This is a genomic window from Amycolatopsis sp. NPDC051045, assembly GCF_040682955.1.
Lineage (GTDB): Bacteria > Actinomycetota > Actinomycetes > Mycobacteriales > Pseudonocardiaceae > Amycolatopsis.
Map to the genome: position 1 here is coordinate 189900 of NZ_JBFBCC010000003.1, position 114156 is coordinate 304055.

Here is a 114156-nt window from a genome sequence, read left to right on the forward strand (position 1 = left end):
CCCGACCACGAGCGCCCGGCCGAACAGCCGGCCGACCGAACGCCTGCCCACCCGACAGAAGAACACGCCCCCGACCACGAGCGCCCGGCCGAACAGCCGGCCGACCGAACGCCTGCCCACCCGACAGAAGAACACGCCCCCGACCACGAGCGCCCGGCCGAACAGTCGCCCGACCGAACGCCTACACACCCGACAGAAGAACACGCCCCCGACCACGAGCGCCCGGCCGAACAGCCGCCCGCTGCCGAGCACGACCCTGACCACGAGCAGCCGCCCGCTGCCGGACATCCGCCGGAGGCGTCCGCTGCCGAGAGCCCCGTCGCGCACGGGGCCGACGAGCCCTACCTCGCCGACCACGGCTTCCGCACCGATGACCCCGCCGGGGTCCGGCGGATCGAGGACACCTTCATGGACTCCGGGCGGCAGAGCCTGGAGGACGGCGAGTGGCGGCACGAGCAGGTCCGGCGCGAAGCCCTCGCCAAGCGCGACGAGTTCCATCCCGGCGTGTCCGACGCCGGGGCGTTCGCCGTGCACGCTTACACGCGGTACGAAATGGTCGGTCCGCTCAACCACGCGCTGCGGATGGGCGGCCCCGAACTCGTCGACCTCGCTCCGCAGGCCGGGGCGCTCGTCTCCGGGCTGAACGAACTTCCGCCGCACGTCGGGACCGTTTCGCGGCGGATCGACTTCCACGGGGATCCCGCGCGGCTCGAAGCCTTCCTCGGGCGCTTCCACGAGGGCGCGCACATCACCGAACCGTCGTTCCTCAGCTCGTCGAAGGTCGACGCGGAGCACCCGCGCAGCACCTTCCCCGGCGAGGTCGAGATGCGGATCCAGTCCAAGAACGGCCGCGACGTCGAAGCGCTGGCCAGCATCGGGCACGAACGCGAAGTCCTCTTCAAGGCCGGGACGCAGTTCGAGATCACCAGCATCGAAAAGGGCCCGGGGCACCCGGACAACCCGAATCGACGGCCCGGGGAACCGCAGTGGATCGTGCACGCCGAGGAGATCGGTCCCGGTGATCCGCGGCACCTCGGCGAGACCGATGCCCGGCACGCCATCGAACAGCGCCGGGCCGACGAGCGCGCCGACGCGGAACGCTTCCAGCGGGAAGCCGACGCCGAACTCGAGCAGTTCTACGCCGAACACCCGCACCTGAAGCCGACCAGCGACATGTCCAAGCTGCTCGGCTTCGACCCGGTGGACGCGCCGCCCGCTCCCGAACGGCGCCGGCCCGCCACCGGGGAGCCCGACGGGGGCTGGTCGCAGCTCGCCGAGCCGCTCCGGCCGGGCGGCGTGCCCGTGCTGCACGCCGGGTCGGTCGAGACGCCGCAGCAGCACGCTCGCCTCGTCCGCGACGCCGTTCCCGAGCTCGGCTCGGTCAACACCCGCAACCACTACAGCCCGGACGCCCTCGAAAACGGCTTCCGGACCAACGCCGCGGAGTCGCTGGTCGCCTTCGAGCGGCGGATGAACGGCGAGGACGTCGTCGCCGGGCCGGCGCGGCCACAGACCCTCGCGCACGTCGGTGAGCAGCTCGGCGGGCAGTGGAGCAGCCGGGAGAGCTTCGACAGCGTCGCGCGCGAGCTCGGCGAGCGCCCCGTCGGCGCCCGGACGGCCGTCGCGTTCGAACACGTCACCGGCGAGTCGCGGCTGGTCGCCGCGGTCCACACCGAGCACGGCATCGTGTTCGCCGATCCGGTCACCGGGCGGCTCGCCGAGCTGCCGCACGACGCCACCGGCATCCACGCCATGCCGCTCGGGGGCGGGGAGGCGGCGCCGCACCAGGGCATCGCCGACCGGCTCAACCCGGCGCCCGAGCGGGTGCCGCACGACGAGGGCTACCTCTTCGACGGCGAACACCGCGGCACTCCGGCCGACCACGAGAGCATCCGCCGCGCGGTCGGCGACGAGGGCATCTACCAGCAGATCCACGACCGCGCGCTGGCCCGCCGGGACGCCGCCGGGCTGCCCCTCACCGACGAAGGCGCCGTCGCGGTCCACGGCTACACCCGCGGCGAGTACGCCTACGACGTCAACGAGGCCCTGCGCCGCGGCCCCGGGCACCCCGGCTTCGACCTCGCGCAGGAGAACACGCGCGCCATCACCGACGGCCTCAACCAGGTCCCGCGCACGTCCGGCGAGACCATCCGCGCCTTCGACGTCGGCGGGGACCCGCGGCTGGCCGAGCTCGTCGCCGGGCCGTACAACCCCGGTGATGTGGTCGTCGAGCCGTCCTTCTCCAGCGCGTCCATCAAGACCAGCGAGTTCTCGACGAGCAAGTTCGGCGACGACGTCGAGCTGCACGTCCGCTCGGACAACCTCCGCGACATCTCGAAGCTCGCCGAGAACCCGTCCGAGCGCGAGTCGCTGTCGCCGCCCGGCACGCAGCTGCTGGTGCACGAACGGCGGCTCGAGATCACGCCCGAAGGCCGCCGCAAGTGGGTCATCGAGGCCGAGGAGATCGGGCCCGGCCACCCGCGCTACCTCGACTCCGAAGCCGCGCAGCGGAAGATGGCCGAGCGGCGCGCCGAGAACGACCACAACGCGGCCGAGTTCGAACGGCGCAAGCAGGCGGCGCTGATGGAACGCCTCGGCGGCTTCGGCGAGCCGGCGCAGCACCACCAGCCGGAACCGCCGAAGGTCAGCGACGTCTTGGACGGCCCCGTCGAGACACCCGTGGTCCAGGAGCCCCAGCCGGACTACTCGTCGCTGGCCAGGGCGACGAACCCGCCGTCCGAACCTGCCATCCACGCCGACACGGCGACGCCGGCGGAGCGCGCGGCCTACGTGCAGGAGCGGCACCCGCACCTGCGTGACGTCAACCCGGGCTTCCACCAGCCGGGCGCGCTGGAGAACGGGTACATGTCCAACTGCACCCGCGCGCCCGAGGCCTACATGGACCGGCTGCGTGGCGGCGACATGACGGCCGAGCCGATCCTGTTCCACGAGATGGGCACCCGCGGCACGCTCGAGCACCTCGAAGGCCGTTTCGGCGAGACGTTCTCCGAGCGCGGCAGCTACGACGACGTCATCCGCGAGATGCGCGACAAGCCGCTGGACCACCACGCCGTGGTCGCGGTGAAGTACGAAGGCCCGAACGGGGTCGTGTACGGGCACGTCGCGATGGTCGTGCACACCCCCGACGGCGTCGCCTTCATCGACCCGCAGTCCGGCGACCTCATGCACCTGCCGCAGCCGCCGAAGGGCATCAAGCTGATGCACGTCGGCACGCCGGACGAGGTCCACGTGCCCGCCGAACCCGGGGCGACCACGACGGAACACAGCGGTTACGGAGTCGCGGACCCGGTCGCGGAGCGCTTCCTCGGCCGCGAAGACCTGCAGGCCGCGCTGGCGGACCCGGATTTGGCGAACGCGCGCGTCGAAGCCAAGGACGAACTGGGCCGCGCGCACGACCTCGGCCCGCTCAAGGACTACCTCGAAGCGCAGCTGCCGAACCGGCCCGAGCTGGTCCGGCTGCTCGGCGACGAGGCCAACGCCTACATCGCCGACTCGCTGGCGAGGCGGCCCCTGGCGCTGGGCAACCTGCTCGCACACGACGAGGCCGTGCGGATCTTCGAGGACTCCCTGCGGGACGTCCACGAGCAGCGGGAGCGTGGCACGCTCCCGGAGGAGATCCCGGCGGAACCGCAGCACATCGAGCTGGGCGAAACCGAGCGGCGGGTGTCCGAGGAGGCGACCGCGGACAACGCCCGGTACGAGGACGCCGACCGCCGTCAGCCGCACTACCCCCAGGAGCACCTGGGCAACGCGACGGAGTTCAAGAAGTACCTGGATGACGTGTACACCCGGGCCGAAGTCGCGATGGACAAGCTGCGCGAGGTCGTGCCGGCCATCGCCGCCGAAACCGAAGGCGAACCCGACCTGCGCAAGACGCTCAAGGGCCGCGGCCGCGCCGAGGACAAGATCGAGTCGAACTACGGCGGCGACCCGTCGCGGCTGACCGACATCGCCGGCGGCATCGTCCGCTTCGAGAAGATCGAGATGCTGTACGCCGCCCTGGAGAAGATCCGGGCGCGCGACGACATCGAAATCGTCGAGTTCGAGGACCGGTTCGTGAAGCCGCAGCCCGCCGGGTACAGCGACCTGCAGATGAAGGTCCGGATCGACGGCCACGTCGCCGAGTTCCGGCTGCACCTCAAGGCGGTCGACGCCGTCTCGGCCTACGACCACGCGCTCTACGAGGTGCGCCGGGACATCAAGGCCCGGGCCGTCGAGGAAGGCCCCGGTCCCGATCCGGAGACCGGGAAGAAGCGGCCGCGGCCGTACACGCCGGAGGAGCAGGCTCTGCTCAACGCCCTGTTGAAGCGGGAGCGGGAAAAGTTCTGGGAAGCGCTGAACAAGAGGCCGGAGCAATGACGATCGAGACGCCGGCGTACTTCCGCCACTACGACAGCCCGTACCGGCTCGACACCACGGCCGACGGCGGACTGGCCGGGTACATCCTGAACTGGAAGACCGGGCGGTTCGTCGAGGACAACGACAAGATCGACGACGTCCTCTTCGCGCGAGCCGGGGACATCGGGACGCTCACCGAGCAGCAGTTCGTCGTCCGGACCGAGGACCTGCGGCGGGAGTACCTCCGCGGCGGGGGCCCGATCTTCGCCCTCTACGACACGATCAGCGCCATGCACTCGGTGGCCCGCGAAGAGGGGCGGCCACTCAGCCGCGAGGAGGCGGCGCTCAAGGTTTCGCTGTACCGGCGCACGTTCAAGATGTGGGAGGACGAGTTCGCGCGCCTCGACGCGGGACAGCCGCCGACCTTCAGCTACAGCTCGACGTCGGCGCAATGATTCACGTGGAACATCGGCTTTCCCCCGACGAGCAGCGCACCCTCTTGGTGCGCCTGGGAAAGCTCGTGCGCGAGCACCGGGCCGACGCCACCGCGCCGGCCGTCGTCGACTTCCGGCAGGTCGGGAAGCACACCGAGAGCGCGGGGCACAACACGGCGACGCCGGAGGAGCTCATCGACCTCTTCGCCGAGCTCCGGGCCGGCATGTACACCGAGGAGCGCGGCACCTGGCTGCAGGCGCGGTTCACGCTCGATCCCGACGGCACCTTCGACTTCGACTTCGCGCTCGACGACGATCCGGTGTGGACGGACGCGCCGGAGCCGGCCGCCTACCCCGAGGAGCTCGCCACGTACCCGCGGGCCGACGAGCACATCCCGGACTGGTGGCGGCTGCGCGCGCAGCTCCCGCTGGGCGTGGTGTTCCGGCACGCCGACGCCGGCGGCCCGGACGTCGAACGGCCGCCGCTGACCGACACCGAGGTGCCGCTCGTGCTGCAGTACCTCGAGCGGGAAGCCGTCGTGCACGAAGAAGGCGACGAACGCTTCCACACCGACGGCACGTGGATCTGGTCCGCGGCGGTGCCGGACCTCCTGGCGGAATACGGCGTACCGCCGGAACCGGACCTGGTCGCGCACATCCGCCGCCACCACTTCCAGCCGCCGTACGTCGAGCCGCTGGTCCGCCGGACCGCCGAGGCGGACCTGCTGGGCAAGCCGCGGCCGAAGCCGGGCCGCGCCGACGTGAAGAAGACCGCCGGGGACGTCGCCGCCGAGCTGGAGACGACGCCGGATCCGAAGCTCGCCGACGAAGAGCTGCTGATCGTGCTGGTGCAGCGGCTCGGCGAGCACGGGGTCTGGCCCGAGGCGTACCGGGTCGGCGCGCGGGCGGACGGCGCGTGGTGCCTCAACTTCACCCCCGACGGCTGGGAAGTCGCCGCGTACGCCGGCGGGAAACCCCGCGCACCGAAGTACTTCACCCGGCTCGAGGACGCCGCCCAGCAGCTGCTGGGCGCGTTGCTGCTGCACCCCGCCCGGATGACCGCCGGGCACGAAACACCGCTGGAAACCGCGAAGGAGCTCGACGACTGGCCGGTGCACCCGGCGCCGGGTGAGCCTCCCCTCACCCTGCTCCGCAACAAGCGCATCACCAGGCTGGTGGCGGGTACGGTCGTGCTGCGCTTCGGCGAGGAACCCGGCAACCTCGTCCACCACGGGGAGGTACGGTTCGCCACGACGTCGCTGCCGCTGGAACGGGAGCGGGTGCGGCGGAGCTACCGGCTGAGACGCCCCCTGCACGTGATCACCGGCATCACGGTTCCGTGGGCGAACCTGCCGGGTGGCGCGGTGGCTTTCGTGCTGCCGAAGACGATCGCCGAGCACGAGTCCGACGGAAGCCTGGAGAGGATCGAGTAGGTGGAAGCGGCGGAAGCGATTGCCAAGGTCGGTCAGTGGCTGCGTGCGGTGCACGGCCCGGACGTCTCCGGTCCGGCCGGGCTCCGGGTGGACACCGAGAAGGTGCTGCGCATCCCCGAGGGCTGGTCGGTGCCCTACAACACCATCGCGTTCCTCGACGAGGGCCGGCCGGAGAAGGAGATCTTCCCGCCGCCGTCGGTCGTCGTCCGCGAGCCGGACGGCGAGCTGCGGCAGGCGCACCCGCACCCCGGCGGGCTGTCGGTGCCGGTGGCGTTCCCCGGCCAGGAGAACTGGCGCGAGGTCGTCGACCCCGAGTACGTCAAGGCCGGGCTCGGTGAGCTGGGCGTGCCGCTGCAGGCCGTCGCGGGCTGGGTGAAGGTCGACGCCGAGGGCAACCAGACCGGCGAAGAGCGCGAGAACCCCGAGTACAAGGCGGGCCCGATCCGCCGCGGCTACCCGAAGCCGGAGAACGCCCTCGAGACGCTGCTGTCGTTCGCCAGCGTCGGCTGGCTGACCCGGGAGCTGCTGCTGATCGGGCTGATCCGCTGCGAGGTGTTCGTCCCGCTCGACCTGGAAACCGGCAAGACCGACCGATTCTACTTCGCCGAGGAACGCAACGAGCTCAAGGTGTTCAGCTCGACCCGGCACCTGCCCTCGCGCGAGCACGGCTGGTGGAAGGTCGACGTCGCGACGCTGGCCGAGTTCGAGCACCCGCCGAACCTGGTGATCAACGGCGGTCCGACGACCATCGAGGACGTCTCCAGCGGCGAGCTCGCGCAGATCGTCAAGCGGTTTCCGCGGCACGAACCGCGCATCGACGTGCACGGCCGCTGCCCCGAGGCGGAGGAGGACCTGATCCGGGTCGCCGCCGAGACCGCGGCCCGGATGGGCCTGCCGGACCCGGTGAAGCCGCCGCTCATGGCCGCCGAGAAGGCGCGCCGGCGTGGCTTCGAGCTGACCGCCGAGGAGTGTGCGAAGACCGTGCTCGGCGCGTCCTGGCTGAAGCGGATGGAGATGCCGGAGCCGCCGCGCAGCAAGCCCAACGACCTGCGCGCGAACGGCCTGGCCCCGGCGTACGACAACAGCGGCCGCACCGTGCCGCGGCTCGACACCTTCGGCAAGTACTTCGAGCAGGACCTCGACGGCTTCCGCTACGGCTGGCAGCGCGTCACAGGCGCGTACGTCGGCTTCGCGCTCGGGGAGGCCCTCGGCGCGGCTGTCGACCGGATGATGCTGCACGACATCCACGCGAAGTACGGCATCGAGGGGATCACCGACCTGCTCCCGGCGTTCGACCAGCCCGGCCGGATCGGCTCGCTGACGCAGCGGCTGCTGTTCTACACCGAGGCCGTGATCCGCAGCCCGCACCGCGAGCAGCCGGAATCCCGCGAAGCCGAGCAGCTCTTCCCCGACGTCGTCCGCGGGGCGCTGCAGCGCTGGCTGCGCACCCAGGGCGCGCCGATGGACGCCCCGGACGGCTGGCTCGTGCAGGTCCCGGACCTGCACGCCCGGCGCGACGCCGACGACGCCGAGCTCAACGCCTACCACCAGCTCGCGACCGGTGCCGCCGGCGCGCAGCCGATGACCGGCCCGGCCGCGCTGATCCCCGCTTTGCCCGCGGCGCTGACCATGGCCGGGCCCGGCAGCGGGTTCAGCGGTGGCGCGCGGCAGGCGGTGCGCGAGCTGGCGGGCGTCACCCACCCCACCGAGCCCGACCTGGCCGCCGCGACCTACCTGACCTGGCTGTTCGAGCACGCGCTGACGAAGGACCCGTTCAGCTTCCCGATCTGGAACACCAGCCGCGAGGTGCTCAACCCGGACAACCAGTTCCAGCAGGGCCCGGAGTGGGTGGCGATCGCGGAGACGGTCGCCGAGTCGGTGCCGTTCTTCGGCGAACACGGGCTGCCCGACCTGCGGATGCCCGAGCTGATCGGCGACGGCAAGACGACGCTGTCGGTGCTCGGACGCGCCTTCGCCGCGTTGTCGGGCTTCGAGAACTACCCGGAGCAGGCGCTGCTTCGCGCCGTCAACCACTCCGGCCGCAGCGCGCTCACCGGGGCGATCGCCGGTGCCCTGCTCGGCGCGCGCACCGGGATCCCCGGCCTGCCGCAGAAGTGGGTCGACCAGCTGGAACTGCGGTACCTGGTCGAGAACGTCGCTTCGGACGCCTACTGGCACTTCGACCGGCATTCGGCGCTGGGCGCGCTCGGCGACGCGTGGATCGAGCGGTACCCGCGGCATTAGCGCGAGGATGGGGAGAATGGAAGAAGCGGAAGCCGGCGGCTTCGTCGAGTGGCGCCCCGACGTCGATCCGGAGTTCGACGAAAAGGCGTTTCCCGGCCTCGGCATCCCCGTGCGGGCCATCCGCGGCTGGGCGCAGTACACGCTGTTCGGGGAGCCGACGGGTCCGCGCCGGGACAACGAGCAGTACACCGGGGGCCCGGTGTGGCACGGCTTTCCGGTGCCCACGACGGACGCCGAAAAACTGCTGAACTACCTGGGCGTGAACTGGATCAGCCGCGCCGACTTCGTGCAGGCTGTGCTCGACTGCGACGTGTTCGTGCCGTTGCTCGGCACCGGCGAGCCGCTGCTGCGGCCGGTGCCCGGCACGAGCGGACGCGAGGTCATCGCGTACAGCTCGTCGGCGAAGGTGCCCGGGCGCTATCCGCGCCGGTGGCGGGTGACCGTCCGCGAGCTGCTGGCCGACCGGCCGGGGACCGGGCTGACCCTCGACCCCGGCACCGGTCTGGTCCGCAGCTTGACCGCCGCCGAGCTGGGCGACGTCGGGCCCGCCGAGCGGCGGTCCCGGGTCGAGGAGCCGGCGCCGGAAGCCGGGCCCGAGGTCACCCAGGCGCTGCCCGAGCTGGTCGCGGAGTTCGGCATGGAGCCGCCCGACCTGCTGGAACGGCACCTGCGGTACGCGGCGGACCACGCCCGCGACCACCACTTCGAGCTGACCCCCGGCGAGTGCGTCCGGTACCTGCGCGGCTTCGCCTGGCGGTACCGCAACGGCGTCCGGCGCCGGGCCGGCCAGGAGCCGGAATGGCCCGCCGACCTGGGCGCCAACGGCCTGATCGCGCACGTGGACGAAACCGCGCGCCCGCGGCCGGTGCCGTGGACGTTCGGGAAGTTCTCCGCCTTCGGGACGCCGGCCGGGCGCTTCGCGTGGCATCGGATCGTCGGCGCGTACGTCGGCTTCGCGATCGGTGACGCGCTGGGCGGCGGCGCGGACCCGGCAGGCCCGCTGCCGATGGGTGGGCTGACGCGGCACCTGCTGTTCCACACCGACGCGGTGCTGCGCGGCCTGCCGCCGGTGCCGGCCGGCGCGGTGCCGGCGACGCTGCCCGAGCCGGACCCGGTCGGCTGGCTCGCCGTCGCGACCCGGCACGCGGGCCCCGCGCCCGCCGAGTTCTCCGCGCTGCTGGCCACCGCGTTGGCCGCGACCCCGGCCGGGGCGGTCGCGCTCGCGGACGTCGACGGCGAGCAGTACGCGAAGGACGTCGCCCGCGAGCTGACCGGCAGTGCGGCCGGAGCCGAGGTCACCGAAGGCGTCGAGCTGCTGATTTCGCTGTTCCAGGCCCTGCTGACCCGGGAAGCGTTCGCCCTGCCGGTGCACGTCCGGCTGCGGGAGGCAGGCGGCGACCTGGCGGCGTCGACGCTGGCCCTGCGCGAGGACCGCGACGCCGATGACGTCACCCAGCTGGAGAGCATCGGCGACGGCCGGAGCGTGCGGTCGGTGCTGGGCCGCGCGCTGTTCGCCGCGGCCAAGCGCGGCTACGACCCGGAAGCGGCGATCCGCCTCGCCGCGCGGTCCGGCCCGGTCGCCGGCGCGATCACCGGCGCCCTGGTCGGCGCCCGGGTCGGCGTACCGGGGCTGCCGTGGGTGGCTTCGCTGACCGACCTCGGCCTGCTCGACGACGTCGCGAGCGACGTCTTCTGGTACTTCAACCGCGACGGCCTCCGGACGGAGACCGCGGAACACGCACGCTGGGAGCGCCGGTACCCGAGCGGCCGGTTCACCCCGAAACCGAAGGGACCCGACTTGCGATCGCGACTGCGGGGCAGCCTGCTCGCCGGGGCGATCGGCGACGCGCTGGGCGCGAAGACGGAGTTCGACTCGATCGACCGGATCCGCGAGATCGCCGGGCCGGACGGCATCACCGACTTCATCCCCGCGTACGGCGGCGTCGGCCGGATCACCGACGACACGCAGATGACGCTCTTCACGCTCGAGGCGCTGATCCGGGCGCACGCGCAGCAGCGGCGGACCGGTTCCGCCGACGTCGTCCACTCGCTGCAGATGGCCTACCAGCGCTGGCTGCACACCCAGGGCGTCACGTGGGACCGGGCCCGCGGGCCGCAGTCTGCCGTCGAGGCGCCGGACGGCTGGCTGGTCACCCACCAGGAGCTGTTCAGCCGCCGCGCACCGGGTCTGACCTGCTTCGGCGAGCTGGAGGCGTACGGCCGCTCGGGGGTCCGGGGCACCACCGCACGGCCGGTGAACAACTCGAAGGGCTGCGGCGGCGTGATGCGCGCGGCGCCGATCGCGTTGTGGTCGGACGACCTCGCCGAGGTGTTCCGGCTCGGGGCCGAGAGTGCGGCGCTGACCCACGGTCACCCCAGCGGGTATTTGTCGTCCGGGTGCTTCGCGGTGATCGTGCGCGAGCTGCTGCACGGAAAGCCGCTGCTCGACGCGGTCGCGGCGGCGCGGGCCGAGCTCGTGAAGCACGCCGGCCACGAAGAGCAGAGCACCGCGCTCGACGCGGCTCTGGCGCTGGCGGAGCAGGGGCCGCCGACGCCGGAGAAGCTGGAGTCGCTGGGGCAGGGCAACGTCGGCGAGACCGCGTTGTCGATGTCGGTGTACGTCGCGCTGACCACCACGGACGCCGACTCGGCGTTGCTCGCGGCGGTCAACCACAGCGGCGACAGCGACTCGACCGGTTCGGTCTGCGGCAACCTCGCCGGCGCGATGTACGGCGAGGAAGCCCTGCGGGAAAGCTGGCTGGACCGGCTGGAACTCCGCGACGTCATCGTCGGCCTGGCAGACGACGCGCTCACCGAATTCGGCCCGGGTGCGCCGGGCGACGACCGGTGGTTCGCTCGGTACCCGGTCGACTAGGTTTCTCGGGGTTACTGGGGACGGGGAGGACAAACGTGCGTTACCGGGTTGAAGTGGCCGAACGCCCGGACGGCCTGTATGCGACGTGGGGTGAGGGGACCTTCCGCGCGCAACGGTCGACCACGGACGGCACCGTGTTGTTGTCCGTGCTGCCGGAGGAAGAAGCGCCGGAGGGCTTCGACAAGGAGTTCGACGGCCGTCCGGCGCGGGTGGTGCCGGCGAGCGAGGTGCCGTCGACGTTCACCCTGCGGACCTTCGCCGAGTACGACGGGGAGGTCTTCGAGGTCGCGCCGGGCGCGCGGCCCGAGCTGACGCTGCGCTGGGTCCACGACGACGCCGCCCGCGCGGCGCAGCTGGGTCTGATCGACTTCTCGGTCACGGTGCCGGCGAAGCAGGTCACGGCGCTGTGGCAGACGCGGCTCGACTTCACCGAAGCGCCCGAGGCGCGGCCCAAGCCGGGCACCGGCGACCAGAACGCGCTGCTGCGCGCCATCGGCCGGACGCTGCTGCACACCGTGCCCGGCGGCTGGGCGCGGGTCGGCGCGCAGTTCCGGCAGGTCGGCGACTACGCCGAGATCGAGGTCCGCGCGGTCGGGGACGAGGACGGCCCGGTGTCGGTGTCGCTGCCCGCGGCGCCCCGCCTCGGCGGGCTCTTCGCGCGGCTGCGGGCGGCGATGTACCAGGCCGAGGCCGGCACGTGGTTCCAGGGCACGTTCACCCTCGACGCGCAGTCGCAGTTCGACTTCGACTTCGACGCCGATCGCGAGCCGGACTGGCGGGTGCCGCCCAACGACGGCGGGCGCCCGTCGACCGCCGCTTACGAGCTGGAGCTGGCGACCTTCCCACGGACGTCGAAGCACATGCCGGCGTGGCTGACGGCGAAGGCGGGGCTGCCGCTGGACGTCGTGTTCCGGCACGCGCGGGTCGCCGACGCGCACGTCGAGGGCGAACGCCCGGTCGTCAACCGGCCGCCGGTGCCGCCGGACCAGGTCCGCGGCGTGCTCGACTACCTGTTCCGGGCGCCGGTGGCGCTGCACCGGCCCGCGCCGCTGCCGGACATCTTCGGCCCGCCGGGCGCGAAGCCGGACGTGCCGAACGCGTTCCACACCGACGGCACCTGGGTCTGGCCCGCCGCCGTGCCGCACTACCTGCGCAAGTACGGGGTGCCGCCGGAGCCGGAGCTGGTCGAGCACATCCGTGCGGCCGGCTTCCGGCCGCCGTTCGTCGGCGAACTCGTCCGCGCGACGGCGGAGGCGGAGGTCCTCGGCCAGCCGCGGCCGCCGCAGACGACCGCCGACCTGCCGGACGAGCGCGCGCTCACCCGCGTCGCCCGCGGTGAACAGGTCCGGAACCTGCGCGGCGCGGAGACCCTGGAGCTGCTCCAGCAGCGGCTCGCCGAGCACGGCGTGCCGGCGGCGGCCTACCGGATCGGCGCGAACGAGATACCCGCCGAAGGCGTGTGGACGCTGCGTCGCGCCGAGAACGGCTGGGAGGTATCGCGGCCGCCGTCCGACGAACCGGTGGCGTTCGGCTCGCTCGGCGACGCGGCCCGGTTCCTGCTCGGCGTGCTGCTGATGCTGCCGCCGCGGCCGGCGGACGAGTCCGACCAGCCCGCCGACTGGCCGATCCTGCCGATGCGCGGCGAACCGCCGTTGAACTTCTACCGGGGCAAGCGCCTGATCGTGCTCGCCCCGGGAACGACGGTCGTCCGGTTCGGCAACGAGACCGGCAACCTGGTGCACGCCGACGGCTCGCGGTTCGTCGAGACGGCGCTGGCGTTCGAGCGCGAACGCGAGAAGCGGCTCTACCGGGTGCAGCGCGCGGTGCGGGTGCTGACCGGTGTGGCGGCGCCGTGGGGTGGGTTGCCGGGCGGCGCGGTCGCCTACCTGCTGCCCCGGCCGCTCGCCCAGCACCTCGAGACGGGCTCGCTCAGCAGGCAGTGATCAGGACGGCGGGCGACCACCAGTAGTCGGCGAGCGGTTCGACGCCGACCTCGGCGAAGCCCGCCGTCGTCAGCTGCTCGACCCAGACCGACGCCGGGTGTTCCCAGTTCGTCCGCTGCTGCCCGGAGACGATCCCGAGCAGCACGGGCAGCAGGAATCCCTGCGCGACCAGCGAGGCGTCTTCGCCGTACTCGGCCACGCCACGCTCGTAGCGCTCGACGAGCGACCGGAGGTGCTCCGGCGAGCCTTCGGCGAACTCGGGGACGTCGAACTCGGCGAGCACCAGGGTCCTGGTCCGCGGCTGCAGGGCGCGCAGCACCTCCGCGCGCAGCTCCGGCTCGATGGACTGCAGCGCGAACGTCGACTGGACGAAGTCCCACCCGAGGTCGTCCCGGGCCAGGAAGTCCTGCGCGGTCGACTGCCAGCACTGGGCCGACGGCACCCGCTCGTGGACGCCCTCCAGCAGCGCGGCCGACGGTTCGACCAGGTCGATCCGCGGGGGTAGGTGCGACGCCTGCTCCAGCGCGGGCACCACGGCGAGGCCGTCACCACAGCCCAGGTCGAGCAGCGACTCCGGCTTCCCGGCGTCGTACCGGGCGGCCAGCTCGGCGCTCAGCGCCCGGTACAGCCCGACGTTGCCGCCGCCGCGGATGAACGCCGTGAACGCGCTCGGCTGGTCGTACACCGGCGCCGAGTCCTCGCCGGCCAGGTAGGCCCGCAGTTCGTCCGCCAGCGTGGAACCGGCGCGCCCGGCCTGGGCGGCGAATTCGGCGGCCTGGTCGTGGTCACCGGACCGGTAGGCGGCGAGGGCGTCGGCCAGCAGCTCGATCGAGGTCATGGTCAGGAGATATCAGAACGGGACCCACAACGTCACCCGCGTGCCTCCCCCGGCGAGTCCCGACTCGACCTTCGACGTCCCGCCGACCTCGGCCAGCCGCGCGGTGATCGACTCGCTGATGCCGAACCCGGCCGGCCGCTCGGCCTTGTCGAACCCGCTGCCGTGGTCGCGGGTGATCACCGCGATCCCGCCGTCACGCTCCTCGACGCGGACGACGACCCGGTCGGTCCCGGAGTGCTTCATCGTGTTCCGCATGGCTTCGCGCACGGCGTCGCGGATGGCGATCTGCCGGACCTCCGACAGCGTGTCGTCGTCCAGTTCGGCCACCACGAGCTGGGCGCGCAGCCCGTCGCGCGCCATCTCGGCGGCGAGCGCGGCCAGCTTCTCGCCCAGCGGCCGCGCACCGGTCTCGGCCCGCTCGGACGCCGCCGACTCGATCGTGTGCCGGATCTCCATCGCCTGCGCCCGCGCCAGCCGCTGGATCTCCACCAGCCGCTCCTCGGCGTCGGAGGTGCCGGACAGCGCCATCGCCTCCAGCGTCTGCAACACGGTGTCGTGCAGCCTCCGGTGCTGCTGGGCGCGCTCGGCGAGCCGCCCGCTGCGGATGCCGTACGCCAGGGCCAGGCGGGTGCCGAGCCCGGTCAGCACCAGCGCGGCGGTGGCCAGGAACAGCTCCGCGAGCAGGACGGAGTACGTCGAGAACGCGGCCCCGACCAGGAATTCGCCGGTGTTCAGCCAGTTCGCCAGCATCCGGAGGGGGAAGCTGAGCAGGCCGAACACCAGGCCGCTCGGGAGACCCAGCGCCAGCGTCAGCAGCCCGGCCTCGCCGAACAGGTGGACGCTGCTGACCGCGAGCGCGTCGAAGTACTCCGGCGCCCGCACGGTGAGCGCGAGGACCAGCGGCGAAAGCACCGTGAAGGCCAGGTCGACGGCCAGTAGCTTGCCGGCGTCCCGGCCGCGGAACGGCGCCGAGCGGAACATCCAGCGGAGGCCGGCGACGTTCAGCGCCACCGACAGGATGGTGAAGATCCCGACCGGCAGCAGCCCGGTCGCGCCGTGCTGGAGGACGTAGACGCCGAACTGGCCCGGCACCGCGAGCAGCCGGTAGGCCAGCGGGATGAGCACGACGTAGCGGGTCGCGCGCAGGAGCAGGCCGTCACGCTCGGCAGGGTCGATCGGGCCCGACATCCGGGAGATGCGCCGCAGCGCGTGCATCGGGGCCGGGTCGGCGATCTCGTCGGGCAGCTCACTCGTGGCGGTGGCGATCGCCGGGGCGCCGCGCCGCAGCAGCGCCACCAGGAAGCTGCCCCCGCCGGCCACCGCTCACGCGTCCCCGACGCCGTTTTCCGCGGCCCACTTCTTCAGCTCGGCGACGGCCTCGTCGTGCTCCAGCGGGCCGCGGTCCAGGCGCAGCTCCTTGAGGAACTTCCACGCCTTCCCGACGTCCGGCCCCGGCTTGAGGCCGAGCAGCTCCATGATCTGCTCGCCGTTGAGGTCCGGCCGGACGCGGTCGAGGTCCTCCTTGGCCTTGAGCGCGACGATCCGGGCCTCGAGGTCGTCGTACGTCGCCTGCAGCGCGGCCGCCTTCCGGCGGTTGCGCGTGGTGCAGTCGGCGCGGACCAGCTTGTGCAGCCGGGTCAGCAGCGGCCCGGCGTCGGTCACGTACCGGCGCACCGCCGAGTCCGTCCACTCGCCCTTGCCGTAGCCGTGGAACCGCAGGTGGAGGAACACGAGCTGGGAGACGTCGTCGATGATCTCCTTCGAGAACTTCAGCGCCCGCAAACGTTTGCGGGCCATCCGCGCGCCGACCACCTCGTGGTGGTGGAAGCTGACGCCGCCGCCCGGCTGGAACTCCCGGGTCGCCGGCTTGCCGACGTCGTGCAGCAGCGCCGCCAGCCGCAGAATCAGGTCCGGCTCCGACGTCGGCTCGTGCGAAGTCTCCAGCTCGATCGCCTGGGCCAGCACGGTCAGCGAGTGCTGGTAGACGTCCTTGTGCTGGTGGTGCTCGTCGATCGCCAGCCGCATGCCGGACACCTCGGGCAGCACCCGGTCGGCCAGCCCGGTGCCGACCAGCAGCTCCAGCCCCGGCCGCGGGTCGGCCGCCAGCAGCAGCTTCGACAGCTCGGCCTGCACCCGCTCGGCGGTGATCCGGTCGATCTCGCCGGCCATCGACGTCATCGCGTCGACCACCCGCGGGGCGGCGGTGAAGCCCAGCTGTGCGGCGAAGCGGGCGGCGCGCAGCATCCGCAGGGGGTCGTCGGCGAACGACTCCTGCGGGGTCGCCGGGGTGTCCAGGACCTTCTCCCGCAGCGCGCTCAGCCCGTCGTGCGGGTCGATGAACGTCTTCGACGCGAGCTCGACGGCCATCGCGTTGACCGTGAAGTCGCGGCGAAGCAGGTCGCCCTCGATGTTGTCGCCGAAGGTGACCTCGGGGTTGCGGCCGACCCGGTCGTAGCTGTCGGCGCGGAACGTCGTGATCTCGAGCTGCATGCCCTTCTTCGTCACGCCGACCGTGCCGAACGCGATCCCGACGTCCCAGACGGCGTCGCCCCACCCGCTGACGATCTTCAGGACCCGGTCGGGCCGCGCATCGGTGGTGAAGTCCAGGTCGCCGGACTGGCGGCCGAGCAGTGCGTCGCGCACGCTGCCGCCCACGAGGTACAGGCGGTGCCCCGCCCTGGCGAACCTTTCCGCCAGCTCCTCCGCCAAGGGGGAGACCTGCATCAGCTCCACCACCGCGTTCTGGTCGGCGACCACGTCGTTCACGAAAATCCCACTACGTTCCAGGTGCGATAGCTCCAGGCACCGCCGGACACGGACACGGAGAGCCAGCCTACCGGGGCAACCGTTTGCTCTAGCATCGCAGCATGTCTGGATCAGCCGGCCGCCCCGGCGCCTCGAAGCCGCGCAGGCGGCGCAGGCGTCAGCGCGGCAGGCGGCTGACCACGGTCGACGAGACGTCGGCCGGTGGTCTCGTGGTGGACGCGGAGGGCGAACAGGCGGTGCTGATCGGCCGGCTCGACCGGCACGGCAGACTGCTGTGGTCGCTGCCCAAGGGCCACATCGAGGACGGTGAAACGGTGGAACAGACGGCCGTGCGGGAGGTGCGGGAGGAAACCGGCATCTCCGCGCGGGTGCTGCGGCCGCTGGGCACCATCGACTACTGGTTCGTGGCCGAGAAGCGGCGTATCCACAAGACCGTGCACCACTTCCTGCTCGAAGCGCTCGGCGGTGAGCTGTCCGACGAGGACGTCGAGGTCACCGAGGTGGCCTGGGTCCCGCTGGCCGAGCTGGAGTCCAAACTCGCCTACTCCGACGAGCGCAAGCTCGTCCGGAAGGCCAGTCAGATGCTCAAGGAACTTTTCGCGCGCCCGGACGTCCACGGACGAGACGAGCACGCCCCTGAGGGAGCCCCCGAGTGAAGCGGTTCGCCGCAGCCTTCCTTTCCGTCCTCTTCCTGGCCGGCCCGGCCCTCGCCGGAGCCTCGGTGGCCCAGGCGGCCGAGGGCGCCCGCCTGCGCGTCGATCTGGCCCAGCTCAGCCCACGCGTGATCACCACCTCGACGACGACGCTGACCGTCGCCGGCACGGTGACCAACACCGGCGACCGCAAGGTCACCAGGCCGCAGGTGCGGTTGCAGGTCGGCGAGCGGACGACGAACGAACGCGGGATCGCCGACGTGCTGTCCGGCGTGGTCGTCAAGGACAGCCCGCTGACCGACTTCGCGTCGGTCGCCGACGTGCTGGAGCCCGGGCAGAGCGCCCCGCTGAACATCACCGTGAACCTCACCGGCCCGCGGGCGGTCCGGTTCAGCCGCCCCGGCGTCTACCCGCTGCTGGTCAACGTCAACGGCACGCCGGAGTTCGGCGGGCCCGCGCGGCTCGGCGCGGTCAGCATGCTGATGCCGGTGCTGGCCGGGCCTGGCGGGCAGGCCGGCAACCGGGCCGGCGCGCCGAGCATGACCCTGCTCTGGCCGCTGACCAGCAACGTCCCGCACGTCTACGCGGCGCCGTACGGGAGCCCGCTGGTGCTGGCCGACGACCGGCTGGCCGGCGAAATCAGCCCCGACGGGCGGCTGAACGCGCTGGTCACCGCGGCCGCGTCGGCCGTGCGGAACAACTCGGACCTCGCGAAGTCGATGTGCTTCGCGCTCGACCCGGACCTGCTCGCGACCGTCGACGGGATGAGCCGCGGCTACCTCGTCCACACGGACGCGGGGAACGTCGACGGCAAGGGCGTCGAGGCCGCGAAGACGTGGCTGTCCGCGCTCCGCTCGCTGGTCGGCAGCCGCTGCGTGGTGGCGCTGCCGTTCGCCGACACCGACCTCGACGCGCTCACCCGCATCCGGCCCGGCGACGCCGGGCTGGTCACCCGGGCGGCCGCCGGCGCCGCGACCATCCAGCAGCTGACCGGCGTCACCCCGCAGACCGGCGTGCTCTGGCCGGACGGCACACCCAGCGCGTCGGTGCTGACCGCGCTCACCGCGGCCGGCGTGCACACCGTGCTCACCGACGCGGGCAAGCTCGCGCCCGCGGCGGGCGGCGGCGGGGTCACCGTGCAGGGCAGCACCGTCCGCGTCCAGCCGACCGACTCGCTGATCTCCGCCGCGATGACGGGCGTCCCGACCGTGCCGGACTCGGTCACGGTGCCCGCCACGACCGAGCGGGCGGTCGCGAGCCAGAACGGCCTCGGCGCCCTCGCCTTCCGCGCCGGGCTGGGCCAGGCCGCCGGGCAGCAGCGGCCCGAGCACCTGCTGGTCGCGCCGCCGCGGCGCTGGGACGCCGCTCCCGAGGAGTTCGGCACGTACCTGCAGCAGGTCGGTGACTTTCTGAACGCGGACCTGCTCACCGCGACCGGGCTCTCGACGCTGCTCGCTGCCGATCCGGCGGTCACCGGCTCGGTCGGCGCCGGCGGCCAGGACCCGGCCGCCGGCATCGACGCGGGCGTCGTCTCGACCCTGTCGGCCCTCGACGTCCAGGCCACCGGGCTGGCGTCCGCGATGCAGATCGACCCGACCAAACGGGTGAAACCGGACGACGTCGTCGAGCCGGTCCGGCTGGCCGAGCTGCGCGGCGCCTCCACGGCGTGGCGGGGGCTGCCGGCGGACGCGGCGACCACGAACGCCCAGGCCGAGCTCGCGGCGATCAGCGGGCGGGTGACCGTCTCGCAGCCGAAGCAGACGATTGCGCTGGCGTCCGGCAACTCGCCGCTGCCGGTGTACGTCAGCAACGACCTGCCGGTCGGGATCAACGCCCGGTTCGCGCTCGACAACAACACCGGCCTGCGCGCGGAGGACGCCAAGGACTGGTACTTCCCGGCCAGCGGCGGCAAGAACTACTTCCTCCCCGTCGAGGCGCTGCGAGCCGGCCGGTTCAGCGTCGATGTGTCGTTGAGCACGCCCACCGGTACCCAGCTCGGGTCGTCCGCGCGGTTCGAGCTGACGTCCACCGAGTACGGCGCGATCACCATCATCGCCACCGTCGCCGCAGGTGTGGCCCTGCTTCTGCTCGCCTCCCGGCGCATCTACCGACGGGTGAAGGACGCCCGCGCGGGCCGCGACGTCGTGGACTGATCGCTCGGCCCTCGGGTGTTCCGGGCCGTTCGCGATTACCCTTGGTCCGCACGTGCGCGGCACCGGGCCGCCGCACCGGAGAAGAGCACCGAGGATTGGGCACGCGTTGGAAAGAGAGCCGGGCTTACCACCCGAGCGTGCGGGTCGTCCTCGGCGCGAAGGCCCCCCGCCCCCGCAACGAGGTGACGGGCCTCCGCGGGCGTCGCAGCCGGTCCGCCGCCAGCCACCGCCGCAGCAGCCGCCGCCGGTCCCGCCGCCCCCACCGGAGCGCGGCCGCCGCCAGCCGCCCCGCAACGGCCACACCCGCCAGATGCCGGCCCCCGAAGACGCGACGGTGCGTGATCGCCGCCCGGTCCGCGACGACGGCTCCCCCCGCCGCCCGGCCCGCGAAGACGACCCCGCCCGGCGCCCGGCCCGCGACCAGCGGCGGGCGCGCGACGACGCCCCCGCACGTGACGGGCGTGGGCGCGACCAGCGGCGCGGGCGAGACGACGCACCGGCTCGCCCGCCCCGCGACGACGTGCCCCCGCGCGACGGCCGGCCCGTCCACGACGAAGCCCCGGTCCGGGAGCGCCCGGGAGGCGACGAAGCTCCTCCTCGCGACGGTCGTCCGGTGCGCGACGGCCGCCCAGTCCGCGACGGCCGCCCGGTAGGCGATGACGCCCCTCTCCGCGACAACCGCCCAGTCCGCGACGGCCGCCCCGCAGGCGATGACGCCCCTCTCCGCGACAACCGCCCAGTCCGCGACGGCCGCCCCGCAGGCGATGACGCCCCTCTCCGCGACAACCGCCCAGTCCGCGACGGCCGCCCCGCAGGCGATGACGCCCCTCTCCGCGATGGCCGCCCAGTCCGCGACGGCCGCCCCGCAGGCGATGACGCCCCTCTCCGCGATGGCCGCCCAGTCCGCGACGGCCGCCCGGCAGGCGATGACGCTCCTCTCCGCGATGGCCGCCCGCCCCGGCGCGTCCCGCCGCCGCCGGGACCGCCTCAGCCGCCCCGTGGCGCCCAGCCCCCGCGCGGTGCGGGTCCGGTGCCCACCCGCGTCCAGCCCGTACCGCCGCCACCCAACCTGCCGGGTCCGCCGCCGCAGCAGAGCGCGTCGGTCCAGGGGCGGCTGCCGCAGCCGCCCGCGGCCCCGCCTCCGGGCCACCCGGTCCCCGGCACCCCACCGCCGGGCGGTCCGGCTCTCGGCACCCCACCCCCGGGTAGCCCGGCTCTCGCGCCGCCTGCGGGCGGCCCGGCCCCCGGCACCCCGCCACCGGGCACGCCGGTTCCGCCCCGCGGCCGCGGCTCCCGCCGCCCGGCGCCGGTCCGGCCGTGGCAAGAGGAGGCCCAGCAGGCCCCGCCGCGCGACCCGGAGGCGACGCGGTTCATCCCGCGCACCGCCGGTGTCCCGATGAACTCGCGCTGGCCGGTCGCCGACCCCGACGTCATGCGGCCGTACGACGCGCTGGCCACCCAGGTCATGCCGGCGCTCAAGACGCCGCTGGTCAAGCCGAGGCCGGGCGAGGAGGCCCCGGAGGCCCCGGCCAAGGCGCCGTCGCTGGCGAAAGCGTCCGGGCGGATGGCCATCGCGTCGCTGATCAGCCGGATCACCGGCTTCCTCTGGAAGCTGCTGCTGGTCGGCGCGATCGGCCAGGGCATCGCGAACGACTCGTTCAACGTCGCCAACACGATGCCCAACATCATCTTCGAGCTGCTGATGGGTGGCGTGCTCGCCAGCGTGGTGGTGCCGCTGCTGGTGCGTTCGCAGGACGAGCCCGACGGCGGCACGGCCTACACCCAGCGGCTCATCACGGTGGCGTTCACGTTGCTGCTGGTCGGCACGGTCGTCGCGGTGATCGCCGCGCCGGCGTTCACGAGTCTCTACGTCGACTCGTCGGGCGGCGCCAGCGCCGACCTGACCACGGCGTTCGCCTACCTGCTGCTGCCGGAGATCTTCTTCTACGGCGTGTTCGCCCTGCTCTCGGCCGTGCTCAACGCCAAGCAGATCTTCGGGCCGACGGCGTGGGCGCCGGTGATCAACAACCTGGTCGTCATCTTCACGATCCTGGTCGTCTGGATCATGCCGGGCGACATCGACACCGGGCACGTCTCGATCACCGACCCCAAGGTGCTGACGCTGGGCATCGGCGTCACCGGCGGCATCGTCGCCCAGGCGCTGCTGCTGATCCCGCCGCTGCTGCGGTCCGGCTTCCGGTTCAAGTGGCGCTGGGGCATCGACAAGCAGATGAAGGAGTTCGGCGGCCTCGCCCTGTGGATCCTCGGCTACGTCGCGGTGAGCCAGATCGGCTACACGATCAACACGCGCGTGCTGACCAGCGGTTCGCCCGGTGGTGTGACGGCTTACAGCAACGCCTGGCTGCTCTTCCAGCTGCCGTACGGCGTCATCGGCGTCTCGCTGCTGACGGCGATCATGCCGCGGATGAGCCGCGCGGCCGCCGATGGCGACCACAAGAAGCTGATCGGCGACCTGTCGTACGCGTCGCGGATCTCGACGGTGATGCTCGTGCCGATCTCCGCGGTGATGACCGTGGTCGGCGGCTCGATCGGCATCGCGCTGTTCACCTTCGGCCGGGGCACGGTCGAAACGGCCGAGCGGCTCGGTGACGCGCTCGCCATCTCGGCGTTCGCGCTGCTGCCGTACGCGCTGGTCATGCTGCAGATGCGGGTGTTCTACGCGATGAAGGACGCCCGCACGCCGACGCTGATCATGATCGTGATGACGCTGGTCAAGGTGCCGCTGCTGTACCTGTGCCCGGTGCTGCTGACGCCGGACAACGTCGTGCTCGGCGTGATGATGGTCAACGCGCTGACGTTCGTGGTCGGCGCGATCCTCGGCCAGGTTTGGCTCTGGGTGACGCTGGGCAACTTGCGCAGCAAGCGGGTGATCGGCGTGATCCTGTTCACGATCGTGGCGAGCGTCCTCGGCGTCGCCGCCGCGTGGGCGGCGGGGAAGCTGGTGCCGGACTCGTTCGGGCCTCGGTTGGGGGCCTGGGCGAAGCTTCTCCTGCAGAGCATCGTGGGCATCGTCGTCTCGTTCGGCGTGCTGGTGGCCCTGAAGGTCGAGGAGCTGGCGCCGGCCACTTCCAGGTTCACCCGGTTGATCAAGCGCGGGTAACGATTCCGGTACGGAAGGCGACGACTCCCGCGTCGTATTCTGGGTATTCTCGGTGCGGGGAGCTAGCGGGAGAGTGCGGGTGGACACGAGGCGGAGCGAACAGGCGGGGGGTGCGAACCACGTGGGCAAGGCCCAGGTCGGATCGCTGGCCCCCGGGCGGGTGGTCGGCGACGGCCGCTACCGCCTCCTCGCGCAGTTCGGCGTGGACGAGCGGGGCGACGCGCACCTTTGGCGCGCCCGGGACGGTCAGCTGAAGCGGGACGTCGCGCTGACCCTGCTGGTCGGCGATCCTGCCGACCCCGAAGCGGCCCGGCTGGCCCGGCGCACCCTCGAACGCGCGACCCACGCGTCGAAGTTCGGGCACGGGGGCGTCGCCCGCGTGCTGGACGTGCTCGCCCTCGGCAGCGGCATCACGTCCAGCGAGGGCCTGCTCGGCGTCGTCGTCGCGGAGTGGACCAAGGGCAGCGACCTGGTCGACCTCGTCGCGCAGCGGCCGGTGGCCCCCGCCGCGGCCGCGCGGATGGTGCAGGCGCTGGCCGAAGCCGTCGAGCAGGCCCACCAGAACGGGCTCGTCCTCGGGCTCGACCACCCCCAGCGCCTGCGGCTGACGCCGAACGGCGCGCTCAAGCTCGCGTTCCCCGGCCCGCTGCCGGAGGCGACGCTGCGCGACGACGTCAAGGCGCTCGGCGCGGTCCTGTACCTGCTGCTGACCGGGCGCTGGGCGCTGCCCGGCGGCCCGCCCGCGATCCCGGCGGCCCCGATGACACCGCAGGGCCGGATCGTCCCGCCGCGCCAGCTGGCGCCGACGGTCCCCGCCGATCTCTCGTCGCTGGCCGTGCGCACGATCGAGGACGGCGGCAACGGCGGCATCCGCACCAGCGCGGCCATCCTCCGCGTCCTCGGCCAGGTGGCCGAGGAAGAGGAGCGCACCCAGCTGATCAAGGCCGTCGGCGGTGACGTCGCCGAGCCCGACGGCACGATCTGGACGACGAAGAAGCCGGTCAAGGACGTCGCCCGGCGGCGCAAGCTCGCGCTGGGCGTGACGGTTCTGGTGGTCGCGACCGTCGTCATCCTCGCCTGGGGCGGCCTGATGCTGATCAACGTCTTCCAGGGCGATTCGAAGGCGAGCGGGCCGTCGATCAACGTCGCCGCGCCGCCGGCGTCGAGCCAGCAGAGCGCGCCGCCGCCCGCGTCCTCGTCGGCTCCGGCCCCGCCGCCGTCGCCGTCCGTGGGCGCCGCGGTGCCCCCGCAGTCGGTGGCCGTCTACAACCCCGAGGGCCGGGGCGACAACACCAGCCGGGCGAAGTACGCGATCGACGGCAAGGCCGAGACGGAGTGGCGGACCGAGAAGTACAAGCAGCAGTTCCCCACCATCAAGCCGGGTGTCGGGCTGGTCGTCTCCTTCGAGAACCCGATCAACCTCAGCCAGGTGAAGGTCATCGGCGGCACCCCGGGCTCGAAGATCGAGATCCGCTCGGCGACCGAGAAGAACCCGGACCTGGCCGACACGAAGGTGGTCGGCAACGGCGACCTGAAGGACGGCGAGACGATCATCCCGCTCGCTCAGCCGACGCAGGGCGAGTACTTCGTCGTCTGGATCACCCAGCTGGGCGACGCCGACGGGCAGTACATGACCGAAATAGGCGACCTGTCCTTCCTGCCTGCGGGGTGACGCACCCGACAGGGTCAGTAGGCTCTTGCGGGTGACAGCTGCAGCTCCCACGGATGCGGATCTGATAGCGGCTCACGCCGCGGGGGACCCTCATGCGTTCAGCGAACTCGTCCGGCGACATCGCGACCGCATGTGGGCAGTCGCCCTGCGCACGGTCCGCGACCCGGAAGAGGCCGCCGACGCGTTGCAGGACGCGTTCATCTCGGCGTTCCGCGCGGCCGGGAACTTCCGGGCGGAGTCGCAGGTCACCACCTGGCTGCACCGGATCGTGGTGAACGCCTGCCTCGACCGGATCCGCCGCCGCCAGGCGCGCCCGACCGTGCCGCTGCCGGAAACCGGCTTCAACGAGCCCGCCGCGCCCCGCGACTCGATGGCGGAGCGGGAGACCAGCCTGCTCGTGCGCGAGGCCCTCGACCAGCTGCCCGGAGACCAGCGTGCCCCGATCCTGCTCGTCGACGTCGAGGGGTACTCCGTCGCCGAGACGGCCAAGATGCTCGGCATCGCCGAAGGCACCGTGAAGAGCCGGTGCGCGCGCGGCCGGGGGAAACTCGCGAAGGTTCTCGGACACCTGCGGAACCCCGATGCGATTGCGAACGTCCCAACTCACGAAAGCAAACGGGCCGGGCGTCAGCCGGGTAGCGGGGAGGGACGATGACGGACGAAAGCCGGGGGATCGGGGGGACCATCGGTCCGCCCTGGTCTGTCGACGTGCTCGCCGACCTCCACGCCGGTGTCCTGGAGGACACGCAGGCGGCCGAGCTGTGGCCGCTGGTCAACGCCGACCCGGAAGCCCGGGCGATCCTGGACGCCCTCGACGCGACGCGGGCCGACTTGGCCTCGTTCGCGGACGCGCCGGCCCCGCCGATGCCCGCGGAGTTCGCGGCGCGGCTCGACGCGGCCCTGGCCGCCGAGGCAGCCGCCACCTTTCCCCGGCAACGGACCGCGACGGCACCGGAGCAGGCCGGGTCCGGGGACGCCCAGGTGGTGGACCTCGCGGCGGCCCGGCGGCGGCGGAACAAGCGGCTCGGCTGGGCCGCCGGCGTCCTGACCGCGGCCGCGGTGGCGATCGTCGCCGTGACCTTCGCGCTCCCGAACACGTCACCGCCGGGCGCCACGCCGAACGTGGCTGCCCCGGCCCCGACGGGTCCGTCGGTCGGCGACGACGGCGCCGGCGCGCAGGCACTGGTCGGCAAGGCGATCGGCGTCCGCGACTTCGGTCCGCTGCAGAACGAGGACCGCCTCGACGCCTGCATCGCGGCCGCCGGGCTCGACCCGAAGGTGCGTCCGGAGGGCATCCGCCCGGTGAACGTCGGCGGCAAGGCCGGCGTGATGATCATCCTGACCACCGGCAAGCTGGCCCAGTTCCGGCTCGTGGCCTTCGGCGCGGACTGCGGGCCGGGAAATCCGGCCGTGCTGTTCGACAAGGTCGTCGGGGAGAAGTAGCGGCGGTGACATCCGGGGCTTCGCCCCGGGCCGGGGGCTCCGCCACCCGGAACCCCCATGAGCGGTGTCACGGCTGGGAACATGGCCACCTACGATCGTGTTGAGCCTGGTACACGGGTGTCACTACGAGCGGAGGTCACGGGTGGCTGCCGAGGAAATCAGGAACCTGATCATCGTCGGGTCGGGTCCTGCCGGATACACCGCTGCCGTTTACGCGGCACGGGCCCAGCTTGAACCGCTGGTGTTCGAGGGCACGCAGTTCGGCGGCGCGCTGATGACGACGACCGAGGTCGAGAACTTCCCCGGGTTCCGCGACGGCATCATGGGTCCGGACCTGATGGAGGAGATGCGCAAGCAGGCCGAGCGCTTCGGCGCCGAGCTGCGCGCGGAGGACGTCGAGTCGCTGGAGCTGACGGGGGACGTCAAGTACGTCCACGCGAACGGCAAGCGCTACGCCGCCCGCGCGGTCATCCTCGCCATGGGCGCGGCGGCGCGGTACCTGAACGTGCCGGGCGAGCAGGAACTGCTCGGCCGCGGGGTGTCGGCCTGTGCGACCTGTGACGGCTTCTTCTTCCGCGACCACGACATCGTGGTCGCCGGTGGTGGCGACTCGGCGATGGAGGAGGCGACCTTCCTGACGAAGTTCGCGAAGTCCGTCACGATCGTCCACCGGCGCGAGGAGTTCCGCGCGTCCAAGATCATGCTCGAGCGCGCCCGCGCGAACGAGAAGATCAAGTGGCAGCTGAACTCGCAGATCACCGGCGTGCTCGGCGACGGCAAGGTGGAAGCCGTGCAGCTGAAGGACACCAAGGACGGCTCCGAGTCGACGCTCGACGTGTCGGGCTTCTTCGTCGCGATCGGCCACGACCCCCGCAGCCAGCTGGTGCGCGGGCAGGTCGAGCTGGACGAGGACGGCTACGTGCTCACCCAGGGGCGCACTTCGTTCACCAACCTGGACGGCGTCTTCGCGGCCGGCGACCTGGTGGACCGCACCTACCGGCAGGCGATCACCGCCGCGGGCTCGGGGTGCAGTGCCGCGATCGACGCGGAACGATGGCTCGCGGAGCACGGCGAGGAAGACGCCCACGAGGCGGCCGAGCTGGTCGGCGGCGGTTACGGCGCGGGCACCAACTGACTTTCCGGCGTTCAACCACTCGAAGGAGAAACCATGTCCAACACCGTGAAGGTGACCGACGCGACGTTCGTCGACCAGGTTCTGACCAGCGAGAAGCCGGTCCTCGTCGACTTCTGGGCCACCTGGTGCGGCCCGTGCAAGATGGTCGCACCGGTGCTCGAGGAGATCGCGGCCGAGAACGGCGAGAAGCTGACCATCGCCAAGATCGACATCGACGAGAACCCGAACACACCGCGTGACTACCAGGTGATGTCCATCCCGACGCTGATCCTGTTCCAGGGCGGCAAGCCGGTGAAGCAGATCGTCGGCGCGAAGCCGAAGGCCGCGCTGCTGTCGGACCTCGCCGACGTCCTCTGAACCGAACGACCCCGGCGAACCCGGGGCCTGCGGGAACCCTCCCGCGGGCCCCGGGTTCTTCGCCTTTCGGGGGATTCTGTTCCGTGTGGGTGAATCGAGCGTGACGAGAGCCACCGCGGGTACTCCACGATCAGGCCCTTGACAAACACTGCGGCGCGAAGCGCCTCCGTTGAGGGTGGTGGCGGGGGCATGGGAGGAGTACCTACCGGGCCTGCGCTGTCACCCAGAGTTGGCAAGGCACAATAGAGGACCTGGGCTCGTCCCAGCGAAGGTTTTCCCGAAGTCCTGCCACGCACCGAGACCCCGAAGTCGGTGCCTGAGGAAGAGCGAGGAGTGCATGCGGGTACTCCGCCGCGGTGACGCCGGTCCGGACGTCGCCGAGATCAGGTCCATCCTGGCCGGGATGGACCTGCTCCCGCCGGTCACCGGTACCGAGGACTACGACACGTTCGACGTTGCCGTCGAGAGCGCCGTCCGTGCCTTCCAGCAGCGTCGTGGGCTGATGACCGACGGTGTCGTGGGTCAGGCGACGTTCCAGGCGCTCAAGGGCGCCAGCTACCACCTGGGCAGCCGCCCGCTGTCGTACATGATCGCTTCCCCCGTCCACGGCGACGACGTCTTCACCCTGCAGGAGCGGCTCACCGAGCTCGGCTTCGACGCCGGCCGCCCCGACGGCTACTTCGGTCCCCAGACCGAGCGCGCGCTCAAGACGTTCCAGCGCGACATGCGCCTGACACCGGACGGCATGTGCGGTCCCGCGACCATCCGTGAGCTGCACCGCCTGTCCTCGCCGCGGGCCCGGGGCGGCCGCCCCGTGTTCCTGCGCGAGCAGGAGCAGGTGCGCCAGGCCGGGCCGCGCCTGCGCGGCAAGCGCATCGTGATCGACCCGGGCCACGGCGGCGACGACCTCGGCGTGGTCGCCGGCAAGCTGCGCGAAGCCGACATCGCGTGGGACCTCGCGCGCCGCCTGGAGGGCCGGATGAAGGCCACGGGCATGGAGGCGCTGATCTCCCGCGGCCCGAACCACAGCCCCACCGAGCTGGAGCGCGCCCGCTTCGCGAACGACGCGGGTGCGGACCTGTTCCTGTCCCTGCACAGCGACAGCAACCGTTCGCCGCGCGCCCAGGGCATCGCGAGCTTCCACTTCGGCACCGGCAACGGTACGACGTCGACGGTGGGTGAGCTGCTGGCCGGCTTCATCCAGCGCGAGGTCGCGGCCCGCACGGGCATGCTGGACTGCCGCACGCACTACAAGACGTGGGAGATCTTCACCCGCACCCGCTGCCCGGCGGTCCGGGTCGAAATCGGCTACCTGACGAACCCGGACGACGCCCGCAAGCTCGGCGACCCGGCGTTCCGCGACATCGTCGCGGAGGGCATCCTGATCGCCGTCAAGCGCCTGTACCTCCTCGGCGAGGGCGACCAGCCGACGGGAACGTTCACGTTCGCCGACGTCCTGGCGCACGAGCTCGCCAAGGCCGAATAGGGCCGACCACAACCCCTAGCGGCTCACCTTCACCTGCCCCACCACCCCTGGGGACGCGCGGCGCGCGTCCCCAGGTTTCGGGGTAGTTCTCCACAGCTTGTCCACCGCTCCTAGCAGGGCTCTGTGGATAACTCGGCACTTCTTCCACAGTTGTGCACGCGTGGATTCCGCGCAGGTGGAAACCCGGCGCAAACGTTTGCGGGGAAGGTCAGGCGCGGCCAAGACTCGGCTCGGCGGTGGTGATCGTCACCTGGCCGAGCAGCCTCTCCAGCGCCGCCTCGACGTCTTCCTTCCAGGTGATCGCCGAACGCAGCTCGAGCCGCAGACGCGGCCACTTCTGGTGCGGGCGGACCGTCTTGAAGCCGACGCTCTGCAGGAACGCCGCCGGCAGGACGCAGCTGTGGCCGCCGTCCGGGTCGGCCTCGTCGGGACGAGCGTCGCCGAACGCCTCGATCGCCCGGACGCCGCGCTTGGTCAGGTCCTTGGCGGCCGCCTGGACCAGCATCCGGCCGAGGCCGCCGCCGCGGAACTCCGGCAGCACCTGGAACGCGGTCAGCAGGACGGCGTCCGCGCTGGGCGGCGACGTCGGGAAGGCCAGCGCGCGCGGGACGGCGTTCGGCGGTGCGTACAGCACGAACCCGACCGGCAACGTGTCGCTGTAGACGATGCGGCCGCAGGAACCCCACTCGAGCAGCACGCTCGAAACCCAGGCTTCCTTCTCGACCTCGGTGGCGCCGAACTCCTCGGCCTGGTGCTTCAGGTGCGGGGCGAGTTCCCAGTACACGCACCGGCGGCAGCTCTTCGGCAGGTGCTCCAGGTTGTCCAGTGTGACGCCCACGACGCGACGCGACACTCGCGACCTCCCTGACCTGCGCTCCGACCGGGCTGCCCGGTCGTCAAGCCGCGCGAAATCCACAGCATGAACACGGGAGCCACGGTCGAGGATAGGCCGATGTGACGAGCACCGAAAGGCCAGGGGGTCCGGATGGGTGCCCGGTTACACTCGATGGGATCCACCAGCTCCCGCGGGAGTGACCGTGTCCGCCGAGCCCCGGGTGAACGTCGATGACCGAGAACCGCCCCAGCAAGCCCCAGAAGGTGGCCCAGAGCGGCCGCCAGAACCTCGACCCGCACCTCGAGCGGTACGCCGCCCGCACCGCCGGGATGACCGCCTCCGAGATCCGGGCGCTGTTCGCGGTGGCCAGCCGGCCCGAGGTGGTTTCGCTGGCCGGCGGCATGCCGAACCTGGCGGCGCTCCCGCTCGACACGCTGTCCACGCAGGTCGCGGAGATCATCGCCGAAGACGGCCTGGTGGCGCTGCAGTACGGCTCGGCGCACGGCATCCCGGTGCTGCGCGAGCAGATCTGCGAAATCATGGCCTTGGAGGGCATCAAGGCGCACCCGGACGACGTCGTGGTGACCGTCGGCTCGCAGATGGGCCTGGACATGGTCACGCGGCTGTTCTGCGACCCGGGTGACGTCGTGATCGCCGAAGGCCCCTCGTACGTCGGCGCGCTGGGCTCGTTCGCCGCGTACCAGGCGCAGGTCGTGCACGTGGCGATGGACGACCACGGCCTGGTGCCCGAGCTCCTGCGCGAGGCGCTCACCCGGACCGAGAAGGCCGGCCGCCGGGTCAAGTTCCTGTACACGATCCCGAACTTCCACAACCCCGCCGGCGTCACGCTGGCCGTCGAGCGCCGCGCGGAGATCCTGGAGATTTGCCGCACCCACGGCGTCCTGGTCGTCGAAGACAACCCGTACGGGTTGCTCGGCTTCGACGGTCAGACGTACCCGGCGCTGCGGTCGACCGATCCCGACAACGTCGTGTACCTCGGTTCGTTCTCCAAGACGTTCGCCTCCGGCCTGCGCGTCGGCTGGGTGCTCGCGCCGCACGCGGTGCGGGAGAAGCTCGTGCTCGCCGCGGAGTCGGCGACGCTGTGCCCGCCGACGTTCAACCAGATGATCGTGTCGCGCTACCTGGCCACGCACGACTGGAAGGGCCAGATCAAGAAGTTCCGCGAGAACTACCGCGAGCGGCGCGACGCGATCCTGTCCGCGCTCGACCAGCACCTGCCCCCGGGCTGCTCGTGGACCAAGCCGGACGGCGGCTTCTACGTCTGGGTGACGGTGCCGGAGGGCGTCGACACCAAGGCGATGCTGCCGCGCGCGGTGACCGCCCGGGTGGCGTACGCGTCCGGCACCGGCTTCTACGCCGACGGTTTCGGCAGCCGCCAGATGCGGCTGTCCTACTGCTACCCGACGCCGGAGCGGATCCGCGAAGGCGTGCGGCGGCTGGCCGCCGTGCTGGAGTCCGAAATGGACCTCGCACGCACCTTCGGTAACGTGGGCTCGCGCCAGATCCAGGGGCCGCAGAACCCTTCACCGGACACGGTCTGATCGACTGATTTCCGGTTCTAGCTAAGGAGTTTCCACGGTGGTCGACCGTACCGTTGCCGTGCTCGCCGGCGGGCTCTCGCACGAACGCGACGTCTCGCTGAGGTCCGGACGACGGCTGTCCGCGGCGCTGAAGTCCGAAGGCCTCGGCATCGAGGAGTGGGACACCGACGCGGGGCTGCTGGAGCGCCTGCGCACGCAGCGGCCGGACGCGGTGGTCGTCGCCCTGCACGGTGGTGAGGGCGAGAACGGCTCGGTGCAGACGGTGCTGGAGATGCTGGACGTGCCGTTCGTCGGCACCGGCTCCCAGGGCTGCCGCCGCGCGTGGGACAAGCCGACGGCGAAAGCGTTGGTGGAGAACGCCGGGTTCGTGACGCCGGGCTGGGTGGTGCTGCCGCACAGCACGTTCCGCGAGCTGGGTGCCCAGGCGGTGCTCGACGCGATGGTGGAGCGCCTCGGCCTGCCGCTGATCCTCAAGCCGGACCAGGGCGGCTCGGCGCTCGGCACCCAGGTGGTGCGCGAAGCGGCGGAACTGCCCGCGGCGATGGTCGGTTGCTTCGCCTACGGCGACACGGTGCTCGCCGAGCGGCTCGTGGACGGGGTCGAGGTGGCCGTGACGGTCATCGAGGGCGAGAACGGGCCCGAGGCCCTCCCCGCGGTCGAGATCGTCCCGGAGAGCGGCGTGTACGACTACACGGCCCGCTACACGGCCGGCCTGACGGACTTCTTCACCCCGGCCCGGCTCGACGACGCGGCGGCCAAGGCGGTGGCCGAACTCGCTGTCGCCGCGCACCGCGTCCTGGGGCTGCGGGACATCTCGCGGACCGACGCGATCGTCGCCGCGGACGGCACGGTCCACTTCCTCGAAGTGAACCCGTCGCCGGGCCTCACCGAGACGTCGACCGTCCCGATGGCCATCGACGCGGCGGGCAAGTCGCTCGGCACGGTGTTCGCCGAACTGATCGGCCGCGCGATTTCACGCTGACCCTCTTCGCGCGAAAGGCCACTACGGGACGTCCGTGGTGGCCTTTTTCGTGTCGCGAACGATCATTACCGGGTGTGCTCATCGCGGCTCCGATGCGCAATCATCACCGTGACGAAACACCCCGGGGTGATCCCTAGTCGGAATTCTGTGTCCGATTTGCCTCATTCGCGTCGATGATCGAGACGATCCGCTCGAGGTCGTCGACCGAGCCGAACTCGAGCACGATCCGGCCCTTGCGCCGGCCGAGGTCGACCTTCACGCGGGTGTCGAAGCGGTCCGAAAGCCGGTTCGCGAGTTCCTGCAACCCCGGCGCCTGGATCGGCTTGCGCGGTGCGGCCTTCGGCTTGGCCGGCTTCTCGCTCTTCTTGAGCGTGACGGCTTCCTCCGTCGCCCGGACCGACATGCCCTCGGCGACGATGCGCGCGGCGAGCTCTTCCTGGCTCTCGGCGTCCTCCAGCGACAGCAACGCGCGCGCGTGCCCGGCGGAAAGGACGCCCGCGGCCACCCGGCGCTGCACCGGCAGGGGGAGCTTGAGGAGCCGGATCGTGTTGGTGATGACCGGACGGCTGCGGCCGATCCGGCTCGCCAGCTCCTCGTGGGTGACCGCGAACTCGTCGAGCAGCTGCTGGTACGCCGCCGCCTCTTCGAGCGGGTTCAGCTGGACGCGGTGGATGTTCTCCAGGAGCGCGTCGCGGAGCATCGACTCGTCGGCGGTCTGCCGGACGATCGCCGGGATCGCCTCGAGCTCCGCCTGCTGCGAGGCGCGTAGCCGCCGCTCGCCCATGACGAGCTCGTACTCGTCGTTCCCCAGCTCGCGGACGACGATGGGCTGCATGAGCCCGAACGCGCGGATCGAGTGCTCGAGTTCGGCGAGCGCGTCTTCGTCGAAGACCTGCCGCGGCTGCTTCGGGTTCGGCTTGATCGAGCCGACGGGGATCTCGCGGTAGACGGCGCCGGCGACTTCGCCGCTGTGCTGCTTCGCCTGACCGTTCGCCGCGAACCAGCCCTTCTCGTCCGCCGCCTTCTTGTCCGCCGCCGCCCCGTCGCCGGGCGCGGGCAGGGGAGCACCGCCGGTGGGTCCGGTCGGGATCAGGGCGGCGAGGCCGCGCCCCAGCCCTCCTCGACGCTCGGTCATGTCGAACTACCCTTCTCCATCTTTGCGCCGCGCTCGGCGATCTCCTTGGCCGCGTCGACGTAGCTCATCGCCCCACGCGAACCGGGATCGTAGGCGAGCACGGTCTGGCCGTACCCGGGTGCCTCGGACACCTTCACGCTGCGCGGGATGACGGTCTTCAGCACGGTGTCGCCGAAGTGGTTCCGCACCTCGTTCGTCACCTGGTCGGCCAGCTTGGTCCGGCCGTCGTACATGGTGAGGAGGATCGTCGAGACGTGGAGCTCGCGGTTGAGGTGCTGCTGCACGAGCTCGATGTTGCTCAGCAGCTGCCCGAGCCCTTCCAGGGCGTAGTACTCGCACTGGATCGGGATCAGCACCTCCTGCGCGGCGACCATCGCGTTGACCGTCAGGAGGCCGAGCGACGGCGGGCAGTCGATGAGGACGTAGTCGACACCGATCTCGTCGAGGATCTCCGAGGAGATGGCCTCCTTGAGCCGGGACTCCCGTGAAGCCATGGAGACGAGCTCGATCTCGGCGCCGGCGAGGTCGATCGTCGCCGGGACGCAGAAGAGGTTGGGGGACTGCTCGGTCGGCTGAGCCGCCTCCGCGAGCGTCACCTCGCCGATGAGCACCTCGTAGATGGAGGGCGTCCCGGATCGGTGGTCGACGTCGAGCGCGGTGCTCGCGTTGCCCTGCGGGTCGAGGTCGACGACGAGCGTCCTGAGCCCGTGGACGGCCAGCGCGGCGGCGAGGTTGACCGTGCTGGTGGTCTTGCCGACGCCGCCCTTCTGGTTGGCGACGGTCATCACCCGACGGTGGCCGGGGCGGGGAAGGGTCCGCTCCGGGTGCAGCAGACGCGCGGCGCGGGTGGCTTCTTCGGCGATCGGCGTCCAGCCCACGTCGTGGCTGGTCTCCGTGGAGTCGGACGGCGGGGGATTCACCGGTCTCGACACCTCCTCCATCTAGACGTCTGGTCGGTGGTCGAGCCGCGTCGTTTCACGTGGAACATCGCGACCCGTTAACGCTTCCTGCTCCGCACCTTCGGCTTGCCCGACACCGTCTTCGACGGCAGGCGGCGGATCTTCACGACCGTGCTGGGGACCTCGAGCACCGTCGCGCCACACTCGACGATCAGGGGATCGCCGCCGCCGGCCTTGCGGATGGCGGCACCGTCCCGATCGATTTCGTCCGCCGCGCTGGCGCCCTTGAGGGCGACCAGGAAGCCATCGGGACGGACCAGCGGCAAGCACCAGTCCGCGAGACGAGCGAGCGGGGCGACCGCGCGAGCGGTGACGATGTCGGCGCCACCGAGCTGCTCACGCACAGGCCCCTCCTCCGCGCGTCCACGGACGACGGTGATCGGGAGTTCCAGCTTCTCGGCCACCTCGGCCAGCCAGTCCACCCGGCGGGCCATCGGTTCGAGCAAGACGATATCGAGGTCCGGTCGCGCGATCGCCAGCGGTACACCCGGAAGCCCGGCCCCCGACCCGACGTCGACGACGCGGGCACCCTCGGGCATCTGCTCGCCGATCACCGCCGAGTTGAGCACGTGCCGTTCCCACAGCCGCTCGACTTCCCGGGGACCGATCAGCCCACGTTCAACGCCGTGGCGCTCCAGGAGTTCGACGTACCCGGCCGCTTGGTCGACGTGCTCACCGAACACTCGCTCCGCCGCGGCCCGCACCGCCCCCGCGGCTTGCTCCAAGCTCACTCCGTCTACTCCTCGTCCGCCGGTTTCACGTGAAACCGTGCTCGTTCGATTGTCCCCGATGGCGCTCCGAAAACGAGCCGACAGACCGCAGATGTGGACAACTCCACTCAGCCGGCGGCGGCTGTGACCGTTCCACGTGAAACATCACGCGTGCAATTCGCTCCGCCGAGGCGCCGCGTTCCCCAGCCGGATGCCGCTGAGCCCGACGAGCTCGCCGCGGCCGCGTCGACGAAGTCCCAGAGGTTCGCCAGCACCCGCAGCTGGATCCCCGCCGACGCGTGCAACGCCAGCAGATCACCGACCGGCTCCGGCGGGCCGAGCGGCGCCGCCGGGGTCACCGCCACCATCGCGTGGCGGTGCTCGCCGAACGGCTCGAACGCCGATGCCGGGAACCGGTACGCGAACAGCCGGACCGTCCACATCGCCTCGAGCCACCCGTACTCGATCGCGTGGACCCGCGAGCCGCTGCCCGGCCCCACGATCCGCGAGCGATCGTCAGCCGACGTTCCCGCCGCCACCCACGCCGTCCCGCGCGGGCACTGCCGCGCGCGGGACGCATGAGCCACACCTAGCACACAAAGAAGCGGCCCCACCCGAACCAGTCGGGTGGGGCCGCTTCGAGCACCGAAGCTCAGGACTCCGGGAAGATCACCACGCGACGCTTGGGATCCTCGCCCTCGCTCTCGCTCATGACCCCCGAGACCGTCGCCACCGCGTCGTGGACGACCTTGCGCTCGAACGGGCTCATCGGCTGCAGCCGCACCCGCTCGCCACTCTTCAGGACCGACTCCGCCGTCGAACGGCCGAGCTCGCGCAGCTCCTCGCGGCGGTCCGCGCGCCAGCCCGCGATGTCCAGCATCAGGCGGCTGCGGGAGCCCGTCTCCTGCTGGACCGCCAGGCGGGTCAGTTCCTGCAGCGCCTCGAGCACCGTGCCGCGCGGGCCGACGAGCTTCTCGAGGTCCTCGCCGCCGTCGATGCTCACGATCGCGCGGCCGGCTTCCACGTCCAGGTCGATGTCACCGTCGTAGTCGAGCAGGTCCAGCAGCCGCTCGAGGTAGTCGCCGGCGATGTCACCCTCCCGCACGAGGATGTCGTCGTCGCCACCTCCCGCCTTCTGCTCGCCCGCCTCGTCGTCGGCCGGGGCCACGTCGTCCTGATCGGCGTCGATCGTGTCGATCGTCTCCGACATCATTCGTCTCCTCTCCGGACCGGTCGCGCCTCAGCGGCGCTTCCGGCCCGACTTCCTGGTCGAGTCTTTGAGAAGGCCCGGCACGTCGGTGCCGTTGTCCTTCGAACCGTTCTGGCCGTTGGTGTCGGCCGGGAGCTGATCCGCCGCCGTCGCGCCGTCCGCCTTCGCGGCCTCCGCCGCCTTGGCGGCGGCCTCCGCGGGCGTGAGCTGGGCGAAGCCGTGGGCCGAGCCCGCCTTGGCGACCTTCTTCTGCGAGCCGGTCTGGGCGGGCTGGTTCTTCTTCTGCTGGACCGGCTTCTGCCCGACCTTCGGCGCGGTCGGCTTCTGACCCGGCTTCGGGCCGAGCGTCGCGCGCTTCTCCGCGGCCTCCGCCTTGCGGGCCGCTTCTTCCTTGTCGATCTTCGTGTAGACGAGGCGCTGCTGCATCAGGGTCCAGCCGTTGTTCGCCAGCCAGTAGAAGAGGAGACCGAGCGGGAACAGCGCACCGAAGACGAGGACACCGAGCGGGAAGATGTACATCGTCAGCTTGTTCATGATCGCGGTCTGCGGGGTGGCCGACGCGGCGTTCTGGCGGGCCACCGAGTGCCGCGCGGTGAGGTGCGTGGCGATGGACGCGACGATCATCAGCGGCAGCGCGACCGGGAGGACGCCCCACTGGAAGCCGACGTTCGCGGCCCCGCCGCTGACGACGCCGACACCGTTGTAGACGGCCTCACCGAGGTTGACGCCGAAGAGCTTCGCGTTGACGTAGGACTGGACGTCGTGCTGGGTGAAGAAGTAGTTCTCGGTCTTCGGGCCCCCGCCGGGCGGCGGCATCGTGAAGGCGCGGAGGACGTGGTTCAGGCCGATGAACACCGGGATCTGCAGCAGCATCGGCAGGCAGCTGCCCAGCGGGTTGACGCCGTGCTCCTTCTGGAGCTTCTGCATCTCCGCGGCCTGGCGCTGCCGGTCGCTCGCGTACTTCTTCTGGATCTTCTTCATCTCCGGCGCGAAGTCCTGCATCTTCTTCATCGACCGGACCTGGTTCACGAACGGCTTGAACATGATGCCGCGCACGGTGAACGTCAGGAAGATGATGCCGAGGATCCACGCGATTGCCGAGGCTTCCCCGAAGACCAGTCCGAAGACCTTGTGCCAACACCAGAGGATGAAGGACACGGGGTAGTAGATGAAATCGAGCACTGCTGCTACTCCTCGATCGGTGTTTCGGGTCTGCGGTGGCGCCACGAGAACGTGTCGGGCACGGGGTCGCGGCCGGGTGGCGTCCAGGGGCCGCAGCGCAGCAGCCGGCGCAGCGCGAGGTAGGAGCCGCGGCCGGCGCCGTGCCGGGTGAGGGCTTCGACTGCGTACGCGCTGCAGCTCGGGTAGAACCGGCAAGCCGGTGGGAGGAAGGGCGAAATCGCCTTGCGGTAGAGCTTGATGGGGAGCAGCAGGACCCAGGCGACGGGACCCGGCCTCGGGGGCTCGGGCTCCACGTCGTGGTCGTGCTCGGGGGTGGCTCGCATGCCGGTCACACCGCTGATCCGTGGTCGGGGGCCGCGTCCGCGGGACGCGTCGGGCGGGGGACATCCCCGGCCGGACGGCGCGACGACAGAAGCCCCAGCCGACGCAACGCGGCGTCGAGATCGGACCCGAGCTCGGCGCTGGACGCGGTCGACGACGGCGGCAATGCCCGTACGACCAACGCAGTGCCGGCGGGCAGTGTTCCGAGCCGGGCCGAAACGAGATGACGCAATCGCCGGCTGACGCGGTGGCGGACCACCGAGTTGCCGACGGCCTTGCTCACCACAAAACCCGCCCTGGCCGCCGACTGCAGAGCGTCGGCGGCCGCGGACGGGTCCGTGGTCAGCGCGTGGACGACGAGGCGGCGCCTGCCTGCCTTGGACCCGCGACGGAGAACCACGCGGAAATCCTCACTCCGCCGCAGGCGTGCGGCAGCCGGCAGCACGGCGCGCCTCGATCGGGTGCGATCAGGCGGACAGCTCAGCGCGGCCCTTGCGACGGCGGGCCGCCAGGATGCCCCGGCCGGCGCGGGTCCGCATACGCAGGCGGAACCCGTGGGTCTTCGCGCGGCGGCGGTTGTTCGGCTGGAAGGTGCGCTTACCCTTGCTCACTGCTTCTCCTGTGTGTCGCGTCGGGCGGGAACAATTCCTTCCCCCCGCCTGGCGTGTCGTGCGGGCGCACGGCAGTCTCTGGTGTCTCCTACCAACGTGTGGTCTCGTCACGACGAGCAACGACAACGTGGGCACGCGAAACGCACCCGTCGTATACGGGAGACCTTACGAGGGTACGCACCCCCGTCGGACGGTCGGTAAGCACCCCCTCGGCCACGGTACGCGACCGGTCGCCGGGCGCGTCGACGTCGACGCCGTGACACCGAATGGCCACCGGCCGCGCACCGTGAAATGCTGGCCGCCCAGGATGCCTTGTGGCCAGGAGCGGGGCTTGTTAGCGTGCCCCTCTCGGGTCACCGGTCGAGGTGCACGAGTATCCGGTGGTGGAGTGCCCACCGGCGTACGACGAGCCCGCAGGTGGCGGGCCCGCGGGTCGCCGTACATTAGTGCACAGCTGTGGACAACTATGTGGATATTCGCTGTGCCGGTGCGCGGACAGGTTCCCTGTGATCGCCGGGTGGAGTGACCGGGCGTTCCGGGGCCGGTTCGGCCGTCCACGCCGACGAGGGGAGGGGAGCCAGACAGGTGTCGGATCACCAGCACAATCTGGGCGTCATCTGGGAACAGGTGGTACGCGAACTGTCCGACGGGACCCTGTCCCCCCAGCAGCGCGCCTGGATGCGGGTGACCCGTCCCATCGGCCTGCTCGACGGCACGGCGCTCCTGGCCGCGCCCAGCGATTTCGCGAAGGAAGCGATCGAACGCGGGCTGCGCGGCGCGATCACCGACGCGCTCTCCCGGCGGCTCGGCCGCGCCATCTCGCTCGCGGTGAAGGTCGACAGCGCCGAGGCCGTCGCTCCCGCGCCCGCGCCCCGCTACGTGCCGTCACCCGGCCGAGTGGAAAACGGCGGAAGTCCCGAAACCGCCGCGCCGATGCCGGGCAACGGCGCGCCGATGATGCCGCCGACGCGGCCCGCCGACCCCGCGCCGCCGATGCCGCCGCACCAAGCCGTCGCGTCGAAGCCGGACGACGGCGACGACACCGACGAGGAAGTCGACGAAGAGGGCGAGGCGCTCGCCGCGGTCCACGAGATCTGGCCGACGTTCTCCGGCCAGCCGATCGCCGGCCAGCCGTACACCGCGCCGGCGCAGCCGCAGACGTCGAAGACGAAGCTGAACGAGAAGTACACCTTCGACACGTTCGTCATCGGCGCGTCCAACCGCTTCGCGCACGCGGCCGCGGTCGCCGTCGCCGAAGCGCCCGCCCGCGCGTACAACCCGCTGTTCATCTGGGGCGAGTCCGGGCTCGGCAAGACGCACCTCCTGCACGCGGTCGGCCACTACGCGCAACGGCTCTTCCCGGGCATGCGCGTCCGGTACGTCTCGACCGAAGAGTTCACGAACGACTTCATCAACTCGCTGCGCGACGACCGCAAGGTCGCCTTCCAGCGCCGCTACCGCGACATCGACATCCTGCTCGTCGACGACATCCAGTTCCTGGAGGGCAAGGAAGGGACGCAGGAAGAGTTCTTCCACACCTTCAACACCCTCCACAACGCGAACAAGCAGATCGTCGTCAGCTCCGACCGCCCGCCGAAGCGCCTCGAGACGCTGGAGGACCGGCTGCGGACGCGGTTCGAGTGGGGTCTGATCACCGACATCCAGCCGCCCGAGCTCGAGACGCGCATCGCGATCCTTCGCAAGAAGGCGGCGCAGGACAGGCTGGCGGTACCGGGCGAGGTCCTCGAGTTCATCGCCTCGCGCGTCGAGGCGAACATCCGCGAGCTCGAAGGCGCGCTGATCCGCGTCACGGCGTTCGCGTCGCTGAACCAGCAGCCGGTCGACAGCGCGCTCGCCGAGATCGTGCTGCGCGACCTGATCCCCGACTCGCACGCGCCGGAGATCACGGCGCCGACCATCATGGGCGTCACGTCGGAGTTCTTCGACGTGACGCTCGACGACCTGTGCGGCCCCGGCAAGACGAAAGCGCTCGCCACGGCCCGCCAGATCGCGATGTACCTCTGCCGCGAGCTGACCGACATGTCGCTGCCGAAGATCGGGCAGACGTTCGGCGGCCGCGACCACACGACGGTCATGCACGCGGACAAGAAGATCCGCAAGGAGATGGCCGAGCGCCGGCGGATCTACGACCAGGTGCAGGAGCTGACGTCGCGCATAAAGCAACGCGCCCGCCAGTAGTAGCTCTTCCTTATCTCACAACGGCTTCGGGGCGTCCACATCGGATGGGCGCCCCGAAGCCGTTTTCGCGTGTCCACCTAGGACCGTGAAGCGCGCGTACGCCCGCGAAGCAGCGAAGCCGTGTACGCGTGCTTCGCAAACTCGTCAAAATTGTTTGTACACAAGGGGTTTTCCCCACCGTGTGGGCAGATTGCCCACAGCGCCAACGGATCCCCCACCAGCGGCGACCTGGAATCCGTCCACACCCCGCCCACAGGCCATCCACAGGGTGTCCACACCCTTGTCCACGCTGATTCCACAGGTTGCCCACATGCTGTGCACAGGAGGAGCCGATCACTCGGAAGAGCGGTTCAGGCCCTCTGCGCACCCCCAGACCCTGGGTACAGATCGCCCCACACCTGGGGACAACCGTGGGGACAACTGGGCCGATCTGTGGACGAATCGGGGGGTGGCCGAAACCATCCACGGACGCCCCGAGTTGCCCACAGGGTTGCCACCATGGTTCTCCACAGCCCCGCAGGCCGTCCGACCTGCGCGAACGAGCTCAATCCACACAATCCACAGCACTTACTACTGTTACTGCCTTTAAATCTCTTCTTAGAGAGAAAAAGATAAAAACAGGCGGAGGACGAAGTTGGGGACAGCCGCGAGATCGTGTCGTCAAGTCGACAAAGTCAAGGGGAGGCCGAAGTGACGGCAGGGCCCGTGACGGCCTAACGTGGATGCCTGCACCTGGTCCACGCTCCGGCCGCTCATGCGGAGGGCGGACCGGCCGGAGGGGGCAGCCGGTCCCTGTCCAGCGAGAACGAGGCCTGGTCCGAGCCCGCAGTGGGTTCGATCGTCGAAAGGATGGGCGCATGAAGATCCGCGTCGAGCGTGACGGGCTCGCCGACGCCGTCGCGTGGGTGGCCAGAAGCCTCCCGTCCCGGCCTCCGGTGCCGGTGCTGGGCGGTGTCCTCCTCGACGCCGGTTCGGACGGCGAAACCGATGCGCTGACGGTCTCCGGCTTCGACTACGAAGTCTCCGCCACGGTCGGGGTCCCGGCGACGATCGCCGACGGCGGCCGCCTGCTCGTGTCCGGGCGCCTCCTCGCCGACATCACCAAGGCGCTGCCCGCGCAGCCGGTCGAGATCTCCGTGGACGGCTCGCGGGCCACCATCACGTGCGGCAGCGCGCGGTTCTCCCTGCCGACCATGCCGGTCGAGGACTACCCGCAGCTGCCGTCCCAGCCCGCCTTCGCGGGCGAGCTCGCCGGCGACGCGTTCGGCCAGGCCGTCACCCAGGTCGTCGTCGCCGCGGGCAAGGACGACACGCTGCCGATGCTGACCGGCATGCGGCTCGAGATCTCCGGCAGCTCGCTGACCCTGGTCGCGACCGACCGGTTCCGGCTCGCCATGCGCGAGTTCACCTGGCAGCCGGCCGAGGGACTGGCCGACGCCGCGGTGCTCGTCCCGGCGCGCACCCTCGCCGAAGCGGCCAAGACGCTCGGCGCGAGCGGCGCCACGATCCGCCTCGCGCTCGCCAGCGGCGAAGGCCTGCTCGGGCTGTCCGGCTCCGGGCGCTACACGACGACCCGCCTGCTCGACGCCGAGTTCCCGCCGTACCGCCAGTTGCTGCCCGCGTCGCACAGCTCACGCGCGGTCATCGACGTGTCCGCTCTCACCGAGTCCATCAAGCGCGTTTCGCTGGTGGCGGAGCGGGGGACTCAGGTACGACTGGAGTTCGGGGACAACACGCTGCGGTTGTCCGCGGGCGGCGACGACGAGGGCAGCGCCGAAGAAGAGCTGCAGGTCGAGTACGAAGGTGAGCCGGTGACCATCGCGTTCAATCCCGGTTACCTCGTGGACGGCCTGGGCGCGTTGCACAGCGACCGGGCCGAGCTGACGTTCACCACGCCGAACCGGCCCGCGCTCATCAAGCCCGCCGACGCCGAGGGCAACGTCGTCCCCGGTTACCTCTACCTCCTGATGCCGGTCCGCCTCCCGGGCTGACCCGCTTTTGTTCGTACGTAAGGGGATCTCATGGTGCAGCTCGGTCTGATCGGCCTGGGCAAGATGGGCTTCAACATGCGTGAGCGGCTGCGCGCGGCCGGTCACGAAGTGGTCGGCTACGACCGCAACCCGGACGTCAGCGACACGACCTCGCTCGAAGACCTCGTGTCCAAACTGGACGCTCCGCGGATCGTATGGATCATGGTGCCGGCCGGCGAGCCGACCCGGCAGACCATCACCGAGCTGGGCAACCTGCTCGCCGAAGGCGATATGGTGATCGACGGCGGCAACTCCAAGTACACCGACGACAAGCTGAACGCCGATCTGCTGGCGACCAAGAACATCGGGTACCTGGACTGCGGCGTGTCCGGCGGCGTGTGGGGCAAGGACAACGGCTACGGCCTGATGGTCGGCGGCGCGGCCGCCGACGTCGAGCGGGCGATGCCGATCTTCGACGCGCTGCGTCCGGAGGGTCCGCGCGAAGAGGGCTTCTCGCACGCGGGCGACGTCGGCGCGGGCCACTACGCGAAGATGATCCACAACGGCATCGAGTACGGCATGATGCAGGCCTTCGCCGAGGGCTTCGAGCTGCTCGAGGCGGCCAAGGTCGTCAACGACGTGCCCGCCGTCATCAAGGGCTGGCAGCGCGGCACGGTCGTCCGGTCCTGGCTGCTCGACCTGCTCGTGCGCGCGCTCGACGAAGACCCGGAGCTCGACGACCTCGAGGGCTACGTCGAGGACTCGGGCGAGGGCCGCTGGACGCTGGAAGAGGCGATCAACAACGCGGTGCCGGCGCCGGTCATCTCGGCCGCGCTGTTCGCGAGGTTCGCCTCGCGGCAGGAGCACTCGGCTGCGATGCGCGCGGTTGCCGCACTGCGCAACCAGTTCGGCGGGCACGCCGTGAAGAAGATCGGCGGGTAGGGAGTCTCTGGTGTATCTGCGGCACCTGCAGGTCACCGATTTCCGCTCCTGGCCACAGGCCGATCTCGCCCTCGAACCGGGGCCGACCGTGCTGGTCGGCCAGAACGGCCGCGGCAAGACCAACCTGCTGGAGGCGATCGGGTACGTCGCGACGCTGGGCTCGCACCGCGTCGCGACGGACGCGCCGCTGATCCGGCACGGCTGCGAGCGCGCGCTGGTGCGGGTCGCGGTGGTCAACGAAGACCGCGAGCTGACCGTCGAGCTCGAGATCACCGCCGGCCGGGCGAACCGCGCCCGGGTCAACCGCGGTGCGGTCGGCCGACTGCGCGACGTGCTCGGGATCCTGCGCACGGTGCTGTTCTCCCCGGAGGACCTCGCGCTCGTGCGGGGTGATCCGGGTGAGCGGCGCCGCTTCCTCGACGAGCTGCTGGTGCTGCGCGCGCCGCGGTACGCCGGGGTCCGTGCGGACTACGAGAAGGTGCTGAAGCAGCGAAACGCCCTCCTGAAAACGGCGGGCAAGCGACGCACCGGTCGTGAAGACCCGTACGCGCTGTCAACGCTCGAGGTCTGGGACGACCACCTCGCGGTGACGGGTGCCGAACTGCTGGCCGCGCGCCTGAACCTCGTCGCCGACCTCGCGCCGTACGCGGCTTCGGCGTACATGGGGGTGGCGCCGGACTCTCGCCCGGCGATTATCTCCTACCGGTCGTCGCTGGGTGCGGCCATGCCGGAGACGTATGGCGTACCGGATAGCGAACGCGCGCAACCCGGTGTCCTCAAAGACGTCTTGCTGAAGGCGCTCGGAGAGGCCAGGAAGGCCGAGCTCGAGCGCGGGATCAGCCTGGTCGGCCCGCACCGCGACGAGCTGGAGCTGATCCTGGGCGAGGCGCCGGCCAAGGGCTACGCCAGTCACGGCGAGTCGTGGTCGTTCGCGCTCGCCCTCCGGCTCGGCAGTTATGAGCTGCTGCGCGCGGAGGCGGGCGAGCCGGTGCTGCTGCTCGACGACGTGTTCGCCGAGCTGGACCGCAAGCGCCGGGCCCGGCTCGCCGAGGTGGCCACGGGTGCCGAACAGGTGCTGGTGACCGCCGCGGTCGACGAAGACGTACCCAGGGAGCTGACCGGCCACCGGTTCGTGGTGGCGGATGGGGAGATCTCGCGTGGCTGAGCAGGGCGGACGGGGGTCGGCAAGATCGAACCGGACACCCCCTGTGATCGCCGACACAGCGGTTACCCACCGATCTGGGGACAAACCTGTGGACAGTGTGGATAAACCCGTGGCCGAGTTATCGCCCCGCGTGACCAAACCGCCGAAACGGCCGCTTGACGCCCCTCGCTCGGGGGGTAGTCCGGCCGAGAAGCGTTCGCCGAACACCGAGAGTGAGAACGACGCTGCTCCGAACGGGGCGCCGACGACCGGCCGCGACTTGGCGCACGCCGCGCTCGAGGCCGCGAAGGCCAAAGCCAAGGAGCGAGGGGTCCCGCCCGGCCGCCGGCGCCCCGTCGTCGGCGCAGGGCAGAACCCCCGGCGCCGCCGCTGGTCGGGGCCGGGTGCGGACGCGCGCGACCCGCAGCCGCTCGGCCGGCTCGTCTCCCGGCTGGTCAAGGACCGCGGCTGGAACGAGAGCGTCACGAGCGCCCGCGTCTTCGCGCAGTGGGGGCGGCTGGTCGGCGAAGACGTCGCCGAGCACGCGCAGCCGGTCGCGCTCAAGGACGGCGAGCTCACCGTCCGCGCCAGCTCGACGGCGTGGGCCACCCAGCTGCGGTTGCTGCAGGGAAAACTGCTGGCCAAGATCGCGGCGGGGGTCGGCAACGGCGTCGTCAAGCGGATGCGGATCCAGGGTCCGACCGCCCCGAGCTGGCGGAAAGGGCCCCGCCACGTGTCGGGTCGCGGCCCCCGTGACACGTACGGCTGACCTGGGTTGCGTGATGCTCGGTTGAATGCGCCGAGAACGCATTCAGACCTCTCGAACTACGTCAAGACTCGGCTCGAACCGATTTCGTCCGTCTGTGAGGCGTTCAGGGGTGTCCTTGCCGCATGTCAGCGGACGCGGCCAAGTACACTGAGCGGGAGCGAGTGTCCGCTCGGGCGAGACGAGGAGAATCAACGCCGGTGACCGAGAACAAGCACGAGTACAACGCGTCGTCGATCACGGTGCTCGAAGGCCTCGAAGCGGTCCGCAAGCGCCCCGGCATGTACATCGGTTCCACCGGTGAACGCGGGCTGCACCACCTCGTCCAGGAGGTCGTCGACAACTCCGTCGACGAGGCGATGGCCGGGCACGCCACCAAGGTCGAGGTCACCCTCCTCGCCGACGGTGGGGTGCGCGTCGTCGACGACGGCCGCGGCATCCCGGTCGACATGCACCCCAAGGAGAAGAAGCCGACCCTCGAGGTCGTGCTCACCGTGCTCCACGCGGGCGGCAAGTTCGACAGCGACTCCTACGCCGTGTCCGGCGGCCTGCACGGCGTCGGCGTCTCCGTGGTGAACGCGCTGTCGACGAAGCTGCTCGCCGAAATCAAGTACGGCGGCCGCAGCTGGCGCCAGGAGTACACGAACCAGGTGCCGGGCCCGCTCGAGGACCTCGGGCCGGCGTCGGAAACCGGCACCACGATCACCTTCTGGGCCGATTCGGGCATCTTCGAGACCACGACCTACAACTTCGAGAACATCTCGCGCCGGCTCCAGGAGATGGCGTTCCTCAACAAGGGACTGACGCTGTCCCTGCGCGACGAGCGCGTCGCCGACGAGGAGACCGAGGCGGACGCCGAGGGCAAGGTCGCCCGGATCAAGGAAAAGACCTACTGCTACCCGGGTGGGCTCGAGGACTTCGTCAAGCACATCAACGGCAGCAAGGACCCGATCCACTCCAGCGTGATCTCCTTCGAGGCCAAGGGCACCGGCCTCGAGGTCGAGGTCGCCATGCAGTGGAACAACGGCTTCACGCCGTCGGTCTACACGTTCGCCAACACGATCAACACCCACGAGGGCGGCACCCACGAAGAGGGCTTCCGCGCCGCGCTGACCCGTGTCGTCAACACGTACGCGCGCGACAAGAAGCTGCTCAAGGAGAAGGACACCAACCTGACCGGTGACGACGTGCGCGAGGGTCTCGCCGCGATCGTTTCGATCAAGCTGTCCGAGCCGCAGTTCGAGGGCCAGACCAAGACCAAGCTGGGCAACAGCGAGGCCAAGACGTTCGTGCAGCAGACGTCGAACGAGTGGCTGGCGGACTGGTTCGAGCGCAACCCCACCGAGGCTAAGACGATCATCAACAAGTCGATCTCCTCGGCGCAGGCCCGGATGGCCGCGCGCAAGGCGCGTGACCTGGTCCGCCGCAAGGGCGCGCTCGACATCGGCGGCCTGCCCGGCAAGCTCAAGGACTGCCGCTCCACCAAGCCGGAGGAGTGCGAGCTCTACATCGTCGAGGGTGACTCGGCCGGCGGCTCGGCCAAGGAGGGCCGGGACTCGATGTACCAGGCGATCCTGCCGATCCGTGGCAAGATCATCAACGTCGAGAAGGCCCGCATCGACCGCGTCCTCAAGAACACCGAGGTCCAGTCGCTGATCACCGCGCTGGGCACCGGCATCCACGACGAGTTCGACCTGTCGAAGCTGCGCTACCACAAGATCGTGCTGATGGCCGACGCCGACGTCGACGGCCAGCACATCACCACGCTGCTGCTCACCCTGCTGTTCCGGTTCATGACCCCGCTGATCGAGCACGGCCACGTCTTCCTGTCGCGGCCGCCGCTGTACAAGATCAAGTGGCCGCGGGCCGAGCCGGAGTACGCGTACTCCGACCGCGAGCGCGACGCCGTCATCCGGGCGGGCGTCGAGGCCGGCAAGCGGCTCCCGAAGGACGACGCGATCCAGCGCTACAAGGGTCTCGGCGAGATGAACGCCGAAGAGCTGTGGGAGACCACGATGGACCCGGCCAACCGGCTGCTGGGTCGAGTCACCCTCGACGACGCCGCCCAGGCCGACGACCTGTTCTCGGTCCTGATGGGCGAGGACGTCGAGGCCCGCCGCTCGTTCATCACGCGCAACGCCAAGGACGTGCGCTTCTTGGACGTGTAGGCGTCCCCGTTCCTCGCCCCCGCTAGGCCTCCGCACCAGAGAAGGACCTCATGACGGAAACTCTGCCGCCCGCTCCGGACCACGACCGGATCGAACCGGTCGACATCCAGCAGGAGATGCAGCGCTCCTACATCGACTACGCGATGAGCGTGATCGTGTCGCGCGCGCTGCCGGACGTGCGGGACGGGCTCAAGCCGGTGCACCGGCGGGTCCTGTACTCGATGTTCGACTCCGGCTTCCGGCCGGACCGCGGGTACAACAAGTGCTCGCGCGTCGTCGGCGACGTCATGGGCAACTACCACCCGCACGGTGACTCGGCGATCTACGACGCACTGGTCCGGCTCGCCCAGCCGTGGTCGATGCGGTACCCGCTGATCGACGGGCAGGGCAACTTCGGCTCGCCGGGCAACGACCCCGCGGCCGCCATGCGGTACACCGAGTCCCGGCTCGCGCCGCTGGCCATGCAGATGCTGGCCGACATCGAAGAAGACACCGTCGACTTCTCCGACAACTACGACGGCCGCACGCAGGAGCCCGACGTCCTGCCGTCGCGCTTCCCGAACCTGCTGGTCAACGGCGGTTCCGGGATCGCGGTCGGGATGGCGACGAACATCCCGCCGCACAACCTGCGCGAGGTTTCCGAGGGCGTCGTCTGGGCGCTGGAGAACCCCGAGGCGACCGACGACGAGCTGCTCGCCGCGCTGCTGGTCCGGATCAAGGGCCCGGACTTCCCGACCAAGGCGATGATCCTCGGCACGTCCGGCATCGAAGACGCCTACCGCACCGGCCGCGGCTCGGTCCGGATGCGCGCGGTCGTCGAGGTCGAAGAGGACGCGAAGGGCCGCACGATCCTGGTCGTGTCCGAGCTGCCGTACCAGGTCAACCCGGACAACCTGGTCGAGAACATCGCGAACCTGGTCCGCGACGGCAAGCTCACCGGCATCGCGGACATCGCCGACGAGTCCAACAGCCGCTCCGGCATGCGGATCGTCGTCACGATCAAGCGGGACGCGGTCGCGAAGGTCGTGCTGAACAACCTGTTCAAGCACACCCAGCTGCAGCAGAACTTCGGCGTCAACATGCTGGCGCTGGTCGACGGCGTGCCGCGCACGCTGCGGCTCGACCAGATCATCCGGCACTACGTGAAGCACCAGGTCGAGGTCATCGTCCGGCGGACCAAGTTCCGCCTGAAGAAGGCCGAAGAGCGAGCCCACATCCTGCGTGGTTACGTCAAGGCGCTGGACATGCTCGACGAGGTGATCGCCCTGATCCGGCGGTCGCCCTCGGCGGACGAGGCCCGGCCGGCCCTGATGGAGCTGCTGGACGTCGACGAGATCCAGGCCACCGCGATCCTCGACATGCAGCTGCGCCGCCTCGCCGCCCTGGAGCGGCAGCGGATCATCGACCAGCTGGCCGAGATCGAGCTGGAGATCGCCGACCTCAAGGACATCCTCGAGAAGCCGGAACGGCAGCGCGCGATCATCCGCGACGAGCTGATGGCGATCGTCGACAAGTACGGCGACGACCGGCGCACGAAGATCATCGGCTTCAGCGGCGACGTCACCGACGAGGAACTCATCGCGGTCGAGGACGTCGTCGTCACCATCACCCGCACGGGGTACGCCAAGCGGACGAAAACGGATCTGTACCGCTCGCAGAAGCGCGGCGGCAAGGGCGTGCAGGGCGCGACGCTGAAGCAGGACGACATCGTCCAGCACTTCTTCGTCTGCTCGACCCACGACTGGATCCTGTTCTTCACGAACAAGGGCCGCGTCTACCGGACGAAGGCGTACGACCTGCCCGAGGCCAACCGCAACGCGCGCGGCCAGCACGTGGCCAACCTGATGGCGTTCCAGCCGGACGAGCAGATCGCCCAGGTCATCGAAATCAAGAACTACGAGGTCGCGCCGTACCTGGTGCTCGCCACCAAGCGCGGACTGGTGAAGAAGACCAAGCTCACCGACTTCGACTCCAACCGCTCCGGCGGCCTGATCGCCATCAACCTGCGCGAAGGCGACGAGCTGGTCGGCGCGGTGCTCGCCGCGGCCGAGGACGACCTGCTGCTGGTGTCGGCCGAGGGCCAGTCCATCCGGTTCCACGCGACCGACGAGGCCCTGCGGCCGATGGGCCGCCCGACGTCCGGCGTGATGGGCATGCGCTTCAACGACGGCGACGAGCTGCTCGGCATCAGCGTGGTCAAGGAGGGCAAGTTCCTGCTGGTGGCCACCGACGGCGGGTACTCGAAGCGCACGGCGATCGAGGACTACCCGGTCCAGGGCCGCGGCGGCAAGGGTGTGCTCACCATTCAGCACGACCGGAAACGTGGCAGGCTGGTGGGTGCGCTCATCGTCGACGCCGAGGACGAGCTGTACGCGATCACCTCGAGCGGCGGCGTGATCCGCACGCCGGCGGGTGATGTGCGCAAGGCGGGACGGCAGACGAAGGGGGTCCGGCTGATGAATCTCGGCGAAGGAACCACTCTTCTTGCCGTCGCACGCAACGCGGACGAGCCCTCGGACGTCGCCAATGGTGAAGCAGAAGGCGACGCCCCGGAAGCCCCCGCAACGGGCGACGAAACGACGGCGCCGTCAGAGCAGTAAGTTCAACTACGGACAGCGCCCCACGGCACGGGTAAGGACTGACTCTTCGTGACACCATCCGACAATCCCGAGGCAGCGGGCTCGAACGGAACCCCGGCGAGTCCGCCGTGGCAGCGGGTCGACAAGGACGGCGACGCCGAAGCGACGGTCAAGCTGGCCACGGACGAGGCGCTGTACAAAGCCGAGCCCCCGGCCGGGGAGACCCAGCCCGCCGCCGCCGAGCGCCAGGTGGTGACCGGAAGCGCGGCCCCCCGCCTGTTCGGCGGCAGCGGCGACACCCCACCGGCCGGCGAGCAGGCGGCGGTCCCTTCGGCGTCGGCGCAGCGGGCCCGCCCGAGCGCCCTGCGCCGCCCGGGCCGCGGCCCGCGTCGAGCTTCGCTGCAGGTGAAGCGGTTCGACCCGTGGTCGGTGCTGAAGCTGTCCCTGGTCCTGGGCGTAGCGATGTTCTTCGTCTGGCTGGTGGCGGTCGGCGTCCTGTACACGGTCCTCGACGGCATGGGCGTCTGGGACAAGCTGAACGGCACGTACTCGTCCCTGGTGGGCGGCGAGGGCGCCAACGCGTCATCGGAACCGCTGATCAGCGCGGGCCGGGTGTTCGGCATCGCGGCCATCCTCGGCGCGATCAACATCGTCCTGGTGTCGGCGCTGGCCACAGTGAGCGCGTTCATCTACAACGTGTCGGCAGACCTCGCGGGCGGCCTCGAGGTCACCCTGTCCGAACGGGAGTGACCCGGTTGCAGGGCCCCTTCGGGGGTCCTGTAAAGTTCTCCTCGTTCGAGGGCCTATAGCTCAGGCGGTTAGAGCGCTTCGCTGATAACGAAGAGGTCCCAGGTTCAAGTCCTGGTAGGCCCACGCAGGTCAAGCCCGGTTCACCCTTCTGGTGAACCGGGCTTTTTTGCTGCCTGCCTGACTAGCTGCCTGACTGTGAGGCCTGGCGGACACAGAGCACATCGCGCCGCCCACATTAGGTATGCCCAGGCCCTGGTGGCAGCCCGCTACCTCAATTCCTCATCGACTGAGCCGATCATGAGAAGCGGTGCGCCTGATAACGGGCGGATACCCGGTAGACCGCTCTTCCGCCGGATGGTGTAGCACCAGGTCGCTCTTCGGCGACTGACCGTCCATGACGACGTGGAAGCCGAGCTTCACCTGGAAGCCGGCGATCGGGGTGCTGGTTCTCGGAGGAGTGGCACTCCTGGCTGGGATGACAGTGCTGCTCGGCTGGGTCGACTGGTTGGCCCTGGGCCGGTGGGCGCGGCCGCGCGCGGTGCCGCTGGTCTTGCTCGCCGCAGCCGGGGTGTGCGCGGTAATCGGCGCGTGGCTGCTACGCAGTAGTCGAGCGCCACAGCGTCGAGCGCCGGGTATGAGCTGGTGGGTCGTTGTTGCCGCGGCAGTCGTCGTGATCGTCGTGGGGTGGGCCGCAACTAGTTGGCTGCTCGGTGAGGCTGCGGCGGCCAAAGATACGGGCGCCGCGCGGGTCGACGCGATCAAGACGGGGTTGGGCATCGGTGCCGGTACCACCGGCATCTTTGCTTTGCTACTCGCAGTACGGCGGCAATGGCACAACGAGATCGACGCTACCGAGAAGAATGTCACCGAGCAGTTCACCAAGGCCTCTGACCAACTCGGCTCGGTCGAAGCACCGGTCCGCCTCGCGGGACTCTACGCCCTGGAACGCCTCGCCCACAACAACCCCGACCAGCGGCAGAGCATCGTAAACGTCATCTGCGCCTATTTGCGTATGCCTTATACACCATCCGACTCCCACGCAGCCGATGGTTCAGTGCTGGAAGAGCAAGACCTGGAGCACCAGAAGCATACCCAGGAGCGGGAAGTCCGGCTCGCGGCACAGCGAATTCTCGCGGCCCACGTCAACCCGCTGAATCACCGAAAGTTCTGGGACGACGTCGACCTCGATCTCACCAACGCCAATCTAATTGATTTCAACCTGGAGGACTGTCGCGTTCGGGCCACTCGGTTCAATGGTGCGACCTTCACTGGCGTCGCCCGGTTCAATAACACAACCTTCACCGGCGACACACGATTCGTCGGAGTGACGTTCAAAGACGTTGCTTGGTTTGTAGGCGCGACTTTCGCCCGGATCGCCCTGTTCGAACGGGCAATCTTCACCGAGTCCGCCTGGTTCGCCGACGCCCGTGGCCGTGACATCCCGCCTACCGGCCCAACCTTTACTCGCAAGGGCAAGGTCAGCGACGTAGCGACCTTCCGTGGCGACGCCTGGTTCGGCGAGGTGACTTTCGCTAAAAGCGCCCATTTTGGTAGCGTGGCCTTCGCTGGTGAGACGCGGTTCATCGGCGCGACATTTTCTGGCAGCGCCTGGTTTGCTAGTGCGAGTTTTACTCGCGCGAATTTTGCCGACGCGAACTTTGTTGGGCCAGCCTGGTTCCAGCACGCAAGATTCATCGGAGACACAGAGTTTGGTGACGTGAATTTCGCCGACTCTGTTCGGTTCAAAGATGCGATCTTCAGTCGTGCCGCATCCTTCGAAGGTGCGATCTTCACGGGAACCGCTGTATTTGATGCCGCAGTTACCTTTGCTGGTGATGCTAACTTCTCCGATGTAATCTTTGTCGGTCGCGCTTCGTTCGAAGGTGCGAGCTTTCGTAGTGCGCTTATTTTCAGGAAGGTTACATTCGCTGGCAGTGCTTGGTTCGGCGGGGTGAACTGCCTTGGTGACGCCTCGTTTGATGAGGTGATCTTCATTGGTGATCCCAGGATGAGTAGAGAGCTTTCGAGCAAAGCTTCATTCACTGATTCCGTTGTAGTCCTTTACAAGTCGGATAAAGTCGGCATGGTTCTCTAGAAAATGACGGCGCAAAAATACTGATGTGTCATAGTGGTCTATTGTTCTGTGGTTTGAGTCTGGCCTTCGCGTCAAAAAAATCTGGCCCGGCCATCGCTGGCCGGGCCAGACGGAAGAGTTCTCTACGGGGCTTCCCCGGTGGTAAATATCCTGTCCATTGCTTCGGCGCCATGTTGAATCACCGGCCGCAACTGGTGGCGGTAGACCATCTCCGTCACAGTCGTGCTGTTGTGGCCGACCAGGCGCGAGATCCTCTCGATATCCATCCCGCTGTCAGAGAGCAGCGACACAAAGCTGTGTCGTAGCTCGCGTGGCGTCCACTCGGCGGAGTTAAGTCTCGCCCTTTCGAGCACTCGTCGAAACGCGCGGCGAACGTTGGCCGCGTCCAGTTCACGACCGACCGCGGACGCGAACACCAGGTCGTACTCCTCCCAGTTGTCACCGGCCAACCTGCGAGCGAAGGCCTGCTTCTGCCTGTGCGCCCGTAGGGCGTCTACGCATCGCTGTGGAAGCGCGAGCGAGCGGCGCGACTTCGCTGTCTTCGTATCGCCGCCTTCCCGCACCGACCGCCACACCATCACGTGCGGAGGGATCGGCGGGTTAGCGTCCGGCCTGCCCTCCAAGTCGGTGTGCGACCAGGTGAGCGCTCGCATCTCCTCGGTCCGTGCTCCAGTAAGCAACGACACAACGATGTAGGCACGCATCGAAGTGAACTCGGCCGCCGCAAGAACGGCCTCAGCCTGCTCGAAGGTCAGCGACTTCGATGGCCGGCCTGCCCGTCCTTCGGGGACCTCACACAGCAGCGCGACGTTGCGCTTGATCTTCTCCCGCTTCTGCGCCCTGGCCAGCGACCGCCGGAGCAGCGACAGCAGCTCTTGCAGTGTCCGCGTTGACACCACCTTCGCCCGGCCGGCGAGCCACGTGTCGACCTCGTCCGCGGTCAGCTCACGCGCGTTGCGGCGCCCGATGAGCGGAACGATGTGCTTGTCGGCGAGGATCGTCAACTTCTCGACGGTCGAGGCCGACCGCCGGGGCAGGCCATGCGCGAGGAAGTCGCGCACCGCCTGAGCCACCGTGAACGACCGGTCTTCCGGCGGCAACCCGTCGTCGTGCTCGCGGAGCATCTCCTTGAGCTTGTCCTTTGCCTCGGTCTTCGTCTTGCCGTACGCGGAGCGAACCTTCCGCTTCCCGGCCGGCGTGTAGCCGACCGTGATCTCTGCGATCCAGCGCTGGCGGCTTTCCGACCAGCGAAGGCCGCCGTCTCCGCGGCTACGCCGTTTCGTCATAGCTGACCTTCGCTTCCTTCATGAGCAGCTCGACGTATTCCTGGATGGCGACGGCCGGGACGAGGCGGGCGCGTCCTTGCTTGACCGAGCGCAGGCGTCCGGAGCGGAGCTGTTCGTAGATGACCGAGCGGCTCATCGAGAGCAGGCGCATGGCTTCGGTGATCCGGTAGAGGTGCCGTTCGGGTACGGCGATCGGCATGGGTACGGCGTTCATCGATCCCCCTGGCGGTCGGGCTTGGTGGGCGCGACGTCCGCGACCTCCGCGACCGGCCTGGTCAGCACGGCCGCGAGCGGCTGTTGGGTACCGCGACCGTCCGCGACCCGGGTTGCGGAGGTCGCGGCCGAGGCCGGCGCCGTCGCGACGCCGGATGTGTCGTTGACCTGCGGGGTCGCGCTGGTCGCGCTGGTCGCGGAGGTCGCGCCCGTTTCGGGCGGTGGGAGGTAGCGGCTCCAGGCGTCGGCCAGTCCGCCGTCGCCGTCGATGCGGTAGCCCTTGAGCGTCTTGCCGTTGACCTTGAGGTCCTTCGGTCGGACCAGGTACCGGTCGAGTTCCTTCGCCAGGCGGCGGCTGTCGAGCGGCTTGCCCTGTACGTCGGTCCACGGTCCGTCTTCGATGGCGTGCAGTTCGCGGATCAGCTCGGCGGTGACCATCCGGTCGGTGTTCTCGACCGTGAAGATCTGCCGGACATCCGCCAGCAGCCGCACACCGATCGAGGCCGGCTGCGCGGTCGCTTCGAGCACGAAATGACGACAAGCGCGCCTTGCTGTCTCCGGCCAGTGCCCGCCGGCTGCGTCGGCGATCGCCAGCAGCGGACGCCAGATCTCGGCGGCCCGGTCGCGGACGCCGTCCGGCCGGTCCGGTCGTGCGCGGCTCACCTCGTCACCGACGCGCCCGACCCACTCCGCCAGCTCGGCGCGCACCGGCGCCGACTCCCGTTCGACGTCCTCTTCGATGAACTCCTCAACCACTTCGTCGAACCGGCGCTTGCGCATGTGCACGGTGATCGCTCGCGTGGTGATCGTGTCCGGCATCCCGCCGGCGATCCCCGCGAGAGCAACCGGCGCGTACACCGGGAACCGGGTCACGTTCATGCTTTTGGCGTCCCCGACGCACCGCGTCACCGTCGCCGACCGCTTATAGCCCGCGTTCAGCAGCGCGCGCAGATCCTCGTTGTTCCCGCCCGTCTTCGGGTTGAACACCGCGTCGATCTCGTCGAACAGCAACGTCATCGGGCCGTCGGCGAGCATCCGGAAGATGGCCGCCGGGGTGATGCTGATCGTCATCTCCGGCTTGGCCACGAGGTATTGCGCGACCTCCAACACGCGCGTCTTGCCGCTCCCCGGTTCCGCCGAGTCGAGGATCAGGCGTGGGGTGACGTAGAGCCGCTCGGCAACGTGGGTGTGGGCGTACCAGAGCGCCAGCGTCGGTGCCGCGTGCTCGTTGGCGAAGGCCGAGAACCGCGAAACGAACGTCACGACCGCGTCGAGGACTTCGTGTCCCGGCTTCGCAAAGGCCCCGGCCGGCGCCGGGACGAGCCACGTCAGCGGTTTGGCCGGCGCGGTCTCCGGCAGCTCATTCGGCTGGGCACCGCCGTCTTCAGCTGGCTTGGCCGCGATGTGGCGGCCGCGCCAGACGCGCTGGCAGTTCTCCGAGCAGAAGTCGCCGGACGGCGAGTCACCACGCGGCCGCCCGCACAGCTGGCAGTTCGGCGCCGGCTCGTCGGAGATCACGAAGTCGATCACGGACAAGGTGTCGTCGAATCTGGACATCAGGCGGCCACCTCCAGGCGGGCGGTCGGTTCGTCGTCGCCGGCGGCATCGAGGTAGCGCCGCCACAGGTCGTCAAGGCGCTCGGTGTCGTCGAGCTGGTGGCGGAGGATGTCCGTCGGCGAGTCGTCCTCGACGGCCTGCACCAGGCGGGCCGCGTGCTCCCGGACGGCGCGGCGGTAGGCGTTCTTGAGCACGACGGCTTTCAGCCAGGCGCCGTAGTACGGCGGCGGGAGGATCGGGCCGTCGGTGTAGGTCTCGACGATCCAGAGGCCGAGGCTGTGCAGGCGGTGCGCGCCGCCGGACCGCGGCTCGGTCACCGTCCTCTCGCGGGCGTGGTCCATCACGGCCACCGGGGTCGGTGCGTGGCCCGCGCCGGTCAGTTCGATGACCAGTTGGAGGACGCGGGCGGCGATCGGCGAGCCGAAGTCGTCGGCGCGCATGCCGGCGAGCAGCCGCCGCGCCCCGGTCAGCCGGACCTGCATTACACAGCCCAAGAACTGACGCTCGGGGTCGAGCAATGTGGTCTTCATGGGGTGGCCTTTCGATTGAGCTGCGAGTCAGCGGCTGTTGTCGCGGCGGTCGCGGTCGCGGGAATCGCGGTACGACCGGCGAGCGCGGAGACAGGCGTTGTAGGCGCGGCGGCTGGCGCGGAGCGTGCGGCCGGTGCCGCCGCACCGGCGGCAGAGCCGGATCGCGCGGAGCAGCGGCGAGCGGAAAGCGCCGAAGCCCCGGCAGGAGCGGCACGGCTTGTACGGGTAGACCGCGCACGACCAGGAGTAGCTGAGAGTGACGATCGCGAGAATGGGCAGGAGCAAGATGGTTGGGTTGCTGAGGGGGTTCAACGGAGCCTCCGGGGCTGTTTTTGGCCGCACTCGGCCCGCGCCTCTAGGTGCTAGGGCGCTGATCAGCGGTGTTGTGATGGTCTAGGGAGGGCTCTAGGTCTAGAGGGACGAGGCTCTAGACCTAGAGCCCTGCGGGAGCTAGCCGCTCTTGCGGTTCCGATCACGTTCGGTCAGCGCGTCGGCGATCCATTCGCGCTTGACGCCCATCCGGTTGGCGCCCTTGCCGGTGTCGACGTCGTTGCCCCACACCTGCTTGGTGGAGATCCCGAGCGGCTTCAGCGCGGTGGAGAGCTGGGTTGCCTTCGCCGCGCCGGTCGGCAGTTCGGCCCACGGGCCGTAGACCGCCGGGCGTAGCTCGGCGAGCCGGTCGACGATGCGTTCCGACCATGCCTTCTCGGCGTCTCCGATCGCGGTCAGCACGTCGGCGAGCAAGGTGCTCGTGTCCTCGTCGTCCTCGGGCGTGAGGTCGAGCCCGGCGGCGTAGCCGGTCAGCCGTCCGGCCGCGAGCCGTGCTGTTCGTGCGCGGGCCGCGATCTTCTCGGCGTCCGGGCCGTCGATGTACACGCCGCGGGTGATACGCGGCTCGTCGCCTTCGCCGGCCAGGTAGCCGATGCCCTTGTCCCGAAAGGAGAGCGTCGTGGCCCGGATGCCGTTCCGGTACGACGAGGTGCCGAGAACCATGTCGTTGGCCTGCTGGCCGGTGACCTTGAGGCAGAACCGCATCACCGCGTTATCGCTGATCGCGGTCGGGATGCTCTTCGCGTCCGGCCGCTGGGTTGCGAGGATGATGACGATGCCCAATGCCGGGCCGCGCTTCACAAGGTCGGTGCAGACCTCCTCGATCTCCGTGCCGTACTCCGGGTGCTCGAACCACTTCTGGCACTCGTCGACGCCGATCACGATCGGGTGCAAGCCGAGCGACTTCTTGTCCGCCAGTTCCGGCGTGACCTTGTTCTCCGGGCACAGATCCTTCGGCAGCTCTCGGATCACCTTCGCGCGCCGCCGCAGCTCGTCGGCGAGCGCCCGCAGGTCGGCGACGGCATACGCGATGTCCTCCGGCTCGTCGCCGGCGCGGTACCGGTGCGACACCGGCGCCAGCGGCGAGAGGTCACCGGTTCCCTTGAGATCGAACGAGTGCAGCTCGGCCCGCGGGTCCAGGGCGGCGATCAGCAGCAGCTCTCGCAGCGTGAACGTCTTGCCCATCCGAGGAATCGCGCCGATGACCATCGAGATGAACATCAGGGTGATGTCCACCCACCGGCCGCGCTGGTCGGTGCCGAACGGCTGAGGCTTGAACAGGTCGACGGTGCCGGGCTTCCGCAGAGGCCAAGTTGCCTGCCGCGACTTGGACAGGTCCTGATCACCGACCCACAGGACCATCCGTCCGGGGTGAACCTCGGCGTTGCCCTCTGGCCAGACACACCCGAGCGGGCGGCCGAGGCCGGACGCGAGTTTCGCTCGCCGCTCGACCACTTCGGACACCGTGACGCCGGGCGGAAGGTCGACGTCGGCGCGCCAGCCGGGGCCGTCCCGGGTGATCGGCGCCGTGAACCCGATCGCGTTCGGGTTCTTGCCGAGCGCCTGGTTGATGCCCGCGATGCCGAGCACCGACAACGCCTGAACGACGTTGTCACTCGTCAGCTTCTGCACCTGCGTGGACAGAACGGCACGAGACGACACCACCGGGTTGTCCCGTGTGGACCCAAGCCTTCCCAACAGGGCTACCGCGACGGCGCCGCAAGCCCAGATCACCCACTCCGGCAGGACGTTCGGCAGCGTGAACACCAGGACCAGGCCGACCGTCGACACGAGACCGAGCTGAATCAGCCGGAGCACAACTCGCCGGTCACGCTGCTGCGACAGCTTCAGGTAGAGATCGGCCTTGTCGGCGGTTGCCGTCTCCGAACGGGCCGGACGCCCCTCGGCGTCGGTCACGTACCGGCCGGTTGCCGCCAGCAGGAGAAGAAGGCCACGAGGGGAGCGCACCGCGAGCCGAAGCGCGTAGAGCGGTGACCGGGCCGCGTGGTAACCGGCCTTATGCGCGTAGTGCTTCCCCACCCACTTCGCGGCGTCCTTCGCGTCAGCCGTGGACTTGAGGTAGCTGGGGATGATCGCCTGGCGGTTCTGCGAGCGGAGGCAGTCCAGCCACGACGAGCCGTCCGTGACCGGGCGGTCCACCGGGACGGTCGGCGACTGCTCCGCGGCCTCGTCGCCGGACTCGGCGTCGATGACGAACGGGTCGGTCTCGACGGGGGCGGTGCTGGGGAACGCGATCACGCGGCCGCTCTGCGGTTCGTTGATGGTGCTCATCAGTCGTTCACCTCCTGGTCGGTGGTGTCGCGGACGAGGTGTGCAAGGGCAGCGCCGCAGCCGAGGACGACCGCCGGCAGGCAGGAGACGAGCGTGGTCACCGGCCAGGGAGCGCGTTCGACGTCCGCGGCGGACATCAGGTGGTAGGCGACCTGGCCGACCATCCCGAGGACGAGCGAGCCCAGGGCCGACCACTTCGCGAAGCTGCGGACTCGGTGGGTCCGGGTCGCCGGGGACAGCCAGACCCGCAGGGCGAACGCCGCGTACGTCTCGACCCCGATCGGGAGCGTGATCGCCGAGTTGATTGTCAGGTGGTCCCAGATCCCCGGCAGGAGCTGGATCGGACCGAACCCGGTCAGCCTGCCGAGGCCGACCCAGCCGCTCCAGACGGCGACGAACGCCGGCAGGGCCAGCAGGAGCACCGGCCACAACTTGATCCGCCGTGCCTTTTTCGGCCTCGGGCCCGGGTCTGCGGCGGCGCTGACCTGCGGCTCCGATTCGTCCGCGGTCGGTCCGTCGGGAACCTCGGACGCCGGAGCCGCTTCCTCAGCCTCGGCGGGTCCGGTCACCGCGTGCAGCTTCCGGGCGGGTTTGGTCTCGGCGTCCTCGTTCAGCGCGGCGAGGACGGCGCGGGCCTTCGGCGCACCCACCTTGAACTCGGTCATGATCCGGTTTCGCGAAGGGCACTCGCCCAGGTCCGCGGCGAACTCCCGGACACGAGGCAGCAGATCGGCGACCGAAGGCGGGTACGCGCTTCGGGTGTTCGTGGGCGTGTCGAGCCCTACCATGGGTGTTCTCCTGACTGGCTTGGAAGTGGTTGGGAGAAGCCCGGTCCGGCGGGTGGTTCTTGGCGGTTCCGTGCGCCGGGCCGGGGCGGCTTCAAGCAGCCGCGCCGGGACTGTCCGACCGGCCCCGAAGGGCCGAGTTGACGTTCTGGCGGCTGATGCGCCGGACGTGTCGATGCATGGCGGCCCGATCCGTGCTCGGCGCCAGGCTGTTGCTCGCCGCTTCCTGGTCGTGAGCCGTCACGAAGTACTCGGCGATCATCGCGTCGATGTCCGACTCGGTCAGGCCGTCCGGGGCGTAGCTGGGCAAAGGGATGAGGTCATCCATTGGTGTGAACTCCAACGACTTGTAGGTCTCCCGCTCGGGAGCGGCCGGTGGCGGCCGGAACCCAACGTAAGTCCTGTCTATTAACTCTGTCAACTGACATGGGAGAACTGACTTAGCCAACTGACTTGGCCTACGCTGGTGGCATGGCATCCCTGAACCCGGACGACCCACGTGCGCCGTTCCTGCAAGTAGCCGGCGGTCTCCGGGCCGCGATCCTCTCGGGGGAGTACGCCCCCGGGGGGCAGCTGCCGACCTACCAGGAACTGGCCGAGTCCTGGGGGGTGGCGGTGAACACGGCCAAGAGCGCCGTTGCCCACCTCAGGGAAGAGGGCCTGGTGGTGATTCGGCATGGCAAGGGCTCATTCGTCCGTACCCAGCCGGCCGAAGGCGACTCCGTGACTCGTCCTGAGTCCTCAGGGGACGAGCGGGTCTGGCAGGCCATCGCCGAGATCAGGAAGCGTCTCGGCGAGATCGAGCGGAAGCTGGGGGAGAACTAGCCGAACAGGGCGCGGAGGAACTGCACGACGCCGTCGATCACCGCGCCGATGCCGTGTGCGGCTCCGCTGGCCCACGTTGCCGAGTCAGCCGGGTACTTGACGATCAGCACGACGATCGCGAGTCCGATGACCAGGCCAATCGCCTTGCCGACCAGGCCGCCCCCGCTCTTCATAACCGGGAAGTTGTTCTTCGCCATCACGGTCTCCTTTCGTTCTGCGACGGGCCTGGAGGCCGGTCCGGATCGGGGTTTTCGATCCGGCGTTGTCGCTGATGGATTCAGGAAACCGCGCAGGGGCGGGGGTGCAGCAGTGTGCACGCGGGGGTGCATTTCTGCACGTGGGGGGTGCACAGGGGGTGCTTTAATGACCTTCGGAGGTACCGGTGGTCGACAAGGGGAAGCAGCCGAACGCACTTCTAGCTGCGGTTATGCGACAAGCGGGGGCGACTAACAAGGGCTTCGCCCGCCGGGTGCGCGAACGCAGCCAGAGAGACGGCGGCGAGCTGGTCAGCGCGGACCACGTGTCGGTCAAGCGCTGGCTCGACGGCACGAAGCCACACGCGCGCACCTGTCAGCTGATCGCCGGCGTCCTCGGCGAATTGCTCGGCCGGCCTGTCAGCCTTGAAGAGATCGGCTTCGGCTCAGCGTCCGAGACGACCTCGGATGACGTCGGCCTGGAGTACCCCGAGGAGATCGCTCACAGCCTGGTCGCGCTGGGGGCGATCACCGAACTTGAGCTCCGCACGCCGAAGCGGGTCAGCCCGCTGTCCGTCGTACCGGAGGCCTGGAGCGGCCTGGTCATCCGGTGGCTGACCGAGTCCGACGAGGAAGGATCGCTGCCACCGACCGAGCCGCGATCGATCACCGTCGTGGACGTCGAGGCGGTTCGCGAGGCAACCGCGATGTTCAGCAGCTTCGACTACAAGTACGGCGGCGGCCGGCCGAAGTCGCTCGTCGCATCGTTCCTCGACCAGGAGATCTTGCCGAACATCAGGCACGTGTCCCCGCAGGACCCGATCGGGCGGGAGTACTTCCGTGAGGTCGCTGCCCTGACGCGGCTCGCCGGCTGGACGGCCTACGACACGGGTGCGCACGGCCTCGCGCAGCGGTACCTGACACAGGCGTTCCGCCTGGCGAAGGCGGCTGGCGACAAGGCGTTGTGCGGCCGAATCCTCGCGGGCATGTCGCACCAGGCGAACTTCCTTGGGCACTTCCAGCGGGCGGTCGACCTGGCCCGAGCCGCGTACAAGGGAGCGAACGGCTACGCCACTCCGACCACGATGGCGCTGTTCCACGCGATGGAAGCCAGGGCGCTTGCGTCGCTCGGCAGGGCGGAGGACGTCACGGCCGCACTGCTCACGGCTGAACGGTGGCACTGCCAGGGCATCCGGGAGAACGACCCCGAGTGGATCCATTACTTCGACGAGGCCGAGCTACACGCCGAGTTCGCGCACTGCTTCCGCGACATCGGGAACGCCGAGCTGGCGAACCACCACGCGGCCGCGTCGATCGCTGCCTCGGAGTCGACCTACGTCCGCAGCCTCTCGTTCTGCCGGACCGTGCTGGCCACGTCGCACCTGCAAGGCGGCAACCTCGAAGAGGCGTTGGACGTGGCCAGGTCTGTCGTCGAGACCGCGGCGAAGCTGAAATCGTTCCGGGTGATCTCGTATCTCGACGACTTCCGCGGACGGCTGGGCGGACATGCCGGCGACCCGTTGGTAAAGGAATTTCTCGACTTCGCCAACATCCACCTGCCGTCAGAAAACCTTCCAGTGTCGGGGCGCCTGGTCGTCGCGTAGGTCGCTGATCCGCTTCTCGACCTCGGCTTTGACCTCGGCGGACTCGTCGACGGTCTGCGAGAGCCACATGGTCATGTTCAGCTCTCGTGTTGCCCTGAGCACGGGGAAGCCCGGCCAGTCGATCGGATCGAAGCCGTAGGCCGCCGTGTACGAGTCGTACTCGGCCTCGGAAGCCCAGCCGAACGCCTGGTGACGGACCGAGAGCACGGCCGCGTCCCACTCGCGCGGTCCGTAGGCGAAGTCCTCGAAGTCGATCAGGTTCAGCGTCCCGTCGGGGGAGCGCATGACGTTCCCGGGGTGCGCGTCGCCGTGCACGGGGCCGGCGGGGAGCGGGAAGTCGAGGTCCTGGAACTTCTCAGAGAGTTCCTCGTGTCGGTCTCGCAGGAAGTCGAGGTCGGCCTCGGGCAGCTTGCCCTTCAGGGCTTGAAGGCGTGGCTCGACCTTTGGCATCGGGGAGAAGGCCGGCAGACGGAAGTCCGTCGGGTGGGGGAGAGCGTGCAGGTCGTGCAGCAGTTTCCCGAACTCGGCCGGCGTGATCGGTGTGTCATCCTCTTCCAGACAGTTCCAGAACGTGACGGGTAACCCGTCCTCGACGAACGGCTGTTCGTTGCCGTCGAGCACGGTCGCTGCGGGGAACCGGTGCTCCGCGAGCCAGCCGGCAACGAGCACTTCCTTCGTGGCGGCCGGAATGGAGCGGCCCACGCGGACCACAGCCGAGCTGTCAGCCAGGCGGTAGATGGCGTTCTCCCCGAACCGGACTCGCTTCGCGTCGGTCGCGTCCAGGCCGGCGAAGGCACACGCTGCCTCGAAGACGGCTTGTGTCCGCTCGGACGTGAAGGCCTTCGTCGATGTCATGAGACTCCTCTATCGGGGTGCCTTGGCCAGGCTAGAGCTTCGGCAGGAACGTGTGCTCGGCGAATTGGGGGTGTGAGGCCCGGCCGACGCGCCGCTTGGAGGGAGGTCAGGACGCGCCGACCGGGGACTTAGGGCCACGTGTTGTCTGCGGCGTGGCGTTGTAGGGCCTGGGCTGTCTGCTCGTAGGTCGTCAAGGCGACTTGGTGAGTGGAGTACAGGGCGGCGCCGTGGTGGCGGCGCAGCGCGACGGCGAGGGCGCCGGCGCGGCGTTCGTAGAGGGTGAACGGCTCGACCAGGCCGGGCGGGCAGCTGGCGGCGGGCACGATGCGCACGGCGATCCGAGGCCTTCTCGTCCAGGTGCGCAGCTGGTCGAGCTGGTCGCGGAGAACATCAGGAGTGCAGGCGTCGGGGCGTGTGGCGGCCTCGCCGATCAGGAAGGTGTACTGCGGGCCGGTCTTGTCGGGCAGGGCGAGCTGACGTGCGGTGCGGAGCAGACAACCCACGTCGGCGGCCTCGGGATCGAGCAAGCCAGTGTCGCGCAGCGCGCGGGCGTACTCGGCGGTCTGCAGCGCTTCGGGAATGAGCGACGGCGACCACTCCGTCACGCGGGTGGAGCGCTGTTGGTATGCGGTGCGGAGAAGATTGTCGTTGTGCCCGGTGTGGTCCACGAAGTCGCGGTCGTGGGCCCGGTCGGCAAGGTCGATCAGCTGGTCACACACCTCGTTCGGGGAGCGCAGAACGCCGAGGATGCGTGCGACGGTCGTGCCCGGTGGTGTGCGTTGGGCGAGTTCGAAGCTCGACAGCGCGGCGTAGTGCAGGTCGACCATGGCGGCGAGCCGGCGCAGGCCGATGCCGCGCTGGGTGCGGGCTTCGCGCAGGCCGCCTGCCAGGGCGATGACGGCTGGTCGGAGTGCAGCTTCGGTCACGGTTCAGACCGCTCCGTTCGGTCGTGGGTTTCAGTGTCGGGGGCGGTGAGCAGGGACAAGACGTCGAGTTCGGTGCCGTCTAGTTCCTCGGCGCGGTGGGTGAGGGCTACGCCGATGTGGACCAGTTGGCGGCCGAGGGTGCGCAAGCCGGCCGCGTAGGCTGCGTCGTTCGGCTGGAGGGTCAGCAGCTCGACCGTCACGCTTCCGATCTTGGAATTCACCTTCGACAGCGCGGCGAGCAACTCGCGATCACGAGCGTGCACGCGGCACCCCGATCCGCCGACGCTCGTTCTGGCTCGCGCAAACCGGGCACAACCGACCCGGCCTCGGGATCACCCGGCGGCGGCTGATGCTGGGCCGGTCGTGTTCCAGCGGGAACCGGACGTCCGTCAGGCACCAGGGCAGCAGCATGACGAGCCGCGGATTGGCCATCTCCGAGTGCAGGTACAGGTGAGCCCACCCGTCGCCCCCGGTGAACTCATGCCACTCCCAGAAGTCCTGGTGCGAGTCGGTGCCGGTCATCGGCCTGTCGTCCAACGCGGTCATCGAAGTCCTCGCTCGACCTCGAACGCCCGGACCGCGGTGGCAGCCTGCTCCCAATCGGCGTCGGTCATGTCCGCGTGCGTCTTCGGACGCTTGTAGGTGTCGAGATCGAGTTCGTTGAGCCGCTGACCACCCGAGTTGAACAGCGACGCACCGCACCAGAACGTCGGCCGGTCATCGCGTCCGGTCGATCCCCCGTATTGTGCCGTCACCTGATCAACTGTCGTCGAACACGGACACTCAAAACACAGCCAGTAACCATGATTTCGGCTGGTCAATGCCTACGAACTAGGCGTGAAAGGCATAGATCAGCGGGGCTTCGCTTGCCGCCGGTAGCCTCGCCTCGTGGACTTGCTCCCGTTCGACGACTACGTGCGCTCGCTCAACCGCAAGCGCATGTCCGCCGGCGTCCTGTTCCGGGACGAGGCCGACCGCGTGCTGTTCGTCGAGCCGTCGTACAAGTCGCATTGGGACATCCCGGGTGGTGCCTGTGAAGAGGGCGAACCGCCCTGGCGTACCGCCGTCCGCGAGACCTCAGAGGAAGTCGGCATTGACCGACCGCTCGGAAGCCTGCTGGTGATCGACTACATCCCCGACGACTCGCGGATGCCGGAGGGGATGGCGTTCGTCTTCGACGGTGGCTTCGTCACCGAGGCCGAGATCAAGGCACTGCCGATCACGGACCCCGAGATCCTGTCGGTGGCGCTGCTGCCGCTCGACACCGCTGCGCCGCGACTCAAGCCGATCCTCGCCCGGCGGATGGCGGTCGCACTCGACGCTGCGCACACTGGCGAGCTGCTGATCTGCGAAGACGGCAGGCGCATAGCGCGATAGTCTGGTTACCGCGCGCACACAGCCGGAGGACGGATGACCGCTCACAACCCGCTCGCCGAGAATCTGACGCGCATCCGCAAGGCCCGCGACTTCTCCCAGGAAGGGCTCGCCGAGGCCGCCTCGGTCGGTGTCGACACCGTGGCCCGCATCGAGCAAGGCACTCGGACGACCAGCCGCCCCACCACCCTCCGAAAGCTGGCGGCCGCGCTCGGCGTCCCGGTCGATGCCCTGCTCGGCACGATGCCAGCGCCCCACTCCCGCGATGTTGACGTTGCCCCGCTCCGCCGGGTGATCACTGCGGACGCGTCCATCCCCGGCCTTGAGGACCTGGCCGACACCCGCGAGCTGCTGCCGCTCCCTGAACTCACAGCGAGCGCACATGGGGCCTGGCGGGCGTACGTCGATGGGCGACACACCGAGCTGCTGCACGCGCTGCCTGTCGTCCTGACCGACGCTCGCCGAGGCGTCCGCGATACCTGCGACGAGGAACGCGCTGGCGCACACCGCGTCCTGTCGACCGCGTACCGGCTCGGCGCGGGCATCGCGGGCCGGCTCGGCTTCGACGACTTGGCGTACACCTCTGCTGCTCGGGCGATTGAGGCTGCGGCCGAGTCGGACGCCCCCGAGGTCGAGGCCGTAATCTCGCTGCGCTACCTGGCGTGGACGCTGGTCCGCCAGGGCCGGGCAGAGGACGCTGAGCGCGTCGCTACGCAGGCGGCGGCCGCGATTGAACCGCGCATGCTCGACCGCGACCCGGTACGCGCCGGTGTGTTCGGCAACCTCCTGTTCAACGCCGCAACCGCCGCTTTGCGCATTGGGAGCGCCAGCCGCGCCGAGGACCTCCTTGCGGCCGCTCACGCTGCTGCGATCCGGTCACGAGGCGACACGGCTACGGAAGCCGCAATCTTCGGCCCGCGCGTCGCGGCGCTCCAGAGCGTCGAGCTCGCGGCACGGGCGGGCGACCCCGAACAGGCGCTCCGCCTGGCAGCCGCAGTGCCGGACACGGCAGGCGACGTTCCTGCGTTCTGGGAGGCTGGTCACCGGCTGCTTCTCGCAGCCGCAGCGGCCGACCTTCGCCGCGACCGAGACGCCCTGGCTTGGCTCGCTGAGGCGCGGGACCTTGCACCCGACTGGGTGCGTTACCAGCCACTTGGCAGGACGACTATGCGGCGCTTGGTTGACCGCGCAGCACGTCGTCAAGGGCCGACATTTGCTGCACTCGCGACCCATTTCGGCATGGTGAAACAGGAAGTTGATCTCGATGCATAGGCTATGACTTTTGTCAACCCAGCATACTGGGGACAGTTTGGGGACATCCCCACCGAGGCAGAGGTGCGGCATGTGCCTCACGCCTGCTAGCGTCGATGAATCCGATCGAGAAGCAAGGGTTCAAACGATGTCGACGGTTTACGTCTTTGCCGATGAGACTGGTAACTTCGACTTTTCGAGGCACAAGTCCGCAACTAAGTATTTCGGTGTCGGGACAATCGTCCTCCGTGACCATGAACCCGATGCTCTGTCGGCCGATATGGCGCAGCTACGTCGAGAGTTGGCTTGGAAAGATCAAGGGCTAGACTCCTGCTTTCATGCCACAGAGGACAAGCAGCCGGTCCGAGACGAGGTCTTCGGCCTCATCTCGCGGCACGCCTTCAGGTTCGATGTCACCCTGTTGGAGAAGTCGAAGTCGCAGCCGCAGCTTCGGACGAGTGATCACACTTTCTATAAGTACGCGTGGTTCTATCACCTGCGAGCGCTGGCGCGAAGTGAGTTCCGCCAAGGCGACTCAGTCTTCCTGGTCACTTCAGCCATTGGAACGAAGAAGGGGAGAGCGCTGTTTAGGGCTGCGGTAGACGATGTCATGCGCCAAAACCTTAGCTATCGCGTTCCTCGTGTCTTAGCGTTCTGGCCCAACTCAAGCGATGCCTGTCTGCAAGTAGCAGACTACTGCCTGTGGGCTGTTTCGAGGAAATATGAGCGGAACGATACTAGATCCTATGATCTTATTAAGGCGAAGATCAGAAGAGAATATGACTTGTTCGCTGCCGGAACCGTCCACTACTACTGAAATGCGAAACCTCCACTAACTAGCCTTTCGGCAGAGCCCCGGGGCTCTTTCGTCGGTGGAGGTCGCATAGCCCAAGATAGTCAACTCGCCCGCCTGTGTCCACAGGAAGAGCTAGGTTGTACACAACAGTTTGACATCCTGTCCACAGGGTTATCCACAGCGTCACGCATCGTGGTCCAATGTTCAGGCATCGAGGCGTACGGTGACTGGCGACCGCGCCCGATCGAACTCTCAATCAGCGAAACGTGTCTGAGATGTCACTCTTCGTGTTTGTAGGGTTGGCGGCGAAAGGTCAGCCCCAGGGGGTCCAGCCCATCCAAGCGAACACGGCAACGGCTGCCGCGATGACGGTGGCGATCGTGATGAGGATCCCGCGCTTCCTTGTCCCTTTCCACCAGCCCTCCTTCTCCGCCTCCTTGGGCGCGGACGCGTCGCGTCCGGCGACCGTGTTCTTGTCGCCTCGTACGGTAAGACCTTTCCCAATGGTTGCGTCGCCGCCGGCAGTCTGGCTGCCGATGGCAGTGGGGTCCGCACCCGATGCAGTAACTGCCGTGATAGAGCCGCCGTCACCACTCTGCTGAAGTGTGATCGTGCTGTAGTCGCCGTTAACCACGATCTGCCGAACAGCCTCATCAGCAGTGACCTTGTCCGGTGCCGCTTGGTCTCGGGGCGTCTGCGCCACTAGCTCGGCAACCAGCTCAACGAGCGTGGTGCGTATCCGAGACAGCATGCCCTGTATGGATGCCTTGGGGACAACCCAGTAAGCCGCAGCCACGACGCTGTTCTCGTCAACGTGGGCCTTGTTCAGGTATGCGACGATCACGCTCGCCCAGGTAGGACTGAGTCTGAATTGCTGTTCGCCGTTGCTGGCCATAGCTTCCAGCTCACCGATCCCCTGCGCCATCATCGCAATCTCGATGTCGACGTCCTTGAAGATCTCCTTTGGCAAGACGGAGGGCTGCAATCGCTGCGTGAGCCCGTTGTGGCCGTAGCGATTCGTGATGTGGAGCTCCATCAGCGCAGCGATCTGCCGGTACTCCGGCAAGGTCTTGGCTCCGACGTAGCCGTTAAGTTCTCGGGTAGCCCACTCTCGAAGCTTCTCCGACCCGGCCTCAGCGCCCAGCATGAGGCACTTCCGCAGCAGGACCGTCAGAGGCACCGCCTCATCGACGACGTCCTTCGCGATCTGCGTAAGCAGGCTCTCCGTTTCACCGGACATCGCAGTATTCTCGCACTGCAGGCCTCTCTGAGCCGCATGCGTAGGCGAAACTCGGCGGCGGCGAACCTTCACGGCTGCTCAACCGCCCCCTCTGCCTGGCCTGAGAGCGGTGAGTGCCTGACCAACTGCCTGGCAATCACCTCGTATTGCTGGACACTTCGGCGGACGTCTGCGGACGTCGAACCGCGAGGTCATCGGCTGTCGAGCTTGATCAGAAAACCGCGATCTTGGCCTGATAACGAAGAGGTCCCAGGTTCAAGTCCTGGTAGGCCCACGCAGGTCAAAGCCCGGTTCACCTCCTCGGTGGACCGGGCTTTTGCTGCCTGCCTGACTAGCGTTCGAAGCCGGGTAAGCAGCCTCAGATGAGACTCAACTGCGCCGAACCAGCCGCAGGCAGGTCGGCTAGACGAGCCTCGAGTTCTTTTCGGCTTCGCACGGGGACTGCTCCCTTGCCTAGCAAGATCTGATTTCCGGCCGGTGTGTCGCTGAGTTGCAAAACCATGACGGGTTGCTGACGGTCCAAAGCGTGCAACCCGGCAGCTAGTGTGCCTCCGGTCTCGCCGGCTTCGACCACTAGCAGCGCTCGGCTTAATCCCGAGATCACGGCGTTCCGAGTCATGGCTGCCCCAACATTCCAACTTTGGTTGGGGGAGAACTGGGATACCACCACCACGCGCGCTGGATCCCATAGGTCCGCAAACTCGCCCCGTCGAACTCGGAACCGCTCGATGCCCTCTGCAAGGACAACAACAGTCGTTCCGCCGCTGGCTAGTGCGCCGGTATGCGTGATCATGTCAACGCCGCGCGCATAGCCAGATACAAGATTGAACTTGCTCGCAACGACAGCTTCGCTGCACACGCGCGCTACGCGCAGGCTTTCCTCGGAAGCATGTCGGGAACCGCAGGTGCCGATACCGGGATCCTGAAGCAGCTCAACAGGTCCCTTGACAAATAGGACGGGGGGAGCCGACCGGCTCGCGGCGAGCGTGTCCGGATAACCATCTTCGCCCAGGAGCACCGCATGCACACCCTGTTCGGCGAGATGCTGCGCGGTCTCATCGACTGCGCTGCTCTGCTGGCTAGACAGGCTAGACATCAGGTCGTCGAACGTCTCGGAACCGCCGCGACGTATCCGGCTGGCCAGCCGATTGGGGCCTCCACCGTGCTGTGTGCCGGCTACGGCATGTCGAAGTCGCACAAAGGAGTCGGTCATTGGCCGTCCTCCTGTCCGTGTCGACTCGGCCACTCGGTCATCATCGAACATAAGTTCGACGGGGTCAATGGCTGACCCGGCGTGTCTTACGCCCTGCCGCCGACTCTGCCAGGCACAATATATGGCTGAGTCGAACCTGGGGTCGGGTGAGCATGAGTGATGGGCAGCCAGCACGTCTCAGCAACAGGGGCGGCGGCTACGTCGAGGACGTTCAGGTCTCCGCTGTGCCGAGCGGGGGGCATGAGCTGGTGTTTCGTGGGCCTATCGGCGCACTTGAACAGGTGAAGCTCTGTGATGTGAGCTACGTCACGCGCGGAGGGGGTGTCGGTCCCGGCTGGCGCCGACTCTGGAGCAACGCATCGGCCCCCACAACGGCTACCTCGACGTTGCTAGATCTGCTCGGGACGTTCTTGACGGTGACTACGCCAGCAAGTGTCGACTTCGGGCTCGTGCTGGACTGGTATAAGGACCCCGTTCAGGGCGTCTTGCCAGGGGCATGGCCCAACACCGCAGTCGGAGAACTCGTTCACCGTGGAAAGTACTGGTATAAGGACGAGGCAGACGCTGCCAAGCAGCGTCAGTGCGGGCTAGCTCTTGTAACGCAGCTCTGCGCTCTTATCAACCGGCACCCGCTTTTGTCCGGTTTCGACTCAATCGCTTCCGTGCCAGGCCACGACTCCAGGGTCTTGAGCTTCGGAGCACGCTTAGCAGCCGCGGTTGGTCGACAACTGAACAAGCCATTGATCGTCTGTAAGGATCAGACTGGTTTCCGGCCGCCCATCAAGGATGTAGAGCCAAGCCAGAGGCTTTCCTTGATCGAAAACACGTTTACCTGCCGTAGCGACCTGTCGCGACAGTCGGTACTCATCATCGATGACATCTATAGCACCGGTACGACCGCGTCAGAGACCTCCCGAGCGCTCAGGTCGGTGGGCGCGACTCAGGTAGCTAGCTTGTGCCCCGTGCGCACCATGCGGTCGATCTAGAACGCCCAGTCGTCATCTTCGGGCTTCGGCAGACCAGGAACGCGCACCTCAACCAGTAGCCGTTCAAGGTCAGCAGATACTGTTCGTGCCAGGTCGGTCTCCGTGAGGTCAGACTTGGCGAGTAGATCGATCCGGCCGCCGAGAGCCTTCATGTCTGCATCGAGCGCCTCTTCTCCGAGGGCCACGAACTGGCGAGAGGCTTCCGACAACTTCAGCCGCCAGCCGGCCACAACGACGCGGTTGCGCAGGTAGGACTCAACGACGTCTCGCGCTTCGACGATCGGCCCGTAGAGGGCTGCCTGGTCCATAATGCCACCTAAGAACATGTGCGCTCGATACTGCAAGAGTACCTCCTATGTACATAGCAGGTGCATGAGACACGCGAGGCGACGGTGATGGCTGAGCATCAGGGTGTACGCATGGACGCCGACGATGTTGCGGCCAAGACTGTGTCCAAGGCGGCGTCCGTGTCTTGGCCGTTCCCCCTGGACCGCCGGCTTGATCAGCTAGTTGAGCTAGCCAATGAAGCCGGGGCGAACACCAGACGCAACGAGCTTGTTGCGGCTCTCGTCTCCGCAGCGGAAGCCGACGGCGAAGCACTTCTGCACCTTGTCATCGGCTATCGGAAGCTCCGAGTCCGCGAGGTAGTCCTCGACGTCGAGGATGCTGCACAGGTTGTCGAGCTACCTCGGTACCCACCGGGGCGACGCCGTAGCGGATGATCGGACGTCGCCTCGTACCTCTGTCAACGCGGGCAACGACGCGCGACATGCCGAAGAGCAGACTTCTCGCTACACGCCGAATGAATTACATCAATGGAGCCCACTCCAGCAACAGTTGCGAGCCAACGATCACGCCGGCCGCGGCACATGCTTCAGGATCGGTCATAGAGCGAGGTCGGTCCGCCGATCGAGCCAGCAACTCGCACGATGTTCGACTGTGCGCTGGTAGCGGTTCGGAACTGGCCTGACGAACCGCCTGACAATCGCCTTGCATTGGTACGTATCTCTGTGGACGCCCACGGACATTCGAACGCGAGGTCACCGGAGGGTGACCTTGATCGCGAATGGGTGATCTTGACCTGATAACGAAGAGGTCCCAGGTTCAAGTCCTGGTAGGCCCACGCAGGTCAAGCCCGATTCACCTACTTGGTGAGTCGGGCTTTTTGCTGCCTGCCCTGACTAATTGTCACCCTGAGCACCGCGCGGCGGTGTTGCCACCGGGCAGACGCCGGCGGCAAGCCACTTCTCCCGCAGGTCCGAGGGGATGGTCAGGGCGGTCGACTGGCCGTTGGTCAGCGTCCGCACGCTGCCACCCAGCAGCAGGCTTCCGGCCTTGTCGAGCACGGCCGTGGCGGCCCGGCTGCGGTCTTCCGACCGTTCGAGCAGCCGCATCACGCGGACCCCGGTGCCGACCGTGCGGCCCCAGGCGCGTGAGCGCGGTACCTCGAGCCAGTCGGCTACTTCCGGGGTCACGACCTGGCGGACCATCGCGGCGACCACACCGTCGAACGCCTTGCCGGGCACCAGGTTCTCGTAGAGGCGCAGCAGGTTGCGGGTGAGTTCGACCCCCTCGGGGGACGGGCCGTAAGTCGCCTCGACGAGCTGTGCGTTCAGCGCCTGGGCCTCGACGAGGGTTTCGGGCATCGCGTCGGCCGGGATGCCGAGCAGTGCGCCGGTCACCCGCCACACGTAGTAGTAGCCCTCGGCTTCGCGTTCGGTGACCGCGATGCCCATCCGGCGCATTCCGTCGATGACCTGGACGGAGAAGATGAGCAACGCGCCCAGCATGTCCTGCTGGCACAACGGCACACCGTCCGCTTCGACGTCCCATTCGCCGGATCGGGTGATGAAGTACCGCACAGCGGCGTGGATCAGCCGCGTTTTCTGAATTGTGGGCACGAAACGGCCGCCGGAACCGAACGGGTCGCGGCCCATCAAATTCAGTACGAACTGCGAGGTTTCCGACAGCCGGCGATGGGGCTGGTTGAGCCGGTGCGTGAGCGACAGCACGCGCGACGGCCGTGGCTGGGCGTAGCAGTTGACCATCGCGCCGAACGACAGCACCGACGCGACGTGCACCCCGTCGTCCACGAAGAACTCGTACGCGTCCGCGACACGGTGGAGATCGGCCCAGTCCGGCGGGGCGTCCGTGGCCACGAGGTAGCGGCGCACCGGCTCGGGGAGGTCGTCGGGAATGGGCTGGTCGTTGTCGCGGAAATGGGCCAGCACCTCGTTGACCACCTCGGTCGTTCCGCCGGACACCAAATCGGCGACCACCGCGTCGGCGAGCGGGTCACCTTGGTACTTCAGCGCTTCGACAGCGGTCAATTTCTGCATTTCCGGCACGTGCTCAGCCTCAGCCTGGTCACGAGCCCGGCGCTAGCGCTGTTCGGGCACGGCGCCACCACCACGGGATGATCGTCACGACCACACAGCGTGACGCAAACGCAGGTCAGCCCTGCCGGGAAGAGAAGGCCGGCAGGGCTGAGCGGTCACGGTCGGCGTGCCGCACGGTCGCCTCTCGGCGAGAAGGCGCTTCGCGGCTCCAGCCGGACGGAACTCCGCGAAGGCGATGGGTGAGGCCCGGGGGACACGGTGGGCGCACCGACCAGTGGGTACAACAGGCCGGGCCGGTCGGGTATTTCCCGGCTCGTGTGACGTGCATTACCTGCATCGTCGTGGTTCCACGTGGAACCACGAGTACCCGACACCCCGTCCGCGCCGGTGCAGTAACATCGCGGCGTAAGGGAAGCAAGCTGAGAAGGGGGCTTCGGTGAAGAAGCTGCTGGCACTCGCCGTCATCGCGGGCGGCGTCCTGTTCGTCGTCAAGCGCAACAAGGCGGCCAAGGCCGAGGCCGACCTCTGGCGCGAAGCGACCGCGCCGGTCCCCTCGACCAACGGCACCACCCCGGCCAAGCCGGCGGGCGCTTCCCACAACTGAGGGTTTCCCGCGGGCGGTGCGCCGCCCGCGTCCGGGGCTGTAGCTCAATTGGTAGAGCACCGCCTTTGCAAGGCGGGGGTCAGGGGTTCGATTCCCCTCAGCTCCACTCTCCGGCAGACGCGAAAAGGCCAGGTCAGGCGGTTGGGTAGCACCTTGGCTGTGGCTGCTCGCGCTCGGGGTACCGCTGCTGGCCGCGCTGGTCGGTGCGCGGCGTCCAGGTGCCTTAGCCGCCGGCTTAGTGGCGGCGGATGCGGTGGCTCCTGTCGGTGCCCTGGTGGGGTTGGTGCCTTGTCGTGGGCGGAGCGCTGCTCGCCGTAGCTGTGTGGCGGGCGTGGATTCTGCACCGCGCCCGGCCGGATTCACCCGCGCCGGTCCGGCTTCCCGCTCTCCGGCCAACTCAGCCGCTCACACGCGTGCCTACTGCGAGGGCCGCGGGAGGAGACTATGCCGCATTCCGCGGATCTCGTCCCGTCCGGGCTTGCCCGGGTGACAGGGGCGTCCGGGCCGCCGCTGGCACGCGATCGCGGCCGGTGCCGCCGGCGGGACGTTGGTGAATCTAGGCCAGCTCGGACTCGTCCCAGATTCGCACTCCATCGTCGTGACGTAGTACTCGCGCGTGTGATTCCTCGCCGAGGGCCCAGGCGTACAGCTCACCGTTCTCGGTGCCCCCGAAGATCGCGGTGCGCTCGCCGAGCTCGCACGCTGTCACGGACCACACTCGTCCCTGATCCGGGGTGAAAGTGGCGATATTGGCCAGTGTCTCGGCATCCCACACCCCGGCTTCCGACCCGCCCGCGAGGATCAGCGAGCGACCACCGACCCTTGCCTCGCCCAGGCAATACACCTCGGCCACTTCACCAATTGTCGTGTACGTGCCGTCTGGCGACCACAACCGCAACTTCCTCCGAATACTGCTGAGCGGTGACGAACGCGCCGCCGGCCGTGATCACGTCGGCGAGGTACGAAACTTCCCGCATGACGCACGATAGAAAAACCGCGGATCGTGGTAGCAGAGGAATCCTTGTACTCATGATCACGCGGCGAGGCTAGTACGGCAAGGCGGGGTCAGGGGTTCGATTCCCCCCAGCTCCATAACGTGCAGGTCAGGACTTGAACAGCCGGTGCGGGCCGGGGCCCGTCTGGCCGAGTTTGTCGTCCGGGTTCACCAGCCTGCATTGCTTGAAGGCCAGGCAACCGCAGCCGATGCACTCGGTGAAGCGGTCCCGCATCTGCTCCAGCCGCTGGATCCGCGCGTTGAGCTCGGCACTCCAGCATTCCGAAGCCCGGACCCAGAACTCGCGGGTCGGGGCGGCGCCTTCGGGCAGGAGCGCCAGGACGTCGCCGATGACCGAGAGCGGGATGCCGAGGTGGTGTGACGCCCGGATGAAGGCGACCTGCCGGAGGGTCTCGCGACGGTAGCGGCGCTGGTTGCCGGTTGTGCGGCGGCTGTGGATGAGGCCTTGCCGCTCGTAGAAGCGCAGGGCCGACGCCGGAACTCCGCTGCGGTCGGCCAGTTCGCCGATGGTGATTTCGGTGGCGTCTGCGGGTAGTGGGGCCATGTTGATCACGCTAGCTTGACTTGAACGTTTGTTTAAGTTCGATCCTTCGACGGTCAGTGAATGACCGAACCGCGAGGGAGAACCCCATGGCTTCCGACCACACCGACGAAGTACTGGACAGCCCCACCGGCTGGGTCGCCGAGCACGTCCGGACCTACCTCGAAACCAACGGCGAGCGCGGCCACCTGTACCAGGGTTGGCCGACGCTGCTGCTCACCACCCGCGGCCGGAAGACCGGAAAACTCCGGCGCACCGCGTTGATCTACGGGCAGGACGGCCGACGCCACCTGCTGGTGGCCTCGAACGCCGGATCGCCGGCGCACCCCGCGTGGTACCTCAACCTCGTCGCCCAGCCGGAGGTCACCGTCCAGGACCGCGGTGACACGTTCACCGCGCGGGCCCGTACCGCCACCGCCGAGGAGAAAACGCGGCTGTGGCCGGTGATGACCTCGATCTTCCCGCTCTACGACACCTACCAGGCCCAAGCCGATCGGGAGATCCCGCTGGTGATCGTCGAGCGCCTGGCCGGGCGCTGACCCAGCCGTGTCAGGTTGGGGTCAGGCCGGTGTCAGGCCGTCCGCTGACAGTGGTTCCCATGACAGACCTGGCGATCACGGCCTCCGGACTGCGGAAGGCCTACCAAGACAAAACCGTGCTCGACGGCGTCGATCTCGACGTCCGGGCCGGCACGGTCTTCTCCCTGCTCGGCCCGAACGGGGCCGGCAAGACCACGACCGTCAACGTGCTCACCACGCTGGCGAAGGCCGACGGCGGGACGGTCCGCGTCGCCGGGCACGACGTCGCCACCGAGGCCAAGGCCGTGCGGGCGGCGATCGGTGTCACCGGGCAGTTCGCCGCGGTGGACGAACTGCTGACCGGGCAGGAAAACCTGCAGCTGATGGTGGACCTGAACCGGGCCGGCGCGGGCAAGAAGACGGTTGCCGAGCTGCTCGAGCGCTTCGACCTCGCCGAGGCGGCGCGGAAACCCGCGTCGACCTATTCCGGGGGCATGCGCCGGAAGCTCGACCTGGCGATGACGCTCGTCGGCAACCCGCGGATCATCTTCCTGGACGAGCCGACGACCGGCCTGGACCCGCGCAGCCGCCGCACGATGTGGTCCATCATCCGCGACCTCGTCGCCGACGGCGTGACCATCTTCCTCACCACGCAGTACCTCGAGGAAGCCGATCAGCTCGCCGACCGGATCGCGGTGCTCGACCAGGGGCGCGTGGTTGCCCAGGGCACCGCCGACGAACTGAAGCGCCGGATCCCCGGCACCCACGTCCGGCTGCGGTTCACCACCGCCGCCGAACTCGACGCGGCCGCGCGGGTGCTCACCGACGCCACCCGGGACGACGAGGCCATGGCCCTGCGGGTGCCCAGCGACGGCGGCACGAAATCCCTGCGGTCCCTTTTGGACAGACTCGACGAGTACGCGCTCAGTGCCGAAGAGCTTTCCGTCCAGACTCCCGATCTCGACGACGTCTTCCTCGCCCTCACCGGCCACGCGACGGAGGTTTCCGCAAAATGAAGTCCCACTCGATGGTGATGCTGCGCCGCAACTTCAAGCACATCGCCCGGAATCCGATGTCGGTGTTCAACGCGATCCTGATGCCGGTCGTGGTCATGCTGATGTTCGTGTACATGTTCGGTGACGCGTTCAGCGTCGGCGTGAACTACGTCGACTACGCGACGCCGGGGCTGATGCTGCTCGCCGTCTGCTACGGGCTGGGAGCCACCGCGACCGCGGTGAACTCCGACATGACCAAGGGCATCATCAACCGGTTCAAGGTCATGGACGTCTCCCGCGGCGCGGTGCTGACCGGGCACGTCGTCGCCAGCGTGCTGACCAACCTGGTCGCCATCGCGGCTCTCCTCGGCGTGGCCTTCCTGCTGGGGTTCGACCCGGCGGCGAGCTTCCTGGACTGGCTCGGCGCGTTCGGTGTCGTCGTGTTGCTCGGCTTCGCGACCGGCTGGCTCACGATCGCGCTGGGACTGGCCGCGAAATCGCCGGAAACGGCCGGCCTGGCTTCGGTGCCGCTGGTGATGCTGCCGTTCTTCAGCAGCGCGATCGTGCCGGCCGAAAAAATGGGCCCCGGCCTCAAGCAGTTCGCGGAGTACCAGCCCTTCACGCCGATCATCGAAACCCTGCGCGGGCTGCTCAACGGGACGCCGGCCACCGGCACCCTGATCGCCGCCCTCGCCTGGTGCACCGGGATCGCCGTCGTCGGCTACCTGTGGGCGTCGTCGACGTTCAAGAAGCGAGCGTGACGGCGGCCAGCTCGTGCCAGTCCGCCTTCGCCCCCTCCTGCGTCGCCTCGGTGAACCGCGTGTCACCGAGGCGACGTCGTGCGGTTTCCTCGATCCGGGCCACGTCCGGTTGGGAACGGTCCGGCAGGCCACGGACGCCCGCGCTCGCTCCGAGCAACCGCGCGGCCTGCACGTCCTGTTCGGTGCGCAAGGCCAGATCCGCGATCCCGATGAGGACGCGCGCGATCGTGAGCGGATGCCCGGTCTCGGCCGCCGCGTCCAGCGCCGCCGCACGGTGGGCTCGGGCTTCGCCGAGGTCCTCGGCGAGGTAACCGAGCAGGTCTTGGGCCACCGCGCGAATGCTCGCGTACTGAGCGTCCTCGCCCAGCATCGCCGTCGCGACGTCGAGCTGGCGGCGTGCCTGCCCGGCTTCGCCGCTCCAGCGCGCGAGTTCCGCCTTGGTCAGCGCCAGCTCGGCCAGTGCGTTCGGCCAGGCCACGCGCTCCGCGGCCAGCTGGGCTCCGGCCAGAGCGGCCGCGCCGGCCTTCTCGTCGCCCAAGAGCCAGTACAGCTGGGCCTGCCGCGACCGCATCCGGACGACGTCCTCGATGGCGCCGACCTCGGTGACGACCTCGATGGCCTGCTCGTAGTACTCGCACGCTTCGGCGAACTGGCCGCGCACGGCGATGCGGTCCGCCAGCTCCGTCAGGGCGAACGAAGTGCCCCACCGTTCGCCAAGCGCGCGGAACTCGGCGACCGCCGCTTCGAGGAACGCGTCCGCGGCCTGGTCGCCGTGGCCGAACTGGATGCGCATCTTGCCCAGCTGCAACCGGGCCACCGCGCGCACCCACGGGTCTTCGTCGGCGAGCAGCGGTTCGAACGCCGACAGCGCCGCGTCCGGTCCGTGCAGCAGGCGCTCCAGCGGGCCGGCGAACCGCAACGCCAGCCGAGGGCTTTCGACCCGCAGGCTGATCTCGTGCGCTTTGCGGATCCACTCCTCCGCCCGGAACTCGTCTCCCTGCTGCCCGGAGGCCACGAACTGGACGACGAAGGTGTAGAGCACGCCCCGGATTTCGTCCGGCACATCGCCGGGCACGACCGTGGCCGCCATGACCAGCTCGTTGCCCTCCGCCCGGTGCCCGCTGAGCCACCAGTACCAGCCGGCGGACGCCGCGAGGCGCATCGCCCCGGCCGCGTCGCCGGCCGCGAGCGCGCCGCGCATCGCCGCGACGATGTTGTCGTGCTCCGCATCCAGCACGGCGAGCCACTCCAGCTGCTCGGCGCGGCGGAGGTGCGGCTCCGCGGCTTCGGCGAGTTCGGTGAAGTACGCGAGGTGGGCGCGGCGTGCGACGTCCGCCTCGCCCGCCTCCGCGAGACGCTGTTCGGCGTACTCCTTGATCGTGCCGAGCATGCGGTAGCGCTGCGCGTCTTCGCCGACGACGACCACCAGCGATTTCTCGGTCAACGCGGTCAGCAGATCGAGCACCTCGTCGTCGCCGCAGACCCGCTCGGCCGCCTCCAGGCTCGCCCCGCCGGAGAACACCGAAAGCCGGCGCAGCACGACGCGTTCGGCGTCGGACAGCAGCTCCCAGCTCCAGTCGATCACCGCGCGCAGCGTCCGGTGCCGGGGGAGCGCGGTCCGGCTGCCGCCGGTCAGCAGGCGGAACCGGTCGTCGAGCCGGTGCGCGAGCTGGTCGAGGGACATCGTGCGCAAGCGGGCGGCGGCGAGTTCGATCGCCAGCGGCATCCCGTCCAGTGCGCGGCAGACGCGCGCCAGGGTGCGGGCGTCCGCCGGGAGGTCTTTGCGCACCGCGCCGGCCCGGTCCCGCAGCAGCCGGACGGCCGGAGCGGACTCGATTTCGGCGGGATCCGCGTCCTCCGCGGGGAGGGCCAGGGGTGCGACCTGCCACAGCGCCTCACCGGTGATGCCGAGCGGTTCCCGGCTCGTCGCGAGGATCCGCAGCCGGCGGCACTCCCCGAGCACCCGGTGCGCGAAGGCGGCCGCGGACTCGATGACGTGCTCGCAGTTGTCCAGGATCAGCAGCATCGACCGCTCGCGCAGGGCGGCGATGACCCGGTCCGTCGGCTCCGCGTCCGGTGCCTCGCCGACGAGCGAGTCCCGCAGCTTGAGCGCGCCGAGCGTCGCCTGGGCCACGTCGTCGCCGGCGCCGATCGCCGCCAGTTCGACCAGCCACGCGCCGTCCGGGAAGTCGCCGAGCAGGGTGCGCGCGGTTTCCGTGGCCTGCCTGGTCTTCCCCGAGCCGCCCGGTCCGATCAGGGTGGTGAGCCGGTGCTCGGCGACGAGCTCGCGGACCACGGCGACGTCGGCGTCCTTGCCGACGAAGCTGGTCAGCTCGGCTCGCAAGTTGGTCTTCCGGCTTTCCTGCCGCCGGCCCAGCTCGCCGCGCAGCAGCGCGACGTGCACCTTGGCCAGCTCGGGTGACGGGTCGACGCCCAGCGTGTCGGCCAGGGTTTCCCGCGTGCGCTCGTACACGAGCAGCGCCTCGGTGTCGCGGCCGGACGCGACGAGAGCCCGCATCAAGGCGGCGACCAGCCGTTCCCGCATCGGGTGCGCGGCGACCAGGTCCGTCAGTTCGGTGACCGCCTCCGCGCCCTGGCCGAGCCGGACCTCCGCGTCGAACCGGTCTTCCAAGGCCGCCAGGCGCAGCCCCTCGAGCCGGGTGACCGCCGCGTCGAACGCCGAACTTTCCGGCAGTTCGACGTCTTGGGCGGCCGGACCGCGCCAGAGGGCCAGCGCCTCGCGCAGCCGCCGTGGATCGTCTTCCTTGCGGGCTTGGCCGACGAGGCGTTCGAACCGCACGGCGTCGACGTCGTCCGGGGCGACCACCAGCCGGTAGCCGGTCGGCTGGCCGTCGACCGACCCTTCGGGCAGCGCCTTCCGCAGCCGGGAAACCAGGCGTTGCAGGGCGTTCGCCGCCTCGGCGGGCGGCTGCTCGCCCCAGATCCAGTCGACGAGCGTGCCCTTCGGAACCACCTGACCCGGTTCGAGCGCGAGGGCGACCAGCAGCCCGCGCAACCGGGCGCCCGGCACTTCGGCGAGCGCGCCGTCGTCCGTGCGCACTTCGAAGGGCCCCAGGATCCCGATCTGCACCCGGCCGATCTTGCCACGGACGGCGGTGTCCGAGGCGTGTCAGGCCCGTGTCAGCCCGGTCGGCGATCGTCATCGCCACACCGCCACGAAAGGAAAGCCGATGAGCCAGACGGTCGACGTCCCGCACGGACTCCCCATGGAACGCGACGCGGGCCCCTTCGACCCGCCGCGCGAGCTCACCCGGCTGCGCGACGCTCGCCCGGTCAGCCCGCTGGTGTTCCCCGACGGTCACGAGGGCTGGCTCGTCACCGGCTACGAAGAGGTCCGGCAGATGATGGCCGACACGCGGTTCAGCTCCCGCCTGGACCTCGACGTCGTCCACGTGCCGTACGAGACCGGCATGCCCGCCGCCACCGAGCCGTCCCCGCCGATGCCGGGCATGTTCATCGCCATGGACCCGCCGGACCACAGCCGGCTGCGCCGCAAGCTCACCGGCGCCTTCACCGTCAAGCGGATGAAGCAGCTCGAAGAGCACATCGCCGACATCGTCGAGCGGCAGCTGGACCACCTCTCGCGGCTGGCCCCGCCGGTCGACCTGGTCAAGGAGTTCGCGCTCCCGGTGCCGTCACTGGTGATCTGCGAACTGCTCGGGGTGCCCTACGCGGACCGGGACACCTTCCAGGCCGACTCGGCCCAGTTCATGGTCAGGGAGCAGCCGCTCGAGCAGAAGATGGGTGCGTACCTCGCGCTCAACACGTACCTGTCCGAGCTGGTCACGAGCAAGCGCGCCGAGCCCGGCGAAGACATCCTGTCCGACCTGGCCCGCCACGACGACCTGACCATCGAGGAGCTGACCGGCGCCGCCTTCCTGCTGCTGCTCGCGGGCCACGAAACCACCGCCAACATGCTGTCCCTGGGCACCTTCGCGCTGCTGGAACACCCCGAGCAGCGCGCCGAACTGCGCGCCGACCCGGAACTGCTGCCCGGCGCCGTGGAAGAACTGCTGCGCTACCTGTCCGTGGCCGACATCTTCTTCCGCTACGCCACCGAGGACCTCGAACTCGGCGGCGAAACGATCACCAAGGGATCGACCGTCGTCGTCTCCCTGCTGGCCGCCAACCACGACCCCCGGCGCTTCGAAGACCCGGACGCCCTGGACATCCGCCGCAACGCACGCGGTCTCCTGTCCTTCGGCCACGGCGTCCACCAGTGCCTCGGCCAGCAATTGGCCCGCATCGAGATGCGCGCCGGTTTCGCCGGCCTGCTGCACCGCTTCCCGACCCTGGAGCTCGCCGTCCCGGCGGGCGAGGTCAAGCTGCGGACGGACATGAACATCTACGGCGTCCACGAGCTGCCGGTCACGTGGACCGCAGGAAGCTGAGCACCGCGTCCCGCCCCGCGTGGCCGCGCTCGCGGTTCTGGATCGAGTGCGATTCGCCCGGCACGATCACCAGCTCGCCGCGCGGGGTCCGGGTTGCTTCCTCGCGCGCCCACTCCAGTGGCGTCGACAGGTCCCGGTCGCCGTTGAGCAGCAGCACCGGGACGTCCGGCAACGGGCCCGCCGGGTTCGAGCCGGGGCGTTCCGCCGGCCACGGCAGGCAGCTCTGGATGAACCCCTGCCGCGTGGCCACGCCGGTCGTGTACGGCCAGGTCGCGCTCGTCGGCAGTGTGCGTGCGGTCAGTGACAGCAGTGGTTGCCGGAACGCGACCGGTGTTGCCGAGGAGCCCCACGGGAAACGCTGGTCCGCGCACAGCGTCGCCGCGTGGAGGCCGGCGCTGAAGGCCGCCGGGTCGTCGCCGCCGGACTGGTAGGCCTCCAGCAGACCGTCGAGGTGGGCCGGGGCCCCGCCGCGGGCTTCGTGCAGTGCGCCGATGATGTCGCCCGCCGCCGGGGCGCGGTAGGTCGGGTCGACGAATTCGTACGTGACGATCGTGTCGAAGATCCGCACGCCGTCGGCCGCGCTGCGGTGGCGGACCACCCACGCCAGGTCCTCGGCGGGGTCGTAACCGCAGGCCGGAGCTACCGCGCAGGCCGCGCGCAGCACGCGGGCCTGCGCCGTCAACCCCGTCAGGTACAGCGAAGCCGACGCCGAAGCGTGGTGCGGCAGGACCGAGTCGAGGACGACCTTGCTGACGTTGTGCGGGTGCGCGATCGCGTACCGCGCCGCCGTGAAGGAGCCGTAGGAGACGCCGTCGACGACCATCTTCGGCACGCCCAGCGCCTGCCGGAGCCGGTCGAAGTCCGCCACGGTCTGGTCGGTCGAATACAGCGGTGCCGTGTCGCCGAGGATGCGCGCGCATTCGGTGACCGCGTCCGGCGTCGGGGTCGCGATGTCCGAACTGCCCATCTGCGCCTGCAGGCCGGGGCATTTTAACGCACCCGACGGCCCGGTGCCGCGCTGGTCGAGCATGACGAACCGGTAGTCCTTCGCGGCTTCCGGCAGCCGCTGCGTGGCGATCCGCGTGATCGTGCCGACGCCGCCCTGCCCCGGGCCGCCGGTGAGGAACAGCAGCACGCCCTTGGGTGCGGTCACGTTGTCCGCGGTCGCCACGGGAAGGTCGAGCGTGCCCGGCACCCGGCCGGTGTGGTCGAGCGGCACGGTCAGGATCGAGCAGGTGAAGCCCGGCTGGCCCGGGCACGGGTGCGGATCCGTCAGCTTCGGTCGTCCCCCAGGACGCGCGTCGGCCGCGGCCACACCCCCGAGTGCGGCGGTCAGCGCCAGGACCAGCCCGGCGGTCAACATCTTCGAGCGCATGGGTGCATCATGCGCACACGGGCGCGGAACTCGCATACCCCCGAAAGGGGTGGCCGTCACGGCCAGAGGCGCTCGCGGACCCAGCCGTCGCCGGACTTCCGGTACCGCAGCCGCACGTGCCGTCGATCGTGACTGGCCTGCCAGAACTCGACCTCGTCCGGGTCCACGAAGTACCGCGTCCACGTTTCCGGGGCCACGCCCGGGTTCTCCTCGACCCAGCGTTCTGCCTCCGCGGCCGCCGCGTCGAGGTCCGCTGGATCGGACAACACCTGGGACTGGTGCCCGATGAACGCCTCGACGCGGGACGCCGGTGGCCGGGCGAGGAAGTCCGCCGCGGACACCTCGGGCGCGGCGGGGGAGACCGGGCCGCGCAGCCGGACCTGCCGGCCGCGGCCGGGCCAGAAGAACGTCAACGCGGCGCGCGGGTCCTTGCGCAGCTGCAGGCCCTTCGGGCTCTCCGAACTGGTCGCGACCGCCCATCCGTCCGGGCCGACGTCCTTCAGGATCACCACGCGCGCGTCGGGCGCGCCATCGGCGTCCACTGTGGACAGCGTGACGGCGTGCGGCGCCAGCACGTGCTCGCCCGCCTCGGTCAGCCACTCCAAGAACAGCGCCTGCGGGTCCGGCGGCGCCGTTTCCGGCGTGAACCCGGGAAGTTCTTCGGGGAACGACGGCCAGCCGCGCAACTGCACCATGTCAGTAACCGTACGGCCCCTGCTGGGGCGCGTGCCCCGGCGGTGGGTAGACCGGCGGCCGCGGACCGGCCGGGCCGACGTACGGCGGGGGCGGCACCTGCGGCGCCGGCGCGGGCATCGGGTGCTGCAGTTGTTGCTGCGCCTGTTGCCACTGGACCTGCTGGTAGACCTCGGCGGGCTGCGGGAAGCAGTACGTCAGCTTGGCGTTGACCGAGCCCTGCATCGCCGCGCCCCAGATCTTGCCGCCGACGAACGCGTACAGCTGCCCGGCGGAGAGGTCCACCGCGACCATCCGCGTCTCGCCGCCGAACTGGTTGCCCGACTTCGCCGACGCGGCCTGCGCGGCGTCCGGGTACACGCGCCCGCCGACGAGCCCGGCGAGGACGACGGACCCCGCCGTCCAGCCCATGGTGCCGGTCAGGTTCGCGCGGGCGTGCTGCGTCGCGCGGCCGGTGAAGTCGTACAGCGCCGCGGCGCTGACCTCCGGGACGGCGGCGGCGATCACGCAGTAGTTCATCGTCGTGAGCAGGACCCGCTCGGTGAACAGGCCGACGACCGCCGTGGCGGGGCCGATCTGCACGGAGTCCAGCCGGCCACCGGCCCGCTGGATGCGCTCGGCCATCGCGCCGAGGTACTGCTCGGGGGTGAGCACGCCGGGACCTCCCTTGAACACCGCGCGCTCATCGTCGCACGTCCGGTCGTCACGGCGACGTCAGCCAGCAGTTTTCACACATGCTTCGTGGTTGACTGTCCGCGCTATGCGACGACTCGTACTTCTCGCGCCCGCCGTGGTCCTGCTGGCCGGCTGCAGCGCCACCCTCGTGACCGGCACCGCGGTCCCCGCCACGCCGTCCGCGTCCACCGCGGCGGGTAGCGGCCTGCCGCCGGACCCCCAGCCGGGCGCGACCGAGGACTGCCCGTACCTCAGCAGCGAACTCGTGGCCGAGTCGAACGGCCAGCACGTCTCGAAGGTGCGCGTGTCCGCCGACCAGCCGCACCCGGCGTGCTTCTTCTACCGCCCGGACGGGAAGGTCCAGCTCACCGTCCGTGTCTACGTCGGGGACGCGAAAACGGCGACGGCGTTGGTCAACAAGGCGGCGCCGCTCGACTCGTCCAACCCGGCGAGCGACCCTTCCGGCTGGAAGGGCGGCTATTTGTCCACCGACGACGGCGCCGTCTACGCGGTCGCGAAGGGGGCTGCGGCGGTCATCGCGACCACCAACCAAAAGCAGAGCGTAAAGGCACGCACAGTGGTCAAGAAGGCTATCGCTGCCCTGAAGCTCTAGGTAGCGGGCTCCACACGGGGGAGTGATGTTGATCTTGTATTACCCTGTGCGTCACGCGCAGGCTTCGTGGACTCGCGCACCGCAGCCACCGGGGATCCCCACCCCGGGGCCGGGCACCAACTCTGCAACGACAAAGGACAAGATTCGTGGCTGACACCCTCAAGGAAATCCTGCTCGACTCCAGCCGTCGCCCGGCTGTCGTGTCCGACTTCGAGACCCTCGTGGACGCCGAGGTCTCCGACAAGGGCGGCGTTTCGGGTGCCGTCGTCAAGACCGGCTTCGCCGCGGTCAAGAAGATCAAGCCGGGCATCATCCCCTCCGCGGTCGACACGCTGCTGGACGAATTCGCCAACGCCCTCGAGCCGTTCTACGCCGACTACCGGGCCAAGGGCGGCAACGACTTCGGCGCCTACCTGACCGGCCGCTCGGACGAGGCCGCCGACGCGCTGCTGGGCGTCACCGACGCGCGCGCGGAGAAGAGCAGCCGCGACAGCATCAAGAAGGTCTACTCGAAGCTGCGTCCGAACGGCAAGAAGAACGTCGAGGAGGCGCTGCCCCGCCTCGGCCAGCTGATCGACAAGCACGCCGCAGCCGCCTGAGCGGACCCCAGGCAAGACTGAAGAGGCCCCCGGCTGCACCCCCGGGGGCCTCTTCGTGTCTCGTTCAGTTCTTCTTTTCGGCGGGCGCCGTCGAAGGCGCCTTGCCGTTCGCCTGCGGGGTCGGCTTCGCCGCTTCGGCGGGCTTCGGCGCAGGCGGGGTGGCCTTCGGCGGCGCCGGGGCGACCGGCGGCTCCTGCTTCGACCGGAGGGCGTAGGCGGCGCCGGCGCCGACCACGACCAGACCGAGCAGCCACGGCCACTTGCGACGGCTGCGGGTGCCCTTGGCGGCCGACTTGGCCTCGGACAGGGCAGCGTAGAAGTCCTTCTTCGCCGCCTTGAAGTCCTTCTTGCCGCGGCGCTTCGACTCGCCGGCCGCTTTCGCGGCCTTGATGGCGGCCTTCTTCGCCTTGCGACCCGGCTTGCGCAGCTCGGACAGGCGCGCGAGCGCCTCTTGACGAGCGGCCTTCGAGCTCTTCTTGAGCTCCTTGCGGGTCAGTTCCGTCTTCTTCGCGAGCTTCTTCTGCGCGCGCCGCCCCTGCTTGACACCCTCGGTGACGAGTTTGTCGGCGGTCTCGACGGCCTGGGCTGTCGCCCGGGACATGGGCTTCACCTCATCATTCGTTTTGACACTGCTCTGTTACCCGTAACCTATCGTGCCCCTTTTCCCGCCGGCGCGCCGCAGATGGCACGATGAGGTACGTGAAAGCTACGCTGCACACCAACCAGGGTGACATCCACCTGAACCTGCTCCCGGACCACGCGCCGAAGACGGTGGCGAACTTCGTCGGGCTCGCGGAGGGCACCAAGGAGTACACCCAGCCGAACGCGGCGGGTACGACCTCGGGCCCGTTCTACGACGGTTCGATCTTCCACCGGGTCATCGACGGCTTCATGCTGCAGGGCGGCGACCCGACCGGCACCGGCCGCGGCGGCCCCGGCTACAAGTTCGGCGACGAGTTCCACCCGGAGCTGCAGTTCAGCAAGCCGTACCTGCTGGCCATGGCCAACGCGGGGCCCGGCACGAACGGCTCGCAGTTCTTCATCACCGTCGCGCCGACCACGCACCTGAACTTCCGGCACACGATCTTCGGCGAGGTGGCCGACCAGGAGTCGCGCAACGTCGTCGACGCCATCGCGCGCACCTCGACCGGCCCGGCGGACCGCCCCCTGACCGACATCGTCATCGAGAAGATCACGATCGAGCACTGACGGCTTCTTCGCGTGGGACCCCCGGCTTGCGGGGGTCCAGGGGGCTTGCCCCCTGGCGGGGTCCGGGGCTCGGCCCCGGAAGTTTCGGTAGGTTGGTGCCATCGTGAACCAACCGCCGAACCCCGCCGCCGAGCAAGCCGCGCTCCCCGGGTGCTGGTGGCACCCGAACCGCCCGACCGGACTGAGCTGTTCCCGGTGCGGGCGTCCGGCGTGCCCGGATTGCCTCCGCGAGGCCCCCGTCGGCTTCCAGTGCACCGACTGCGTGCACGCCGGCGGCCAGGAGCAGCGCCGCCAGCAGCGCGGCTACCAGGAAGCCGCCTTGGGCGAGCGGACGGTCTTCGGGGCGCGCCTCTCCCAGTCGGTGCTCGTCACGCAGGTCATCCTCGCGGTGAACGTCCTGGTTTACCTCTTCACGGTCTTCCAGGCCCAGAGCCTCAGCGACAACGACTTCTCGGCCGCCTTCCAGCGCGGCAGCCTCTACGTCGCCGCGACCCTGGGCGACGGCGAGTGGTGGCGGGTCCTGACCAACGGCTTCCTGCACTACGGGCCGATCCACGTCGCGGTCAACATGTTCTCGCTGTGGATGATGGGTCGGGCCCTGGAGCAGGTCTGCGGCCGCGGCCGCTACCTCGCGCTCTACGTCATCTCGATGCTCGGCGCCTCCGCCGCGGTCCTGCTGTTCGACGATCCGGGGTCTCGCACAGCGGGGGCCTCCGGGGCGCTGTTCGGCCTGATGGGCGCCTACGCGGTGATCGTGCTGAAGCTGCGGCTGAACCCGACCGGCCTGCTCATCACCCTCGCCCTGAACGCCTTCATCACCTTCGGCATCCCGGGCATCTCGATCTACGCGCACGTCGGCGGCCTGGTGACCGGGGCGCTGGTCAGTGTCGCGCTGCTCTACGCCCCGGAAGCCAACCAGGCGCGCTGGCAGGCCGTCGGGCTCACGATCATCGTGCTCGCGATCGTCGGCCTGCTGGCGTACCAGGCCGGCCAGTTCGGCACGGCGACGTGCGGCTTCATCCCGATCCGCGGGGTCCAGACCTACTTCTGCGTCTAGCTCCGCGCGCGCAGCGTGCTGAGGACGTCCAGGACGTCCCGCGGGTCCTCGCCGAGGTCCAGCCACCCGAAGACGTACAGCTGCTCGTCGTGCTCGATTTCGAGCGTGACGCCGTCGCGGCCCATCCGCCGGGTCGTCCGGAGCCGGGTGCGCGTCTGCGCCCACGGCAGCCGGTGCGCGCCGCTCAGTGTCCGGGTCACCAGGCCATCAGGGCCGGCGGCCAGCCTCGGCCGGACGACGGTGGCGTGGGCGGCGAACGCGCCGACGGCCACGGCCGCCAGTGCGAACAGCACCAAGCCCCCGCGGTCGCCGCTCACCGCTTCGGCCGCCACGCCGGCCAGCAGCATCGCGGTGACCGCCCAGGCCGATACCACAACGGCCTGACGCGGCGCCCAGGAGGTGGGGTAGTTATCCACAGGGGTTATCCACACTGGGGATGAGTCACACCGGTGTAATTCGGTGTCAAGCCGCCAATTGGAGTAATAATCAGCGCCAGCGCATAGTCATGAGCAGACCCGCGATCATCAGCGCGAATCCGCCGGCGAAGTTCCAGTTCCCCAGGTCGGCCATCCAGGAGATCTTGTCCCCGGCGATGTAGTTCACCAGCAGCCACACCAGGCCCAGGAGCATCAGCCCGAACATCGGGATCTTCCAGGCGAGGCCGGTTGGGCCTGCGGCCCGCACCTTCACCGGTGTGCGCCGGTCGGCGGGCGGGGTGTAAGCGGTCTTCTTGCGGACCTTGGACTTGGGCATCGTGTGTTCCTCGCGGTGCTCTTCGGGCTCGTCTGGTGGCGATGTCCCGCTGAGGGTGCGCAACCAGCGCCACGTGCACACGTTAACGTAAACGACCGCAGGAAAGCAGCGGCCAGGAGTGGTCGGATTTCCCGGACCGTGACACCGGCGTCACCGAGGGTTCGACGCGGCTTGAGAGGAGCTTGCGTGGCTACGCGCGAAGGACCGGATGACGACCGGCGCAGACACCCCGGTCAGCCCATGCCGCAGCGTCGTCCCGTCCCGCCCCCGCGCGGCCCAGTGCCGCCCCACCAGCCCCCGCGCGGCCCGCAGGGTCAGCTGCCGCCCCGGCGTCCGCAGGGACCGCCGCCCCGCCGCTACGCCGCCCCGCCCCCGCCGCCCGGCGCCGCCGAGGAGACCGTCATCCTCGCTCCGGTCGGGAAGGGCGGCACGGCGACCGAGGAGAAGCCCGCTCCGGCCCCGCTCGGCAAGGGTGGCGTCGCGATCCGGACCGCCGGCGAGGTCCTGATCACGCTGGGCCTGGTCGTGCTGCTGTTCATGGTCTACGAGCTCTACGTGACCGACCTGTTCTCGGCGGGCAAGCAGTCGGAGGCGAGCGACCAGCTCGACGGCGAGTGGTCGCACGACCGCACGCTGCACCCGGAGCTGATCGACGGCAAGGCCTTCGCCCGCATCCACATCCCCACCTTCGGCGTCGACTACAACTTCACCATCCAGGAGGGCACCGACGACGCCGCGCTCGAAGTCGGCCCCGGCCACTACAAGGGCACGGCGCTGCCCGGTGAGCCCGGCAACTTCGCCGTGGCCGGTCACCGCGTCGGCAAGGGCGCCCCGTTCAACGACCTGGACAACCTCTCCTCCTGTGACCAGATCGTGATCGAAACCTCCGCCGACTTCTACATCTACAAGGTCCTGCCCTACGACGACGAGATCGAGAACTGGGCGGGCGGCAAGGGCGCCGACCCGAAGTGCAAGGGCGTCTCGACCCTGCGCGACGCCAACGCGGAGGAAGGCGGCGCGTACAGCGCGACCTTCGGCCGCAAGGTCGTCCTGCCCAGCCAGGGCACCGCGGTGAACCCGGTCCCGTACAAGGACGCCGACGTGCTGCCGAAGGCCCAGCAGGCCGCACTGCTCACGCTCACCACCTGCCACCCGCAGTTCTCCGCCCGGGAACGGCTCATCATCACCTCGGTGCTGACCCAGCAGGTGCCGAAGAACCAGGTCAAGGACTACGGCGACCTGCTCTCGAAGATCGGGGAGGCCTGATGTACGCCTGGATCTGGCGGAAGCTGCCCGGTCCGTTCGCGGCGAAGCTGACGATCTCGGTCGTGCTCGTGCTCGGCGTGATCGCGCTGCTGATGTTCGTGGTGTTCCCCTGGCTGGAGCCCCGGCTGTGGTTCAACGAGGTCGCGGTCAACTGAGGTTCGGGGTCTTCCTCGTCAGCGGCCGCTTCCCCGGTCAGGCGGACGGGGACGTCCTCCGCCGGTCGGTCCGTGCCGCCGAGCTGGCCGAAGAGGCGGGCTTCGACGACGTCTGGTTCGCCGAGCACCACTTCATGCCCTACGGCGTGTGCCCGTCCGCGATCACCCTCGCCGCGCACGTGCTCGGGCGGACGTCGCGGATCGGCGTCGGCACCGCGGTCAGCGTCCTGTCGACCACGCACCCCGTCGCGCTGGCCGAGCAGTGGGCGATGCTCGACGCCGTCTCCGGCGGCCGGCTGCGGCTCGGGCTCGGCCGCGGCGGCCCGTGGCAGGACCTCGAAGTCTTCGGGACCGGGCTGGATCGCTACGAGACCGGGTTCGAGGAGACCCTCGACGTCTTCCTGCGCGCCACCACCGGCCGGGCCGAGGCGGCCGGGCGGCACTTCGCCTTCCGCGAGGTGCCCGTGGTGCCGGCACCGGAGCGGCGCCCGGACATCGTCGTGGCGTGCGCCGGGCCGAAGTCGGACGCCGTGCGGCTGGCCGCGGAGCGCGGGCTGCCGATGCTGCTCGGCCTGCACGCGGACGACGAGGAGAAGGCGGCGACCATCGCGGCCCACGGCGCGTCCGCCGGCCACGTCTCGACGGTGCTCTGCCAGGTGGGCGCCGACGCCGCCGACGTCGTCCGCGCGGCGCTGCCCGGGTGGCTGGCGGACGGGCTCGGCGCGCACGTCACGGTCGACGGCCGGCCGGGACCGTCCCGGGATCCGGCGGAGTACACCGAACGGCTCTGCGCGATCCACCCGGTCGGCGACGCGGCCCACTGCGTCCGGACCCTGGAAACGAGCCTCCGGCGCACCGGCGTCTCCCACGTGCTGATGCTCGTGGAAGCGTCGGGTACGCCGGAGGGCACGTACGCGAACATCGCGCGGATCGGCACCGAGGTGCTGCCCGCGCTGCGGGCTAGCAGTCCCGCAGTTCCGGGCTCTGGTTGAGCAGCTGGCCGCGCGGCGAGACGAAAGCGCGGTAGCGGTCGCTGTCCAGCTCGGCCTTCTTGAAGACGGCGACCCGGTGGCAGTTCTGGAACGCCAGCTTGACGCCGAAGTGCCGTTCGAGGCCACCGCGGATCGCGTCCGAGGCCAGCGCCCGCAGCAACTGCCCGCGGGCGGCCTCGCTGGGCGGCGGCGTCTCGTTGTCGGCGAAGCCGTCCGCCGTGCCCTCGGCGTCGGCGATGACGCCGGTGATGACCTCCCAGGCGTAGGGCAGGGATTCCTTGACGCAGGTGACGAACTCGGCGTCGGTGACCTCCCCGCGCTCGGCCTTCTCCAGCAACGCGGGTGACACGTCCAGGGACATCGAACCTCCAGTTTGAGCAGGGCCACCCTCTTGGCTACCGGCCGGGTGGCGCCGCCACAAGAGAAAACGATGATCATCACCACTTTGGCGGAAGGCCCGGTCACTCCCAGCGGAAGAGGCGTACCGCCAACGCCGTTCCGGCCACGGCGAAGCCGGCGAGCACGACCAGCTGCAGCGGCTGCACACCGGTGCCGACCCAGGCGTCCTGCAGCGCCTGCGAGCCCGGCGGTACGTAGTCGCCGATCCGGCGCAGGACCTCCGGCAGCAGCGGCCTCGGCAGGTAGACGCCGCCGAAGAACATGATCGGCACGAACGAGATCATCGCGAGCCCGCCCGCGCTCTTGGCCGTGCGGGCGATCGAGGCGGTGACCAGGCCCAGCGCGAACATCGAGACGACCCCGAGCACGAGCGTCAGGAGGAAAACCAGCGGGTGCTTCGGCATCGGGACGTCGTAGACCGCGTCGGCCAGACCGAGGACGAGCCCGATGCCGGCCAGCGCGACCACCACGTGGATCAGCAGCTGCGCGCCCAGCAGGTTCGCCGGGTGCGCCGGCGTCGTGGCCAGCCGCCGCAGCACGCCCTGCTCGCGGTAGGTCGCGACGGCGCCCGGGATCGACTGCAGCGCGAGCGCGGCGAGGGTGACGACGATCAGCGACGGCACCCAGGCGTCGATGAACCGGTATCCGCCGGCCGCCTCGCTGGGTTCTGTCATGCCGGGGATGGCGCCGATCCCCAGCAGCAGGGCGGACGGCAGCAGGATGCCCACCACCGCCATCAACGGCGAGCGGAGGAAGAGCTTGGTTTCGGTGGCGGTGATCTTGGCGAAGGTGTTCACCGGGCACTCCTCGTGAGCGAGACGAACGCGTCGTCCAAAGTGGATGCTCCGGCCGCGGCGCGGAGCTCGGCCGGGGTGCCGGTGGCGACCACGCGCCCGGCGTCGAAGATCGCCACGCGGTCGCAGAGCCGCTCGGCCTCGTCCATGAAGTGCGTGACGAGCAGGACGGTGACCCCGGTGGCGCGGACGCCTTCGACGAGCCGCCACGTTTCTCGGCGGGCGTGCGGGTCCAGCCCGGTGGTCAGCTCGTCGAGGATCGCCAGTTCGGGCCGGCCCACCAGCGCCAACGCGATCGAGACGCGTTGCTTTTGGCCGCCGGAGAGCTTCCCGAAGAAGCTGCGGGCGTGGTCGCGCAGGTCCAGCTGGCCGAGCAGGACGTCGAGGTCGGCCGGCTCCGGGTAGAAGGACGCGAAGAGCTCCAGTGCTTCGCGCACCCGCAGTTTCGGGGGCAGCTGGCTCTCCTGGAGCTGGACGCCGACGCGGCGGGTCAGGGCCGTGCGGTCCGTAGCCGGGTCCAGGCCGAGCACGGACATCGTGCCGCCGTCGGCCGCGCGGAGGCCTTGGAGGCATTCGACGGTGGTGGTCTTCCCGGCGCCGTTGGTGCCGAGGATGCCGAAGATTTCGCCGCGCTCGACGGTGAACGAAACGCCGTCGACCGCGACCCGGGTGCCGTAGCACTTGCGGAGGTCGGTGACTTCGATGAGTGGCATGGCTACGAAGCTACGAACTGGCGGCCGCGTCCGGAATGACGCTGAAACCCCAGCTCAGGTAGCGTTTTGCTGAAGCCGGGGTGGGCCTGGGCCCACCCCTTCCGTGGGGCTTGGGGCACTGCGCGCTCCGGCGTCGGTCGGCGAGGATCCCGGGGGAAGTCTTGGGGAAGGAGGTGCCGGATGCCGTACCCGCGGGCGATCGGCCGGGCGCTGGCCCTGGCCGCGTTCTCGTTGCTCAGCTGGGTCGACGTGCTGGTCGAGCTGATCGCGTTCGCGCTGCTGTGCGTCGGGCTGGTGTTCTTCCTCGGCCCCGCCGTCGAATGGGCCCGCGGCCGCTCGACGGTGGCGCGCACGCTGGCCGCGCGTTGGTGTGGTGTCGAGGTCGAAGCGCCGTACCGGCCCGAGCCGCCGGAGCCGGTGCGGGAGCGCGACGGCTGGTACCGCGACGGCAACCAGCTCTACAAGCGAGCCTTTTGGGTCAGCTGGCAGCACCGCCTCACGTGGGCGCTGGAAGATCCGGCGGCGGGCCGGGAGTTCACCTGGCAGCTGGTGAACCCGCTGGTCACGCTGCTGCTGCCGGTCGCCGTCCTGCTCGGCGGCCCGCCGGTGCTGCGCGGCTACGGCCGGTGGACACGCTGGATGCTGGGTCCCCGCCCACCTGCCGAGCCCACGGGAAAGAACTGGCTGCACCGGCACCTCGAAGCGCTGGGTCACCAGTTCGGCTACCTCGCGGTTTCCTTGCTGCAGCTGATCTTTTCGGTGCCGCAACTGATCCTGATAGCCGGCTGCACGCCGCTGGCCGTCCCGGTGGTGCTGTGGACCCGGACGATCACGGACACGCTGCGCCGCGAGGCGGGGAACCGGACGGGCGTGCAGATCCCGCGGCCGTACCTGCCGCCCCCCGGGTTGCCGGTGCCCCGCGCGGACGGGCTTTACCAGGTCGGCAAGCAGCTGCACGAGGAGCCGTTCTGGCCGGTCCAGCACGCCCGCGTGCGGTGGATCCTGCGCGATCGGGCCACCTGGCGCGACCTCGCCGGCGGCGTGCTCGTCTCGCTGGTTTCGGCCGTGCTGATCCTGCCGACGATCACGTTGGTCAGCTGGGGACTCGTCGGCCTCGGGGCGCTCTGGACCTGGCGGCCGTTCGGGCACCCGCGCGTCGAGTGGTTCCCGTTGCCCGAGGTGTCGACGCACCTCGGTGCGCTCGCGCAGACGCCACTGCTCCTGCTGGCGTTCGTCGCCGGCCTGGCCCCGGCCACGTGGCTGGCCCGGCAGCAGGCCCGCTTCGCCCGGGTGTGGTTCGGGCCGACCGCGGCGTCCCGGCTCGCCCAGCGTGTCGAACGGCTCAAGCAGACCCGCTCCGACGTCACGGTCACCCAGACGGCGGAGCTGCGTCGGATCGAGCGCGACCTGCACGACGGCATCCAGTCCCGGCTGGTCGCGATGGGGATGAAGCTGGGCGCGGTCGAGGCGCTGGTGGACACCGACCCGGCGGCGGCGAAACGGCTCGCGGCGGAGCTGCGCGCGGCGTCGTCCGAAGCGCTCACCGAACTGCGGGTCCTGATCCGCGGCATCCACCCGCCGGTGCTGTCCGAACGCGGGCTGCTGGACGCCGTGCGCGCGCTGGCGATGGACAGCCCGCTCAAGGACCAGGTCACGGGCACAATCCCGGGGCGCCTCGATGAGCCGGTGGAAGCGTGCGTGTACTTCGCGGTGTCCGAACTGCTCGGCAACGCGGCGAAGCACGGCGCGAAGCGGGTGACGATCGAGCTGGCGTTCGCCGACGAGCTGCTGACCGTGGTGGTGACTGACGACGGCCCGGGCGGGGCGAACCCGGCCCGTGGTTCCGGACTCCGGGGAATCGAGCGCAGGCTCGGTGGCTTCGACGGTAGGTTGACGCTGACCAGCCCGATCGGCGGCCCGACGCGGGCGACCCTGGAGATCCCATGCCAGCTCGACCCCGAACCGTCGTCGCCGAAGACCAGTACCTCCTCCGAGACGGCTTGACACACCTCCTGGCCGCGCACGGGTTCGACGTGGTGGCGGCGGTCGGCAGCGGCCCGGAACTGGTGGCGGCGCTGCGCTCCCACCGCCCCGACGTGTCCATTGTGGACGTCCGGATGCCGCCGACGAACACCGACGAGGGACTGCAGGCCGCGCTGGCGGCCCGCCGGGAAATCCCCGGGCTGCCGATCCTCGTGCTGTCCCAGCACGTCGAGCAGCTGTACGCGCGTGAACTGCTGGCCGACGGCACCGGCGCGATCGGCTACCTGCTGAAGGACCGGGTGTTCAACGCCGAGCAGTTCATCGACGCGGTCCGCCGCGTCGCGGCGGGCGGCACGGTGATGGACCCCGAGGTGATCGCGAAACTGGTCGCGGGCAACGCGTCCGACCCGCTGGCGGCGCTGACCGCGCGCGAGCGCGAGGTCCTGTCCTTGATGGCGGAAGGCTGCTCCAACGCCGCCATCGCTTCGCGGCTGCACTTCAGCGAAGGCGCGGTCGGCAAGCACACAGCGAACATCTTCGCGAAGCTGGACATCACCGCTTCGGACGACACCAACCGCCGGGTGCTGGCCGTGCTGACCTACCTCGGCGCGGGGACTTAGCCGCGCGAGATCCGGGTCATCTCCGCGCGCTCCACGACCTTGATGCGCTCGCGGCCCGCCGCCGAACCCAACGCCTTCTCGTGCGCGTCGAGCAGGCCCCAGCCGTCCCAGGTCGTGAACGGGAGGCCGCGCGTCGCGAGGAAGTCGAGGATCGCGTCCGGTGACGCGTACTTCGGAGCGGTGAGCGTGTCCGCGTCCGCCAGGAGGCTCGCGATCGTCTCCGCCGCGTCGCCCTTCGTGTGGCCGATCAGACCCACCGGGCCGCGCTTGATCCAGCCCGTCACGTACACGCCCGGCAGCTGGTTGTCGTCCAGGTCCAGCACGCGCCCCGCCTGGTTCGGCACCACGCCGGCCACGTGGTCGAACGGCAGCTCCGGCAGGTGCGAAGACAGGTAGCCGACCGCGCGGTACACCGCCTGGACGTCCCAGTCGTGGAATTCGCCGGTGCCGCGGACGGAACCGTCGCCGGTCAGCTCGGTCCGTTCGGTGCGCAGACCCGTGACGCGGCCGTCCGCCCCCAAGACCTCGGCCGGCGAGTGGAAGAAGTGCAGGTGCAGCCGGCGCGTGCGGGCACCCGGCTCGCGGATCGCCCACTCCTGCAGCGTCTTCACGACCATGTCGATCTGCTTCGACGCGCGCAGGGTCGCGATGCTGCCTTCGTCGAACTCGATGTCCTCGGGGGACACGATGACCTCGACGTTCGGCGAGTGGTCCAGCTCCCGCAGCTCCAGCGGCGTGAACTTCGCCTGCGCCGGGCCGCGGCGGCCGAACACGTGCACGTCCGTCACCGGGCTGGCCTTGAGCCCCTGGTAGACGTTGTCCGGGATGTCGGTGGACAGCAGCTCGTCGGCCGTCTTCGCCAGGATCCGCGCCACGTCCAGAGCGACGTTCCCGACCCCGAGGACCGCGACCGAAGTGGCGTCGAGGGGCCACTCGCGCGGCACGTCGGGGTGGCCGTCGTACCAGGACACGAAGTCGGCGGCGCCGTAGCTGCCGTCCAGGTCGATGCCCGGGATGTCGAGCGCGCGGTCGGCGGACGCGCCGGTCGAGAAGATCACCGCGTCGTAGAACTCGCGCAGCTCGTCGAGCTTAATGTCGGTGCCGTAGTCGATGTTGCCCAGCAGCCGGATGTTCGGCTTGTCCAGGACCTTGTGCAGCGCCGTCACGATGCCCTTGATGCGCGGGTGGTCGGGCGCGACGCCGTACCGGATCAGCCCGAACGGCGCGGGCATGCGTTCGAACAGGTCGATCGACACGTCGGCGGCGGACTTGTCCAGGATGTCGGCGGCGTAGATCCCGGCGGGACCGGCGCCCACCACGGCTACACGAAGAGATCGGCTCACCCGACCCACGGTAAGTTAGGATCACCTAACCTAAAATGTGATTTGGCGTACGGTCCACCAGGTGGGAGCCGGTAAGCTCGGCGCCATGCGCGTTCTCGTCGTCGACAACTACGACAGCTTCGTCTACAACCTGGTCCAGTACCTGGCCCAGCTCGGCGCCGACTGCACGGTCTGGCGCAACGACGTCGTGGACCTCGATCGCGTGCCCGAGTTCGACGCCGTGCTCGTCTCGCCCGGCCCCGGCACACCCGAACGTGCTGGTCAGAGCATGGACGTCGTCCGCAAGTGCGCCGAGACGCGCACGCCGATGCTCGGCGTTTGCCTCGGTCACCAGGCGCTCGGCGTCGTCTACGGCGCGACCGTCGACCGCGCGCCCGAGCTGCTCCACGGCAAGACCAGCCAGGTGCGGCACACCGGCGCCGGCATCCTCAAGGACCTGCCCGAGGAGTTCACGGCCACCCGGTACCACTCCCTGACCGTGGTGCCCGACACCATCTCCGCCGACGTATTCGAGATCACCGGGCGCACCGAGTCCGGCATCGTGATGGGTATGCGCCACCGCGAGCTGCCGCTCGAGGGTGTCCAGTTCCACCCGGAGTCGGTGCTCACCGAGGGCGGCCACCGGATGCTCGCGAACTGGCTCGCGGCGGCGGGACACCCCGTCGATCCGGTCCGGGTGAACGAGCTCGAACGGGCGACCAAGGCACTGCAGAAGGCCGCTGTTGCGTGATCCGGCTCGAGGGGGTCGGCAAGCGGTACGGGCGTGGTGACTTCGTCCTCCACGACGTCGACCTGGCCGTCGAGCCCGGGCACGTCGTCGGCATCCTCGGCAGCAACGGCTCCGGGAAGTCGACGCTGCTGCGGATCATGGCCGGCGTCTCGCACCCCACCACCGGTTCTCTCACCGGGAGCCCACGGATCGGCTACCTGCCGGACCGCTTCCCGGCCGGCCAGCGCATGGGTGCCCGGGCGTACCTGCGGCACATGGCGCGCATCCGCGGGCTCGCCGACCTCTCGGTGATCGATCCGCTGCTCGAACGCCTTTCCCTGGTCGGCGGCCCGACGGCACCGCTGCGGACGCTGTCCAAGGGCAACGCGCAGAAGGTGGGGCTCGCGCAGGCCGTGATCGTCCAGCCCGACCTGCTGATCCTCGACGAGCCGTGGTCCGGGCTCGACGTCGACACGCACGCGATCCTCGGCGAACTCGTCGCCGAGACCCGGGCGCGGGGCGCGAGCGTCGTGTTCACCGACCACCGGCCGCAGGTGGTGCACGACCACGCCGACGTCGTCCACCTCATGGAGCAGGGCCGGCTCACCGCGGAAAGCGCGGAGCCGACCACGCGGATCGTCCTGCGGGGCGGTGGCTCCGGCTGGGCGGACGAGCCCGGCGTGCGGCACGCCGTCACCGAAGGACCCCACGTGGTGCTCACGGTCGAGGTCGGCCGCGTCGACGCGGTGCTGCTCCGGGCGCTCGAGGACGGCTGGTCGGTGCGGGAGGTGGCGCCGTGTTCGCGCTGACGCGGTACTACCTGGCGCTGCTCGCCCATTCGCAGCGGTACTTGCCGGCCCTGCTGGCTTACCTCGCGCTGTGCGTGATCCTCTACGCTGACCCGCACTCACCGCCGCTGCCGCTGTTCGGCGTGAGCGCCGGCGGGCTGCTGGTCGTGTCGTGCTGGCTGACGATCGCCCTGCTCGACATCGAAGATCCGGTGCAGCGCCTGGTCACCCTGAGCCACGCCCGGCACTGGCGGCGGATGATCACCGGCGCGATCCTCACCGTGCTGGCCTGCTCGCTGGTTCTCACGGCGATCACCGAGGGGTGGTCGGCGCTCAAGTCGTTGAAGGTCCAGCCGTCGGCACTCGGAATCGGGTTGCTCGCCCACCTCGCGTGCGCGGTGCTGGGCATCGCGATCGCGCTGCCGTGCTCGCGGCTGCTGGTCCACCGCATCGGCTGGACGGTGCTCGCCGCGGTGATCACGCTCGTCGTCGTCCTGCTGGCGAAGATTCCGCTGGTCCACCCGCTGCTGCACGCCCTGACCGACGAAGAACCGGTCGGCGGTCCGCTCGTGCTCGCGCTCGTCACGTCGGTGGCGATGCTGGCCGTCAGCTTCTTCGCCGTTTCAGCCCTCGTGCGCCGGCGCTCCTGACTGCAACTTGCAGACTTCAATTTCCCTACCGGGCTTCCAGGGGGACCACGCGGCCGACTAAGGTTCGGGGCCTCTCCGGTTCTGGGCGAAGGGAGCTCGGGTGACGGCTGGGATCGTCGCGATCACCGTGCCAAACTCCGATGGCCGGCTTCCGGAGCTCGCCGCCTGGTTGCGTGGCGAAGACGAACTCCGCGGCCGCGTCCAGGTCTTCGACGCCGTCGTGGTCGGCGTTTCGAGCAAGTCCGCCGGTGTCTTCTGCCGCTCGCTCTTCGCGTGGCTGCTGCGGGGCCGGGAAGCCCGCGTCTCCCTGAAGGTCAAGCGCTCGGGCGCCGCCGAGGAGCTCCAGCTCGATTTCGGCTCCGCGAGCGATGCCGAGCAAGTTCTCGGAGCTGTCCAAGGATTCCTCGACAAGTCCTGAACGACGAAAAGGCCCGCACGGCGAACCGTGCGGGCCTTTTCGTGCGTCGCCGCTAACGCGAGGTCGTCGGCGGGGTGAAGCTGATGCTCGGGAATCCGTTGCCTTCGGACACGTTGACCGTGATGTTCTGGTCCTTGCTGACCTGCGTGCCCGGAGACGGGTTCTGCCCGGTGATCGTGCCCTCGGGCGCGTTGCTGCTCTTGTCGGACTTCTGGTTCAGCCTGCCGGTCCAGCCCATGCTCGACAGCTTGTCGTTCGCCTCTTCGACGCTCATCCCGACCAGGGTCGGCATCTGGATCTGGGTCTGGGTCTCCGGACCCGTCGACACGGTCAGCGTGATCAACTCGCCCACCGCCAGCTGGCCACCGTTCGGGTTCTGCGTGATGACCGAATCCTTCGGCACCGTCTCCGACGCCGACTCGACCTTCCTCGTCCGCCAGCCCTGGCCTTCCAACGCCGCCTTGGCCTGCGAGTAAGGCTTGTTGGTGAAGTCGGTGACCGTCTTGAGCTGCTTCGACTTGCCCACCGTGATCTTCACGCTGCTGCCCTGCGCGACCTCGGACGCGGCGGCCGGGGTCTGGTTCTGCACCAGGCCGGCCTGGTTCGGGTCCTCGACCTCGACCGTGTCGACGTTCGCGTCGAGGGTCAGCTTCGCGTCGGTCAGGGCCTTCTCGGCCTCATCACGGTTCTTGCCCTTGAGGTCCGGCACGCTGGCCTTGCCCGGGGCGACACCGACGTACAGCGTGATCTTCTGGCTGGTCGCGACCTGGGTCCCGACCGACGGGTCGATCTTGATGACCCGGGTGACGTCGTCCTGGCCGCACTGCGGGCTGCCGTCGGTCGGCTGCACCATGCAGGTCACTTGCTTCGTCTCGACCGTGCCGTTGAAACCCTTGTTGATCAACGCTTCGCGAGCCTGGGGGACCGTCAGGTGCAGCACGTCCGGGACCGCGACCAGCGTCGCGTCGTTGCTCTTGAACGAGCCCGCCAGCCACATGATCAGCAGCACCGCGCCCAGCACGAACACCGCGGCCACCGCGGCCAGGATCGTGCGACGGCGGCGCTTGGCCTTCGGGTCTTCGTCGTCCGGCTCGCTGTACTCGTCGTAGCGCTGCGCCTGCCGCCGATCGGCGTTCATCACCTGCGTGCGCTCGTCTTCCGACATCACCATCGGTGCCACCGGGCGCTGGCCCGAGAGCGTGCGCACCAGGTCCGAGCGCATCTCCGCCGCCGACTGGTAGCGGTTCGCCGGGCCCTTGGCCAGCGCCTTCAGCACGACCGCGTCCAGTTCGGGCGCCACGGCCGGGTTCACCGACGACGGCGGGTTCGGGTCCTCCCGGACGTGCTGGTAGGCCACCGCGACCGGGGAGTCCCCGGTGAACGGCGGCTCGCCGGTGATCAGCTCGTACAGCACGCAACCGGCGGCGTAGACGTCGGAACGCGCGTCGACCGACTCGCCGCGGGCCTGCTCCGGCGAGAGGTACTGCGCCGTGCCGATCACCGCGGCCGTCTGGGTCATGGCGGACTGGCCGTCGTGCATCGCGCGCGCGATGCCGAAGTCCATCACCTTGACCGCGCCGTTCTTCGTGATCATCACGTTGGCCGGCTTGACGTCGCGGTGCACGATGCCGTGGCGGTGCGAGAAGTCCAGCGCCGCGCAGACGTCGGCCATGACCTCCATCGCCCGCTTCTGCGACATCGGGCCCTCGGTCTTGACGATGTCGCGCAGCGTCCGGCCTTCGACGTACTCCATGACGATGTACGGCAGCGGCCCGAAGTCGGTGTTCGCCTCACCGGTGTCGTAGACCGCGACGATCGCCGGGTGGTTCAGCGCGGCGGCGTTCTGCGCCTCACGGCGGAAGCGCTCCTGGAACTGCGGGTCCCTGGCGAGGTCGGCACGGAGGATCTTGATCGCGACTTCCCGGCCGAGACGCACGTCGTGGCCGTGATGGACCTCGGACATGCCTCCGTAGCCGAGCGTCTCGCCCAGCTCGTACCGGTTGGAGAGCAGTCTGGGTGTGCTCATCTCTGGGTGCCGTTCCATTCCGTCCAAGGTGTGGTCATGATGCCTTGCTGGCCATCGTCGGTCGTGCCTGGAGTGCTGGCCGCACCGGCGCTCGAACCGGGCTCCTCCGCGGGCGCCTGTCTGCCCGGGACCACCTCGCTCTGCGTCTGGCCGGTGTGCGGAGGCGAGCCGCCGCCACCGAGCATCTTCGCCACCAGCACGATGCCCGCCACCAGGACAACGAGCAGGATCGCCGCGAGCAGCGCCCACCAGCCCCACTGGGTCTTCTTCCGGGGGGCCGGCACCATGACCTGGCGCACAGCGGGCCGGGACGGCGGGCCGATGGCGACCATCGGGTTCATCGCGGGGGACGGCGGGCCGACCGGCATCGGCTGTTGCGGCGGGGAAAGCTGTTGCGGGGGCACCGGTATCGGCGCCGAGGGCGGCGGCTGCTGCGGTTGCTGTTGCTGGGGCTGCTGCCCGGTCGCGTACGTGGCGTTGACCAGCCCGGACGGCGTCGGCAGCGGCAGCCCGGCGCGGACCGCGGCGACGGCGGCCGCGAACTCGCCGCCGTTGTTGTAGCGCTGCCGCGGATCCTTGACCAGGGTCGCCTCGATCACCGCGCGTGCCGCGGGTGGCACGTCGGGCGGCAGCGGCGGCGCGATGTCGCGGATGTGCATCATCGCGACCGTCACGGCGTTCTCGGACAGGAACGGCCGGTGCCCGGCGAGGCACTCGTAGCCGCACACCGCCAGCGAGTAGACGTCGGACGCCGGCTCCGCCGGTTGCCCGAGCGCCTGCTCCGGCGCGATGTAGTGCGCGGTGCCCATGACCATGCCGGACCTGGTCACCGGGGCCGCGTCGGCCGCCTTCGCGACCCCGAAGTCGGTGATCTTCACCTGGCCCGCCGACGTCACCAGGATGTTGCCCGGCTTGACGTCGCGGTGGACCAGGCCGTGGGAGTGCGCCGCCTGCAGCGCGTTGCCCGCCTGTTCGAGCATGTCGAGCGTGAACTCCGCCGACAGCCGCCCGTGCTTGGCCAGCAACCCGGCCAGCGGGTCGCCGTCGACGAGCTCCATCACCAGGTACGCGATCGGCAGGTCGCCGTCGAAGATGGTTTCGCCGTAGTCGTGCACCGCGGCGATGCCGGGGTGGTTCAGGGACGCCGTCATCCGCGCTTCGGTGCGGAAGCGGTGGAGGAATTCGGCGTCGCCGGAGAGTTCGGCCTTGAGGATCTTGACGGCCACGGTCCGGTCCAGCCGGGTGTCACTGGCCTGCCAGACCTCGCCCATCCCGCCGACGGCGATCCGGCTCGTCAGCTTGTAGCGGTCGGCCAGCAGCTGACCGGAGGACAGCATGCGCTATCCACCCCCGAGCTTCGCGTTGATCGCCGCGCGGCCGATGTCCGCCGCGACCGTGCCGCCGGTGGCCGCGAGGCCGCGGTTGCCGCCGTCCTCGACGATCACGGCGACCGCGATCTGCGGGCTGTCGGCCGGGGCGAAGGCGGTGTACCAGGCGTGCGGGGCGGTGTTCTTGGAGTCCGTGCCGTGCTCGGCGGTGCCGGTCTTCGACGCGATCCGGATGTCCGCGCGCTTGCCGCCGCCCTTGGTGAAGCTCTCGGAAGCGATCATCATGTCCTTGAGGATCGCGGCGTTCGACGACGAAAGCGCCGGGGTGCCGGTGAGCTCGGTGGGGCTGTAGTCCTCGATCGTCGACAGGTCCGGTGCCAGTACCGACTGCACCAGCTGTGGCTTCATCGCCATCCCGCCGTTGGCCACGGTGGCCGCGAGCAGGCAGTCCTGCAACGGCGTCAGCCGGACGTCGCGCTGGCCGATGCCGCTCTGGTAGAGCGCCCCCTGCGAGTCGAGCGGGCCGACCGTCGACGGCGCGACCTTCATCGGCACGGTCAGGTCGGTCTGCCCGATGCCGAAGTTCGCCGCCGTCTTCTTCAGCTTGTCCGCGCCGAGCTGGCCGGCGAACTGCGCGAACGGCACGTTGCAGGAGTGCGCGAGCGCGTCCTTGAACGTGGTGCCGGGGCATGGGCTGCCGGCGTAGTTCTCGAGCGTGACGCTGGTGCCGGGGAGCTTCGTGTTCGGCGCCGGGTCGATCGGGGTGTCCGGGCCCTTGCCGTCCTCGAGCACGGCCGCCGCGGTGACCAGCTTCATCGTCGACCCCGGCGGGTAGGTCTCCGAGATCGCCCGGTTAAGCATGGGCTTCTTCTGGTCCTTGTTGTACGCGTTCCAGGCGTCGGTCTGCGCCTTCGACGTGTGGGAAGCGAGCTGGTTCGGGTCGTACGACGGCGTCGAGACCATCGCCAGGATCCGCCCGGTGCTCGGCTCCATCGCGACGACGGCGCCGGTGTAGCCCTTTTGCGTCATCAGGTCGTACACGGCCTTCTGCACGGCCGGGTCGATGGTCAGCCGGACGTTGCCGCCGCTGGGGTCCCGGCCGGTGACCATGTCCGACAGCCGCCGCACGAACAGCCGCGGGTCGGAGCCGTTGAGGACGTCGTCCTCGGCGCGCTCGAGGCCGCCGGCGCCGTAGTTGATCGAGTAGTAGCCGGTGACCGGCGCGTACATCGGGCCGTCGGCGTAGGTCCGGATGTACTTGTACTTGTCGTTCGACGGGTTGATGCCGGCCAGCACCTCGCCGTTGGCCTGCGACACGATCTTGCCGCGCTGGCGGGCGAACTCGTCGTAGAGCACGCGCGCGTTGCGTGAGTCGGTGCGGTAGTCGTCGGCCTTCACCACCTGGATGTAGGTGGCGTTGCCCAGCAACAGGACGATCATGACGAGCATCGCCATGCCGACCTTGCGGAGGGGGGTGTTCATGCCTGCACGCTCCCGTCCGCCGGCGGGCGCTGCACCAGCACGGTGTGCGCTTCCGCGATCGGCGCCTGCGGCTGTTGCTGCGGCTTGGGGCGGGAGGCGGGCTTGCGGGCCGCGTCGGAGATGCGGAGCAGCAGCGCGACCAGGATGTAGTTCGCGAGCAGCGACGAACCACCCTTGGACAGGAACGGTGCGGTGATACCGGTCTCCGGGATGAGTTTCGTGACTCCGCCGACGACGACGAAGATCTGCATGACCATGGTGAACGCGAGCCCGCCGCCCAGCAGCTTGCCGAACGTGTCGCGCACGGCGAGCGCGCTGCGCATACCCCGCATCGCGACCAGCAGGTACAGCATCAGCACCGCGGCCAGCCCGATGAAGCCGAGCTCCTCGCCGATCGACGCGGTGATGAAGTCGGTGTTGGCCTCGGGCACCATGTCCGGCCGCCCGGCGCCGAGCCCGGTGCCGCCGACGCCACCGGTGCCGAGCCCGAACAGGCCCTGCGCGAGCTGGTAACCGCCGCCGGCCTGGTCGTAGGTGGCCAGCGGGTCCAGCCAGTTCGCCACGCGCTGCTGGACGTGCGTGAAGAGCTTGTACGCGATCACGCAGCCGACGGCGAAGAAGCTGAGGCCCAGGACGACCCAGATGGCCCGCTCGGTCGCGACGTACAGCATGACCAGGATGACGCTGAAGAACAGCAGCGAGGTGCCGAGGTCCTTTTCGAACACCAGAACGCCGATGCAGACGAACGCGGCGATCAGGATCGGGCCGAGGTCACGGGCCCGCGGGAGCTCGACCCCGACGAGCTTCTTGCCCGCCACCATGAACAGGTCCCGCTTCGACACCAGGAACGAAGCGAAGAAGACCATCAGCAGGATCTTCGCGAACTCGCCCGGCTGGATCGAGAAGAACGGCAGCTTCAGCCACACCTTGGCGCCGTTGACCTCGGACAGGCTCGACGGCAGCAGCGCCGGCAGCGCCAGCGCGACGATCCCGACCAGGCCCGCGGTGTAGCCGTAGCGGGTCAGCGTGCGGTGGTCGTTCACCACGATCAGCACGACGACGAAGAACACCAGCGAGATCACGGTGAACAGCACCTGCGCGGTGACGGCAGGCGTGTAGTCCTTGCCCTGCTGCGTGGCCCGTTCGGCCAAGGCCAGGTCGATCCGGTGGATCATCACCAGCCCGATGCCGTTCAGCAGCGCCACACAGGGGAGCAGCACGGGGTCGGCGTAGGGCGCCCACTTGCGGACGGCGAGGTGCGCGCCGGTCAGCACGCCGAGGTAGGCCAGGCCGAGCCAGATGATCGACGCGGTGAGCGCCTGCTCCTGGTTCGCTTCCACCAGGACCAGCGCGATGGTGACGATGAACGTCGCGAACCCCAGCAGCACCAGCTCGGTGTTGCGGCGGGTCGGGACCTCGCGCGGCGGGTTCGTCTGGAACTGCGCGGCGAGCGGTTCGGCGGCGCGCGCGACAGGCTGGCCCATCAGTTACCGCCTCCCGTCGTCGGTGCCGTCGAACTCGGCGTCGAGCAGTCCCTCCCCGCTGGCTGGCCCGCCGACGACGGAGCAGTGGAGCCGGCCGGAGCCGACGTAGTCGTCGTCGGCGTGACCGAAGGGGTTGGCGTCGGAGACGGTTGACCGCCGGCCGGCGCGCAGTTGTTCAAGCGCTTGCGCAACTGCAGGAAGTCGTCGATGTACTTCCGCGCTTCGTCGAGATTGTCCTTTTTTACGCCGTTCTGCACCGCCAGCCGCGCGTCCTCCTGGAGCTGGGTGACGCGCAGCTTGTCCGTGCACACCTGGCTGGGCGGGCAGGACCCCTGCTCGTAGGCGTGCAGGTCGATGCCGAGAATGCTGCCGGGGACGCCGCGGTAGATCACGACCTCCCCGTCCGTTCCCTCGCCGACATAGTACTGACTCAGCACGAAGTACCGGGTCGCGATGGCCGCCGCGGCGAGCACCACGAGGACCACCAGCGCGCCGGCCAGCCAGCGGAACCGCTTCCGGCGCCTGGCCTTCGGGTCTTCCTGCGGCTGCGGCAGCTCCGCGCGCGGCGACGGCGGGGGCTGGGTCAGCGCCCTGGCTCGCGCCGCGGGCGAGTCGCCCTGGTGCAGTTCGTCGCTGCCGTCGCCGGCGGCGCCGCCAACGATGGGCGCGTCCTCACCGAAGTCGACGTCGACCACGTCGGCGATGATCACCGTGACGTTGTCGGTGCCGCCGCCCTTGAGCGCCAGCTCGATCATCCGGTCCGCGCACTGCTGCGGGTCCGGGATCTGCACGGCCTCGGCCAGCGTCTCGTCGCTGACCATGCCGGACAGGCCGTCGGAGCAGATCAGGTACCGGTCACCGGCGCGCGCCTCGCGCACGGTCAGGCTCGGCTCGACCTCGTGCCCGGTCAGCGCCTTGAGCAGCAACGACCGCTGCGGGTGCACCGCCGCCTCTTCGGGCGTGATGCGGCCCTGTTCCAGGAGTTCGTTGACGAAGCTGTCGTCGCGCGTGATCTGCGCGAACTGGCCGCCGCGCAACAGGTAGGCCCGCGAGTCGCCGACGTGCACCAGCCCCAGCCGGGTGCCGGCGAACAGGACGGCCGTGAGCGTCGTGCCCATGCCGTCCAGGTCCGGGTCCTGCGAAACCAGCTCGGCGATCGCGGCGTTGCCGTTCGCCACCGCTTCGCGCAGCTGGGCGAGCAGGTCGTCACGCGGTTCGTCGTCGTCGAGGGGGGCGAGCGAGGCGATGACGACCTTGCTGGCCACTTCACCCGCCGCGTGCCCACCCATGCCGTCGGCGAGCGCGAGCAGGCGAGGGCCGGCGTACACGGAGTCCTGGTTGCTCGAACGCACCAGGCCCCGGTCGCTGCGGGCTGCGTAGCGGAGGACGAGAGTCATGGGCGAAGCTCGATCACCGTCTTGCCGATCCGGATGGGGACTCCGAGCGGGACCCGGAGGGGTGCAGTGACCTTAGCCCGGTCGAGATAGGTCCCGTTCGTCGAGCCCAGATCTTCCACGTACCAGTCCTCACCGCGCTGCGCGATCCGCGCGTGCCGGGTCGACGCGTAGTCGTCGTCGAGGACCAGCGTCGAGTCGTCGGCCCGGCCGATCAGGATCGGCCTGCCGTCCAGCGCGATGCGCGTCCCGGCGAGCGCGCCGTGGGTCACCAGCAGCTGCTGCGGCGACTTGCTGTTGCGCGGCTTCTTCTCCTTCTTGCGCCCGAAGGTCGGCACCTGGACACGCATGCCCGACGCCGCGTAGAGGTCCGACCGGACGACTCTGAGCGCAGCGAACACGAAGAGCCAGAGCAGCACGAGGAAGCCCACCCTGGTGAGTTGTACGACCAGCTCTGGCACTTGGTGTGTCCGCTCCCGACTCGTCCGTGCAGCCGCGGCGCGGGTACGCCGCGGTCCCCCCGCACGTCAATTCTGCGGGAACAGTATTCCGGGTCCCGAGTCAGCCCTGTGTACGGAACACGAGAGACGAATGACCCACCCGGATGACGTCACCGTCGGCGAGCTGCCAGGTCTGGACCGGGGTGCCGTTCACGGTCGTGCCGTTGGTCGAGCCGATGTCGGCGAGCGTCGCGCTCTGGCCGTCCCAGGTGATCTCCAGGTGCCGGCGCGAAACACCGGTGTCCGGCAGGCGGAAGTCCGCGTCCTGGCCCCGGCCCACGACGTTCCCGCCCTGCTTCAGCGAGTACGTCCGGTTCGAGCCGTCGTCCAGCTGCAGGCTCGCCGCGAGCTGCCGAGCCGGCGCGGGCTGGCCGTAGCCGGCCTGCTGCTGCGCGTACGGGTCGGCGGCCGGCTGACCGTACGCCTGCGGCTGGCCGTACTGGTCGTAGCCGGGCTGCTGCTGGCCGCCGTACTGGTCGTACCCGGGCTGCTGGTAGCCGCCCTGGTCGTAGCCGCCGCCCTGGGGCTGGGCGTAGCCGCCTTGGTCGTAGCCGCCGGCTTGAGGCTGGGCGTAGCCGCCTTGGTCGTAGCCGCCGGCTTGGGGCTGCGCGTAGCCGGCCTGGTCGTAGCCGCCGCCCTGGGGCTGCTGGTAGCCGCCCTGCTCGTAACCACCGCCCTGCGGCTGCGGCTGGCCGTACTGGTCGTAACCACCACCCGGCTGCTGGGCGCCGTACTGGTCGTAACCACCCTGCTGGCCGTAACCCTGGTCGTACCCGGGCTGCTGGCCACCCTGCTGTCCGTAGCCGTACTGGCCCTGCTGGCCGTACGGGTCACCCTGGTCGTATTGGCCGTAGCCGGGGGGCTGGCTCATTGCTGGGTCTCCTGCGTTGCTGGGTCGTGCCGGCCGCGGTGAACCGGCGCCTGAGGGGCGGGCGTCGGGATCGACGGACGAACGGGTCTTGAACTGTCCAGTATGCAGCGCCTCGTTGCGCTCGAGTGATACGACGACGTCACCATAGGTGTCCAGGCCTTCGGCGGCGAGGTGTTCCGCCACCGCCTTGGCCAGCACCTGAGTGACGCGTTGCTCGTCACCGGCCATGCGCTCGTGGTCAGCCGCCCCCAGGGACACGATGTAGTGATTCGGGGCGAGCTGCCGACCGCCTGCCAGCTCACGAACGTTCTCCTCACTCTCCCGCTCCAGGGCGATCGCCACTTCCTGCGTGACGACGTTGCCACCGAACATGCGCGCGAAAGTGTTCCCCACCAGGTTCTCGAGGCGTCTGTCAAAACGCTCGACGCGGCTCACCGGGGAAAACCTCCTCACACGTGTGCTTCCGCACCGATCCTATCCGGGTGAGCGAGCCTCGACACGGCCCCCGGTGAAACCCGTCGAAACGACCTGCTAGTGTTCTCCTCGCTGTCAGAGAAGCACTCGGGCGAGTGGCGGAATGGCAGACGCGCACGGTTCAGGTCCGTGTGTCCGAAAGGACGTGAGGGTTCAACTCCCTCCTCGCCCACGCTGTTCAGAGGCCCCGACGCTTGCGCGTCGGGGCCTCTTCCCGTTGTCCTTGTCTCCCCCGGGGGGCCGAGCCCCCCGGACCCCCCACGGTGCCTTCTCCTCGCCTTCCAGCGTGGTGACGGGCGGGGTCCGGGAGCCGGCGGGGTGCGGGGGGAGGGAGACAGGGTGGGATGAGGGGTGGGGAATCTCACCCGTTTGGCTCTGCGTGGTGTTCGCTTATGGCGGACTTGGGGCTGTATTAGAGCGTGTTTTTGGTGATCCAGGTGGTCAGCACGTCTGTCCTTGATGTTGTTTCGATGCCTGCGTGGGGGCAGTCGGGGCCCGTTGCTTCCAGGGCGACCAGCTGGGTGCCCGTGAAGTAGGGGGCTCCCGAGTCGTACGTGCAGGCGCTGGTGGTTTTTTCGGGGGTTGCGCCTTGGACGCCGAGGGTTATGGGGTCCACCTTGGCGATCGTCACCGTGCCCTGCTGGAGGCGGGTGGCCGGGGCGGGGTTTTTGCCGGTCTTGCTGCCCCAGCCCGCCAAGGTCAGCTGCTGACCGGTTTTCGGGGGCGTGTGGCTCAGGGCCAGTGGCTGGACCGTCGTCACGGGGGAGTCCAGGCGGACCAGGGCCACGTCGTTTTCCTTGGCCTGGAGGATCTCGGTCGCTTTGCGGGCCACGCCCGACTCGATCTCTTCGTCGACCAGGCCCAGCGTCACCATTGTCGGGTAGGGGACCTTGCCCGAGACCCGGTCGCGGTGCGCGTCGTGGAAGCAGTGGCCGGTGGTCAGGATCCAGCTCGGCGCGACCAGCGCGCCGGTGCAGTAACTGCTGTACGTGGAGCCGTCCGGGCGCGGGATCTTCGTCATCGCCAGCTTCGCGACGAACCCGAACTGGCCGGGTGGGACGTCGGTGCCGTGCGCGACCCCTGGTGCGGCCAGGGCGGCGGGAGCGGTCGTGATGGTCAAAACGGCAGCGGCGAGCAAAGCGCGCAGGCGCATTCTTCCCCTTCGTCGAATCGGTGATCGACGTCGAGGCTAGGGCCGCCGCCGCGGAGGGGGAATTCCCTGGCCGGGCGTCACCCGGTGGGCCACCGGGTGACAGCCGGCCCGTGGGATCAGTTCACGCCGACCAGGTCGACGACGAAGACGAGGGTCTCGCCGGGCTTGATCACGCCGCCCGCGCCGCGGTCGCCGTAGGCCAGGTGCGGGGGAATCACCAGCTTGCGGCGGCCGCCGATCTTCATCCCCGCGACACCCTGGTCCCAGCCGGAGATGACCTGGCCGGCACCGAGACCGAAGCGCAGCGGCTCACCGCGGTTCCAGGACGCGTCGAACTCTTCGCCGGTCGCGTGCGAGACGCCGACGTAGTGGACGGTGACGGTCTTGCCCACCGTGGCTTCCGCGCCGTCACCGACAGTGATGTCGGTGATTTCGAGTTCGGCCGGAGCAGGCCCGTCCGGGCGGTCGATGAGGGGCTTTTCCAAGGTCATGAGCCTCACCGTACCGACGCCCCGGAGGCTGCGCCGAACGGACTACGCCCAAGGAGGGGAAAAACGCGAAAAGTCTTCACACTTCGCCTACTGCTGGGTAGCGTGCGCTTCGTCACTTTCTGGACTGAGGGGAGCCCGGCATGCAACGTCGCATCCGCGCCCTGACCGTTACGGCACTGGGGGCCCTCGTGGCCGGCCTCACCCAGGTCGCCGTCACCGCGCCGGCCGCGCAGGCGGCCGTGTCGCCCGACGACTACTGCGGCGGGCAGTGCAGCGACATCCTCCCGCCCGGCGAACAGGGCAGCGCCACCCTCGCGGAGATCCTGGCGCACAAGCTGCTCGGCACCCGCCCGGCGCACTCGGCCGACCAGCTCGGGAAGTACTCCTCGCTGGCGAACGGCTACAAGACGCTGACCACGGGCGCGATCAACCAGTACTTCAACGACTCCTCGTTCGGCGTCCCGGCCGACCAGGTGGCGAGCACGACGAAGCCGCGTGCGGACGTCACCATCGTCCGCGACAAGGCCCTCGGCGTCCCGCACATCACCGGGACCACCCGCGCCGGCACCGAGTTCGGCGCCGGGTACGCGGCGGGGCAGGACCGGCTGTGGCTGATGGACGTGCTGCGCCACGCCGCCCGCGGGCAGCTCTCGCCGTTCGCCGGTGGCGCTGCCTCCAACCGCGAGCTCGAGCAGCAGTTCTTCTCGAACGCGCCGTACACCGAGGCCGAGCTGCAGCAGCAGATCGACAAGGTCGCCGCCAGCGGCCCGCGGGGCGCTCAGGGCCTCGCCGACGCGCAGGCGTACGTGGACGGCATCAACAAGTACATCAGCGACTCCTACAGCGGCCGGTACTTCCCCGGCGAGTACGTGCTGACCGGGCACATCGACTCGATCACCAACGCGGGCTCGATCGACCCGTTCAAGCTGACCGACCTGGTCGCGCTCGCCTCGCTGGTCGGGGCCGAGTTCGGCGCCGGCGGCGGCGGTGAGGTGCAGAACGCCATCGCGAAGCTCGCGATGCAGGAGAAGTACGGCGTCGTCCAGGGCGAAAAGGTGTGGCAGAGCCTGCGCGCCGAGGACGACCCCGAAGCCGTCAAGACGCTCCACGACGGCCAGACCTTCCCGTACGGCAAGACGCCGGCCAACGCCGTCGGGCGGGCGCTGCCGGACAACGGCTCGGTGACGCCGCAGCCCGTGGTGTTCGACAAGACCGGCTCGGCCGCGTCCGCGACGCCGTCCACCGTGGACGTCGCCGCACCCGCCGAGCAGGAGCCCGCCCGCGGGATGTTCGAGAACGGCGTGCTGCCGGGGAACATGCTGAGCGAGAAGCACGGCATGTCCAACGCGCTGCTCGTCTCCGGCGCGAAGACCGCCAGCGGTCACCCGGTCGCGGTGTTCGGCCCGCAGACCGGCTACTTCGCCCCGCAGCTGCTGATGTTGCAGGAGCTGCAGGGTCCGGGCATCAGTGCCCGCGGTGCGGCGTTCGCGGGCCTGAGCCTGTACGTGCTCCTCGGCCGCGGCCAGGACTACTCGTGGAGCGCAACGACGTCGGCGCAGGACATCATCGACACCTACGCGCTGCAGCTGTGCGACCCGAGCGGCAACGCGCCGACGAAGGACTCGAACTACTACACGTATCAGGGCAAGTGCGTCCCGATGGAGACGGTGGAGGTCAAGAACGCCTGGAAGCCGACCGTCGCCGACGGCACCGCGGCCGGCTCCTACACCCTGCGCAGCTACCGGACCAGGTACGGGCCGGTGCAGAGCCGGGCGACCGTCGGCGGCAAGCCGGTGGCGTACGCGGCGCTGCGGTCGTCCTACTTCCACGAGGTCGACTCGCTCATCGGCTTCCAGGAGCTGAACGACCCGACCTTCGTCAAGTCCGCGGCGGACTTCCAGCGGGCCGCGCAGGACATCAACTTCACGTTCAACTGGTTCTACGCCGACTCCAAGGACATCGCCTACTTCAACTCGGGCGCCAACCCCGCGCGCCAGTCCAATGTGGATCCGAACATGCCGGTGTGGGGCGACCAGGGCCACGACTGGGTGGGCTGGAACCCGGCGGGCAACGTGGCGAACTACACGCCCGCGTCGCAGCACCCGCAGTCGATCAACCAGGACTACTACGTCAGCTGGAACAACGCCCAAGCCAACGGCTACGCCGCGGCCGGGGCGGACAAGTCCGCCGTGCACCGCGTCGACCTGCTCGACTCGCGGGTGAAGAAGCTGATCAACAGCGGCACCAAGGTCACCCGGGTCAACCTGACCCAGGCCATGTCGGAGGCCGCGCTGGCCGACCTGCGGGCCGAGCGCGTGCTGCCGCTGCTGCTGCAGGTGCTCGACAAGGCGCCGGCCACCGGCGCGGCGGCGGACGCCGAGGCGAAGCTCAAGACCTGGCTTTCCCACGGGCAGCTGCGCACGGAGACTTCGCCGGGCAGCAAGGCGTACGCGGACGCCGACGCGATCCGCATCTTCGACGCCTGGTGGCCGCTGCTGGTCCAGGCCGAGTTCAAGCCGGGCATGGGCGACAACGCCTACAACGCGATGACGAGCGTGCTCGGCATCAACGAAAGCCCGTCCGGCTGGCAGAACGGCAACGGGCAGCACACCGGTCAGCCGCACAAGGGCTCGTCGTTCCAGTACGGCTGGTGGGGTTACGTCAGCAAGGACATC

108 protein-coding genes and 3 tRNA genes (1 of these 111 cut by a window edge) are annotated in these 114156 nt (G+C 69.6%); 56 read left to right on the forward strand and 55 right to left on the reverse strand.

What is annotated here, in order from left to right; all coding sequences use genetic code 11:
* On the reverse strand, positions 1–288 hold a 288-nt coding region (locus tag AB0M80_RS08650), incomplete at its 3' end, for a hypothetical protein (protein ID WP_364560877.1).
* Between the two features lie 120 nt (positions 289–408).
* Between AB0M80_RS08650 and AB0M80_RS08655 the strand changes: the two genes are divergently transcribed.
* The 6 genes from AB0M80_RS08655 to AB0M80_RS08680 are packed head-to-tail and all read left to right on the forward strand — an operon-like array spanning position 409 to position 13288.
* Positions 409–4380 (forward strand): toxin glutamine deamidase domain-containing protein, encoded by a 3972-nt coding sequence (locus tag AB0M80_RS08655; RefSeq protein WP_364560880.1) that lies wholly within the window; start codon positions 409–411, stop codon positions 4378–4380.
* Positions 4377–4814: a hypothetical protein gene (locus AB0M80_RS08660; protein WP_364560883.1), complete on the forward strand. Its 438-nt coding sequence runs from the start codon at positions 4377–4379 to the stop codon at positions 4812–4814. Before AB0M80_RS08655 ends, AB0M80_RS08660 begins: the two co-directional genes overlap by 4 nt.
* The gene (locus AB0M80_RS08665) at positions 4811–6226 is read left to right on the forward strand and encodes a TNT domain-containing protein (RefSeq protein ID WP_364560886.1); all 1416 of its coding nucleotides are present in this window, start codon (positions 4811–4813) and stop codon (positions 6224–6226) included. The genes AB0M80_RS08660 and AB0M80_RS08665 overlap by 4 nt, the downstream gene beginning before the upstream one ends.
* A complete protein-coding gene (locus tag AB0M80_RS08670; protein ID WP_364560888.1) occupies positions 6227–8470 on the forward strand; it encodes an ADP-ribosylglycohydrolase family protein in 2244 nt (747 codons plus the stop codon).
* 16 nt (positions 8471–8486) lie between these two features.
* Positions 8487–11345: an ADP-ribosylglycohydrolase family protein gene (locus AB0M80_RS08675; protein WP_364560891.1), complete on the forward strand. Its 2859-nt coding sequence runs from the start codon at positions 8487–8489 to the stop codon at positions 11343–11345.
* 35 nt (positions 11346–11380) lie between these two features.
* Complete coding sequence (locus AB0M80_RS08680; protein WP_364560893.1) at positions 11381–13288, forward strand: TNT domain-containing protein; 1908 nt, start codon at positions 11381–11383, stop codon at positions 13286–13288.
* Here the strand turns inward: AB0M80_RS08680 and AB0M80_RS08685 are convergent.
* From AB0M80_RS08685 to AB0M80_RS08695, 3 genes are read right to left on the reverse strand one after another with little or no spacing between them, the layout of a single operon-like run.
* Positions 13275–14126 carry a class I SAM-dependent methyltransferase gene (locus tag AB0M80_RS08685; RefSeq protein ID WP_364560896.1) on the reverse strand — a complete coding sequence of 284 codons (852 nt, stop codon included), beginning with the start codon at positions 14124–14126 and terminating at the stop codon, positions 13275–13277. The two genes, AB0M80_RS08680 and AB0M80_RS08685, sit on opposite strands and share 14 nt — an antisense overlap.
* Before the next feature lie 12 nt (positions 14127–14138).
* Positions 14139–15446, reverse strand: coding sequence for an ATP-binding protein (locus AB0M80_RS08690; RefSeq protein ID WP_364560899.1), 1308 nt, complete (start codon positions 15444–15446; stop codon positions 14139–14141).
* 3 nt (positions 15447–15449) lie between these two features.
* A complete protein-coding gene (locus AB0M80_RS08695) occupies positions 15450–16892 on the reverse strand; it encodes a CCA tRNA nucleotidyltransferase (protein WP_364560902.1) in 1443 nt (480 codons plus the stop codon).
* Between the two features lie 101 nt (positions 16893–16993).
* On the opposite strand from AB0M80_RS08695, the gene AB0M80_RS08700 reads away from it, so the two are divergent.
* Together AB0M80_RS08700 and AB0M80_RS08705 are read left to right on the forward strand one after the other, a co-directional pair.
* Positions 16994–17548, forward strand: a complete 555-nt coding sequence (locus AB0M80_RS08700) for an NUDIX hydrolase (RefSeq protein WP_364560905.1) — start codon at positions 16994–16996, stop codon at positions 17546–17548.
* Entirely contained in the window at positions 17545–19698 is a 2154-nt protein-coding gene (locus AB0M80_RS08705; RefSeq protein ID WP_364560908.1) for a DUF6049 family protein, read from the forward strand. The genes AB0M80_RS08700 and AB0M80_RS08705 overlap by 4 nt, the downstream gene beginning before the upstream one ends.
* A 124-nt stretch (positions 19699–19822) precedes the next feature.
* Here AB0M80_RS08705 and AB0M80_RS08710 read toward each other — a convergent pair whose 3' ends face one another.
* Positions 19823–20848, reverse strand: coding sequence for a hypothetical protein (locus AB0M80_RS08710; protein WP_364560910.1), 1026 nt, complete (start codon positions 20846–20848; stop codon positions 19823–19825).
* A 246-nt stretch (positions 20849–21094) separates the two neighbouring features.
* Here AB0M80_RS08710 and murJ point away from each other — a divergent pair, with 246 nt between their 5' ends.
* The 7 genes from murJ (at position 21095) to AB0M80_RS08745 (ending at position 28912) form a co-directional block, all read left to right on the forward strand.
* Entirely contained in the window at positions 21095–22819 is a 1725-nt protein-coding gene (murJ, locus tag AB0M80_RS08715; RefSeq protein WP_364560913.1) for a murein biosynthesis integral membrane protein MurJ, read from the forward strand.
* A gap of 79 nt (positions 22820–22898) precedes the next feature.
* The gene (locus tag AB0M80_RS08720) at positions 22899–24491 is read left to right on the forward strand and encodes a protein kinase family protein (protein ID WP_364560916.1); all 1593 of its coding nucleotides are present in this window, start codon (positions 22899–22901) and stop codon (positions 24489–24491) included.
* Between the two features lie 31 nt (positions 24492–24522).
* The gene (gene sigM, locus AB0M80_RS08725) at positions 24523–25146 is read left to right on the forward strand and encodes an RNA polymerase sigma factor SigM (protein ID WP_364560919.1); all 624 of its coding nucleotides are present in this window, start codon (positions 24523–24525) and stop codon (positions 25144–25146) included.
* Positions 25143–25934 carry a hypothetical protein gene (locus AB0M80_RS08730; RefSeq protein WP_364560922.1) on the forward strand — a complete coding sequence of 264 codons (792 nt, stop codon included), beginning with the start codon at positions 25143–25145 and terminating at the stop codon, positions 25932–25934. Before sigM ends, AB0M80_RS08730 begins: the two co-directional genes overlap by 4 nt.
* Positions 25935–26076: 142 nt before the next feature.
* Positions 26077–27069 carry a thioredoxin-disulfide reductase gene (trxB, locus tag AB0M80_RS08735; RefSeq protein WP_364560925.1) on the forward strand — a complete coding sequence of 331 codons (993 nt, stop codon included), beginning with the start codon at positions 26077–26079 and terminating at the stop codon, positions 27067–27069.
* A 33-nt stretch (positions 27070–27102) separates the two neighbouring features.
* Entirely contained in the window at positions 27103–27426 is a 324-nt protein-coding gene (gene trxA / locus AB0M80_RS08740; RefSeq protein WP_364560928.1) for a thioredoxin, read from the forward strand.
* 337 nt (positions 27427–27763) lie between these two features.
* Positions 27764–28912 carry an N-acetylmuramoyl-L-alanine amidase gene (locus AB0M80_RS08745; protein ID WP_364560931.1) on the forward strand — a complete coding sequence of 383 codons (1149 nt, stop codon included), beginning with the start codon at positions 27764–27766 and terminating at the stop codon, positions 28910–28912.
* Positions 28913–29120: 208 nt separating this feature from the next.
* Here the strand turns inward: AB0M80_RS08745 and AB0M80_RS08750 are convergent, their stop codons facing one another.
* Positions 29121–29765: a GNAT family N-acetyltransferase gene (locus AB0M80_RS08750; protein ID WP_364560934.1), complete on the reverse strand. Its 645-nt coding sequence runs from the start codon at positions 29763–29765 to the stop codon at positions 29121–29123.
* Positions 29766–29977: 212 nt separating this feature from the next.
* Here AB0M80_RS08750 and AB0M80_RS08755 point away from each other — a divergent pair, with 212 nt between their 5' ends.
* Positions 29978–31309 (forward strand): PLP-dependent aminotransferase family protein, encoded by a 1332-nt coding sequence (locus AB0M80_RS08755; protein WP_364560937.1) that lies wholly within the window; start codon positions 29978–29980, stop codon positions 31307–31309.
* A 37-nt stretch (positions 31310–31346) separates the two neighbouring features.
* Positions 31347–32291: a D-alanine--D-alanine ligase gene (locus tag AB0M80_RS08760; protein ID WP_364560940.1), complete on the forward strand. Its 945-nt coding sequence runs from the start codon at positions 31347–31349 to the stop codon at positions 32289–32291.
* Between the two features lie 133 nt (positions 32292–32424).
* On the opposite strand, the gene AB0M80_RS08765 is transcribed toward AB0M80_RS08760, so the two are convergent.
* From AB0M80_RS08765 to rpmH, 9 genes are all read right to left on the reverse strand, one after another.
* Positions 32425–33426 (reverse strand): ParB/RepB/Spo0J family partition protein, encoded by a 1002-nt coding sequence (locus AB0M80_RS08765; RefSeq protein ID WP_364560943.1) that lies wholly within the window; start codon positions 33424–33426, stop codon positions 32425–32427.
* Positions 33423–34367 carry a ParA family protein gene (locus AB0M80_RS08770; protein ID WP_364560946.1) on the reverse strand — a complete coding sequence of 315 codons (945 nt, stop codon included), beginning with the start codon at positions 34365–34367 and terminating at the stop codon, positions 33423–33425. The genes AB0M80_RS08765 and AB0M80_RS08770 overlap by 4 nt, the downstream gene beginning before the upstream one ends.
* A gap of 56 nt (positions 34368–34423) precedes the next feature.
* The gene (rsmG, locus tag AB0M80_RS08775) at positions 34424–35116 is read right to left on the reverse strand and encodes a 16S rRNA (guanine(527)-N(7))-methyltransferase RsmG (RefSeq protein WP_364560949.1); all 693 of its coding nucleotides are present in this window, start codon (positions 35114–35116) and stop codon (positions 34424–34426) included.
* Between the two features lie 107 nt (positions 35117–35223).
* Positions 35224–35682 carry a DUF6886 family protein gene (locus AB0M80_RS08780; RefSeq protein ID WP_364560952.1) on the reverse strand — a complete coding sequence of 153 codons (459 nt, stop codon included), beginning with the start codon at positions 35680–35682 and terminating at the stop codon, positions 35224–35226.
* A 65-nt stretch (positions 35683–35747) separates the two neighbouring features.
* On the reverse strand, positions 35748–36305 hold the full coding sequence (locus tag AB0M80_RS08785) for a R3H domain-containing nucleic acid-binding protein (RefSeq protein ID WP_364560954.1): 558 nt from the start codon (positions 36303–36305) through the stop codon (positions 35748–35750).
* 30 nt (positions 36306–36335) lie between these two features.
* Complete coding sequence (yidC, locus tag AB0M80_RS08790; RefSeq protein WP_364560957.1) at positions 36336–37487, reverse strand: membrane protein insertase YidC; 1152 nt, start codon at positions 37485–37487, stop codon at positions 36336–36338.
* Between the two features lie 5 nt (positions 37488–37492).
* The gene (yidD, locus tag AB0M80_RS08795; RefSeq protein WP_364562003.1) at positions 37493–37810 is read right to left on the reverse strand and encodes a membrane protein insertion efficiency factor YidD; all 318 of its coding nucleotides are present in this window, start codon (positions 37808–37810) and stop codon (positions 37493–37495) included.
* A gap of 5 nt (positions 37811–37815) precedes the next feature.
* Complete coding sequence (rnpA, locus tag AB0M80_RS08800) at positions 37816–38253, reverse strand: ribonuclease P protein component (protein WP_364560959.1); 438 nt, start codon at positions 38251–38253, stop codon at positions 37816–37818.
* Between the two features lie 22 nt (positions 38254–38275).
* A complete protein-coding gene (rpmH, locus tag AB0M80_RS08805) occupies positions 38276–38419 on the reverse strand; it encodes a 50S ribosomal protein L34 (RefSeq protein ID WP_116205226.1) in 144 nt (47 codons plus the stop codon).
* A gap of 585 nt (positions 38420–39004) precedes the next feature.
* Between rpmH and dnaA the strand changes: the two genes are divergently transcribed.
* The 10 genes from dnaA to AB0M80_RS08855 all read left to right on the forward strand — a co-directional run bounded on the left by dnaA (position 39005) and on the right by AB0M80_RS08855 (position 53032).
* Positions 39005–40618: a chromosomal replication initiator protein DnaA gene (dnaA, locus tag AB0M80_RS08810; RefSeq protein ID WP_364560962.1), complete on the forward strand. Its 1614-nt coding sequence runs from the start codon at positions 39005–39007 to the stop codon at positions 40616–40618.
* Between the two features lie 857 nt (positions 40619–41475).
* Positions 41476–42609 (forward strand): DNA polymerase III subunit beta, encoded by a 1134-nt coding sequence (dnaN, locus tag AB0M80_RS08815; RefSeq protein ID WP_364560965.1) that lies wholly within the window; start codon positions 41476–41478, stop codon positions 42607–42609.
* A gap of 30 nt (positions 42610–42639) precedes the next feature.
* Complete coding sequence (gnd, locus tag AB0M80_RS08820) at positions 42640–43530, forward strand: phosphogluconate dehydrogenase (NAD(+)-dependent, decarboxylating) (RefSeq protein WP_364560968.1); 891 nt, start codon at positions 42640–42642, stop codon at positions 43528–43530.
* A gap of 10 nt (positions 43531–43540) precedes the next feature.
* Entirely contained in the window at positions 43541–44695 is a 1155-nt protein-coding gene (gene recF, locus AB0M80_RS08825) for a DNA replication/repair protein RecF (protein WP_364560971.1), read from the forward strand.
* A gap of 259 nt (positions 44696–44954) precedes the next feature.
* Positions 44955–45443 (forward strand): DciA family protein, encoded by a 489-nt coding sequence (locus AB0M80_RS08830; protein ID WP_364560974.1) that lies wholly within the window; start codon positions 44955–44957, stop codon positions 45441–45443.
* A gap of 197 nt (positions 45444–45640) precedes the next feature.
* Complete coding sequence (gene gyrB / locus AB0M80_RS08835) at positions 45641–47608, forward strand: DNA topoisomerase (ATP-hydrolyzing) subunit B (RefSeq protein WP_364560976.1); 1968 nt, start codon at positions 45641–45643, stop codon at positions 47606–47608.
* Positions 47609–47658: 50 nt separating this feature from the next.
* Positions 47659–50208 (forward strand): DNA gyrase subunit A, encoded by a 2550-nt coding sequence (gyrA, locus tag AB0M80_RS08840; protein ID WP_364560979.1) that lies wholly within the window; start codon positions 47659–47661, stop codon positions 50206–50208.
* Between the two features lie 48 nt (positions 50209–50256).
* The gene (locus AB0M80_RS08845; protein ID WP_364560981.1) at positions 50257–50937 is read left to right on the forward strand and encodes a DUF3566 domain-containing protein; all 681 of its coding nucleotides are present in this window, start codon (positions 50257–50259) and stop codon (positions 50935–50937) included.
* Between the two features lie 49 nt (positions 50938–50986).
* Positions 50987–51060 (forward strand) — tRNA-Ile (locus tag AB0M80_RS08850).
* Between the two features lie 271 nt (positions 51061–51331).
* Complete coding sequence (locus AB0M80_RS08855) at positions 51332–53032, forward strand: pentapeptide repeat-containing protein (RefSeq protein WP_364560984.1); 1701 nt, start codon at positions 51332–51334, stop codon at positions 53030–53032.
* A gap of 122 nt (positions 53033–53154) precedes the next feature.
* On the opposite strand, the gene AB0M80_RS08860 is transcribed toward AB0M80_RS08855, so the two are convergent.
* The 8 genes from AB0M80_RS08860 to AB0M80_RS08895 all read right to left on the reverse strand — a co-directional run bounded on the left by AB0M80_RS08860 (position 53155) and on the right by AB0M80_RS08895 (position 60353).
* Entirely contained in the window at positions 53155–54318 is a 1164-nt protein-coding gene (locus AB0M80_RS08860) for a site-specific integrase (RefSeq protein WP_364560987.1), read from the reverse strand.
* Positions 54302–54532 (reverse strand): helix-turn-helix domain-containing protein, encoded by a 231-nt coding sequence (locus AB0M80_RS08865; protein WP_364560990.1) that lies wholly within the window; start codon positions 54530–54532, stop codon positions 54302–54304. Before AB0M80_RS08865 ends, AB0M80_RS08860 begins: the two co-directional genes overlap by 17 nt.
* On the reverse strand, positions 54529–56088 hold the full coding sequence (locus AB0M80_RS08870) for a DUF3631 domain-containing protein (protein WP_364560992.1): 1560 nt from the start codon (positions 56086–56088) through the stop codon (positions 54529–54531). Before AB0M80_RS08870 ends, AB0M80_RS08865 begins: the two co-directional genes overlap by 4 nt.
* Complete coding sequence (locus tag AB0M80_RS08875; protein WP_364560995.1) at positions 56088–56618, reverse strand: hypothetical protein; 531 nt, start codon at positions 56616–56618, stop codon at positions 56088–56090. The genes AB0M80_RS08870 and AB0M80_RS08875 overlap by 1 nt, the downstream gene beginning before the upstream one ends.
* 27 nt (positions 56619–56645) lie before the next feature.
* Positions 56646–56903, reverse strand: coding sequence for a hypothetical protein (locus AB0M80_RS08880; RefSeq protein WP_364560997.1), 258 nt, complete (start codon positions 56901–56903; stop codon positions 56646–56648).
* Between the two features lie 165 nt (positions 56904–57068).
* Positions 57069–59240, reverse strand: coding sequence for a cell division protein FtsK (locus tag AB0M80_RS08885; RefSeq protein ID WP_364561000.1), 2172 nt, complete (start codon positions 59238–59240; stop codon positions 57069–57071).
* Entirely contained in the window at positions 59240–60028 is a 789-nt protein-coding gene (locus AB0M80_RS08890; protein ID WP_364561003.1) for an ABC transporter permease, read from the reverse strand. Before AB0M80_RS08890 ends, AB0M80_RS08885 begins: the two co-directional genes overlap by 1 nt.
* A gap of 91 nt (positions 60029–60119) precedes the next feature.
* Positions 60120–60353 carry a hypothetical protein gene (locus tag AB0M80_RS08895; RefSeq protein WP_364561006.1) on the reverse strand — a complete coding sequence of 78 codons (234 nt, stop codon included), beginning with the start codon at positions 60351–60353 and terminating at the stop codon, positions 60120–60122.
* A 143-nt stretch (positions 60354–60496) separates the two neighbouring features.
* Between AB0M80_RS08895 and AB0M80_RS08900 the strand changes: the two genes are divergently transcribed.
* Entirely contained in the window at positions 60497–60850 is a 354-nt protein-coding gene (locus AB0M80_RS08900; protein WP_364561009.1) for a winged helix-turn-helix domain-containing protein, read from the forward strand.
* Here AB0M80_RS08900 and AB0M80_RS08905 read toward each other — a convergent pair.
* On the reverse strand, positions 60847–61047 hold the full coding sequence (locus tag AB0M80_RS08905; protein WP_310969113.1) for a hypothetical protein: 201 nt from the start codon (positions 61045–61047) through the stop codon (positions 60847–60849). The genes AB0M80_RS08900 and AB0M80_RS08905 overlap by 4 nt on opposite strands.
* Positions 61048–61232: 185 nt before the next feature.
* Here AB0M80_RS08905 and AB0M80_RS08910 point away from each other — a divergent pair, with 185 nt between their 5' ends.
* Positions 61233–62648, forward strand: coding sequence for a hypothetical protein (locus AB0M80_RS08910; RefSeq protein WP_364561012.1), 1416 nt, complete (start codon positions 61233–61235; stop codon positions 62646–62648).
* On the opposite strand, the gene AB0M80_RS08915 is transcribed toward AB0M80_RS08910, so the two are convergent.
* From AB0M80_RS08915 to AB0M80_RS08935, 5 genes are all read right to left on the reverse strand, one after another.
* Positions 62607–63503 carry an aminoglycoside phosphotransferase family protein gene (locus tag AB0M80_RS08915; RefSeq protein ID WP_364561014.1) on the reverse strand — a complete coding sequence of 299 codons (897 nt, stop codon included), beginning with the start codon at positions 63501–63503 and terminating at the stop codon, positions 62607–62609. The genes AB0M80_RS08910 and AB0M80_RS08915 overlap by 42 nt on opposite strands.
* Positions 63504–63631: 128 nt before the next feature.
* The gene (locus tag AB0M80_RS08920; RefSeq protein ID WP_364561017.1) at positions 63632–64429 is read right to left on the reverse strand and encodes a helix-turn-helix transcriptional regulator; all 798 of its coding nucleotides are present in this window, start codon (positions 64427–64429) and stop codon (positions 63632–63634) included.
* A complete protein-coding gene (locus AB0M80_RS08925) occupies positions 64426–64692 on the reverse strand; it encodes a hypothetical protein (RefSeq protein ID WP_364561019.1) in 267 nt (88 codons plus the stop codon). Before AB0M80_RS08925 ends, AB0M80_RS08920 begins: the two co-directional genes overlap by 4 nt.
* A complete protein-coding gene (locus AB0M80_RS08930) occupies positions 64679–64975 on the reverse strand; it encodes a hypothetical protein (protein ID WP_364561022.1) in 297 nt (98 codons plus the stop codon). Before AB0M80_RS08930 ends, AB0M80_RS08925 begins: the two co-directional genes overlap by 14 nt.
* Positions 64972–65184: a hypothetical protein gene (locus tag AB0M80_RS08935; RefSeq protein ID WP_364561025.1), complete on the reverse strand. Its 213-nt coding sequence runs from the start codon at positions 65182–65184 to the stop codon at positions 64972–64974. The genes AB0M80_RS08930 and AB0M80_RS08935 overlap by 4 nt, the downstream gene beginning before the upstream one ends.
* A gap of 133 nt (positions 65185–65317) precedes the next feature.
* On the opposite strand from AB0M80_RS08935, the gene AB0M80_RS08940 reads away from it, so the two are divergent.
* The 3 genes from AB0M80_RS08940 to AB0M80_RS08950 all read left to right on the forward strand — a co-directional run bounded on the left by AB0M80_RS08940 (position 65318) and on the right by AB0M80_RS08950 (position 67871).
* Positions 65318–65806 (forward strand): NUDIX hydrolase, encoded by a 489-nt coding sequence (locus AB0M80_RS08940; protein ID WP_364561028.1) that lies wholly within the window; start codon positions 65318–65320, stop codon positions 65804–65806.
* Between the two features lie 33 nt (positions 65807–65839).
* A complete protein-coding gene (locus AB0M80_RS08945) occupies positions 65840–67075 on the forward strand; it encodes a helix-turn-helix domain-containing protein (RefSeq protein ID WP_364561031.1) in 1236 nt (411 codons plus the stop codon).
* A gap of 127 nt (positions 67076–67202) precedes the next feature.
* The gene (locus AB0M80_RS08950; protein WP_364561034.1) at positions 67203–67871 is read left to right on the forward strand and encodes a DUF3800 domain-containing protein; all 669 of its coding nucleotides are present in this window, start codon (positions 67203–67205) and stop codon (positions 67869–67871) included.
* 292 nt (positions 67872–68163) lie between these two features.
* Here the strand turns inward: AB0M80_RS08950 and AB0M80_RS08955 are convergent, their stop codons facing one another.
* Together AB0M80_RS08955 and AB0M80_RS08960 are read right to left on the reverse strand one after the other, a co-directional pair.
* Entirely contained in the window at positions 68164–69090 is a 927-nt protein-coding gene (locus tag AB0M80_RS08955; protein ID WP_364561036.1) for a hypothetical protein, read from the reverse strand.
* Between the two features lie 358 nt (positions 69091–69448).
* On the reverse strand, positions 69449–70108 hold the full coding sequence (locus tag AB0M80_RS08960; RefSeq protein ID WP_364561039.1) for a DNA-processing protein DprA: 660 nt from the start codon (positions 70106–70108) through the stop codon (positions 69449–69451).
* Between the two features lie 3 nt (positions 70109–70111).
* Between AB0M80_RS08960 and AB0M80_RS08965 the strand changes: the two genes are divergently transcribed.
* Both AB0M80_RS08965 and AB0M80_RS08970 read left to right on the forward strand, forming a co-directional pair.
* Positions 70112–70378 (forward strand): hypothetical protein, encoded by a 267-nt coding sequence (locus AB0M80_RS08965; protein WP_364561042.1) that lies wholly within the window; start codon positions 70112–70114, stop codon positions 70376–70378.
* Positions 70379–70455: 77 nt separating this feature from the next.
* Positions 70456–71289, forward strand: coding sequence for a phosphoribosyltransferase family protein (locus tag AB0M80_RS08970; RefSeq protein ID WP_364562006.1), 834 nt, complete (start codon positions 70456–70458; stop codon positions 71287–71289).
* Here AB0M80_RS08970 and AB0M80_RS08975 read toward each other — a convergent pair.
* On the reverse strand, positions 71286–71597 hold the full coding sequence (locus AB0M80_RS08975) for a hypothetical protein (RefSeq protein WP_364561045.1): 312 nt from the start codon (positions 71595–71597) through the stop codon (positions 71286–71288). The two genes, AB0M80_RS08970 and AB0M80_RS08975, sit on opposite strands and share 4 nt — an antisense overlap.
* A 111-nt stretch (positions 71598–71708) precedes the next feature.
* Here AB0M80_RS08975 and AB0M80_RS08980 point away from each other — a divergent pair, with 111 nt between their 5' ends.
* Positions 71709–72011: a hypothetical protein gene (locus AB0M80_RS08980; protein ID WP_364561047.1), complete on the forward strand. Its 303-nt coding sequence runs from the start codon at positions 71709–71711 to the stop codon at positions 72009–72011.
* Positions 72012–72470: 459 nt separating this feature from the next.
* Here the strand turns inward: AB0M80_RS08980 and AB0M80_RS08985 are convergent, their stop codons facing one another.
* Entirely contained in the window at positions 72471–73628 is a 1158-nt protein-coding gene (locus AB0M80_RS08985; protein WP_364561050.1) for an oxygenase MpaB family protein, read from the reverse strand.
* 436 nt (positions 73629–74064) lie between these two features.
* Between AB0M80_RS08985 and AB0M80_RS08990 the strand changes: the two genes are divergently transcribed.
* Together AB0M80_RS08990 and AB0M80_RS08995 are read left to right on the forward strand one after the other, a co-directional pair.
* Positions 74065–74232, forward strand: a complete 168-nt coding sequence (locus AB0M80_RS08990; protein ID WP_003100602.1) for a DLW-39 family protein — start codon at positions 74065–74067, stop codon at positions 74230–74232.
* A gap of 33 nt (positions 74233–74265) precedes the next feature.
* Positions 74266–74338: transfer RNA gene (locus tag AB0M80_RS08995), tRNA-Ala, on the forward strand.
* A gap of 450 nt (positions 74339–74788) precedes the next feature.
* Here AB0M80_RS08995 and AB0M80_RS09000 read toward each other — a convergent pair.
* Positions 74789–75085, reverse strand: a complete 297-nt coding sequence (locus AB0M80_RS09000) for a hypothetical protein (RefSeq protein WP_364561053.1) — start codon at positions 75083–75085, stop codon at positions 74789–74791.
* A gap of 250 nt (positions 75086–75335) precedes the next feature.
* Positions 75336–75791: a redox-sensitive transcriptional activator SoxR gene (gene soxR, locus AB0M80_RS09005; protein ID WP_364561056.1), complete on the reverse strand. Its 456-nt coding sequence runs from the start codon at positions 75789–75791 to the stop codon at positions 75336–75338.
* An 86-nt stretch (positions 75792–75877) separates the two neighbouring features.
* Here soxR and AB0M80_RS09010 point away from each other — a divergent pair, with 86 nt between their 5' ends.
* From AB0M80_RS09010 to AB0M80_RS09020, 3 genes are read left to right on the forward strand one after another with little or no spacing between them, the layout of a single operon-like run.
* Positions 75878–76327 (forward strand): nitroreductase family deazaflavin-dependent oxidoreductase, encoded by a 450-nt coding sequence (locus AB0M80_RS09010; protein ID WP_364561059.1) that lies wholly within the window; start codon positions 75878–75880, stop codon positions 76325–76327.
* Positions 76328–76386: 59 nt separating this feature from the next.
* Positions 76387–77322: an ATP-binding cassette domain-containing protein gene (locus AB0M80_RS09015; protein WP_364561062.1), complete on the forward strand. Its 936-nt coding sequence runs from the start codon at positions 76387–76389 to the stop codon at positions 77320–77322.
* Positions 77319–78062 carry an ABC transporter permease gene (locus tag AB0M80_RS09020; protein ID WP_364561065.1) on the forward strand — a complete coding sequence of 248 codons (744 nt, stop codon included), beginning with the start codon at positions 77319–77321 and terminating at the stop codon, positions 78060–78062. Before AB0M80_RS09015 ends, AB0M80_RS09020 begins: the two co-directional genes overlap by 4 nt.
* Here AB0M80_RS09020 and AB0M80_RS09025 read toward each other — a convergent pair.
* Positions 78046–81153 (reverse strand): BTAD domain-containing putative transcriptional regulator, encoded by a 3108-nt coding sequence (locus AB0M80_RS09025; RefSeq protein ID WP_364561068.1) that lies wholly within the window; start codon positions 81151–81153, stop codon positions 78046–78048. The two genes, AB0M80_RS09020 and AB0M80_RS09025, sit on opposite strands and share 17 nt — an antisense overlap.
* Positions 81154–81253: 100 nt before the next feature.
* Between AB0M80_RS09025 and AB0M80_RS09030 the strand changes: the two genes are divergently transcribed.
* Positions 81254–82474: a cytochrome P450 gene (locus AB0M80_RS09030; protein ID WP_364561070.1), complete on the forward strand. Its 1221-nt coding sequence runs from the start codon at positions 81254–81256 to the stop codon at positions 82472–82474.
* Here AB0M80_RS09030 and AB0M80_RS09035 read toward each other — a convergent pair.
* From AB0M80_RS09035 to AB0M80_RS09045, 3 genes are read right to left on the reverse strand one after another with little or no spacing between them, the layout of a single operon-like run.
* A complete protein-coding gene (locus AB0M80_RS09035; RefSeq protein WP_364561073.1) occupies positions 82452–83849 on the reverse strand; it encodes an alpha/beta fold hydrolase in 1398 nt (465 codons plus the stop codon). The two genes, AB0M80_RS09030 and AB0M80_RS09035, sit on opposite strands and share 23 nt — an antisense overlap.
* Positions 83850–83905: 56 nt before the next feature.
* Positions 83906–84544: a pyridoxal 5'-phosphate synthase gene (locus AB0M80_RS09040; protein WP_364561075.1), complete on the reverse strand. Its 639-nt coding sequence runs from the start codon at positions 84542–84544 to the stop codon at positions 83906–83908.
* Position 84545: 1 nt separating this feature from the next.
* A complete protein-coding gene (locus AB0M80_RS09045) occupies positions 84546–85196 on the reverse strand; it encodes a hypothetical protein (RefSeq protein WP_364562009.1) in 651 nt (216 codons plus the stop codon).
* A gap of 106 nt (positions 85197–85302) precedes the next feature.
* Here AB0M80_RS09045 and AB0M80_RS09050 point away from each other — a divergent pair, with 106 nt between their 5' ends.
* Positions 85303–85830 (forward strand): DUF2020 domain-containing protein, encoded by a 528-nt coding sequence (locus AB0M80_RS09050; protein WP_364561078.1) that lies wholly within the window; start codon positions 85303–85305, stop codon positions 85828–85830.
* 146 nt (positions 85831–85976) lie between these two features.
* Positions 85977–86429 (forward strand): hypothetical protein, encoded by a 453-nt coding sequence (locus tag AB0M80_RS09055; RefSeq protein WP_364561081.1) that lies wholly within the window; start codon positions 85977–85979, stop codon positions 86427–86429.
* Between the two features lie 64 nt (positions 86430–86493).
* On the opposite strand, the gene AB0M80_RS09060 is transcribed toward AB0M80_RS09055, so the two are convergent.
* Entirely contained in the window at positions 86494–87030 is a 537-nt protein-coding gene (locus tag AB0M80_RS09060; RefSeq protein WP_043787024.1) for a hypothetical protein, read from the reverse strand.
* An 89-nt stretch (positions 87031–87119) separates the two neighbouring features.
* On the opposite strand from AB0M80_RS09060, the gene AB0M80_RS09065 reads away from it, so the two are divergent.
* Together AB0M80_RS09065 and AB0M80_RS09070 are read left to right on the forward strand one after the other, a co-directional pair.
* Positions 87120–87638, forward strand: a complete 519-nt coding sequence (locus tag AB0M80_RS09065; RefSeq protein WP_364561084.1) for a peptidylprolyl isomerase — start codon at positions 87120–87122, stop codon at positions 87636–87638.
* Between the two features lie 103 nt (positions 87639–87741).
* Complete coding sequence (locus AB0M80_RS09070) at positions 87742–88695, forward strand: rhomboid family intramembrane serine protease (protein WP_364561087.1); 954 nt, start codon at positions 87742–87744, stop codon at positions 88693–88695.
* On the opposite strand, the gene AB0M80_RS09075 is transcribed toward AB0M80_RS09070, so the two are convergent.
* Together AB0M80_RS09075 and crgA are read right to left on the reverse strand one after the other, a co-directional pair.
* Complete coding sequence (locus AB0M80_RS09075) at positions 88692–89111, reverse strand: PH domain-containing protein (protein ID WP_364561090.1); 420 nt, start codon at positions 89109–89111, stop codon at positions 88692–88694. The two genes, AB0M80_RS09070 and AB0M80_RS09075, sit on opposite strands and share 4 nt — an antisense overlap.
* 70 nt (positions 89112–89181) lie before the next feature.
* Positions 89182–89448 carry a cell division protein CrgA gene (crgA, locus tag AB0M80_RS09080; protein WP_043787021.1) on the reverse strand — a complete coding sequence of 89 codons (267 nt, stop codon included), beginning with the start codon at positions 89446–89448 and terminating at the stop codon, positions 89182–89184.
* Between the two features lie 240 nt (positions 89449–89688).
* Between crgA and AB0M80_RS09085 the strand changes: the two genes are divergently transcribed.
* Genes AB0M80_RS09085 through AB0M80_RS09095 form a run of 3 tightly spaced genes read left to right on the forward strand, consistent with a single transcriptional unit; the run spans position 89689 to position 91861 of the window.
* Positions 89689–90714, forward strand: a complete 1026-nt coding sequence (locus tag AB0M80_RS09085; RefSeq protein WP_364562011.1) for a class E sortase — start codon at positions 89689–89691, stop codon at positions 90712–90714.
* A complete protein-coding gene (locus AB0M80_RS09090; protein ID WP_086853103.1) occupies positions 90714–90869 on the forward strand; it encodes a hypothetical protein in 156 nt (51 codons plus the stop codon). The genes AB0M80_RS09085 and AB0M80_RS09090 overlap by 1 nt, the downstream gene beginning before the upstream one ends.
* Complete coding sequence (locus AB0M80_RS09095) at positions 90842–91861, forward strand: LLM class flavin-dependent oxidoreductase (RefSeq protein WP_364561094.1); 1020 nt, start codon at positions 90842–90844, stop codon at positions 91859–91861. Before AB0M80_RS09090 ends, AB0M80_RS09095 begins: the two co-directional genes overlap by 28 nt.
* Here the strand turns inward: AB0M80_RS09095 and AB0M80_RS09100 are convergent.
* From AB0M80_RS09100 to AB0M80_RS09110, 3 genes are all read right to left on the reverse strand, one after another.
* Entirely contained in the window at positions 91830–92222 is a 393-nt protein-coding gene (locus tag AB0M80_RS09100) for an SCO5389 family protein (protein ID WP_364561096.1), read from the reverse strand. The two genes, AB0M80_RS09095 and AB0M80_RS09100, sit on opposite strands and share 32 nt — an antisense overlap.
* A gap of 100 nt (positions 92223–92322) precedes the next feature.
* Positions 92323–93057 carry an ABC transporter permease gene (locus AB0M80_RS09105; protein ID WP_364561099.1) on the reverse strand — a complete coding sequence of 245 codons (735 nt, stop codon included), beginning with the start codon at positions 93055–93057 and terminating at the stop codon, positions 92323–92325.
* A complete protein-coding gene (locus AB0M80_RS09110; RefSeq protein ID WP_364561101.1) occupies positions 93054–93767 on the reverse strand; it encodes an ABC transporter ATP-binding protein in 714 nt (237 codons plus the stop codon). The genes AB0M80_RS09105 and AB0M80_RS09110 overlap by 4 nt, the downstream gene beginning before the upstream one ends.
* Positions 93768–93947: 180 nt before the next feature.
* On the opposite strand from AB0M80_RS09110, the gene AB0M80_RS09115 reads away from it, so the two are divergent.
* Both AB0M80_RS09115 and AB0M80_RS09120 read left to right on the forward strand, forming a co-directional pair.
* Positions 93948–95771: a histidine kinase gene (locus AB0M80_RS09115; protein WP_364561104.1), complete on the forward strand. Its 1824-nt coding sequence runs from the start codon at positions 93948–93950 to the stop codon at positions 95769–95771.
* Positions 95711–96370: a response regulator transcription factor gene (locus tag AB0M80_RS09120; RefSeq protein ID WP_364561107.1), complete on the forward strand. Its 660-nt coding sequence runs from the start codon at positions 95711–95713 to the stop codon at positions 96368–96370. The genes AB0M80_RS09115 and AB0M80_RS09120 overlap by 61 nt, the downstream gene beginning before the upstream one ends.
* On the opposite strand, the gene AB0M80_RS09125 is transcribed toward AB0M80_RS09120, so the two are convergent.
* A complete protein-coding gene (locus AB0M80_RS09125) occupies positions 96367–97686 on the reverse strand; it encodes an FAD-dependent oxidoreductase (protein WP_364562013.1) in 1320 nt (439 codons plus the stop codon). The genes AB0M80_RS09120 and AB0M80_RS09125 overlap by 4 nt on opposite strands.
* A 112-nt stretch (positions 97687–97798) precedes the next feature.
* Between AB0M80_RS09125 and AB0M80_RS09130 the strand changes: the two genes are divergently transcribed.
* From AB0M80_RS09130 to AB0M80_RS09145, 4 genes are all read left to right on the forward strand, one after another.
* Positions 97799–98443: an aminodeoxychorismate/anthranilate synthase component II gene (locus AB0M80_RS09130; RefSeq protein ID WP_364562015.1), complete on the forward strand. Its 645-nt coding sequence runs from the start codon at positions 97799–97801 to the stop codon at positions 98441–98443.
* Positions 98440–99231: an ABC transporter ATP-binding protein gene (locus tag AB0M80_RS09135; protein WP_364561110.1), complete on the forward strand. Its 792-nt coding sequence runs from the start codon at positions 98440–98442 to the stop codon at positions 99229–99231. Before AB0M80_RS09130 ends, AB0M80_RS09135 begins: the two co-directional genes overlap by 4 nt.
* The gene (locus AB0M80_RS09140; protein WP_364561113.1) at positions 99219–99860 is read left to right on the forward strand and encodes a hypothetical protein; all 642 of its coding nucleotides are present in this window, start codon (positions 99219–99221) and stop codon (positions 99858–99860) included. Before AB0M80_RS09135 ends, AB0M80_RS09140 begins: the two co-directional genes overlap by 13 nt.
* A gap of 100 nt (positions 99861–99960) precedes the next feature.
* Positions 99961–100278 carry a hypothetical protein gene (locus AB0M80_RS09145; RefSeq protein WP_364561116.1) on the forward strand — a complete coding sequence of 106 codons (318 nt, stop codon included), beginning with the start codon at positions 99961–99963 and terminating at the stop codon, positions 100276–100278.
* A gap of 52 nt (positions 100279–100330) precedes the next feature.
* Here AB0M80_RS09145 and pknB read toward each other — a convergent pair whose 3' ends face one another.
* The 7 genes from pknB to AB0M80_RS09180 form a co-directional block, all read right to left on the reverse strand.
* Positions 100331–102304, reverse strand: coding sequence for a Stk1 family PASTA domain-containing Ser/Thr kinase (gene pknB, locus AB0M80_RS09150; RefSeq protein WP_364561122.1), 1974 nt, complete (start codon positions 102302–102304; stop codon positions 100331–100333).
* Positions 102301–103641 carry a serine/threonine-protein kinase gene (locus tag AB0M80_RS09155; protein ID WP_364561129.1) on the reverse strand — a complete coding sequence of 447 codons (1341 nt, stop codon included), beginning with the start codon at positions 103639–103641 and terminating at the stop codon, positions 102301–102303. The genes pknB and AB0M80_RS09155 overlap by 4 nt, the downstream gene beginning before the upstream one ends.
* Positions 103642–103644: 3 nt before the next feature.
* Positions 103645–105114 (reverse strand): penicillin-binding protein 2, encoded by a 1470-nt coding sequence (locus AB0M80_RS09160; protein WP_364561132.1) that lies wholly within the window; start codon positions 105112–105114, stop codon positions 103645–103647.
* Positions 105111–106598, reverse strand: coding sequence for an FtsW/RodA/SpoVE family cell cycle protein (locus AB0M80_RS09165; protein ID WP_364561135.1), 1488 nt, complete (start codon positions 106596–106598; stop codon positions 105111–105113). Before AB0M80_RS09165 ends, AB0M80_RS09160 begins: the two co-directional genes overlap by 4 nt.
* Positions 106598–107995, reverse strand: coding sequence for a PP2C family serine/threonine-protein phosphatase (locus AB0M80_RS09170; RefSeq protein ID WP_364561138.1), 1398 nt, complete (start codon positions 107993–107995; stop codon positions 106598–106600). The genes AB0M80_RS09165 and AB0M80_RS09170 overlap by 1 nt, the downstream gene beginning before the upstream one ends.
* A complete protein-coding gene (locus AB0M80_RS09175; RefSeq protein ID WP_003079002.1) occupies positions 107992–108453 on the reverse strand; it encodes an FHA domain-containing protein in 462 nt (153 codons plus the stop codon). Before AB0M80_RS09175 ends, AB0M80_RS09170 begins: the two co-directional genes overlap by 4 nt.
* A 100-nt stretch (positions 108454–108553) precedes the next feature.
* A complete protein-coding gene (locus tag AB0M80_RS09180; RefSeq protein WP_364561140.1) occupies positions 108554–109798 on the reverse strand; it encodes an FhaA domain-containing protein in 1245 nt (414 codons plus the stop codon).
* Positions 109799–109926: 128 nt separating this feature from the next.
* Between AB0M80_RS09180 and AB0M80_RS09185 the strand changes: the two genes are divergently transcribed.
* Positions 109927–110009 (forward strand) — tRNA-Leu (locus AB0M80_RS09185).
* Between the two features lie 240 nt (positions 110010–110249).
* Here the strand turns inward: AB0M80_RS09185 and AB0M80_RS09190 are convergent.
* Positions 110250–110990 carry a trypsin-like serine protease gene (locus AB0M80_RS09190; RefSeq protein ID WP_364561143.1) on the reverse strand — a complete coding sequence of 247 codons (741 nt, stop codon included), beginning with the start codon at positions 110988–110990 and terminating at the stop codon, positions 110250–110252.
* Between the two features lie 116 nt (positions 110991–111106).
* Positions 111107–111481: an FKBP-type peptidyl-prolyl cis-trans isomerase gene (locus tag AB0M80_RS09195; RefSeq protein WP_364561146.1), complete on the reverse strand. Its 375-nt coding sequence runs from the start codon at positions 111479–111481 to the stop codon at positions 111107–111109.
* Positions 111482–111621: 140 nt separating this feature from the next.
* Between AB0M80_RS09195 and AB0M80_RS09200 the strand changes: the two genes are divergently transcribed.
* Positions 111622–114156 carry the 5' portion of a penicillin acylase family protein gene (locus AB0M80_RS09200; RefSeq protein WP_364561149.1) on the forward strand. Its footprint extends 684 nt past the window's final position, so 2535 of the gene's 3219 nt are visible here — the first part of the coding sequence; it begins with the start codon at positions 111622–111624; its stop codon lies beyond the right edge, outside the window.

Coding starts and splice junctions, on each gene's coding strand:
- AB0M80_RS08655 (WP_364560880.1), top strand. CDS start 409: ATGGACTCCGGGCGGCAGAGCCTGGAGGACGGCGAGTGGCGGCACGAG.
- AB0M80_RS08660 (WP_364560883.1), top strand. CDS start 4,377: ATGACGATCGAGACGCCGGCGTACTTCCGCCACTACGACAGCCCGTAC.
- AB0M80_RS08665 (WP_364560886.1), top strand. CDS start 4,811: ATGATTCACGTGGAACATCGGCTTTCCCCCGACGAGCAGCGCACCCTC.
- AB0M80_RS08675 (WP_364560891.1), top strand. CDS start 8,487: ATGGAAGAAGCGGAAGCCGGCGGCTTCGTCGAGTGGCGCCCCGACGTC.
- AB0M80_RS08685 (WP_364560896.1), bottom strand. CDS start 14,126: ATGACCTCGATCGAGCTGCTGGCCGACGCCCTCGCCGCCTACCGGTCC.
- AB0M80_RS08700 (WP_364560905.1), top strand. CDS start 16,994: ATGTCTGGATCAGCCGGCCGCCCCGGCGCCTCGAAGCCGCGCAGGCGG.
- murJ (WP_364560913.1), top strand. CDS start 21,095: ATGAACTCGCGCTGGCCGGTCGCCGACCCCGACGTCATGCGGCCGTAC.
- AB0M80_RS08730 (WP_364560922.1), top strand. CDS start 25,143: ATGACGGACGAAAGCCGGGGGATCGGGGGGACCATCGGTCCGCCCTGG.
- trxA (WP_364560928.1), top strand. CDS start 27,103: ATGTCCAACACCGTGAAGGTGACCGACGCGACGTTCGTCGACCAGGTT.
- AB0M80_RS08745 (WP_364560931.1), top strand. CDS start 27,764: ATGCGGGTACTCCGCCGCGGTGACGCCGGTCCGGACGTCGCCGAGATC.
- AB0M80_RS08755 (WP_364560937.1), top strand. CDS start 29,978: ATGACCGAGAACCGCCCCAGCAAGCCCCAGAAGGTGGCCCAGAGCGGC.
- AB0M80_RS08765 (WP_364560943.1), bottom strand. CDS start 33,426: ATGACCGAGCGTCGAGGAGGGCTGGGGCGCGGCCTCGCCGCCCTGATC.
- AB0M80_RS08770 (WP_364560946.1), bottom strand. CDS start 34,367: ATGGAGGAGGTGTCGAGACCGGTGAATCCCCCGCCGTCCGACTCCACG.
- AB0M80_RS08785 (WP_364560954.1), bottom strand. CDS start 36,305: ATGTCGGAGACGATCGACACGATCGACGCCGATCAGGACGACGTGGCC.
- yidD (WP_364562003.1), bottom strand. CDS start 37,810: ATGCGAGCCACCCCCGAGCACGACCACGACGTGGAGCCCGAGCCCCCG.
- dnaN (WP_364560965.1), top strand. CDS start 41,476: ATGAAGATCCGCGTCGAGCGTGACGGGCTCGCCGACGCCGTCGCGTGG.
- gnd (WP_364560968.1), top strand. CDS start 42,640: ATGGTGCAGCTCGGTCTGATCGGCCTGGGCAAGATGGGCTTCAACATG.
- gyrA (WP_364560979.1), top strand. CDS start 47,659: ATGACGGAAACTCTGCCGCCCGCTCCGGACCACGACCGGATCGAACCG.
- AB0M80_RS08855 (WP_364560984.1), top strand. CDS start 51,332: ATGACGACGTGGAAGCCGAGCTTCACCTGGAAGCCGGCGATCGGGGTG.
- AB0M80_RS08860 (WP_364560987.1), bottom strand. CDS start 54,318: ATGACGAAACGGCGTAGCCGCGGAGACGGCGGCCTTCGCTGGTCGGAA.
- AB0M80_RS08865 (WP_364560990.1), bottom strand. CDS start 54,532: ATGAACGCCGTACCCATGCCGATCGCCGTACCCGAACGGCACCTCTAC.
- AB0M80_RS08870 (WP_364560992.1), bottom strand. CDS start 56,088: ATGTCCAGATTCGACGACACCTTGTCCGTGATCGACTTCGTGATCTCC.
- AB0M80_RS08875 (WP_364560995.1), bottom strand. CDS start 56,618: ATGAAGACCACATTGCTCGACCCCGAGCGTCAGTTCTTGGGCTGTGTA.
- AB0M80_RS08885 (WP_364561000.1), bottom strand. CDS start 59,240: ATGAGCACCATCAACGAACCGCAGAGCGGCCGCGTGATCGCGTTCCCC.
- AB0M80_RS08890 (WP_364561003.1), bottom strand. CDS start 60,028: ATGGTAGGGCTCGACACGCCCACGAACACCCGAAGCGCGTACCCGCCT.
- AB0M80_RS08895 (WP_364561006.1), bottom strand. CDS start 60,353: ATGGATGACCTCATCCCTTTGCCCAGCTACGCCCCGGACGGCCTGACC.
- AB0M80_RS08900 (WP_364561009.1), top strand. CDS start 60,497: ATGGCATCCCTGAACCCGGACGACCCACGTGCGCCGTTCCTGCAAGTA.
- AB0M80_RS08905 (WP_310969113.1), bottom strand. CDS start 61,047: ATGGCGAAGAACAACTTCCCGGTTATGAAGAGCGGGGGCGGCCTGGTC.
- AB0M80_RS08915 (WP_364561014.1), bottom strand. CDS start 63,503: ATGACATCGACGAAGGCCTTCACGTCCGAGCGGACACAAGCCGTCTTC.
- AB0M80_RS08930 (WP_364561022.1), bottom strand. CDS start 64,975: ATGACCGCGTTGGACGACAGGCCGATGACCGGCACCGACTCGCACCAG.
- AB0M80_RS08945 (WP_364561031.1), top strand. CDS start 65,840: ATGACCGCTCACAACCCGCTCGCCGAGAATCTGACGCGCATCCGCAAG.
- AB0M80_RS08950 (WP_364561034.1), top strand. CDS start 67,203: ATGTCGACGGTTTACGTCTTTGCCGATGAGACTGGTAACTTCGACTTT.
- AB0M80_RS08955 (WP_364561036.1), bottom strand. CDS start 69,090: ATGTCCGGTGAAACGGAGAGCCTGCTTACGCAGATCGCGAAGGACGTC.
- AB0M80_RS08965 (WP_364561042.1), top strand. CDS start 70,112: ATGCACACCCTGTTCGGCGAGATGCTGCGCGGTCTCATCGACTGCGCT.
- AB0M80_RS08970 (WP_364562006.1), top strand. CDS start 70,456: ATGAGTGATGGGCAGCCAGCACGTCTCAGCAACAGGGGCGGCGGCTAC.
- AB0M80_RS08975 (WP_364561045.1), bottom strand. CDS start 71,597: ATGGACCAGGCAGCCCTCTACGGGCCGATCGTCGAAGCGCGAGACGTC.
- AB0M80_RS08980 (WP_364561047.1), top strand. CDS start 71,709: ATGGACGCCGACGATGTTGCGGCCAAGACTGTGTCCAAGGCGGCGTCC.
- AB0M80_RS08985 (WP_364561050.1), bottom strand. CDS start 73,628: ATGCAGAAATTGACCGCTGTCGAAGCGCTGAAGTACCAAGGTGACCCG.
- soxR (WP_364561056.1), bottom strand. CDS start 75,791: ATGGCCCCACTACCCGCAGACGCCACCGAAATCACCATCGGCGAACTG.
- AB0M80_RS09010 (WP_364561059.1), top strand. CDS start 75,878: ATGGCTTCCGACCACACCGACGAAGTACTGGACAGCCCCACCGGCTGG.
- AB0M80_RS09015 (WP_364561062.1), top strand. CDS start 76,387: ATGACAGACCTGGCGATCACGGCCTCCGGACTGCGGAAGGCCTACCAA.
- AB0M80_RS09020 (WP_364561065.1), top strand. CDS start 77,319: ATGAAGTCCCACTCGATGGTGATGCTGCGCCGCAACTTCAAGCACATC.
- AB0M80_RS09030 (WP_364561070.1), top strand. CDS start 81,254: ATGAGCCAGACGGTCGACGTCCCGCACGGACTCCCCATGGAACGCGAC.
- AB0M80_RS09035 (WP_364561073.1), bottom strand. CDS start 83,849: ATGCGCTCGAAGATGTTGACCGCCGGGCTGGTCCTGGCGCTGACCGCC.
- AB0M80_RS09040 (WP_364561075.1), bottom strand. CDS start 84,544: ATGGTGCAGTTGCGCGGCTGGCCGTCGTTCCCCGAAGAACTTCCCGGG.
- AB0M80_RS09050 (WP_364561078.1), top strand. CDS start 85,303: ATGCGACGACTCGTACTTCTCGCGCCCGCCGTGGTCCTGCTGGCCGGC.
- AB0M80_RS09060 (WP_043787024.1), bottom strand. CDS start 87,030: ATGTCCCGGGCGACAGCCCAGGCCGTCGAGACCGCCGACAAACTCGTC.
- AB0M80_RS09065 (WP_364561084.1), top strand. CDS start 87,120: ATGAGGTACGTGAAAGCTACGCTGCACACCAACCAGGGTGACATCCAC.
- crgA (WP_043787021.1), bottom strand. CDS start 89,448: ATGCCCAAGTCCAAGGTCCGCAAGAAGACCGCTTACACCCCGCCCGCC.
- AB0M80_RS09085 (WP_364562011.1), top strand. CDS start 89,689: ATGCCGCAGCGTCGTCCCGTCCCGCCCCCGCGCGGCCCAGTGCCGCCC.
- AB0M80_RS09090 (WP_086853103.1), top strand. CDS start 90,714: ATGTACGCCTGGATCTGGCGGAAGCTGCCCGGTCCGTTCGCGGCGAAG.
- AB0M80_RS09100 (WP_364561096.1), bottom strand. CDS start 92,222: ATGTCCCTGGACGTGTCACCCGCGTTGCTGGAGAAGGCCGAGCGCGGG.
- AB0M80_RS09110 (WP_364561101.1), bottom strand. CDS start 93,767: ATGCCACTCATCGAAGTCACCGACCTCCGCAAGTGCTACGGCACCCGG.
- AB0M80_RS09115 (WP_364561104.1), top strand. CDS start 93,948: ATGCCGTACCCGCGGGCGATCGGCCGGGCGCTGGCCCTGGCCGCGTTC.
- AB0M80_RS09120 (WP_364561107.1), top strand. CDS start 95,711: ATGCCAGCTCGACCCCGAACCGTCGTCGCCGAAGACCAGTACCTCCTC.
- AB0M80_RS09130 (WP_364562015.1), top strand. CDS start 97,799: ATGCGCGTTCTCGTCGTCGACAACTACGACAGCTTCGTCTACAACCTG.
- pknB (WP_364561122.1), bottom strand. CDS start 102,304: ATGAGCACACCCAGACTGCTCTCCAACCGGTACGAGCTGGGCGAGACG.
- AB0M80_RS09155 (WP_364561129.1), bottom strand. CDS start 103,641: ATGCTGTCCTCCGGTCAGCTGCTGGCCGACCGCTACAAGCTGACGAGC.
- AB0M80_RS09160 (WP_364561132.1), bottom strand. CDS start 105,114: ATGAACACCCCCCTCCGCAAGGTCGGCATGGCGATGCTCGTCATGATC.
- AB0M80_RS09165 (WP_364561135.1), bottom strand. CDS start 106,598: ATGGGCCAGCCTGTCGCGCGCGCCGCCGAACCGCTCGCCGCGCAGTTC.
- AB0M80_RS09170 (WP_364561138.1), bottom strand. CDS start 107,995: ATGACTCTCGTCCTCCGCTACGCAGCCCGCAGCGACCGGGGCCTGGTG.
- AB0M80_RS09190 (WP_364561143.1), bottom strand. CDS start 110,990: ATGCGCCTGCGCGCTTTGCTCGCCGCTGCCGTTTTGACCATCACGACC.
- AB0M80_RS09195 (WP_364561146.1), bottom strand. CDS start 111,481: ATGACCTTGGAAAAGCCCCTCATCGACCGCCCGGACGGGCCTGCTCCG.